General features: G+C 62.7%; 90 protein-coding genes and 1 pseudogene (2 of these 91 running past the window's edge). 55 read left to right on the top strand and 36 right to left on the bottom strand.

All coding sequences use genetic code 11. From position 1 onward, the window contains the following. From BL8807_RS11530 to BL8807_RS11450, 17 genes are all read left to right on the top strand, one after another. Positions 1–181: the final stretch of a LacI family DNA-binding transcriptional regulator gene (locus BL8807_RS11530; RefSeq protein WP_072725534.1), read on the top strand. 824 nt of this gene lie to the left of the window's left edge; the window shows 181 of its 1005 coding nt (coding positions 825–1005); its start codon lies off the left edge, out of view; its stop codon occupies positions 179–181. A 222-nt stretch (positions 182–403) separates the two neighbouring features. Continuing rightward, positions 404–1699 (top strand): ABC transporter substrate-binding protein, encoded by a 1296-nt coding sequence (locus tag BL8807_RS11525; RefSeq protein WP_072725532.1) that lies wholly within the window; start codon positions 404–406, stop codon positions 1697–1699. A 171-nt stretch (positions 1700–1870) separates the two neighbouring features. Continuing rightward, positions 1871–2827 carry a carbohydrate ABC transporter permease gene (locus BL8807_RS11520; RefSeq protein WP_083570198.1) on the top strand — a complete coding sequence of 319 codons (957 nt, stop codon included), beginning with the start codon at positions 1871–1873 and terminating at the stop codon, positions 2825–2827. A 5-nt stretch (positions 2828–2832) separates the two neighbouring features. Then, positions 2833–3747 (top strand): carbohydrate ABC transporter permease, encoded by a 915-nt coding sequence (locus BL8807_RS11515; RefSeq protein ID WP_083570197.1) that lies wholly within the window; start codon positions 2833–2835, stop codon positions 3745–3747. 142 nt (positions 3748–3889) lie between these two features. Next, positions 3890–4600 carry a DUF624 domain-containing protein gene (locus BL8807_RS11510; protein WP_072725528.1) on the top strand — a complete coding sequence of 237 codons (711 nt, stop codon included), beginning with the start codon at positions 3890–3892 and terminating at the stop codon, positions 4598–4600. 106 nt (positions 4601–4706) lie between these two features. Then, positions 4707–6794, top strand: a complete 2088-nt coding sequence (locus BL8807_RS11505; protein WP_072725526.1) for a glycosyl hydrolase 115 family protein — start codon at positions 4707–4709, stop codon at positions 6792–6794. A 58-nt stretch (positions 6795–6852) separates the two neighbouring features. Next, positions 6853–8424, top strand: a complete 1572-nt coding sequence (locus tag BL8807_RS11500; RefSeq protein ID WP_072725524.1) for a glycosyl hydrolase family 28 protein — start codon at positions 6853–6855, stop codon at positions 8422–8424. A gap of 174 nt (positions 8425–8598) precedes the next feature. Continuing rightward, a complete protein-coding gene (locus BL8807_RS11495; protein ID WP_083570194.1) occupies positions 8599–10044 on the top strand; it encodes a tagaturonate reductase in 1446 nt (481 codons plus the stop codon). 199 nt (positions 10045–10243) lie between these two features. Further along, the gene (locus BL8807_RS11490; protein WP_072725522.1) at positions 10244–11245 is read left to right on the top strand and encodes a LacI family DNA-binding transcriptional regulator; all 1002 of its coding nucleotides are present in this window, start codon (positions 10244–10246) and stop codon (positions 11243–11245) included. Between the two features lie 127 nt (positions 11246–11372). Further along, positions 11373–12782: a glucuronate isomerase gene (gene uxaC, locus BL8807_RS11485; protein ID WP_072725520.1), complete on the top strand. Its 1410-nt coding sequence runs from the start codon at positions 11373–11375 to the stop codon at positions 12780–12782. Beyond that, complete coding sequence (locus BL8807_RS11480; protein ID WP_072725517.1) at positions 12773–14356, top strand: glycoside hydrolase family 28 protein; 1584 nt, start codon at positions 12773–12775, stop codon at positions 14354–14356. Before uxaC ends, BL8807_RS11480 begins: the two co-directional genes overlap by 10 nt. Before the next feature lie 109 nt (positions 14357–14465). After that, complete coding sequence (locus BL8807_RS11475) at positions 14466–15479, top strand: LacI family DNA-binding transcriptional regulator (RefSeq protein ID WP_072725514.1); 1014 nt, start codon at positions 14466–14468, stop codon at positions 15477–15479. Position 15480: 1 nt separating this feature from the next. Next, on the top strand, positions 15481–16401 hold the full coding sequence (locus BL8807_RS11470; protein WP_072725512.1) for a substrate-binding domain-containing protein: 921 nt from the start codon (positions 15481–15483) through the stop codon (positions 16399–16401). A gap of 246 nt (positions 16402–16647) precedes the next feature. Next, positions 16648–18255: an MFS transporter gene (locus BL8807_RS11465; protein ID WP_072725509.1), complete on the top strand. Its 1608-nt coding sequence runs from the start codon at positions 16648–16650 to the stop codon at positions 18253–18255. A gap of 57 nt (positions 18256–18312) precedes the next feature. Next, the gene (locus tag BL8807_RS11460; RefSeq protein ID WP_072725507.1) at positions 18313–19458 is read left to right on the top strand and encodes a glycoside hydrolase family 88/105 protein; all 1146 of its coding nucleotides are present in this window, start codon (positions 18313–18315) and stop codon (positions 19456–19458) included. Between the two features lie 101 nt (positions 19459–19559). After that, a complete protein-coding gene (locus tag BL8807_RS11455; RefSeq protein ID WP_264298319.1) occupies positions 19560–20366 on the top strand; it encodes a gluconate 5-dehydrogenase in 807 nt (268 codons plus the stop codon). A 25-nt stretch (positions 20367–20391) separates the two neighbouring features. Continuing rightward, a complete protein-coding gene (locus BL8807_RS11450; protein ID WP_072725505.1) occupies positions 20392–21030 on the top strand; it encodes an RpiB/LacA/LacB family sugar-phosphate isomerase in 639 nt (212 codons plus the stop codon). Positions 21031–21194: 164 nt separating this feature from the next. On the opposite strand, the gene BL8807_RS11445 is transcribed toward BL8807_RS11450, so the two are convergent. Beyond that, positions 21195–22061: a sugar phosphate isomerase/epimerase family protein gene (locus tag BL8807_RS11445; RefSeq protein ID WP_072725503.1), complete on the bottom strand. Its 867-nt coding sequence runs from the start codon at positions 22059–22061 to the stop codon at positions 21195–21197. Positions 22062–22265: 204 nt separating this feature from the next. Here BL8807_RS11445 and BL8807_RS11440 point away from each other — a divergent pair, with 204 nt between their 5' ends. Further along, positions 22266–23903 carry a UxaA family hydrolase gene (locus BL8807_RS11440; RefSeq protein WP_083570193.1) on the top strand — a complete coding sequence of 546 codons (1638 nt, stop codon included), beginning with the start codon at positions 22266–22268 and terminating at the stop codon, positions 23901–23903. Between the two features lie 241 nt (positions 23904–24144). Continuing rightward, positions 24145–24525 (top strand): hypothetical protein, encoded by a 381-nt coding sequence (locus BL8807_RS11435; RefSeq protein ID WP_072725501.1) that lies wholly within the window; start codon positions 24145–24147, stop codon positions 24523–24525. Positions 24526–24591: 66 nt separating this feature from the next. On the opposite strand, the gene BL8807_RS11430 is transcribed toward BL8807_RS11435, so the two are convergent. Next, entirely contained in the window at positions 24592–25158 is a 567-nt protein-coding gene (locus BL8807_RS11430) for a hypothetical protein (protein ID WP_072725499.1), read from the bottom strand. 50 nt (positions 25159–25208) lie between these two features. Here BL8807_RS11430 and BL8807_RS11425 point away from each other — a divergent pair, with 50 nt between their 5' ends. Then, positions 25209–25898, top strand: a complete 690-nt coding sequence (locus BL8807_RS11425) for a lysophospholipid acyltransferase family protein (RefSeq protein WP_072725497.1) — start codon at positions 25209–25211, stop codon at positions 25896–25898. A 102-nt stretch (positions 25899–26000) separates the two neighbouring features. Here BL8807_RS11425 and BL8807_RS11420 read toward each other — a convergent pair whose 3' ends face one another. After that, positions 26001–28196, bottom strand: a complete 2196-nt coding sequence (locus tag BL8807_RS11420) for a Stk1 family PASTA domain-containing Ser/Thr kinase (RefSeq protein WP_072725495.1) — start codon at positions 28194–28196, stop codon at positions 26001–26003. A 134-nt stretch (positions 28197–28330) separates the two neighbouring features. After that, positions 28331–29419 carry a polyprenyl synthetase family protein gene (locus tag BL8807_RS11415; RefSeq protein WP_072725494.1) on the bottom strand — a complete coding sequence of 363 codons (1089 nt, stop codon included), beginning with the start codon at positions 29417–29419 and terminating at the stop codon, positions 28331–28333. Positions 29420–29629: 210 nt separating this feature from the next. Between BL8807_RS11415 and BL8807_RS11410 the strand changes: the two genes are divergently transcribed. The 3 genes from BL8807_RS11410 (at position 29630) to BL8807_RS11400 (ending at position 34425) form a co-directional block, all read left to right on the top strand. Then, positions 29630–30307: a DUF4192 domain-containing protein gene (locus BL8807_RS11410; protein WP_072725492.1), complete on the top strand. Its 678-nt coding sequence runs from the start codon at positions 29630–29632 to the stop codon at positions 30305–30307. 176 nt (positions 30308–30483) lie between these two features. After that, positions 30484–31884, top strand: coding sequence for an RNA polymerase sigma factor (locus BL8807_RS11405; RefSeq protein WP_072725491.1), 1401 nt, complete (start codon positions 30484–30486; stop codon positions 31882–31884). A gap of 261 nt (positions 31885–32145) precedes the next feature. Continuing rightward, entirely contained in the window at positions 32146–34425 is a 2280-nt protein-coding gene (locus BL8807_RS11400) for a DNA gyrase/topoisomerase IV subunit B (RefSeq protein ID WP_072725489.1), read from the top strand. 133 nt (positions 34426–34558) lie between these two features. Here BL8807_RS11400 and BL8807_RS11395 read toward each other — a convergent pair whose 3' ends face one another. Beyond that, positions 34559–35842, bottom strand: coding sequence for a DUF4153 domain-containing protein (locus BL8807_RS11395; protein WP_072725488.1), 1284 nt, complete (start codon positions 35840–35842; stop codon positions 34559–34561). 458 nt (positions 35843–36300) lie between these two features. Between BL8807_RS11395 and BL8807_RS11390 the strand changes: the two genes are divergently transcribed. Then, positions 36301–36879, top strand: coding sequence for a DUF2975 domain-containing protein (locus BL8807_RS11390; RefSeq protein ID WP_083570191.1), 579 nt, complete (start codon positions 36301–36303; stop codon positions 36877–36879). Then, positions 36880–37092, top strand: coding sequence for a helix-turn-helix domain-containing protein (locus BL8807_RS11385; RefSeq protein WP_072725486.1), 213 nt, complete (start codon positions 36880–36882; stop codon positions 37090–37092). 27 nt (positions 37093–37119) lie between these two features. On the opposite strand, the gene BL8807_RS11380 is transcribed toward BL8807_RS11385, so the two are convergent. The 5 genes from BL8807_RS11380 to BL8807_RS11360 all read right to left on the bottom strand — a co-directional run bounded on the left by BL8807_RS11380 (position 37120) and on the right by BL8807_RS11360 (position 44770). Then, a complete protein-coding gene (locus BL8807_RS11380; protein ID WP_072725484.1) occupies positions 37120–38388 on the bottom strand; it encodes an MFS transporter in 1269 nt (422 codons plus the stop codon). Positions 38389–38670: 282 nt separating this feature from the next. After that, positions 38671–41397 (bottom strand): bifunctional acetaldehyde-CoA/alcohol dehydrogenase, encoded by a 2727-nt coding sequence (gene adhE, locus BL8807_RS11375; RefSeq protein ID WP_072725482.1) that lies wholly within the window; start codon positions 41395–41397, stop codon positions 38671–38673. A gap of 41 nt (positions 41398–41438) precedes the next feature. Next, positions 41439–42080 carry a DUF4867 family protein gene (locus BL8807_RS11370; protein WP_072725480.1) on the bottom strand — a complete coding sequence of 214 codons (642 nt, stop codon included), beginning with the start codon at positions 42078–42080 and terminating at the stop codon, positions 41439–41441. Between the two features lie 197 nt (positions 42081–42277). Then, positions 42278–43339, bottom strand: a complete 1062-nt coding sequence (locus tag BL8807_RS11365) for a zinc-dependent alcohol dehydrogenase family protein (RefSeq protein WP_072725478.1) — start codon at positions 43337–43339, stop codon at positions 42278–42280. A 294-nt stretch (positions 43340–43633) separates the two neighbouring features. Further along, positions 43634–44770: an ROK family transcriptional regulator gene (locus tag BL8807_RS11360; RefSeq protein WP_072725477.1), complete on the bottom strand. Its 1137-nt coding sequence runs from the start codon at positions 44768–44770 to the stop codon at positions 43634–43636. Positions 44771–44971: 201 nt separating this feature from the next. Between BL8807_RS11360 and BL8807_RS11355 the strand changes: the two genes are divergently transcribed. The 4 genes and pseudogenes from BL8807_RS11355 to BL8807_RS12225 all read left to right on the top strand — a co-directional run bounded on the left by BL8807_RS11355 (position 44972) and on the right by BL8807_RS12225 (position 52993). Next, positions 44972–45820, top strand: a complete 849-nt coding sequence (locus BL8807_RS11355) for a helix-turn-helix domain-containing protein (protein ID WP_072725475.1) — start codon at positions 44972–44974, stop codon at positions 45818–45820. 143 nt (positions 45821–45963) lie between these two features. After that, the gene (locus BL8807_RS11350) at positions 45964–47151 is read left to right on the top strand and encodes an MFS transporter (protein ID WP_072725474.1); all 1188 of its coding nucleotides are present in this window, start codon (positions 45964–45966) and stop codon (positions 47149–47151) included. A gap of 238 nt (positions 47152–47389) precedes the next feature. Beyond that, positions 47390–49801 (top strand): annotated as a pseudogene (locus BL8807_RS12230) (DEAD/DEAH box helicase); the annotation flags it as partial. Beyond that, positions 49787–52993 carry an Lhr family ATP-dependent helicase gene (locus tag BL8807_RS12225; protein ID WP_083570204.1) on the top strand — a complete coding sequence of 1069 codons (3207 nt, stop codon included), beginning with the start codon at positions 49787–49789 and terminating at the stop codon, positions 52991–52993. The pseudogene BL8807_RS12230 and the gene BL8807_RS12225, both read left to right, overlap by 15 nt. A 24-nt stretch (positions 52994–53017) precedes the next feature. On the opposite strand, the gene BL8807_RS11335 is transcribed toward BL8807_RS12225, so the two are convergent. Then, positions 53018–55741, bottom strand: coding sequence for a DNA gyrase/topoisomerase IV subunit A (locus BL8807_RS11335; RefSeq protein ID WP_072725470.1), 2724 nt, complete (start codon positions 55739–55741; stop codon positions 53018–53020). A 344-nt stretch (positions 55742–56085) separates the two neighbouring features. Here BL8807_RS11335 and BL8807_RS11330 point away from each other — a divergent pair, with 344 nt between their 5' ends. Then, entirely contained in the window at positions 56086–57381 is a 1296-nt protein-coding gene (locus BL8807_RS11330; RefSeq protein ID WP_072725469.1) for an alkaline phosphatase family protein, read from the top strand. Positions 57382–57492: 111 nt separating this feature from the next. Here BL8807_RS11330 and sepH read toward each other — a convergent pair whose 3' ends face one another. Next, the gene (sepH, locus tag BL8807_RS11325; RefSeq protein ID WP_072725467.1) at positions 57493–58575 is read right to left on the bottom strand and encodes a septation protein SepH; all 1083 of its coding nucleotides are present in this window, start codon (positions 58573–58575) and stop codon (positions 57493–57495) included. Between the two features lie 156 nt (positions 58576–58731). Here sepH and BL8807_RS11320 point away from each other — a divergent pair, with 156 nt between their 5' ends. The 4 genes from BL8807_RS11320 to BL8807_RS11305 all read left to right on the top strand — a co-directional run bounded on the left by BL8807_RS11320 (position 58732) and on the right by BL8807_RS11305 (position 64911). Continuing rightward, the gene (locus tag BL8807_RS11320; RefSeq protein ID WP_072725465.1) at positions 58732–59025 is read left to right on the top strand and encodes a DUF4193 domain-containing protein; all 294 of its coding nucleotides are present in this window, start codon (positions 58732–58734) and stop codon (positions 59023–59025) included. Then, the gene (dut, locus tag BL8807_RS11315; protein ID WP_072725463.1) at positions 59025–59504 is read left to right on the top strand and encodes a dUTP diphosphatase; all 480 of its coding nucleotides are present in this window, start codon (positions 59025–59027) and stop codon (positions 59502–59504) included. Before BL8807_RS11320 ends, dut begins: the two co-directional genes overlap by 1 nt. A gap of 74 nt (positions 59505–59578) precedes the next feature. Beyond that, positions 59579–61909, top strand: coding sequence for a RelA/SpoT family protein (locus BL8807_RS11310; RefSeq protein WP_072725462.1), 2331 nt, complete (start codon positions 59579–59581; stop codon positions 61907–61909). A gap of 239 nt (positions 61910–62148) precedes the next feature. Beyond that, positions 62149–64911, top strand: a complete 2763-nt coding sequence (locus tag BL8807_RS11305) for an ABC transporter ATP-binding protein/permease (RefSeq protein ID WP_072725460.1) — start codon at positions 62149–62151, stop codon at positions 64909–64911. A gap of 120 nt (positions 64912–65031) precedes the next feature. Here the strand turns inward: BL8807_RS11305 and BL8807_RS11300 are convergent, their stop codons facing one another. Continuing rightward, positions 65032–65934 carry a LysR family transcriptional regulator gene (locus tag BL8807_RS11300; RefSeq protein ID WP_072725458.1) on the bottom strand — a complete coding sequence of 301 codons (903 nt, stop codon included), beginning with the start codon at positions 65932–65934 and terminating at the stop codon, positions 65032–65034. Positions 65935–66095: 161 nt separating this feature from the next. On the opposite strand from BL8807_RS11300, the gene BL8807_RS11295 reads away from it, so the two are divergent. The 6 genes from BL8807_RS11295 (at position 66096) to BL8807_RS11270 (ending at position 73284) form a co-directional block, all read left to right on the top strand. Further along, positions 66096–67229: a C45 family autoproteolytic acyltransferase/hydrolase gene (locus tag BL8807_RS11295; protein ID WP_072725456.1), complete on the top strand. Its 1134-nt coding sequence runs from the start codon at positions 66096–66098 to the stop codon at positions 67227–67229. 22 nt (positions 67230–67251) lie between these two features. Continuing rightward, a complete protein-coding gene (locus BL8807_RS11290; protein WP_143147980.1) occupies positions 67252–68709 on the top strand; it encodes a phenylacetate--CoA ligase family protein in 1458 nt (485 codons plus the stop codon). A gap of 21 nt (positions 68710–68730) precedes the next feature. Then, positions 68731–69534 carry an ABC transporter ATP-binding protein gene (locus BL8807_RS11285; protein ID WP_072725455.1) on the top strand — a complete coding sequence of 268 codons (804 nt, stop codon included), beginning with the start codon at positions 68731–68733 and terminating at the stop codon, positions 69532–69534. A 5-nt stretch (positions 69535–69539) separates the two neighbouring features. After that, positions 69540–71963 (top strand): FtsX-like permease family protein, encoded by a 2424-nt coding sequence (locus tag BL8807_RS11280; RefSeq protein ID WP_072725610.1) that lies wholly within the window; start codon positions 69540–69542, stop codon positions 71961–71963. Continuing rightward, positions 71956–72615: a LysE family translocator gene (locus BL8807_RS11275; RefSeq protein WP_072725454.1), complete on the top strand. Its 660-nt coding sequence runs from the start codon at positions 71956–71958 to the stop codon at positions 72613–72615. The genes BL8807_RS11280 and BL8807_RS11275 overlap by 8 nt, the downstream gene beginning before the upstream one ends. A 99-nt stretch (positions 72616–72714) precedes the next feature. Next, positions 72715–73284, top strand: coding sequence for a cyclophilin-like fold protein (locus tag BL8807_RS11270; protein ID WP_072725452.1), 570 nt, complete (start codon positions 72715–72717; stop codon positions 73282–73284). A gap of 1 nt (position 73285) precedes the next feature. Here BL8807_RS11270 and BL8807_RS11265 read toward each other — a convergent pair whose 3' ends face one another. Continuing rightward, positions 73286–74674 (bottom strand): ATP-binding protein, encoded by a 1389-nt coding sequence (locus BL8807_RS11265; protein ID WP_072725450.1) that lies wholly within the window; start codon positions 74672–74674, stop codon positions 73286–73288. 9 nt (positions 74675–74683) lie between these two features. Continuing rightward, entirely contained in the window at positions 74684–75415 is a 732-nt protein-coding gene (locus BL8807_RS11260; RefSeq protein WP_072725448.1) for a LytR/AlgR family response regulator transcription factor, read from the bottom strand. A gap of 254 nt (positions 75416–75669) precedes the next feature. On the opposite strand from BL8807_RS11260, the gene BL8807_RS11255 reads away from it, so the two are divergent. The 5 genes from BL8807_RS11255 (at position 75670) to BL8807_RS11235 (ending at position 82450) form a co-directional block, all read left to right on the top strand. Further along, positions 75670–78618 carry a glycoside hydrolase family 3 N-terminal domain-containing protein gene (locus tag BL8807_RS11255; protein WP_072725446.1) on the top strand — a complete coding sequence of 983 codons (2949 nt, stop codon included), beginning with the start codon at positions 75670–75672 and terminating at the stop codon, positions 78616–78618. Between the two features lie 368 nt (positions 78619–78986). Next, on the top strand, positions 78987–80189 hold the full coding sequence (locus tag BL8807_RS11250; protein WP_072725445.1) for an MFS transporter: 1203 nt from the start codon (positions 78987–78989) through the stop codon (positions 80187–80189). Between the two features lie 44 nt (positions 80190–80233). Further along, the gene (locus BL8807_RS11245; RefSeq protein WP_205408857.1) at positions 80234–80851 is read left to right on the top strand and encodes a cyclophilin-like fold protein; all 618 of its coding nucleotides are present in this window, start codon (positions 80234–80236) and stop codon (positions 80849–80851) included. Positions 80852–80912: 61 nt separating this feature from the next. Then, complete coding sequence (locus BL8807_RS11240) at positions 80913–81209, top strand: helix-turn-helix domain-containing protein (protein WP_072725443.1); 297 nt, start codon at positions 80913–80915, stop codon at positions 81207–81209. 5 nt (positions 81210–81214) lie between these two features. Next, positions 81215–82450: a type II toxin-antitoxin system HipA family toxin gene (locus tag BL8807_RS11235; RefSeq protein ID WP_159431891.1), complete on the top strand. Its 1236-nt coding sequence runs from the start codon at positions 81215–81217 to the stop codon at positions 82448–82450. Positions 82451–82480: 30 nt separating this feature from the next. Here the strand turns inward: BL8807_RS11235 and BL8807_RS11230 are convergent, their stop codons facing one another. The 3 genes from BL8807_RS11230 to BL8807_RS11220 all read right to left on the bottom strand — a co-directional run bounded on the left by BL8807_RS11230 (position 82481) and on the right by BL8807_RS11220 (position 85068). Then, the gene (locus BL8807_RS11230; protein WP_083570187.1) at positions 82481–83161 is read right to left on the bottom strand and encodes a DedA family protein; all 681 of its coding nucleotides are present in this window, start codon (positions 83159–83161) and stop codon (positions 82481–82483) included. A 109-nt stretch (positions 83162–83270) separates the two neighbouring features. After that, on the bottom strand, positions 83271–84287 hold the full coding sequence (locus BL8807_RS11225; protein WP_158217107.1) for a sensor histidine kinase: 1017 nt from the start codon (positions 84285–84287) through the stop codon (positions 83271–83273). A gap of 55 nt (positions 84288–84342) precedes the next feature. Then, complete coding sequence (locus BL8807_RS11220; RefSeq protein ID WP_072725436.1) at positions 84343–85068, bottom strand: response regulator transcription factor; 726 nt, start codon at positions 85066–85068, stop codon at positions 84343–84345. A 114-nt stretch (positions 85069–85182) separates the two neighbouring features. On the opposite strand from BL8807_RS11220, the gene BL8807_RS11215 reads away from it, so the two are divergent. After that, entirely contained in the window at positions 85183–86046 is an 864-nt protein-coding gene (locus BL8807_RS11215) for an ABC transporter ATP-binding protein (protein WP_072725434.1), read from the top strand. After that, a complete protein-coding gene (locus tag BL8807_RS11210) occupies positions 86046–86831 on the top strand; it encodes an ABC transporter permease (RefSeq protein ID WP_072725431.1) in 786 nt (261 codons plus the stop codon). The genes BL8807_RS11215 and BL8807_RS11210 overlap by 1 nt, the downstream gene beginning before the upstream one ends. A 22-nt stretch (positions 86832–86853) precedes the next feature. Here the strand turns inward: BL8807_RS11210 and BL8807_RS11205 are convergent, their stop codons facing one another. Beyond that, positions 86854–88605: an oleate hydratase gene (locus BL8807_RS11205; RefSeq protein ID WP_072725429.1), complete on the bottom strand. Its 1752-nt coding sequence runs from the start codon at positions 88603–88605 to the stop codon at positions 86854–86856. A gap of 101 nt (positions 88606–88706) precedes the next feature. Between BL8807_RS11205 and BL8807_RS11200 the strand changes: the two genes are divergently transcribed. After that, positions 88707–89297, top strand: coding sequence for a TetR/AcrR family transcriptional regulator (locus tag BL8807_RS11200; RefSeq protein ID WP_083570185.1), 591 nt, complete (start codon positions 88707–88709; stop codon positions 89295–89297). A 521-nt stretch (positions 89298–89818) separates the two neighbouring features. On the opposite strand, the gene BL8807_RS11195 is transcribed toward BL8807_RS11200, so the two are convergent. Beyond that, entirely contained in the window at positions 89819–90793 is a 975-nt protein-coding gene (locus tag BL8807_RS11195) for an aldo/keto reductase (protein ID WP_072725425.1), read from the bottom strand. Between the two features lie 183 nt (positions 90794–90976). Between BL8807_RS11195 and BL8807_RS11190 the strand changes: the two genes are divergently transcribed. Together BL8807_RS11190 and BL8807_RS11185 are read left to right on the top strand one after the other, a co-directional pair. Further along, on the top strand, positions 90977–91861 hold the full coding sequence (locus tag BL8807_RS11190) for a LysR family transcriptional regulator (protein WP_072725423.1): 885 nt from the start codon (positions 90977–90979) through the stop codon (positions 91859–91861). Between the two features lie 74 nt (positions 91862–91935). After that, positions 91936–92247: an aldo/keto reductase gene (locus tag BL8807_RS11185; RefSeq protein ID WP_158217106.1), complete on the top strand. Its 312-nt coding sequence runs from the start codon at positions 91936–91938 to the stop codon at positions 92245–92247. 80 nt (positions 92248–92327) lie between these two features. Here BL8807_RS11185 and BL8807_RS11180 read toward each other — a convergent pair whose 3' ends face one another. The 4 genes from BL8807_RS11180 to BL8807_RS11165 are packed head-to-tail and all read right to left on the bottom strand — an operon-like array spanning position 92328 to position 98025. Beyond that, positions 92328–93299 (bottom strand): aldo/keto reductase, encoded by a 972-nt coding sequence (locus BL8807_RS11180; protein ID WP_083570184.1) that lies wholly within the window; start codon positions 93297–93299, stop codon positions 92328–92330. Positions 93300–93359: 60 nt separating this feature from the next. Beyond that, positions 93360–96281, bottom strand: a complete 2922-nt coding sequence (locus tag BL8807_RS11175; RefSeq protein ID WP_072725419.1) for a glycoside hydrolase family 3 C-terminal domain-containing protein — start codon at positions 96279–96281, stop codon at positions 93360–93362. A gap of 6 nt (positions 96282–96287) precedes the next feature. Next, on the bottom strand, positions 96288–96926 hold the full coding sequence (locus BL8807_RS11170) for an acyltransferase (protein WP_072725416.1): 639 nt from the start codon (positions 96924–96926) through the stop codon (positions 96288–96290). 1 nt (position 96927) lies between these two features. Beyond that, positions 96928–98025, bottom strand: coding sequence for an NADH:flavin oxidoreductase/NADH oxidase (locus BL8807_RS11165; RefSeq protein ID WP_072725415.1), 1098 nt, complete (start codon positions 98023–98025; stop codon positions 96928–96930). Between the two features lie 187 nt (positions 98026–98212). Between BL8807_RS11165 and BL8807_RS11160 the strand changes: the two genes are divergently transcribed. Then, a complete protein-coding gene (locus BL8807_RS11160; protein WP_072725414.1) occupies positions 98213–99103 on the top strand; it encodes a LysR family transcriptional regulator in 891 nt (296 codons plus the stop codon). On the opposite strand, the gene BL8807_RS11155 is transcribed toward BL8807_RS11160, so the two are convergent. Both BL8807_RS11155 and BL8807_RS11150 read right to left on the bottom strand, forming a co-directional pair. After that, positions 99100–100164: an aldo/keto reductase gene (locus BL8807_RS11155; RefSeq protein WP_205408856.1), complete on the bottom strand. Its 1065-nt coding sequence runs from the start codon at positions 100162–100164 to the stop codon at positions 99100–99102. The two genes, BL8807_RS11160 and BL8807_RS11155, sit on opposite strands and share 4 nt — an antisense overlap. 280 nt (positions 100165–100444) lie before the next feature. Then, positions 100445–101035 (bottom strand): TetR/AcrR family transcriptional regulator, encoded by a 591-nt coding sequence (locus BL8807_RS11150; RefSeq protein ID WP_072725410.1) that lies wholly within the window; start codon positions 101033–101035, stop codon positions 100445–100447. A 189-nt stretch (positions 101036–101224) separates the two neighbouring features. On the opposite strand from BL8807_RS11150, the gene BL8807_RS11145 reads away from it, so the two are divergent. Continuing rightward, a complete protein-coding gene (locus BL8807_RS11145; protein WP_143147979.1) occupies positions 101225–101659 on the top strand; it encodes a nuclear transport factor 2 family protein in 435 nt (144 codons plus the stop codon). Between the two features lie 267 nt (positions 101660–101926). On the opposite strand, the gene BL8807_RS11140 is transcribed toward BL8807_RS11145, so the two are convergent. The 6 genes from BL8807_RS11140 to BL8807_RS12135 form a co-directional block, all read right to left on the bottom strand. After that, positions 101927–103216, bottom strand: coding sequence for a ferric reductase-like transmembrane domain-containing protein (locus tag BL8807_RS11140; RefSeq protein WP_072725408.1), 1290 nt, complete (start codon positions 103214–103216; stop codon positions 101927–101929). Further along, positions 103213–103845, bottom strand: coding sequence for a flavodoxin (locus tag BL8807_RS11135; protein ID WP_072725407.1), 633 nt, complete (start codon positions 103843–103845; stop codon positions 103213–103215). Before BL8807_RS11135 ends, BL8807_RS11140 begins: the two co-directional genes overlap by 4 nt. A gap of 210 nt (positions 103846–104055) precedes the next feature. Then, entirely contained in the window at positions 104056–105099 is a 1044-nt protein-coding gene (locus BL8807_RS11130; protein WP_072725405.1) for a zinc-dependent alcohol dehydrogenase family protein, read from the bottom strand. 99 nt (positions 105100–105198) lie between these two features. Further along, positions 105199–105954 carry an alpha/beta hydrolase family protein gene (locus BL8807_RS11125; protein WP_072725404.1) on the bottom strand — a complete coding sequence of 252 codons (756 nt, stop codon included), beginning with the start codon at positions 105952–105954 and terminating at the stop codon, positions 105199–105201. Between the two features lie 87 nt (positions 105955–106041). Next, on the bottom strand, positions 106042–107466 hold the full coding sequence (locus BL8807_RS11120; protein ID WP_072725402.1) for a carboxylesterase/lipase family protein: 1425 nt from the start codon (positions 107464–107466) through the stop codon (positions 106042–106044). A 42-nt stretch (positions 107467–107508) separates the two neighbouring features. Further along, positions 107509–107637 (bottom strand): hypothetical protein, encoded by a 129-nt coding sequence (locus tag BL8807_RS12135; RefSeq protein ID WP_264298317.1) that lies wholly within the window; start codon positions 107635–107637, stop codon positions 107509–107511. Between the two features lie 278 nt (positions 107638–107915). On the opposite strand from BL8807_RS12135, the gene BL8807_RS11115 reads away from it, so the two are divergent. Further along, positions 107916–110816 (top strand): glycoside hydrolase family 3 N-terminal domain-containing protein, encoded by a 2901-nt coding sequence (locus BL8807_RS11115; RefSeq protein WP_072725400.1) that lies wholly within the window; start codon positions 107916–107918, stop codon positions 110814–110816. Between the two features lie 235 nt (positions 110817–111051). Here the strand turns inward: BL8807_RS11115 and BL8807_RS11110 are convergent, their stop codons facing one another. The 3 genes from BL8807_RS11110 to BL8807_RS11100 all read right to left on the bottom strand — a co-directional run bounded on the left by BL8807_RS11110 (position 111052) and on the right by BL8807_RS11100 (position 113888). Further along, complete coding sequence (locus tag BL8807_RS11110) at positions 111052–111909, bottom strand: LysR family transcriptional regulator (RefSeq protein WP_158217105.1); 858 nt, start codon at positions 111907–111909, stop codon at positions 111052–111054. An 80-nt stretch (positions 111910–111989) separates the two neighbouring features. After that, the gene (locus tag BL8807_RS11105) at positions 111990–113003 is read right to left on the bottom strand and encodes an aldo/keto reductase (protein ID WP_072725396.1); all 1014 of its coding nucleotides are present in this window, start codon (positions 113001–113003) and stop codon (positions 111990–111992) included. Positions 113004–113255: 252 nt separating this feature from the next. Further along, positions 113256–113888, bottom strand: a complete 633-nt coding sequence (locus tag BL8807_RS11100; protein ID WP_072725394.1) for a flavodoxin — start codon at positions 113886–113888, stop codon at positions 113256–113258. Positions 113889–114135: 247 nt separating this feature from the next. On the opposite strand from BL8807_RS11100, the gene BL8807_RS11095 reads away from it, so the two are divergent. Further along, entirely contained in the window at positions 114136–114342 is a 207-nt protein-coding gene (locus BL8807_RS11095) for a DUF6199 family natural product biosynthesis protein (RefSeq protein WP_072725392.1), read from the top strand. Positions 114343–114487: 145 nt separating this feature from the next. Here BL8807_RS11095 and BL8807_RS11090 read toward each other — a convergent pair whose 3' ends face one another. Then, the gene (locus tag BL8807_RS11090; protein WP_226847378.1) at positions 114488–115018 is read right to left on the bottom strand and encodes a MerR family transcriptional regulator; all 531 of its coding nucleotides are present in this window, start codon (positions 115016–115018) and stop codon (positions 114488–114490) included. Positions 115019–115275: 257 nt separating this feature from the next. Here BL8807_RS11090 and BL8807_RS11085 point away from each other — a divergent pair, with 257 nt between their 5' ends. Beyond that, a protein-coding gene (locus tag BL8807_RS11085) for a flavodoxin (protein WP_072725388.1) crosses the window boundary here: on the top strand, positions 115276–115343 show its 5' portion. It continues 415 nt past the right edge of the window; the window shows 68 of its 483 coding nt (coding positions 1–68); it begins with the start codon at positions 115276–115278; its stop codon lies off the right edge, out of view.

Below are 115343 nucleotides of genomic sequence, written 5' to 3'. Positions count from 1 at the left end.
CTCCCGTCCGCAGATGACCACAATCGATGTGCGGCAGGAACGTATGGGTTCCCAGGCCGTGCGGTTGTTGGCGGAGCTGTTGGACGCCGAGCGCGAGGGCGTCGAATTCGAGCCGGTGTCGCATATGATTCCGGAAATTCTGATCACAAGGGATTCCACTGCTGCGGCGCGTATTTCATAAGCAAAAGCACTTAAAAACATTGAAATGCCGGCGTTTGTCGGCATTTTTTATAAAGAAAAATGGAATCGTTTACAGAAAACACGCGGAAGAAAGTGGAATTAAAATGAAAGTGTGTGTATAGTGTTTCATACAACGAACATCACCACGGTGGTGTGTTCGGGAACCGCTCCGACCAACAACCGCACGGAGTGGTTCCACCAGCCAAACAAGAAAGGTCGTTCGATGAAGAACATCAAGAAGATCCTCGCCGGCGCCACCGCCGTGGCAACCCTGATGGCCATGGCCGCCTGCGGGTCCTCCAATGAGTCCGGCGACGCAAGCGACTCGCAGAACCTGACCATCGCCTGGTGGGGCAACCAGGACCGCAACGAAAAGCAGGACGCGATCGACAAGGCGTTCGAGGCCGCGAACGAGGGCGTGAGCATCGACGGCCAGCCCTCCGAATGGAGCGACTACTGGCAGAAGCTGTCGACCTCGGCCGCCGGCGACAGCATGCCCGACGTGATCGCCATGGACTACTCCTACTTCAACGAGTACGTGGAGAACGGCCTGATCATCCCGCTCGACGAATACATCGAGGACGGCACCATCGACACCACCAATATCGATGAATCCATTCTCGCCTCCGGCCAGAAGGACGGCTCCCAGTACCTGATCTCCTCCGGCTCGTCCTCGCCGGCCATGATCTACAACAAGACCCTGCTCGACGAGGCCGGCATCGAAATGCCCGAGGAGATGGACCTCGACGAATTCAAGGCCCTCGCCAAGGAGGTCTACGAGAAGACCGGCGTGAAAACCAACTTCCGCTACTACGAGGCCTCCGAGCTGCTCGAGTACGTGATGCGCGGCGAAGGCAAGACCCTGTTCGAGGACGAGGGTCTGGGCGTGACCGCCGAGGATGTGGAGCCCTACTTCGACGTCTATGAGGAGGGCATCAACGAGGGCTGGCATATCAGCCCCGAGGTGTTCGCCGAGATCACGGCCGGCTCCGTCGACCAGGATCCGGTGGTCTACGGCTCCGATCCGTCCTCCATGTCGTGGGTGTCCTTCAAGTTCACTTCGCAGATGCCCGCCATGCAGGCCCTGACCGATGACGATCTGGCGCTCGCCCCGTGGCCGGCCGCCGACGTGACCGCGGCCAACTACATCAAGCCGGGCCAGTTCTGGGCCATCTCCAAGTCCTGCGAGAACCCGCAGCTCGCCGCCGAGTTCATCAACTACTACACCAACAACGAGGATGCGGTCACGACCATGGGCACCGACCGAGGCCTGCCCGTCTCCTCCGCGATGATGACCGTTCTGGAAGAGCAGCTGAGCGCCGACGAGCAGGAGATCGCGACCTTCCTCAACGATGTGGTGACGCCGAACTCGTCGGCCATCAACCCGCCGTCCCCGGCCGCCGCCTCCACCGTCAACTCCCAGACCCTTCCCGAAATCGAGGAGAACATCCTCTACGGCGCAATCACCGCCAAGGACGCCGCGGCGACCTTCGTGGAAGAGGCCAACGGCGCCTACTAAACCGGCCGACCGCAAGGATCCGACGGTTCGATCATCTTCGATGTGGCCTGCGGCGAACACGGCCTCAGGCCACATCGACCACCAACCATCCAACATATGTAACCGTGGCCAGCATTGGCCATACGGGGGAGAGGCCTCGCTGACCGATCCCAAGCAAGAGAAAGGTTTGCTATGTCTCAGGCATCTGCTGTTCCCGGTCGCCGTTTGGGCGAGGCGGGCGTGCAGTTCAAGAAGCAAGGCAGATTCGCGCGGTTCATGACCTTGGAGAGGACCTCCGGCGTGGTGTGCGCGTTGCCGTTCATCATCGGTTTCCTCGTGTTCCTTCTGGTGCCGATCCTCCTGTCGTTCTACTACACGCTCACCGACTATTCGATCATCGGCGAGGCGAAGTTCATCGGCATACAGAACTACCTCGATATGTTCTCGGACGACAAGTTCTTCAAGTCGTTGGGCGTGACCTTCTTCTACGCGCTGGTCTCCACCCCGCTGCGACTCGTGTTCGCCCTGTTCGTGGCCATGCTGCTTCTGAAGAACTCCAAGGTCTCCGGCTTCTACCGCGCGGCCTACTATCTGCCCTCGATCCTGGGCGGCTCGGTGGCCGTGGCGATCCTGTGGAAGCAGATGTTCGCAGCGGACGGCGTGGTCAACCAGGTGCTCGGCATGTTCGGCCTGGAGACCGACTTCGCGTGGCTGGGCAACGAGTCCACCGCCATCTGGACCCTGATCATCCTGGGCGTATGGCAGTTCGGCTCGTCCATGCTGATCTTCCTGGCCTCCCTCAAGCAGATCCCGACCGAATTGTACGAGGCCGCGAGCGTGGACGGCGCCTCGAAGGCCCGCCAGTTCTGGAAGATCACCCTGCCGCTGCTGACCCCGACCATCTTCTTCAACCTGGTCATGCAGTCGATCAACGGCTTCCTGGCGTTCACCCAGTGCTACATCATCACCCAAGGCAAGCCGCGCAACTCGACCCTGTTCTACATGGTCTACATGTACGACGAGTCCTTCACCCGCCACCACGCCGGCTACGGCGCGGCCCTGGCCTGGGTCATGCTGCTGATCGTGGGCCTGTACACCGGGTTCCTGTTCCTTACCAAGCGTTTCTGGGTCTATGACGAGGAGGCCTGACCGATATGACAACCGCGACCCTCAACCCCACCCCCGCTCATAAGGCCGATGTGCCCGTGCATGCGTCCCGCGAGACCAACTGGCGTCATATCGCCGGCCGCGTGGTCTACCACGTGTTCGTCATGGCGTTCGCCCTGCTGATGATCTACCCGATCATCTGGATGGTGTTCTCCGCGTTCAAGCCCACCGACACGGTGTTCGCCACCGCGGGCCAGCTCATCCCCACCGAATGGACGCTGGACAACTTCGTCAACGGCCTCAAGGGCTTCATGGGCACCGGATTCGTCCGCTTCATGGGCAACTCCCTGCTCATCGCCGTGATCGCCACCGCCGGCACCATCGCCAGCTCCGCCATCACCGCGTACGCGCTGAGCCGGCTGAGGTTCCCCGGACGCAGGATCCTGTTCGTCGCGATGCTCGTCTCCATGATGCTGCCCGCGCAGGTGCTCATGGTCCCGCAGTACATCTGGTACCAGAAGCTCGGCTGGACGGACAGCTACCTGCCGCTGATTGTGCCCTACTGCTTCGCGATCCAGGGATTCTTCATCTACCTGATCATGAACTTCATCGACGGAATCCCGCGCTCGCTCGACGAGGCCGCGAAGATCGACGGATGCTCCTACTACGGCATCTTCTTCCGCGTGATCGTCCCGCTGATCACCCCGGCCGTGGTCACGGGCTGCATCTTCAGCTTCATGTGGCGGTGGGACGACTTCCTCTCGGCCCTGCTGTACGTGAACAAGACCGAATGGTATCCCGTGTCCCTGGCGCTCAAGCTGTTCTCCGACCCGTCCTCGGGCTCGGACTACGGCGCCATGTTCGCCATGGCCTCGATCTCCATCCTGCCGTCCGTGCTGATCTTCCTGTTCTTCCAGAAGCATCTGGTCCAGGGCGTGGCCACCTCCGGCCTCAAGGGCTGACCGGCAGGCATCCCGAGCCTTTTCCGTGGGCGGGTCTCCTCCTTTCCCGCCCACGGAAGACCCCCTCCCCGCATCGTGCGGACCCGGCTTGTCCCGCCCGTCCCTTTCCGTTCGTCTCACTGTTTCAGGCATGGTGATTCCTATGGCATTGAACCTGTATGGTCTGTTCTACGGCGGCTCGTCCCACGAGTCGGACCGCCAGCGCGATCCCAAAGGCGTCGCGCTGCTCCTCTGCGTGGTCAAATGGCACTGGTCCCGGCTGGTCGGCCTCAACCTGCTGTTCCTGCTCACCTGCGTCCCCGTCGTGACGATCCCCTGCGCCATGGCCTCCATGAGCCGCGTGGCGGGACTGCTGGTCCGGCGCAAGGTCTGCTATCCCGTCCACGACTACCTCACGACGTTCCGCACGGAGTGGAAACGCTCCACACTGGCCGGATGGGCCATGCTGCTCGTGCTGGCCGCCGCGCTTCTCGGCGTGTGGTTCTACCCGCGCGTCCACCCCGGCACGCCGGGCATGATGGCGGCCGGCCTACTGCTGGTCGTGGCCGTCCTGGACGCGTGCGCCATGATGTATCTCTTCCCGATGGTCGCCTTCACCGATCTGCCGGTCGGCAAACTCCTGGCCAACAGCGTGCTGCTGCTGTCCGTGCGCCTGCCCCAGAGCCTGCTCGCCCTCGCGGCCACGCTCGCCCTGATAGCGCTCAGCTGGGCGGGGCAGCTCGCCACCGTGTGGGTGATGCCCCTGATCGGGTTCAGCCTGATCGGCCTGATCGGCGTCCACACCGCCTGGCCCGCGCTGCGACGCCACGTCATCGTCGACGACCCCGACCCCGCGGCGGCCAAGACCGCCTGAACAAGACCGTCGTGCCCGGAATCGAAGCCTGAGCGAAACCGGGCACGGCTTTCACCTCCGACTCAGGCACCCGCTTCCACCACCCTTGTGCAAGGAGTGTTCCGACATGAAACTTGACGCCACCACCCTCATCGATGTGAGCGACCGCTCCGACGCGGTGCGCGCCGCCGCCGAGGATCTGCGCCGCGACCTCGCCACAGTGTGTTCGGACGCGTCCGCGACCCGCACGGAGGCCTCCCGCATCGTGTGCGACTGTGATGCCTCGCTTGCCGACGGCATGTTCCGCGTCGCCGCGGGCGCGGCCGAACTGCGCGTCAGCGCCGGCGATGAACTCGGATTCGTCTACGGCCTGTACCATATCAGCCGCGAACTGTTGGGCGTGCCGAATCTGTGGTTCTGGATGGACTGGCGTCCAGGCCGGGTGGGGGCGGTCGAAGTGCAGGACGGCTACGCCTATGCGTCGAAGCCGTTCGCGGTCGCCGAACGAGGATGGTTCGTCAACGACGAAGTGCTACTGATGGGATGGCAACTGGAGAACGATCCCGACCTGCCGTGGCAGATGGTGTTCGAGGCGCTGCTGCGCTGCGGCGGCAATATGGTCATCCCCGGCACCGGCAACAACGCCGCGCATCATGCGTGCGCCGCCGCCAAACGCGGGCTGCGCATCGCCCAACACCATGCGGAGCCGTTGGGGGCGCGGCTGTTCTCCTCCGCCTATCCCGAACTCAACCCCTCATGGGACGAGCATAAGGACCTGTTCATCGGATTGTGGCGCGAATCGATCGAATCACGGCGCGGCCAGCATGTGATCTGGAACGTCGGCTTCCGAGGCCAAGGCGACACCCCGTTCTGGCACAGCGATCCGTCCTACGACACCGACGCCAAACGCGGCGCGCTGATGAGCGAGATCATCGGCATCCAACGACGGATGGTGCTCGAGGCCGACGCCCAGGCGCGCTGCTGCGTGTACCTGTACGGCGAAACCTTGGAGTTGTACCGCAAAGGCGTGCTCGATCTGCCGGACGACGTGATCACCATCTGGTCCGACAACGGCTTCGGACGTATGGTCACCCGCCGTCAGAACAACCACAATCCGCGCATCGACGCGATGCCCGACCCGACCTACCAGGGCGCCCAAGGCATCTACTACCATGCGAGCTTCTACGATCTGCAGGCCGCCAACCACATCACCACATTACCCAACCAACCGGCCCATATCGTGCGCGAACTCGGCACGGTGCTCGCCCGAGGCGGCAGAGATTTCTGGATCGTCAACTCGTCGAACGTCAAGCCACACGCCTACTACCTCGACCTGATCGCCACGCTCTGGCGCGAAGGCGTGCCCGCGCGGGAGACCCCCACCGACACCGATTGCGCGCGGAATACCATCGACCCGGCCTGCCAACGCCTCGTCGACCGCCATATGGAGACGTTCACGACGACGTATTACGGCGCGCGCGACGCCGAGGCGGTGGGACGCGCGTACCGCGAATACTTCGACGCGGCCGTGCCGTTCGGCGCGCGATGGGACGAGCATGCGGCCGAGCAGTACTTCAACCATTGCCCGCGCATGCTGATCACCCAGTTCATGCGCGCACGCGGCGAAACCTGCGAGGATATGCTCTGGGCCACCGGAGACGAGTCTTTCGGCGAACAGATCGAAACCGTCGACCAGATCGCCGTACGCGGCGCCGAACGATACGGCGCGCTCGTCACCCGCAACACCCTGGCGGCGGGCGTCATGGACGAACCGGCGGCAAGATTGTTCGAGGATTCCATCGCCCTGCATGCACGGGTCTACGCGCATTGCTGCAAAGGCGCCCATCTGGTGTGCAAGGCGTTGCGCCGGGGACTGGACGGAGACTGGCAGCACGCGTTCTGGTACGCGGGTCTGGCCCGACGGGAATACCGTAAGGCGCGCCTGGCCATGCTGAGCCGCGAGCACGGCGTATGGCAGGGCTTCTACGCCAACGAATGCCTGACCGACATCGCGCAAAGCGCGTGGGTGATCTCCGGTCTGATGGCGTTCCTGCGCACCATGGGCGACGGCCCCCATTTCTACCAGTGGCAGCGCGACTTCATCTACAGCCGCGAGGAGGCGAAGATCACCACGCTGCTCAATCTGGAGAACCATCTGACCGACGACGAGCTGTTCGAAGCCATGCTGGTCAAATGGGAGGACCGCATCGTCTAGACGGCGGACGGCACGCACGCGATGGACGATGAAGGATGCCAATAAGGAGACGACGACCATGCCCGACGGATTCGACATGTTCGACGCATGCGCCACCGCCACCACGCTGACCCTGTTCTGGGACAAGCCCGAGCGGGCCGACCGTGGCACCGTGTACACGCTGTTCGTCGACGGCGTGCCCGCGGCCCGCGTCGCACGGACCTTCGCCACCATCGAAGGGCTCGCTCCCGATCGCCGTTACCACGTGGAGCTGCGCGCATGCTTTCCCGAAGGGGCGAGCGCGATCCGACTCGCCGGGGGAAGCTTCCGCACGGAGGCCGTCAAACGCGACATCGACGTGTCTCGCCCGCCATACAACGCCGTGGGCGACGGCGTGACGATGAACACGCGGGCCATCCAACAGGCGCTCGACGATTGCGACGCCTCCAGCCGTGTCGTCATACCCGCAGGCGTGTTCCTCACCGGGGCCCTCACCATGCATTCGGAAAGCGAACTGCATGTGAAGGCCGGGGGAACGCTGCAGGGAAGCGTCGACCCAAGCGATTACGAGCCGCGCGTATGGAGCCGCTTCGAAGGCGTGGAGCGCGAATGCTATGCGAGCCTGGTCAATGTCGGCGTGCTTGACCATACGGCCGGATGCACCACCCATGATGTGCGGCTGTCGGGGGAGGGGACGATTCGCGGCGGCGGCGCCCGGCTGATGCGCGCCACCATCGACCGCGAACGCGTGCGTATGGGCGGAGAGCTCGACGACATGGCCGACTACATCGCCGCATGCGAGAACGAGGACACCGTTCCGGCACGCGTCAGGGGTCGTCTGATTTCCATTTGCAACGCCGAGCGCGTCGAGCTTGCCGGACTGGTTTTCGAGGACGGGTCCAGCTGGAACATCCACTGCGTCTATTCGCGTCATATCGTCACCCATGGGGCGACGATCCGCTCGTCCGGCGTGTGGAACGGCGACGGATGGGATCCCGATTCCAGCGAGGACTGCGTGCTGTTCGACACGACGTTCGACACCGGCGACGATATGGTGGCCATCAAATCCGGCAAGAATCCGGAAGGCAACCGCATCAACCGGCCCACGCGCCGCGTGCGGATATTCTCATGCTCCGCCCTCGGTGGCCATGGCATCGCCATAGGTTCGGAGATTTCGGGCGGCGTCGAGGACGTGCGCATCTGGGACGTCGACCTCGCGCGCTCGCGGTACGGCATCCATATCAAGGCCACCGCCAAACGCGGCGGATACGTGCGCGACGTCAGCGTGCGCGACTCGACCGTCGCGGCGGTCACCATCCATTCGGTCTCCTACAACGACGACGGCGAAAGCGGGCCGGGCCAGCCGTATTTCGAGCGTTTCCGGTTCGAACGGCTGCACGCGCTCGGACGCTATTGGGGCGAGACCGCGGACGACGTGTATCCCAGCACGGCCGTGCTGGTCAAAGGATTCGACAAGCCCGGCCATGAGGCCCGCGACATCGTGTTCAAAGACGTGACGTTGGGCGGCGTGGATGGCGGCTGCGGACGCGTCGAACTGTGCGACTGCGCCGGAGTGGTGTTCGACCGCGTCGACGCCGCCGCCAATCCCGTCGCCGACCCCAGCCGTCCGTTCAAGGCCGCCGTGTCTTGACGGACGGCTGAGCTGCGCCGCCGGCCTTTGCAATCCATGGCAACATGTTGACGGGCCCGACTCGTTTCGCCGTAGCCTTGAGGGCATCAATCCCAAGCCGGGAACCCACGTGGGTGTGGCGTATCGGTTTGGGATCCGACCTGATTGGACGCCACAGCGAAACGAGGAACTCATATGGAACCCATCAATGCCGGCATGGCTCTCGAACGCGGACTGACCACGGCGCGGGCGGCGGACCGTCCGATCAGGGTGGTCCAGTTCGGCGAAGGCAATTTCCTGCGTGCGTTCGTGGACTGGATCATCCAGCGGCTGAACGACGAGGGGCTGTTCGACGGCAATGTCGCGATCGTCCAACCGTTGGAGCACGGGCGCGTCAAGGAGCTCGAGGCGCAGGACCGCCTGTACACGGTGATGCTCGAAGGCCTCAAGGACGGCCGGGAGGTCCGCAGCCGCGAGCTGATCGACTCCATCGGCGCCACCGTCGACATGTATGAGGATTGGGAAGGCTATCTCGCCTTGGCGGACAACCCCGACCTGAAAATCGTCGTCTCCAACACCACCGAGGCGGGCATCGCGCTCAGCGACGAGGACGCGCCGGACGCCAAGCCGCCGAAAAGCTATCCGGCCAAACTGGCGCAACTGCTCAAGCGCCGCTACGACCAGGGCCTCGACGGACTGCTGATCATACCCTGCGAGCTGATCGAGGACAACGGCCCGGCTCTGAAGCGCTGCCTGACGGACACCGCCCGCCGCTTCGGCTGGAGCGAGGATTTCGTCGACTGGCTCGAGCGCGAGAACACTTTCGTCTCCACGCTGGTCGACCGCATCGTCCCGGGATATCCGCGCGACAACGCCGAAGCGCTGTGGGAGGAGCTCGGCTACCGCGACGACAACATGGTCAAAGCCGAACCCTTCGCCCTGTGGGTGATCGCCGGCGACGCCGAGGCCCAAGCCACGGTGGAGCGGCTGCTGCCGGCGAAACGGCTCGGCATCGATCTGGTGACCTGCGACCAGGTGCGTCCCTATCGCGAACGCAAGGTGTTCCTGCTCAACGGCCCTCACACCACCATGGCCCAGGTCGCGCGACTGGCGGGCCTTGGCTCCGTGGGCGAGGTCATGGACGACGACGAGCTGCGCTCCTTCATCGAACGCGAGATGCGCGAGGAGATCATCCCCGTGCTGACCCTGCCCGAGGATGAGCTCGAAGGCTTCGCCGACGCCGTGCTCGAACGGTTCCGCAACCCCTTCGTCAAACATTCGCTCGACTCCATCGCCTTGAATTCCGTGGCGAAGTTCACCGCGCGCCTGCTGCCCATCGTGCACCGCAACGTGGAACAGGGTCGTGGCGTGCCCCGTCGCATCGCTCTCGCCCTCGCCGCCCTGATCGCCTCCTACGCGCGGCTGGCCCCGGTCGAGGTCGCCGTCGCCGATGTCGATGACGTCACGACGCGCCTGGCGGGCGTGACCGCCGAAAGGGACTCCGTCGTCCGGGCGCTCGCCGACACGACCCTGTGGGGCGAGGATCTCACCGCCATCGACGGATTGGCGGATCTGGTCGCCGACGACGTCGAGACGATCGCCGCGGGAGGCATCAGAACCCTGGTCGCGCCATTGGCGTGAGCCGACGCGCGGGCCTCAGGCCGCATGGGTGGCCCAAAGCCGCGTATTCGAACAACGTGGAACCCGTTTCGTCATGCGTGTTCCTTCCTTCCCAATGAGGCCGCTACCCGGGTGCCAACGGGTGGCGGCCTCATGGCCTTCTTCCGCTATGATGAATGCTCAGAGGCATACCAAGGCGCGAGCGGAGGGGAGCATACGCATGAGCGAGGGCAAGGTGACGATCCGCGACGTGGCGAGGGAGGCCGGCGTATCCCCATCCACCGTCTCCCGCGCGTTCGCCCGACCCGACCGTGTGAGCGCCGCCACCGCCACCATCATCTTCGACGCGGCCAACCGACTGGGCTACCACAGCGAACCGGTGCAGACCGTGCCGCTGCGCGGCATCCGCGGCGTCATCGCCGTCATCGTGCCCGATATCGCCAACCAATTCCTCTCCGACGTGATCCGTGCCGTGCAGCATGAATGCGACGCGCACGACTACGCGCTGATCGTGGCCGAATCGCGCGAAAGCGCCTCCATGGAACGCACCGCCTTCGACCGCATCGCCCCGCTGGTCGACGGCGCGATCCTCACCTCGTCGCGCATGCCCGACGCGATGATCCGCAAATGCGCGCAGACCCGGCCCATCGTCTCGGCCAACCGCATCGTGCGCGGCGTGGACAGCGTGGTCATCGACATCAACGACGGTGTCGAACAGCTCGCCGACCATATCCAACGCATGGGATTCGACCGCGTCACCTATCTCGACGGGCCAGCCACCTCATGGTCGGTGGGATTCCGCTGGCATACCGTCTCGCAGGCCTGCGCGGCGCGTGGGATCGCCGCGCGCAGACTATGGCCGGGCGCTCCCACGGTGGAGGGCGGCTTCGCCTTCGCTGGAAAATACCTTGACGATCCCACCGGCATGGTCGTGGCGCACAACGATCTGATGGCCGTCGGCTTCATGGCCGCCATGCGGCGACAGGGCAGGCACTGCCCACAGGATTATTCGATCGCGGGATTCGACAACGATCTGATCGGGCAGATCTCGCAGCCGACGTTGACCACGGTCCGCCAGTCGCCCGCCCTGATGGGCACGCGTGCGGCGCGCATCCTCTTCGACCGGCTCAAAGGGGAGCGTCCCGCGCAGGACATCACCACCGTGCCCACCTCGCTGATCATACGCGAGAGCACCCGCCGTCCGGGCGGGGAAGGCGCGTGACGCCGTTCGGTCGGCATCCATGTGGCCGGCGGCGAACCCCGTCCACAACGTTTGGCAACAAACGGGCGTAAGCGGCCGCCGTCTCCTTAAGCTGACGGCACGACGCAACCAGCATGAAGGAGTGCATATGAATTTCCTGGACGACGACTACCTGCTGACCACCGATCTGGCCCAAGAACTGTTCCACGCCCACGCCGCGACCATGCCCGTGGTCGACTACCACTGCCACCTGCATCCCGAGGAGATCGTCGAAGACCCCTGCTTCACGGATATCGTCGCCGCATGGCTCACCGATGGCAACAACTACGGCGACCATTACAAATGGCGTCTGATGCGCGCCAACGGCGTGCCCGAAGCGCTGATCACCGGCGAGGGCGATCCGTGGGAGAAATTCCTCGCCTACGCCACCACGATGGACAAGGCGATCGGCTCCCCGGTGTATCTGTGGACGCATATGGAACTGCGCCGCTACTTCGGCATCGAGGAGACGCTGACCGAAAAAAGCGCCAAAGCCATCTTCGACGAATGCAACGCCAAGCTCGCCACCCCGGAATTCTCCCGCAGGTCCCTGCTGCGCCGCATGAACGTGGACACGGTGTGCACCACCGACGATCCGGTCGACGATCTGCACTACCACGAGGAGTTCGCGTGTGAGGGCGACACCTTCGCCATGCTGCCCGCCATGCGCCCCGACAAGGCCCTCAACCCCGACAAGGAGGGCTTCGTCGAATGGGTGGAGCGACTTGAGGCCGTCAGCGGCACGACCATCTCCTCGTTCGACGACTTCATCGCCGCGATGAGCCGGCGCATCGACTTCTTCCACGAGCACGGGTCGCGTCTGGCCGACCATGCCGCCGACCTGATGACCTACGACGAGGCCACGCCGGCCGAACTTGATGCGATCCTCGCCAAAGCGCGCGCCGGCAGGGAGCTGACCGCGCTCGAGGTGTCGCAGTACCGCACCGCCTTCATGATCCAACTCATGCGTCTGTACTCGGACAAGGGATGGACCATGCAGATCCATCTGCACGCCATGCGCAACATCAACACCCGCGAATTCGGCATCCACGGCGCCGACACCGGATACGACGCGATCAACGACCGTTCCATCGCCGAACCGCTGTATCATCTGCTCGACGCCGCCGCGCGCGGAGGCGACGTGCCGAAGATGCTCATCTACTCGCTGAACCCGAACGACTACATGGCCATCGCCACCGTCATGGGCGCGTTCCAAGGCGATATGAAGCAGCGGCTGTCGCTGGGCAACGCCTGGTGGTTCAACGACACCCGCACCGGCATCCGCCGGCAGCTGGAGGTGCAGGCCGAAACCTCGCTGCTGGGCAACGCGGTGGGCATGACCACCGACTCCCGCTCTTTCCTGAGCTTCCCCCGGCACGAGTTCTTCCGCCGCATCCTGTGCGAGCTGATCGGCGACTGGGCCGCCCGGGGCGAGGTGCCGAACGACGTCGACTACCTCGCGCCGCTGGTCGAGAACGTCTCGTTCAACAACGCCAAGGAGCTGTTCCTATGCGACTGAGCATCGTTTGGAAATGCGCGCGGGCCGCCGTCGTCGAAGCCGATGACGGCGGGGTGTACCGCGCCCGAACCCAGTGGCGCATCATCGTCAACGACCGTTCGTGGGGAACCGCCGATCTGGTCGAAACCTATCTCGACGGCCTTGAGCCGAACACCACGTACCGCGTGCGCTACGAGCGCGACCTCGCCGACGGCACCGTGGAGTCGGCCAACGCCGTGTTCGTCACCGAACCGGAGACCTTCACGTTGGACGTGCGCGATTTCGGCGCGGCCGGCGACGGGGAGCGCGACGACACCATCAGCCTGCAGGCCGCCATCATGGCCTGCCCCCGAGGCGGGCGCGTGCTGGTGCCGGCCGGCGAATACCGGGTGAAGAACCTGTTCCTCACCAGCGGACTGACCCTCGAACTGGCCGAAGGCGCCACCATCGCCGCCCGGCACGACCGAGAGAACCTCGCCTATCTGCCCGGCACCGTGCAGGGCGAACCGGGCGCCGGCTACGCGGGCGGCGACAAACTCCCGTTGGGCCGATGGGAGGGCGAGTCCTTCCCCATGTTCTGCGGCATCCTCACCGGGCTGGGCGTGAACGACGTGACCGTGTACGGCCGCGGCGTCATCGACGGCGGCGCCAACGACGACGAGGACAACTGGTGGTACGAGGCCAAGCGCATGCGCGTCGCCACACGCCCGCGCATGGTGTTCCTCTCCGACTGCGAACGGGTGGATCTGGTCGGCGTCACGGTGCGCAACAGCCCCAGCTGGAACATCCATCCGGTGCTGAGCCGGAACCTGCGCTTCCTGAACCTCACCATCGAAAGCCCCAAGGTCTCGCCCAACACCGATGGGCTGAACCCCGAATCCTGCGACGACGTGCTGATCAAAGGCTGCCATTTCTCCGTGGGCGACGACTGCATCGCCGTCAAATCCGGCAAAATCGCCATGCCGAAGGAACTGCGCCCCGCCTGCCGCAATCTGGTGATCGAACAGTGCCACATGCACGACGGGCACGGCTCCATCGTGCTCGGCTCCGAAGCGGCCGGCGGCATCAAAGGCCTGATCGCCCGCGACTGCCTGTTCGAACGCACCGACCGCGGCCTGCGCATCAAAACGAGGCGCGGGCGCGGGCGCGACAGCGTGTATGAGGCGATCCAATTCGACCATATCGTGATGGACGAGGTGAAGGTGCCCTTCGTCGTCAACTCGTTCTACTACTGCGATCCGGACGGCACCAGCGATTACGTGCAGAACCGCGGGCCCCTGCCCGTCGACGACGGCACGCCGAATGTGGCGTCCCTGTCCTTCCGCAATATCGAGGCCACGAACTGCCATGCCGCGGCGGCCTATATCACCGGCCTGCCGGAAAGCAAGATCGGACGCGTGGCCTTCCACCACGTGCACGTCACCTTCGCGCCCGACGCCCAGCCCTTCCTGCCCGCCATGGCGTGCGGTGTGGAGGAGATGACGCGTCAGGGCATCATCGCCCAGAACGTCTCCTGTCTGGTGCTCGACGACGTGGATATCGAAGGGCAGGAGGGGGACGCGGTGCTGCCGTCGAATATCGACGTCGTCGAATGACGGCGGCGCCCGTTCCCGGCTTCCGCTGGCCGGCGGCGTGTCCTAGACTGGTTGGCGACGCCGGTCGGCGAAGAACGCCCATCATGCGAAGCATTGCGGGAGGCTGCCCATGAAGAAGGTCACAATACGCGACGTCGCCAAAGCGGCCGGAGTGGCGCCCTCGACGGTTTCACGCGCGTTGAGCGCCACCGAGCGGGTGAGTTCGGAGACGACGCGACGCATCTTCGAAATCGCCGAACGTCTCGGATACCAGATGCCCGGCGACGAGACCGCCGCGCCTTCGCCGGCGCTGAGGCGTCTGCTCGGCATCGTCGTGCCCGACCTGACCGATTCGTATTGCGCCGCCGTCACGCACGCCGTGGAGCATGAATGCTTCGGACACGGTTTCTCCTTGGTGGTCGCCGAATCGCGCGGCAGCGTCTCCTGGGAGCGTATGGCGCTCGACGGGGTGCTGAGGAACTGCGATGGCGCGCTGCTGTTCTCGCCGCGGATGCAGAACGCGCAGATACGCGAGTACGCCGACCGGCTGCCGTTGGTGGTGATGGGCAGGCAGGTCAGGGGAGTGGGGTGCGCGGTCGTGGACCTGACGACGGGCATCGGCCAGGCCGCGAGTCTGTTCGCCGTGCGCGGCTACGGGCGCGTCACCTATCTGGCCGGTCCGGGCTTCGCCAAGGACGCGGCCTACCGTCTCAAAGCGTTGGAATCCGCCTGCGACGAGCACGAACTCGCCGTGCGCCATCTGTGGCCCGGCGAGCCCACCTTCGAAGGAGGACGGGCCTTCGTCGGCAAATATCTCGAGGATCCCACCGGCGCGGTGATCGCCTACAACGACGTGATGGCATTGGGCTTCATGGCAGGTATGCGCGAACGGGGACACGAGGCGCCCCGCGACTACGCGATCATCGGATTCAACGACGACGTCTCGGCCCGGGCGGCGACCCCGGCGCTGACCAGCGTGCGCATGCCTGCCGACGCGTTGGGCTCGTCCGCGGCCCGTCTGCTGATGCGCCGGCTTGAGGGGACGGGGGATGACGAATCCCTTCGCGACGCCTATGTGACGGTGCCGTCCTCGCTGGTGCTGCGTGGCAGCGTCGGCACCGCGGACCATAACGAAAGGCAGTGATATGAACGACGCGCAGACGATACGGTCGGTCGTGAGCCCCCTGGGCCAGGAGGAGGGGCTGATCACGCTCGCCATGCCTTCGATCGCGCAGCCGTACCGCGCGCAGCTCGCCTCCACGGTGATCGCCGAGGCGCGCTCCCGCGGGTGGCGGGTGGATATGGTCGTCTACAGGGACGAATGGGGTTTGAGCGCCGAAGAGTATCTCGACACCCGGCACGGGCCGTGCGACGGCCTGCTGCTGTATCTCGTCGGCAGCGACACGTTGAGCGAACAGGCCCTTGGACAACCCTTCCCCGTGGTGTGCATGGGGCCGTGCCGCCAAGCCTATGGGATGGTCGACCTGGTGCTGAGCGACAATATGGCCGACGCGCGCAACGCGACCGAGCTGCTCATCTCCGCCGGCAGCCGCAGACTTGCGCTGTTGGGCGTGCAGGACGACTTCGACGGCGTCGCCGTGGGCGAGGAGCGCGGGGCCACACGCGGATGGGAGCGGGTGCGCGGCGTGCTCGAGGCCTGCGAATCGAACGGCATGTCCCTTGACCCACGGCTGATCGGCGTGACGGGGGATGAATGGACCATCGGCGCCGGCTATGAAACGATGATGCGGCTGGCCGATTCGCACGCGCCGTTCGACGGCGTCGTCGCGTTGAACGACCAATTGGCCATCGGCGCGCTGTTCGCGCTGAAGATGCTGGGGCGCGGCGTTCCCGATGAGGTGCAGGTCATCGGATTCGACAACACCTTCGAAGGCGAACGCATGGTCCCTCCGTTGACCTCCGTGGACTCCAACATCGCGTGGATCTCGTCCTCCGCCGTGGACCTGCTCTCCAGACGCATCCGCGAGCGGACGGCCGGATACGACTTGGAGCCGGTGCGTTTCGAGCGCGAATCGACGATCATGTTGCGCGGCACCACGCGATAACGATTCATTGAGTGCAACAAAAATGCAACAAAGTTGTTGCCATCATTTGCTTCCGTTGTGTGACACGCGGCTGATATGTCCAAAATATCAACGATTACTTTCTTTTGTTCTGTTGCATAAATGTTGCGTATTAATCTGAAATCAATGCAACATACGAAGTTTGTGTGTTGCGCTGAATATCATTCTTATCACGATTGGCGCCGACGGCATCGCAGCCGCGCCAATCAGGCCTCCAAGGAGGGAAGCATGGCTGAACAAGCAGCTCCGCAACAGCGCAAGGTGGGTTTCATCACCCGTCTGGGATACGGGTCCGGCAATCTCGTCGGATCGGGCGCGCTCGCGATCTCGGCCTCATGGCTGACGATCTTCTACACCACCTACTGCGGCCTGAGCATGGCCCAGGCGACGTTCATCTACTCGTTCGCCCTGATCGCCGATGTGGTCATGAACCCCATCGCCGGATTCATCTCCGACTCCTTCAACAACACCAAACTCGGCCGTCGTTTCGGCCGCCGCCGCTTCTTCATCCTCATGGCCGTGCCGGCCCTGGGCATCCTCAACCCGCTGATGTGGATCGTGATCCCCGGAGGATTCTGGTACTACTTCGTGATCTACCTGGTGTACAACCTCATCTACACCACCGTGATGATTCCCTACGACGCGCTGCCCGCCGAGATGACCGGCGACTTCAAGGAACGCACCTATCTGTCCGGCCTGCGCTCCATCTTCGGCAAAGGCGCCAACTTCCTGACCGCGGCGCTGCCCGGCGTGTTCTTCGTGACCTTCGGCGAGAAGAACCCGATGGCGTTCTTCTACATGGGACTGGCATTCGGCGTCATCATGGCCGGCGCCATGCTGTTCGTGTACCTGACCACATGGGAGCGTCCCGTCGACGACACCACCATGGAGAAGGTCGACAACCCGCTCGAGGCCCTGAAGAAGCTGTTCGTCGACATCTTCTCCACCCTGCGCATCCGCACCTTCCGTCACCTGCTGGGCATGTACCTCTTCGGCTTCGGCGCCGAATGGCTGTTCAACTCCACCTTCAGCTACTACGTGGTCTACGTGCTCATGCTCCAGAAGTCCAACGCCTCCTGGTGGCAGTCGCTCAGCCCCATCCTGCAGGTCGTCTCCACGCTCGGCGTCATGTTCCTCATCGCGAAGATCGGCTTCAGGAAGCCCTACATCATCGCCGAATGCGTGATCATCACCTGCGCCATCGCCTACGCGGCCTGCGGCTTCTTCCATCTGGACGCCACATCCGCCGCCGGCATGGTCGCCATCACCTCCATCGTGGTCGTGTTCGGTCTGGGCACCGGCGCCGTCTACTACATCCCATGGCAGACGTACCTGTTCGTGGCCGACGCCGACGAGATCGTCACCGGCCGCCGCCGCGAGGGCACCTTCTCCGCCGCCATGCACCTGTGCGGCAAGCTGATGAACTCCGCCGTCGTCGCCATCCTCGGCACCGCGCTGGCCGCCGCCGGATTCATCGAATCCACCGCCGACAACCAGGTGGCCGCCGCCGACCAGCCGGCCGCCGTGCACACCACCATCCTGCTGGTGCTCGTCATCGGCGTGGGCGGCCTGTCCCTGCTCGGCATGCTCTCCGCCCATCTGATGAAGATGGACAAGAAGAACGACGAGATCGCCATCGCGGAATGCGAGCGCATCAAGAACGGCGGCCGCATGGAGGACGTCGACCCCGAGGTCAAGCGCATCTGCGAGGAACTCACCGGCGTCCAGTACGAGATCTGCTTCGGACACAACACCGTCGGCTACCACACGCCCGAGGAGCTCGCCCGCATCAAGGCCGAACTGCCGACCCGCAAGGCGATGAACTTCGGCAAGTGACATATCGAAGGCCGCCCTCCACACGAGAGGGCGGCCTTTCCCACGACAAGGAGAACCATGGGAAGCTCACGCATCCTCAACACCTACATCCAACAGCTCATCGAGACCTCGACGCCGGAGGCGCCCGCGTGGAACATCGAGAAGATCCGCGCCGGCAAACCGAACACGTGGAACTACATCGACGGCTGCATGATCAAGGCGCTGATCGAACTCAACGAGATCACCGGCAAAGACGCCTACCTCGACTTCGCGGACCGGTTCATCGACTATTTCGTCGACGACGACGGCATGATCGCCAGCTACGATCCGCAGGAATACAACCTCGACAACATCAACGCCGGCAAGACGCTGTACGGGCTGTACAACCTCACCGGCAAAACCAAGTACCGCAAGGCCATGGACGTGATCTACGGCCAGCTCGAAGGCCAGCCGCGCACCAAGGAGGGCAACTTCTGGCACAAGCTCATCTACCCCAACCAGGTGTGGCTGGACGGTCTGTACATGGCCCAACCCTTCTACGTGCAGTACGAGCTGAGCTACCGCGACGGACGCGCCTGCTCCGACTCCTTCCACCAGTTCCAGGTGGTGCACGATCTGATGCGCAACGAGCGCAACGGACTGTACTACCATGCCTACGATTCGTCGCGCAAGGACTTCTGGTGCGATCCGGTCACCGGACTGTCGTCCAACTTCTGGCTGCGCGCCGAAGGATGGTTCGCGATGGCGCTGATCGACACATGGGAGCTGCTTCCGGCCAATATGAGCGCCGAGAAGGACACGATGCGCCGTATGTTCAGCGAGCTGATCGACGCCATGCTGCCCTATCAGGACGAGAAAACCGGCATGTGGCATCAGGTGATCAACCTGGGCCGCATCGCGCCGAACTATCTGGAGACCTCCGGATCGGCCATCTTCGCCAACGCGATCATGAAAGGCGCGCGTCTGGGCGTGCTCGACGAACGCTACTGGGACTACGGATACAAGGCCTACAAGGGCATCTGCGACACCTGCATGAACGAGGAAGGCGGACGCCTCACGCTCGACAACATCTGTCTGGTCGCCGGCCTGGGCAACACCGAACACCGCGAAGGCACCTTCGACTACTACATGAGGGAACCCAAGGTGCGCAACGACGCCAAAGGCGTCGCGCCGCTCGTCCTCGCGTACATCGAGGTGCTGCGGCATGAGCGCGGCAAGCGCTGACGCTGGCAACAGCATGCAACCAATTTGGTCTGAGCGGCTCGTTCGGCTTCAATACAACATCAACGGCCGTCGCGGATGACGGCACAGAAAGGACGGATGACATGACATTCGATATGGGCAGGTTCTCGTTGGAAGGCAAGGTGGCGTTGGTCACCGGCGCCTCCTACGGCATCGGCTTCGCCATCGCCTCGGCCTTCGCCGCGGCGGGCGCGAAGATCGCGTTCAACGACATCAACGAGGAGGCTTTGGAGCGGGGCAAACAGGCCTATGCCGAAGCCGGCATCGACGCCCACGGCTATGTGGCCGACGTCACCGACGAGGAGCAGGTCGCCCGACTCGTCGCCGATATCGAGCGCGATCTGGGCACCGTCGACATTCTGGTCAACAACGCGGGCATCATCAAGCGCGTCCCCATGCTCGACATGCCCGTCGAGGATTGGCGCAAAGTCATCGACGTCGACCTCAACGCCCCCTTCATCGTCTCCAAAGCCGTCATCCCCGGCATGATCGCCAAAGGCCACGGCAAAATCATCAACATCTGCTCCATGATGAGCGAACTCGGCCGCGAAACCGTCTCCGCCTACGCGGCGGCCAAAGGCGGTCTGAAAATGCTCACCCGCAACATCTGCTCCGAATACGGCGAAGCCAACATCCAATGCAACGCCATCGGACCGGGCTATATCGCCACCCCGCAGACCGCGCCTCTGCGCGAGCGCCAGGCCGACGGATCTCGCCACCCCTTCGACCAGTTCATCATCGCCAAGACGCCGGCCGCCCGTTGGGGCACCACCGAGGACCTTCAGGGCCCCGCCGTGTTCCTCGCCTCCGACGCCTCCGACTTCGTCAACGGACACGTGCTGTATGTGGACGGCGGCATTCTGGCCTATATAGGCAAGCAGCCCGCCTGACACGCAAGCGAAAGGAAAACAACCGATGCGTATCGCTTTGATCAATGAGAATTCCCAGGCCGCCAAGAACGGTCTGATTTACGAGGCCCTGAAGAAGGTCGCCGACGAGAAGGGCTTCGAAGTCGACAACTACGGCATGTACGCGGCCGACGACGATGCCCAACTCACCTACGTGCAGAACGGCATCCTCGCCGCGGCCCTGCTCAACACCGGCGCGGCCGACTTCGTGGTCACCGGCTGCGGCACCGGCGAAGGCGCCATGCTCGCCCTCAACTCCTTCCCGGGCGTGATTTGCGGTCACGTCGAGGATCCGCTCGACGCCTACACCTTCGCGCAGATCAACGACGGCAACGCCATGGCCATCCCCTTCGCCCTGAAGAACGGCTGGGGGCAGGAACTCCAACTCAAGTACATCTTCGAACAGATGTGGTTCGAGGCGCCGGGCTCCGGCTATCCCAAGGACCGTGTGGTTCCGGAACAGCGCAACAAGAAGATCCTCGACGGCGTGCGCGAGGCCGCCTTCAAGCCGCTGGTCGACATCTACAAGGCCCTCGACCCCGAACTGGTCAAGGGCGCGTTCGCCGGAGCGCGTTTCAAGGAGCTCTTCTCCGCCCACGCGGCCGACGGCGAGATCAAGGACTACGTGCTGTCGCTGATCGACTAGCCCGGAGAGGATGCGATTCCGCGCGGATTCATACGACGAGGGGTGGCTTATGGAACTTCCATAAGCCACCCCTCGTGGCTGTCGGCCGCTCTATGCTCGGCCCCGTTTCGGTTCGTCTCCGTATAGGCCCCGCGCAATCTCAGCCCGCGGACGGTGCGGGCCGTCTACAGGTCGCCGTATCGGTCCACGGCCCGCGCGATGGCCTCGTCGGTGGTGTGCTCGAGGATGACGGGAATCCACGGGCGGCGGCTGTTGGCGAGACGGACGATGCCCTCGATGTCGAGCTCGCCCGTGCCCGCGTCGCAACGGCGGATATTCGTGCCGCAAACCGTCTCGTCCGAAGGCTCGACGGTGAAATCGGAGATATGCACGGCCATGATGCGCTCGCCGAAACGATCGAAGGCCTCATGCGCGAGCTCCAGCTGCGTCGAACCGTCGATGGTGCGGCCATCGGGCGTGGTGTAGGCGGTCGCGTCGAAGACAACACCCAGCCAAGGCGAATCGACATCGGCCAAAAGACGCTCGGTGGTGGCGACATCGTATATCGGATGGTTCGCGCCCGGCTCGACTGCCACCATCGTGCCGAAACGTTCTCCGGCCGCGACAAGACGGCGGATCGACGCCAAAGCCTCCTGATACATCGATTCGGTGAAATTGGCTTCGGTGAATCCGCCCGGAACGGCGTCGACTGATCCCGTCTCGCTGGCCACCATCGGAGCGCCGAAAAACCTCGCGTTGGCCAGATACGCTTCGAATTTGCGCAGACCGGCCTCGCGTGCGGCCATATCGGGATGCGTCATGTTGATATAGCAGCCCAACACCGCGATATCGACGCCGCGTTCGGCCAGGATCCGCCGAATGCGCATGCCCATTCCCGGATTGATGTCGGCTTCACCGCTGGGCAGATCGGGGAAGGACTTGCCCAACGCCAACTGCGTGACGTGCACGCCGTATCCGGACAATCCTTCGGCCAACCGCTCCGGGGTGTCGCCCCACGTCACATCATGTCCGCGTGCGCCGAGATTGATCATCGAATCCGCCTTTCCTGGGATGTTCGGCCGTACGACGGGCCGATGCGGCCCAGCGTAAAGGATGACGGGCGGGTCCTGCGAATCCGCTGCCAAGGGTTGCCGGCACTCGGGCCATATATCATGGATCCGGCGCACACGCCAGAGCGAACGCAACGATTGGCAACAAAAGCCACGAAACGCGAAGCGCCTTCGTACGTTTAGCGTATGAACGCAAAGCAGCCTGATCACAACATCGCCAACATCCCCGCCGACGACTGCGCCGAACGCGTCGCCTCGACGGGATTCATCCCCACCTGCGCCGACGGCGTCGCCCCGAACCACGACTATGTGGCCGAGATTCCCGAAAACACCGGCTTGGACACGATCTTCCTCGCGCAAGGCGATATGGTCTGCGTCGCCGCCCGCCCCATCAAGGCGGGGGAGACCGTGCAGGTCGAAGGGCACGAGCCGCTGACGGTGCTCGACGATGTGCCCCGCGGACACAAAATCGCGCTGGTCGACGTTCCCGAAGGCGTCAACGTCGTCAAATACGGCTTCGAAATCGGCCGTGCCAAGCAGCCGATCAAACGCGGCGCATGGGTGCACACCCACAACATCGCCACGAATCTCGGCGCGAACCTCGAATACACGTACGAGCCCACCGACGACACCGTCAAACCGGGCCAACCCACCATGACCTTCCGAGGCTACCGCCGCGCCAACGGCAAAGTCGGCATCCGCAACGACCTGTACATCGTGCCCACCGTGGGCTGCATCTCCGGACTGGTCGCCACCATGGCGCGCATGTTCACCTCCCGACACAACGGCAACGGCAACTTCGACTCCGTGGTCGTGGCGCGTCATCCCTACGGCTGCTCGCAGCTCGGCGGCGATCTCGAATGGACGCAGAACACCCTGCGCGGCATCGTCGAGCATCCGAACGCCGGAGGAGTGCTGGTGGTGGGGCTCGGCTGCGAGAACAACCAGATGTCGCTGTTCAAAGCCGGACTCGAAGGCATCGACGAATCCCGCGTCAAAACCATGATCTGCCAGGAGGAGACGGACGAGTTCGACCGCGCGGCCGATCTGCTGGAGGAACTCAACGAGGCGGCGGCCGGCGACCGGCGCGAACCCATCCCGATGAGCGAGCTCAAAGTCGGCGTCGAATGCGGCGGCTCCGACGGCATGAGCGGCATCACCGCCAACCCCATGGTCGGACGTTTCGCCGAATGGCTGGTAAGCCAAGGCGGATCCGTGGTGCTCTCGGAAGTGCCGGAGATGTTCGGCGCGGAAACCGTGCTGATGAGCCAGGCGCGCGACGAAGGCGTGTTCCACGACATCGTGGATCTGATCAACAACTTCAAAGGACATTTCCGCAAATACGGCGAGATCATCTCCGACAACCCCTCGCCGGGCAACAAGGCCGGCGGCATCACCACCCTGGAGGACAAATCCCTGGGCTGCATCCGCAAAGGCGGCCGCTGCGAGGTCGAGGACGTGATCCTCTACGGACACCGCATCAGGCGCAACGGACTGTCGCTCATGCAGACGCCGGGCAACGATATGGTGTCCACCACCGCCAAGGGATCCGCGGGCTGCCATCTCATCCTGTTCACCACCGGCCGCGGCACGCCGTTCGGATGCTTCGTACCGACCATCAAAGTCGCCACCAACACTCCGCTCGCCGAAAAGAAGAAGCGCTGGATCGACTTCAACGCCGGACGCCTGCTGGACGAACCCGCTTCGGTGGTGGATGAGGACTTCCGCAAGCTGGTGCTTGAAGTCGTCGACGGACGACGAACCAACAACGAGAAGAACGCGATGCAGGAGACCGTCATCTTCAAAGACGGCCCCACCGAATAACGATTACAAACGGAGTGTCCTCGCGCTTTCTCTCAGCTCGATGTATTTCGTATACACCTTCGCTTCGAGACGCGTGAGGACACACGCGTTTGCAATCGTTATTGCATAACCCGCCATCCGTACGGGTTATTCGGCGAGCCTCATGGCGTTTGCATGCAATGTGGTCAATGAAATGTGAAGTTTCCAGATGACGAGTACCTTGTCATCTGGAAACTTTTTTGTATCGAAAGGACGCACGGCCATGCCGCTTCCCATTCCGCCGGAGGATTCCGGCTACGACCACGCCCACGCCATCGCGCTGTCCAAGACGGCCGGCGCCACCGACGCCGACATCGCCGAAGCCGAGACCTTCGGCCAGGCTCTCGACAAGCACAACGCGTGGGGACTGCCGTTCAACGGATACTGCAACGCGGCGGGCTACGGCTACGTGTGGGAGCCGACCATGGGCGTGGCGCAGGACGGCTGGGATTCCCATGAGGCATTCCTGAAGTTGAGCCGCGGAGCGCAGACGGCGGTCGTCTACACCAGCCTGGAACGCGGCCACGATATCGACCGTGAATCCGCGCGCCAGTTCTTGAAGCACGAACGCGGCATCATCATCCACGGCAATCAGCCGTACTGATCTGCCAGCCGTCGTATCGCGCGCCGGTTGGCGGATCCTCGGCGACGGCGGACTCCATGCGAACGATCAGACGCGCGCGCCGTCGTCGAAGAAATCCTCTCGGGTTTCGGTATGACCCTTGTGCTGCATGAGCAGACCTCCCGCGCCGAGAATCGCGCACAGGCCGAAGATGGTGCCGAGGACGGCGGCCATCGACGGCACGAACACCGAGAGGATGATCCCCACGATACCGACGACCAGCAGCGCCCAGAACACCAGTTTGGATGTTTTGACCGGGCCGATCTGCGGATTCGGCGGCACGAAGTCGTCGCCGTAGCGGTCCATCACGTCATCGGTGTCCAACCAGCTGGATCCGGTGAAATCACGCGGGCCTTGCTGGCGCACACGTTCGCGCATGGGACGCACGTCGTCGGTGAAGGTGCCGGCATCGAGGTCGTTCACCGACAGCAGCGCCTCCTTCTCCTTGCGTTGGGCGTGCTTCTCGAAGCGTTTCGCCTGCCGGGACGACTCCACATCCTTCAGATCGTCGGCGTGGGCGGCGGCGAACGCCGCCCACTCGTCGTCGAGATTTCCGTCATCCGGCGTGGGGTTTGTACGCTCGTCGTCCGCATTGCTATTGTTGAGGTCAGTCATAGATACCACTCTAATCGGGCATGAGGCCAATCATGCGGAGAGGAAGCCACATGTTGTATTGGTTCTTCGTCAAATCACTGGGATGGCTCGCGCGTCGCCGTCTCGGTCCCACGGTCACCGGTCTGGAGAACATCCCGCGCACCGGTGGGGCGATCATCGCCGCGAACCATCTGGCCGTGATCGACGACGCCCTGCTGCCCATCACCTCGCCGCGCATGATCCATTTCATGGGCAAGGCGGAGTATTTCGAAGGCAAGGGCTTGAAAGGCCGCTTCAAGAAGTGGTGGTTCACCTCCGTGGGCGTGTTCCCCGTGGACCGTTCCGGCGGCAATAAGTCGTTGGGCGCGCTGACCCATGCGCGCGAGATCATCGAGGACGGACACCTGTTCGGCATCCATATCGAAGGAACCCGCAGCCCCGACGGCCGCCTGTACAAAGGGCACACCGGAGCCGCGCGCCTCGCCTTCGAAACCGGCTGCGCGATCGTGCCCACCGCGATCATCGGCTCGCGCGAACTGCAGGAGCCCGGCACGGTGATTCCGAAAAAGGGCAGAACCCAAGTGATCTACGGCAAGCCCATCGACGTGCCGAAAAAGCCCTCCGACGAGATCACCCACGAGGATCTGCGCGCGCTCACCGACCGGGTGACCGCGGAGATCCAGAAAATGAGCGGTCAGGAGTATGTGGACGAGTACGCCCAAACCGTCAAGAAGCGTCTGAAGGAGCAGTCCGCGGCCTGACGGCCCCGCGATGAGAACCCAAAATCAAGGCCTCGTGGAATTTCCGCTGTGACGGCGGATTCCACGAGGCCTTGCCGTATGGTCGGCGGGGACGCCCGGACCTCAGACCACGGTGAGGGTGACGACGGTGGCGTTGCCATCCGTGTCGCGCAGACGCACCTGCTCTCCGGGGGACGGGTTCTGCAGACGCACCGTATGCGTCAGATCGCCCAAGGGTGCGGAGACCTTCACCTGCAGGCCCAACGCCTCCAACGTCTGCGTCGCCTCGGTGGTGCTTTGACCGCGCACGTCGGGGATCGTCACCATCTCGGGGCCCTTGGAGACGACCACGTCGACCGTGTCTCCCCAATGCAGTTGGGTGCCGGCGTCGACGGATGCGGAGATCACATCGCCCGCTTCCACGGTGTCGCTGTACTCCTCGGTGAAGTTGGCGTTCAGCTTCAGATCGCTTAACGCGGTCGTCGCCTCATCCTGGGAACGTCCGAGGATATCCGGCATGCTCACCGGCATCGGACCCTTCGACAGCACGACGGAGACCTCGTCGTTGTGGTTGAGCGTGGTGCCCGGGTCGGGGGAGACGCTTACGGCCGTGCCCTCGGGCAGATTCTCCGAATACACGTCCTGCGACTCGTCATGCGTGATATTGGTGAAACCCGCGGCCTGCAGCGCGTCCAAAGGCGCCTTTCCCGATTCGGAGGTCGGGTCGAGGATATCCTCGGGAATGGTGGCCGTCCGCACGCCTTGGGAGACCGTCACGGTCAGCGTGGCATTGTCGCGTTTGCTCACATGGCTGCCCACATACGCGGTCGAACCGCCCACGGTGGCCGTGATCACCGAACCCTCGGCGATGTCGTCGCTGTAATCCTCGACGGTTTCGTAAGGGATGCCCGCCACTTTCAGCGTGCTTTCGTAATCGCTCCACACGGCGCCCGTCAGCGAGCAATCGGTCGCGTCCTGCTCGCAGGCGACGTCGGTGGGCTGCGGCACCGACCAATAGCTGCCGGGACCGAGGAAATACCACCATGCTCCGCCCGAACCGAGCATCGCGAGCGCCAGAACGACCGCCAAACCGATGATCAGCGGTTTGCGGGAGCGCTTCTTCTTGGGGAGGTCCTCCGTCTCGTCCGAAGAGGTGCCGCCTTCGGTCATGATGGTCTGCGTGAACGCGTCACCCAATCCGCCCAATACCTGGGTCTGCTCGCCGAAGGAGCCGTCGCCCCGCATAAGGGCGGATGCGGCATCGTCCGACTGGACCAGCGGCACGACCCGTGTGGCCGCCGAATCGATGGCGGTGGTCGGCTGCGCGGTCGCGCCGGCCGGGGGAGCGGGCGGCAAGGACGAGCCGGAAACGATTGGAGTGAACGTGGTGTCGTCGGCCTTGTCCGCCGAATCGGGCGAACCATGGTCCGGGGTTTTGCGGTACTGCCAATCCTCGAGGCCCAACGAAGCGGTGAGCGCGCGCAGCTCGTCGGCGGCCTCGACGGCGCTCGCCGGACGCCGGTCGACCTGGCGTGCGGTCAGATGCGCGAGGAACTCGGCCACGGCGGGCGCGATGCCGGGGCAGACGGTGGCGACGGACGGCACATCCTCATGCACGTGCTTGAATACCAGCGTCACGGGATTGTCGGAATGGAACGGTACGTCGCCGCTGAGCATCTCCCATGCCATGATGCCCACCGAATACAGGTCGCCCTGCGGGGTGGCCTGGTTGTTCTCGATCATCTCCGGCGCCAGATACGCGGCCGTGCCCAACAGCATGCCGGTGGATGAGAGCGTGGCCTGCGACGCGGCCTTCGCCAGACCGAAATCGGTGATCTGCACATGGCCGCGGGAATTGAGCAGGATGTTCTCCGGTTTGATGTCGCGGTGCACCACGCCGGCGCGGTGCGCGGAGGCGAGCCCATCCAAGGTCTCGGAGACCACGCGCAAGGTCTCGCGCACCGAGAAGGTTCGCTGCTGGTTCATCTCATGGCGCAGGTTCACGCCATGCACGTATTCCATCACCAGATAGTCCAAGCCGTTGAACTCGCCGGTGTCGTACACCTGCACGATATGCGGATTCGCGATGGCGGCGGCCGACTTGGCCTCGCGCCTGAACCGTTCCACGAACTGGTCGCGGTGTGGTCCCTGCGCGAGCTGGGTATGCATCACCTTGACCGCCACCGTGCGGTCAAGCCGTTCGTCCACCGCCTCGAACACCGTGGCCATGCCGCCTTCGGCGATTTTGCGGACGACGCGATAACGGCCGTCTATCGTCGGCATGGTCCGGCCGTTGGGTTCCTCGAAGGCTTCAGTCATGATGGTGCTCGGTCGATTCCTTGATGTTGTGGTCCGAATTCATGGAATCCGGCGTGTTCCCATGGGAGGGCCGCGATTGCGCGACCCGCCGCGCTTACTTCAGTGTACATGGCGCCGGCGAAGCGCGAAGGCGTTCATCGTAACGATTCTGGGATGAAATCGCGGCATGCGGCGAGCAATCGGGCCGCCGCCTCGTCGCGCAGTCCGAGTCGGTCGATGGCCCGACGCGACTGGTCCCACAACGCGGCGATGCGCTCGCGCGACCTCTTGATCGCACCGGTCTCGTCGAATAGGGCGATGGCTCGGTCCACCTGCGTCCGATCGCGTTGAGGGCAGGTGAATATGGCGAGCAGTTCGTCGCGTCGCGCATCGTCCGCAGCGGCCAGCGCGTCCGCCAGCAGCACCGTGCGCTTGCCCTCGCGGATGTCCCCTCCGACCGGTTTTCCGGTGGTTGCGCTGGAGCCGACGACGTCGAGCAGATCGTCCGCAAGCTGGAAGGCCAGACCCAGCGGCAGTCCGATCGCCATCGCCCGCCCGCGCGCCTGTTCGGCCGGCATGCCGACGGCGAGCATGGCGAAGCGCAATGGCGCGATGGTGGTGTAGCTGGCGGTTTTCCAACGGAACACGTTCAGCGAGGCCTGGGCGAGCTTTTCCGGATCATCCAACGGCGAGGTCTCCACGGCCAGATCCAGCACCTGCCCGATTTCCACCTCGCGATGCATGTCGAGGAAAGCGGCGACCAGATCGTCTCCGGCGGGCAGCCCCCGTACGGCCTGATGCACGATATCCACGCTCGCCGTGGCGAGGATATCGCCCAGCATCAGTCCCAGCCCATTGCCGATGCTGCGGCTGCCCACCGCCCGCTCAAGCGCCCGATGCGCGGACGGCTTGCCGCGGCGCAGATCGGAATCGTCGATGATGTCGTCATGCACCAGCGCTGCGGTCTGAAACACTTCGATGCCGCACGCCAGATCGACCATGGCGTCGCGCAGCCCCGCGTCCCCATCCAACGCGTCGAAGGCGGCGAGCGTCAGCAGGGCGCGCAGGCGTTTGCCGCCCTCGCTGGAGGATACGGCCTGGGCGACCACCTCATCCATCACCCGCGCGCAATCCTCCGCCAACACGTCGTCCTCTCCGCATGGGGATGGGATGCCGGCGCGTTCGCGCACCAGTTCGGCGATGCGGGGCTCGATGCTCATACGGTCCGTTTCGGTAAGGCTCATGACCTCTAACTTATCGACAGGCCATGTCGAATACTGTGGACGCGCGGGGAAGTTATGCACATCGAAGGCGTTTTCACGGGGCTATCCCCACATCACCCGTTCCGGCTTGCGCCGCTTGTGCGCGTTCGCCCATGGTGGAGACATGCGGCGGATCCGGCTGCGACTTGCCGCTATCACACATACCGTTCGCACCACGATGTCAAGGAGGACATGATGAACGCCACAACCACCAGCGCACGGGTGAACGACACTCGTTTCCACGCCCGCATCCGCGAGGACGTCGAACGCCGCGAGGGGCGCCTCGACGAGGATGTGCTTGAGGAGATGACGCGGCTGTTTCGCGCGCAGCGCCGCAGGGACGGCCACCGCAAAGCGACGGTCGCATGGCTGGACAGGCCTTTGGACGACTGGCTCGCCAACCTCGATGACGGCGCGGTCGAATTAAGCGTCGACGATATGGCCGCGATCGCCGTGGGCGCGCACGAGACGCTGTCGATTCGCGACGCGCTGATCCTCTCGATGATCGCCGACGAGGAATCCTGCCCCAAGACGCAGCTTATGGAGTTCGCGTCCCGACCGCAGCTGGCCCGCTCGAAGCGGCGCATGTGTGAACTGCTGTCCGCCGCGTTCGAGGACGAGGGACTCGTTCCCGATATGGAACGCTGCCAGACGGGCGTGATCATGCTGCTCGACATCGCCTGTGCGGTGCCGCCCGAACTCGCCGTGCAGCCGCTGGCGATGGTCGCCTACGCATTGTGGTGGATGGGAGACGAGCACGCCATCCTGTTCGCGACGCACTGTCTGGCCGTCGACGAGGAATGTTCGCTGGCGGCGATCGTCTTCTCCGCGATCAACAGGGGCATCACACCGGCGTGGTGCGCCTGTTGACCGCGGTGCGCGGCCGTCGCCGTCCACGCGACGGGGCTGGGGAGAGGAAAGGAATTGCGCGCGGTGGGAATAATCGTCCTTGCGGGGTGGTTAACTCACATAGTTGACGATTTGCCCTTGCCAGAAGTGCGCCTTTATGGTATGTGCCGATGGCAGGAACACGCAGGAGGAAAGTTTTGGCCACGAAGGAAACGACGGCAACCAAGAACACGGCTGGTATGGATGAGGAGCTGACCTCCGCCGCCAAGAAGCCGGCCGCGCGCAAGACCTCCGCCTCTAAAAAGACCGCCGGAAGCAAGAAGACCACGGCCAAAACCGCCAAGAAGCCCGCGAACAACGACGTCGAAGCGATCGATGAGGCCGATCAGCTCGACGACGTCGACGATCTGGACGCCGATCAGGTGGACGACGTCGATCTGGACGTCGAGGATTTGGACGCCGACGACCTCGATGTCGCCGCCGACGACGACGTCGAAGTGGACGATGATCTGGACGCCGAGGATATCGACGAGGACGTGCCGGACGACGAGGACGAGGCCGAGAAGGCCAAGGTCCCCGAACGTCCGAAGGAGAAGGGCGCGTTCGTGCTGTCCGACGCGGACGACGAGGAGGATGCGCCCGTCCGTGCCGGCAATCCGAAGCGTCGTGTGATCGCCGCGGGCGCCACCGCCGACCCCGTCAAGGACTACCTGAAGCAGATCGGCCGCGTGAGCCTGTTGAACGCCGAACAGGAGGTCGATCTTTCCGAACGCATCGAGGCCGGTCTGTACGCGCAGCATCTGCTCGACACCGAAGGCGACACCATGGATTTCAAGCGCAAGCGCGAACTCAAGTGGGCGGCGTCCGACGGCAAGAAGGCCAAGGACCACCTCTTGGAGGCCAACCTGCGACTCGTGGTGTCACTGGCCAAGCGCTACACCGGTCGCGGCATGCTCTTCCTCGATCTCATCCAGGAAGGCAACCTCGGTCTGATCCGCGCCGTCGAGAAGTTCGACTGGAAGAAGGGCTTCAAGTTCTCCACCTACGCCACCTGGTGGATCCGCCAGGCCATCACCCGCGCCATGGCCGACCAGGCGCGCACCATCCGCGTGCCCGTGCATATGGTCGAAGTGATCAACAAGCTCAGCCGCGTGCAGCGTCAGATGCTGCAGGACCTCGGCCGCGAACCCACGCCCGACGAGCTGGCCCGCGAGCTCGACATGCCCGTCGAGAAGGTGCAGGAGGTGCAGAAGTACGGCCGTGAGCCGATTTCGCTGCACACCCCGCTGGGCGAGGACGGCGATTCCGAATTCGGCGACCTCATCGAGGACACCGACGCCATCGCCCCGTCCGACGCGGTCGCGTTCTCGCTGCTGCAGGAGCAGTTCAAGCAGGTGCTTGAGACCCTGTCTCCCCGCGAGGCCGGCGTGATCAAAATGCGCTACGGCCTTGAGGACGGCCAGCCCAAGACGCTCGACGACATCGGCCGCGTGTACGGCGTGACCCGCGAACGCATCCGCCAGATCGAGTCGAAGACCATGTCCAAGCTGCGCCACCCCTCCCGTTCGCAGACCCTGCGTGACTTCCTTGATCAATGATGAAAGCCGCCGTTTTCCTTCGGAAAACACAAGCGGCTTTCACGCGAGCCGGAAACAAGGAAAGCCCAGTGGGCTTTCCGCCGGCGGAGCCATCCTTATAACCCAACGCAGTACTGCCCCAACGGAGCCATCCATATAACAAACCGGCACCCACGGAAATCACCTCCAACCAAGCGAACCCAGCCCGGCCCACACCACCGGCCGGTTCCACCATGTCAGCAGTCGAGATACCTCGCATCGACCCCCACAAGATAGAGAGTTATGGCAACTGAAGAATACGGCGCCAAAGATCTGTCCGTCCTCGAAGGGCTGGACGCGGTGCGCAAACGCCCCGGCATGTACATCGGCACCACCGACTCGCAGGGTCTTATGCACTGCCTGTGGGAGATCATCGACAATTCCGTGGATGAGGCGCTGGCCGGATTCTGCACCGACATCGTCGTGACCCTGCATACGGACGGTTCTGTGGAGGTGGCCGACAACGGCCGTGGCATCCCGGTCGACAAGGAGCCGAAAACCGGCCTGTCCGGCGTGGAGGTCGTGCTCACCAAACTGCATGCGGGCGCGAAGTTCGGCAATTCGTCGTATAACGCGGTCGGCGGTCTGCATGGCGTCGGCTCGTCGGTGGTCAACGCGTTGAGCTCCCGACTCGAGGTCGAGGTGGACCGCGACGGCAAAACCCACCACATGTCGTTCCACCAGGGGCATCCGGGCGTGTATGAGGACGTCGATCCGGCACATCCCTCGCCCGACTCGCCGTTCAAGCGCACCCGCAAGAACAAGCCCACCGAGCTTGAGGTCATCGGCAAGGTGCCGCCCAAAACCACGGGCACGCGCATCCGCTACTGGTACGACCCGGAGATCTTCAACAAGACGGCTGAATTCTCCTACGAGCAGCTGGTCGACCGCGTGCGCCAGACCAGCTTCCTCGTGCCCGGCCTGAAAATCACCGTCATCGACGAAAACGTCCCCGAGAATTCCTCCGTCATTTCAGATGAGGCCGTCGACACCATTGCGGATGATGCTTCCCCTGTCATTCCGAGCGAAGTCGAGGAATCTCCCTCCCTCATTGACGACGACCCTTCCATCAGCGAAAGCGACGCCTCCGCAACCCCCACCGTCGTCGACGGCGCCTTCGGCAGACAGCCCGCCCATGAGCGCGTCGTGGAATTCCTCCACACCGGCGGCGTGAAGGATTTCGTCGACTTCCTCTCCAAAGGCGAGGCCATCTCCGACATCTGGCGCATCCAAGGCGAAGGCACTTACAAGGAGGAGACGCAGGCCGTGGGTGCGGGCGGCGAACTGCACGCCGAGGAGATCGAACGCACCTGCGGCGTCGACATCGCCCTGCGTTGGGTCAACGGCTACGACACCACGATCATGAGTTTTGTGAACATCGTGGAGACTCCTGGCGGCGGCATGCACGTCGACGGCTTCATGAACGCGATCACCAAGCAGATCCGCAAAACCGTCGAGGACAACGCGCGCAAGCTCAAGGTGAACCTCAAGGACTCCGCCATGAAGGTGGAGCGCGACGACATCCAGGCCGGTCTGGTGGCCGTGGTCACCGTGCGTGTGGCCGAACCGCAGTTCCAAGGCCAGACCAAGGACGTGCTCGGCACCGCTCAGGTCAAGCCGATCGTCACCCGTCTGACCGACAAGCAGTTCGGCGAGATGATCACCGGCTCCAAGCGCGGGTTCAAGGACCAGTCGGGCCGCGTGCTGGAGAAGATCGTCGGCGAGATGCACGCGCGCATCCAGTCGCGCAAGGCCAAGGAGGTCACGCGCCGCAAGAACGCGCTCGAATCCGCGTCCATGCCGGCCAAACTCTCCGACTGCCAGCCGGGCAACGACGATGTGGCCGAACTGTTCATCGTCGAGGGCGATTCCGCGCTCGGCACCGCCAAGGCCGCGCGCAACGCCGGTTTCCAGGCGCTGCTGCCGATCCGGGGCAAGATTCTCAACGTGCAGAAGGCATCGATCACGCAGATGCTCGGCAACAAGGAATGCGCGGCCATCATCCAGGTGGTGGGCGCCGGCTCGGGTCAGAGCTTCGACATCACGCAGTCGCGCTACCACAAGGTCATCATGATGACCGATGCCGACGTGGACGGCGCGCATATCCGCATCCTGCTGCTCACCCTGTTCTACCGCTACATGCGGCCGCTGATCGAGCACGGCTACGTGTACGCCGCCGTGCCGCCGCTGCACCGCATCGCGCTGACCGGCTCGCGCAAGGGCGAATACATCTACACGTATTCCGACGACGAGCTGGCCGTCAAACTGGCGGAACTCGACGCCAAGCATATCGGCTATAACGACGACATCCAGCGCTACAAGGGTCTGGGTGAGATGGACGCCGACCAGTTGGCCGACACCACCATGGATCCGCGCACGCGCATGCTGCGCCGCATCCGCATGGAGGACGCCGCCAACGCCTCGGCCGTCTTCGACCTGCTTATGGGCGATGACGTGCCACCGCGCAAGCAATTCATCGTCGACAATGCCGACGACTTCGACCGTTCCAAAATCGACACCTGACGGTTTTCGGTCATCCTGAGCGTAGGCCGTAGGCCGGAGTCGAAGGATCCCGCAGTCTGTGCGATGGCATGGAGGTTGTGCGATCCTGCGGCTCCGCCATGCTTCGCTTTAGGATGGCGAAGGGGCGCATCGGTCATATCGACGTTGGTGGTGTGAAGTTGATATTCCATGCGGCGATGACGTTGTCCGGATTGGCGAAGCCGATGATCAGCCACCATGCCAGCACCAGCACGAATCCGATGGTGATCAGCGGCAGACGTTCGACGAAGAGACGCACCAGAGCCAACACCAGCATGATGGCCAACACCACGATGAACGTCATCGACAGATACCGCAGCCAGGTCAGACCATAAGCTTGGATATACAAGGCAAGTCGCATGGCTGCGGATACGAGCATCACACCGGTGGCTGCGATAAGACCGATCTGCATGACAAGCAGTGGTATACGTCGTGGCGCGTAAGTCAGAATAAAACCGAATCCGATGAGATTGGCCGAGGCGACGAATATGAGTTGGAAGAATCCCGTGCGCGCATATTCGGCGTAGGTGTAACCATCCGGCAGACCATGCCCCACGAACAGGAACGTGAACTGTATGGCGCAGAACAGCAGATAGAACGCCAGTACGACACCGAGTACGACACCGCTGATCAATGGGTCGAATGGACGGCTGTGACGCGCCTTTTCGAGACTGGGCAACGTGGGTTCATGGTCGCGGGTGTCCACGCTGGCAAGAAGCGAGAACAGGAACGGCGCCGGAACCAGTATCACCATGGCATGCATGGTCAGGTCGCTCAGGTCGATATTCGACACGATATGGCTAAGCACATAGGAGAACACTTCGTCCGCTTCCATCAACAGCGGCACGACCACGATCAGAATGGGCACGCAGGTCAGCAACGCCACTCCGACGCGCCCCCAGAATCGCCGTAGCGACGTTCTGCCGTTTGCGTCTTTCGCGTCGGTGACGAAGGCGGTCGCATCCGAACATGTGCGGGCCAATATCGGCCAATGCGTGAACCATGAGAGCGTCCATCCGCGCAGCCAGTCGACGATGAGTTCCGATGGGCGATGGACGTTGAATTTTCCCGAGGAGAGTTGCAGAAAAACCATCAATGTCGCGGGCAGCATGACCAGGGCGGTTGTGATCGCATATGAGAGATTCGCCAGTGGGATGTGGAATGAGGCGGTTTGTGTGGTGGCTGTCATCAGCCAGATGCTCATGGCGAGGATTGCGGTGCCGGTGATCCACCACAAGGCCGTGCGGCGTGCGCGTGCGGCGAACAACGCCGCGCCTATCAGCGCGATGAGCGCGCACCAGCATCCCCATGACTGAAAAAGAGCGGTTTCGTCGCTGATTGAGCCGCTGACGAACAGCCGATTGAACAGCAGCGGAATGGCAAGAGCCGCCGCCAGCAACGCATAACGTCGTTTGGGTGGTATTGAGCGGGCGGTTTCCTCCCTTGATTTCGCCGCAGCCGTATGAGGTGTCGCGGAAGATGCCTTCGGATGGTCCGCATACGGGGCCGACGCAGTTGGCGGTTGTGGTTGGTTTGCGTCGGATAGCGTCTCGACGGGGTACGGTGCGGCGGTTTGATTCGGTGTGGCGACCTGGCTCGATGGATTGGTTGTGTTGGTTGCGCCGGTTGCGTTGGTCGCGTCGCATGGATGGTTGTCTGACATGCTGTCCCTCCTTCGTTCGGTTGCCGCCATCGTAAGCTATCGAAAAACGATAGATAGCAATCGAATGTCATTTCTTCACGGAAGTTGCATATCGATTTTCGATAGGTTATTATCGAAAATCGGCTATGGTGTCGTGTCGTGCGGCACCGGAACGTCTCTTGGGAATCTCAAAGGCGGCAGGAAAGGAACGCGATATGGAACGGATCCATCGATGGAGCGGAGGCGAGGCATCGGATGGCGCGCGAGATGAGCGGCATCCCGTCGCCATCGCCGTGCTGAAAGGCCTGGTCGTGCTGTTCGAGCTGCTGTGCCTTGCGGCGCAGTGCGTCATCGTGCCGTTGTCCGGCGAGGTGGTTGCCATGTATCCCGAAACCGCGCCGATGCGCTGGCCGTACACGGTGTTGGGAATCCTCGCCGTGGCGTGTTTCGAGATCGCGCTGGTCGGCTTGTGGCGGCTGCTGACGCTGGTGCGTCGGCGTGACGTGTTCTCAGGCAAGGCGATATGGCCCGTCAACCTCATCATTGGATGCGCCGGGGCGGAGGGTGTGCTGGTGTTCGTCGTGCTGCTGCTGTCCACGGTGCTGGAACCGCCATTGATCTGGGATTCGATCCAAAGCGCGTTTGTGCCCGCGGCGGTGGGCATGCCCGCGTTGTCGCTGGCGTTGGTTGTGGCGCTGTTGCTGATCGTCGCCTTCATCATGCTGATGCTGGTCATGCGCTCGCTGCTCGCGCAGGCGATCGCCCAGCGCGACGAGCTCGCGGTGGTGATCTGAATGACGATCCGTGTGAACCTCGACGTGATGCTCGCCAAACGCAAGATGAGCGTGAACGAACTGGCCGAACGCATCGGCATCACGCCGGTGAACGTGTCGGTGCTGAAAAACGGGCGTGCCAAGGCGATCCGCTTCTCCACCCTCGACCAGATCTGCGCGGCCTTGGACTGCCAGCCCGGCGACATCCTCGAATGGGTGGAGGGCGAGGAATAGCCGGGCGGCGGCCCGTGCCATGAAGGCTTAATCCATGATGAGGTGCGTGTGCCCGGCGTCGGGATTGTTGCGGTGGCGCATGTCGTGGATGATGACACCGACGAGAATGCCCGCGAACACGACGCCGTAAATGGGAAAGGGCGCGGTCGGCGCTTCGGAGCCGGTTGCCGCGGCGATAGCGCTCATGGAGATCGGTGCGAGGAACTGGCCGATATTGCAACCGATGAACACCAATGATGTCGCCAGTTGGCGGTGCCGTGGGGCGACGATGCGGTCGAGCGCGTCGAATACGTAGGGGAAGCACCATGTGGTGGGGAATCCGGTGAGCAGCACGCCGGCCATCACCATGGCGAAATTGCCGTCGGATAGGCTGATCAGCATATCGATGAGGATGTAACCGGCCAAGCCGATGTATAGCACGGCCTTGCCGATACGCCGCTTCGCCGCGCCGAACACGCATCCTCCCACAATGCCCAGCACCGGCAGCAGCGACAGCAGGAAGCTGGAGTTGTATCCCTCGCCTTGAATCGCGGTGGCGATGGCGGGAAACCGCACCGAAACGGCGAGGTTGTTGAGCATCTGCATAATGGCGAACAGCACCAACGCCCAAACGAAGGGGTTGAGCCTTTCGGCGCGTTTGTCGGCGACCGCGGAATCGGGCGGAAGGGCGTGCAACGACGCGACCTCTTCGGCCGATTCAATCGTTGATGCCGCCGACAGCGAGACGGCTGCCGCCGGGCGGTCGTCGGGCACGTGGATCCAGAAGAACGCGGCCACGGGAAAGGCGAGGAAGTAGATGGCGAAGGACCAATGCCATCCGAAATTGAGCAGCACGCCGGCCAGGAACGTCAGCGCCATCTGTCCCACGTTCTCCGCCGAGCTGCGCAGTCCCAGCATCGTCGACTTGGTCGCGCCGTCGTACAGTTCGTTGATGAGGCCGACGGCCAGCGCGTTGAACATGCCGAGACCCGCGCCCAAGGCGAGACGGGAGGCGAACACCACCGGGTAGTCGTCGGTGAACATCGGTACGACGCCGGCCGCGCCGACGATCAGCAGTCCGATGAACACCGTGCGTTTCATACCGATGCGCCCGGCCAACCATGTGGCGATGACGATGAAGATCGCCACGGCGAAATTCGGCAGCGTGGAGAGCATCTCGTTCTGCGAGGCCGTGACGCCCAGACTGGCCTGCATGAAGGGCAGCGCGCCGTTGATGGCGGGGGAACCGAGCAACAGCATGGAGATGGAGAGGACCGCCGCCTTCGTCGCGACGGAATTGGGGTTGCGATTCGTCATTGAATCGGCCTTTCTGAATTGGTGGGAGAGAGAGGATGCCGCCGTCATGCCGAGCAGAGGCGTAAGCATCTCAGTTGTTGGGATCCTTCGACTCCGGCCTGACGGCCTTCGCTCAGGATGACGTTGATAATGGCCGTTCGTCATGCTGAGCGAAGTGCAACGGAGGCGCAAGCATCTCAGCGGTCTGAGAGATTCTTGCGCCTCGGCTGCGCCTTCGCTCAGCATGACGAAGAGAAGAAATCGTTCCCGCTCAGGATGATGATGTGCGCGGGAGCGGATTCGTCAGCGCTCGGACGCCTCTTCGGTGGCCTCCACGCCCTCGCGTTCGACGCGGATCGCATGACCCTCGGCCTGGGAGACGCCATAGTAGGCGGCCACGGCGATGTCCTTCATATCCTCGATTTGCGGGATGCGCGGGTTCGCCGGAGTGCACTGGTCCTCGTAGGCGCGCATGCCGGCCTGGTCGAGCACGCTCCAGAACAGATCCTCGTCCACGCCGCAATCCTTAAAACTCTTGTTCATGCCGAGCTTGTTGTCGCGGTAGTCCTCAAGCGCCGAGGCGAGGCTTTCCACGCCCTGTTCCGCAGTGGCTGCCTTCAGACCGAGGTTTCTGGCGATGTCCTGATAGCGTTCGGCGGCCACGTACTTGCCGTACTTCGGCCAGCTGGTCGGCTCTTTGGGAATCTGCCCGTTGTAGCGCACCACATACGGCAGCAGGATCGAATTCGTGCGGCCGTGGGCGATGTGCAGCAGCGCGCCCAGCGTGTGCGCCATACCGTGGCACATGCCCAGCATCGCGGAACCGAAGGCCATGCCGGCCATGGTGGCGGCGTTGTGCATCTTCTCCTGCGCACGGGTTTTCTGCGCGCCCGGCTCGGCGTTCACCGACACATGCAGATTGTCCCAGATGAGCTTTGAGGCGTGCAGGGCCAGTCCGTCGGTGAAGTCGTTCGCGTACACGGAGACGTACGCCTCGATCGAATGGGTCAGGGCGTCGAATCCGGAATCGGAGGCGAGACGGCGCGGCTGGGTGCGGGCCAGCACCGGATCGACGATGGCGACCGACGGGGTCAGCGCATAGTCCGCAATCGGATATTTGTAGCCGGTCTTATGGTCGGTGATCACGGCGAACGGGGTCACTTCGGAGCCGGTGCCCGACGAGGTCGGCACGCAGATCAGACGGGCTTTGGCACCGAGCGCGGGCAGCTTGAACGCGCGCTTGCGGATGTCGAAATACTTCTCCCGGATGTCGGAGAACTCGATCTCCGGGTGCTCGTAGAGCAGCCACATGATCTTCGAGGCGTCCATCGGCGAGCCGCCGCCGATGGCGATGATTGTATCGGGCTGGAATTCGTCGCGCATCATGGCGGCGCCGCGTTGCACGGTCTCCACGCTCGGTTCCGGCTCCACATAGTCGATGATGCGGTATTCGACATGGTTGGCGCGCAGCCGCAGCTGCTCGATGGCCTTGTCGACGATGCCGAGCTGCTCCATGACTTTGTCACATACGATCACCACACGGTTCACGCCCGGGGTGTCGCGCAGATACTTGATGGCGTTCGGTTCGAAGTAGGTCTTCGGCGGGATTTTGAACCACTGCATGTTGTTGTTCCTCCGGGTGATGCGCTTGACGTTGATGAGATTCACGGCCTGCACGTTGCCGGACACGCTGTTGCCGCCGTAGGAGCCGCAGCCCAAGGTGAGCGACGGGGCGATGGAGTTGTAGATGTCTCCGATGCCGCCCAGGGAGCTCGGCTGGTTCCAGATGATGCGGCAGGCGTGCATGCGGGTGCCGTACTCGCGCACCAGATCCTCGTCGTCGGTGTGGATGGCGGCGGTGTGGCCGGCACCGTGCACAAGCATCCGCTCGCACATCTCAAATGCTTGTTCTTTGGTGTCGGCTTTAAGGAACGCCTGAATGGGGGAGAGCTTCTCCATGGTCAGCGGCTCCAACTCGCCGACCTCCTTGCATTCGGCGGCCAGAATCGTGGCGTCATCGGGAATCTCGAAGCCGGCCTGGCGGGCGATCCACTGCGGGGATTTGCCGGGAACGATGGCGTTGAGTTTGGTCTTCTGATCGGGACTTTCGTAAGCGGCCACACCGAAGACGAACCTTTCGAGCTTGGCCTTCTCATCCGCGTTCACGAAGTAGGCCTTGCGTCGCTTGAGCTCCTTGACCAGCGGCGCGTAGACGTCCTTATGCGCGATGACCGCCTGTTCGGTGGCGCAGATCATGCCATAGTCGAAATGCTTGGAGAGCACCAGATCGTTGGCCGTACGTACGATGTCGGCGTCCGGCGCGATATAGGCCGGGGCGTTGCCGGCGCCCACGCCGAGGGCGGGCTTGCCGGAGGAGTACGCGGCCTTGACCATGCCCGGGCCGCCGGTGGCCAGAATGGTCGCCACACCCGGGTGCTTCATCAGCGCGCCGGTCGCCTCGATGGAGGGATGCTCGATCCACTGGATGCAGTCGGCCGGAGCGCCGGCCTCGACCGCCGCGTCGCGCACGATGCGGGCCGCCTCCGCCGAGGAACGCTGCGCGCCGGGGTGGAAGCCGAACACGATCGGACAGCGGGTCTTCAAGGCGATCAGCGACTTGAAGATCGCGGTGGAGGTCGGGTTGGTGACCGGGGTCACGCCCGCGACCACGCCCACGGGCTCGGCGATCTCGACGATGCCGTCCACGTCGTCGTCGTTGATGACGCCGACGGTGCGCTGCTTGGCGAGATGGTTGGTCACATGCTCGCAGGCGAACAGGTTCTTGGTGGCCTTGTCTTCCACAAGACCACGGCCGGTCTCCTCGACGGCCATCTTCGCCAGCACAAGATGCTTGTTCAGCGCGGCTACGGAGGCCTTGGCCACGATATGGTCGACCTGCTTCTGGTCGAGCTGTTCAAAGGCTTTGAGCGCGGTCTGCGCCTTGGCGACGAGGACGTTGACCTCGTCTTCGGCGGAAGGGTTGGAGGTCGCGGCCTGGGCGGGCGCGGCGCCTGACGGGCGTGCGGTCATGGGTGGTTTTCCTTTCAGACTTGTTGATGCGGTGCCGAAAATCAGTCGAGGTCGGTGAGGATGTCGAGGTTCTTGCCGGTCAGGCCGACGAACGCGCCGTCGTTGGCCGCCTCGGGGGAATCCGGGTGGGCGAGCAGCCACTTGTTGCGGGCGAACAGGGTCTCGTCCTCATTGTTGTTCTCGCGGATACGCGGGCGGTCGGTGTTGGTTCCTTTGACCAGCACGATCGCCGTGTGGAAGGTGCCGTCGGCGCGGGCCGGCGCGTAATGCATGGTCGTCTCGTAGTAGAGCACGGCCTCGCCCTTCTTGACGAGGAAGGCCTCGACGTCGTCGGTGTCGAGCGTGTTGTCCTCGGTCACCTGCTCTTTTTTGGCGAGCATGAGGATGATGTCGTCGGCGGCCACCAGCGCTTCGATGCCGCGGTGGCGTTCCAGGCAGTTGAGGGTGGTGTTGGTGCCGTTGCAATAGCCGGCTTGGATCTCCAATCCGCCGAACAGGCGGTCGCGCAGGTCGTAGAACACGGGCAGGGATTCGAGTTCGGGCACGCTGGGCACGTAGACGACGCCGTCCTCAGGAGCGTCGGTGCCTTCCAATACGCGGATCATCTGCTCGAAGTCGTAGCCTGACGGCAGGGGCATGCCGTAGGGGATGAATGCGTCGTCATGGATGGAATGCAGAATCATGGAAACCTCGTTGTTCGGATGGTGGGGTGGGCGTTTCGGCCCAAGGCATGGAAAAGGCGATGGAACGGCGTTGGCGACCGTCCCATCGCCCGGGGTTGTTCGCTCAAGGAAAGTGTGGTGGGGCTCCCGCCCGACTTATGCGGGAAACCAAGGAGAGTCGGGCGGAAGCGGTGATGGTCTCAAAGGGTGGGCGCGGCTTACTTGAGTTCCTCGTCGAAGCAGACAGCGACCTTGCCGCACTCGCCGGAGGCCATGAGCTCGTAAGCCTTGTCGGCCTCCTGGATGGGGAAGCGGTGGGTGACGAGGTCCTCGGGGTGGATGCCCCAGGCGACGAGGTTCTCGACCAGGGTCTCCATGCGGGCGAGGCTGGTGACCCAGGAGCCGTAGATGGTCTTCTGGCCGTGCAGCATGTCCGGGCTCGGCGTGAGATTCACGGTGCCGCCTTCGCCGACGAAGGCGATCTTGCCCCAGGCGCGGGTGGCGCGCACCGCGTTGGCGCGGGCCGGGGCTGCGCCGGAGGTGTCGATGGCGCGTTCGACGCCCTGTCCGCCGGTCAGATCGAGCACCTCCTGCACATTGTTCTCGCCGGGCTCGAGCACCACGTCGGCCAGGCCGAGCTTCTTGGCCAGTTCGATGCGGTAGGGATTGGATTCCACTCCGATGAGCTTCTTGGCGCCGAGGGCCTTGCACAGCATCAGCGTGGCCAGTCCGACCGGGCCGAGGCCGGTGACGAGCACCGCGTCGTTGCCGGAGACGCCGATCTTCTCGATGCCCTCGTAGGCGGTGCCGAAGCCGCAGGCCACCTGCGCGCCGTCGGTGTAGGTCAGCGAGTCGGGCAGGGCGATGAGGTCGCTTTCGTCGGCGACGACATACTCCTCCATGCCGCCGTCGCGCTGCCATCCGTAGGCCGCGCGCTCGGGGGAGGAGCAGGAGATCTGGTAGCCCATGCGGCAGTCATGGCAGAAGCCGCAGCCGTGGATGTGGTAGACGATGGTGCGGTCGCCGGGCTTGAAGTGGGTGGCGCCGGGACCGACCTCGACGACCTGGCCGCACGGCTCGTGGCCGGCGACGACGCCCTGATATCCTTCCGGGCCCTTGCCGGTATGCTCGCGGTAGATGGCGCGGATATCGGAACCGCAGATGGTGGAGGCCTTCATCTTGAGCAGCACCTGGCCATAGCCTGGCGTGGGGATCGGGATCTCCTTGAGCTCCACCGTGCTGTTTCCGGGCAGATATCCGCCGAGCATCGTTCCTTGCATCGTAACTCCTTTGTTGGTGATGAGTTTCACTGCCGTAGGACTTTTATTAAGTACCTAACGTAAGTTCAGTGTAAAACCAAATGGAAACGAATGTCTATGGAACTAACCCGTGGTTTATGAGCGATTATCCGCGGTATGTGACAATCTTGAATGAACCGACGGATGCAAGTGCCGTTCGTCGGAGCGGGCCGCCGCGAACAAAGCCGAAAAGCGGAAGGCGGCCGTTCCGTGTGTGGAAACGGCCGCCTCCCGCCACGCCGGCGATGGCTGAACGTGAATCGCGCAAGCCCCGTCCTATCGCAGGCCGGTGATCTCCTCGACGAACCGACGGATGTAATGCAGCGCCGCGCCGAGCGCGCTGCGGTCGTCGTCGCTGGCCCGCACGGTGATGCGCACGTCGTCGTCCCCGAACGGGCTCAACGTCAACGCGCGCTGGCGCAGATCCTCCACGTCCGATGCTGTGAAACGGCCTGCGATGTCGCCGCCGATGATTACGTCGTAATCCAGCAGGGTGCGCATATTGCGTATGGTCTGGGCCACGTCGTCGAGATAGCGGTCGAAGGCTTTGACGTGGGCGCGCTCGCCGTCGCGCACGGCCGCGAAGAACTCGTCTACCGTCTCGTCGTATCCTCCGGTCAGCCCGCGGGTGGAGCAGTAGGCGTCCACGCATCCCTTCTGCCCGCAGTAGCAGCGTTCGCCGTTGGGCACCAAGGTCATGTGTTCGCAGTTTCCGTTGCGTAGCCGGTTGCCCAGATCGACCCGGCCCGATGCGATGATGGCGCTTCCGACGTGTTCGTTCAGGAACAGGCACAGCGTGTCGTCCATGTCGGGGGCGAGCCAGATCTCGGCGGCCGCCGCGGCGGCGGCGTCGTGGATGAGGTGGCAGGGGTAGGGCAGCACGCTGGCGAAGCGGTCCGCGGTCATGCCGGTGTTGCCGAGGATGCCTCCGAAGGTGACCTGCTCGCCGTCGGGGGAGACCCGTCCCTGAACGGCGAACGAGACGCCGAGCACGGCGTCCCGCGTCAGGCCCAGCGCGTCGATGAATTCGGTGATGGCCGCCGCCGCCCGTCGGTAGTACGTGTCGTCGTCATGGTAATCCAGCGGGGCGCGCGTGCTCATGATGCGTGTGCCGAACAGGTCGAAGGCCGCGATGGTCAGGTCCGCGCTTTGCACGGAAACGCCGATCGCTGCGCGCGCGTCGGCGCAGAATTCATAGGTGCGCGCGCGTCGGCCTCCGGTGGATTCGAAATAGCCGTTGCGTGTGACGAGTCCCTCGCGTTCCAAGTCGTTGAGGTTCTGCGTGATGGTGGGCAGGCTGATGGGCAGCGCGTCGGCGATGTCCTGCCGGGAGCCCTGCCGGTGCTTGTATAGATAGTCGAGGATGAGCGCCCGCCGTTGCGCGCTGGCTTGGGTGGTCGTCGGATGGTCCACTGTCGTTCCTTTCGTGGTGCCATGGCGGTGTGGGGCCCGTTCCGTGGTTTGTGCGCGGTGTGCCGCGTCCCGTGCTGTTTTGGGTTGGTGTGCCTGTGTTCCATGATACACTTACGTCAAGAACTTATGTAAAGTCTTTAATGTAAGTGGGCCGTGTTTATAGAATCAAGTGCCGATTCGCGCCTGTCGAAAGGGGGATTGGTGGAACGTTCGGCGTTCAACCTGATGCGTCCCTCGCGTCACGCGTCTGGTCTGCGGTTCGCCTGTTGCGGCATTGCGCAGGAGGCTCCGGATCTGCGGTTTCCCGGAGTCGCCGGCTCGCGATGTTCGGTGGTGGTCGTTGTGGAGGGCAGGCTCGAACTATTCTGCGGGGGAGTGCGCTACCGGTTGGGGGTTGGGGACGGTTTCGTCATCCGCCCGGATGCCGCCGTGGTGTGCCGTCCGTATGGCGACGGTGATTCACGGTGCCTGCTGTGGGGGTTCGACGGCGATGCGGAGTATTACCTGTCCGCCCTTGGTCTGGGGAGCGGACATGACGTGTTCCATGTGCGGGATTGCCGCCCATTGCTCGATCTGACGGATAAAGGTCTGCGGCATGTCGGCGGCGGGGTGGTGGATGAGCTGAGGCTGCATGCGCTGGCGCATGAGTTCGTGGTCGCGCTGTCCGGCGAACTGGAGGTGAACGACGCCCTCGCCAGGCGTGAGGTGGCGGCGTCGAGGTCTGAGGCGGTGGATCTGGCCATGCGGTATATCGCGGCGAACTACGCCGGACGGTGTTCCGTGGCGGAAGTGGCCGCGTATTGCGGCGTGGACCGCAGCCATCTGTCGCGGGAATTTCGTCATGAGGTGGGGATGACGGTGAAGGAGTGCGTCGACCGTTTGAGGATCGCCAAGGCCTGCGATCTGCTGGCCTTCACGGCGATGAGCGTGTCCGCCGTGTCTCGCGCGTGCGGATACGGCAGCGCCGATGCGTTCGAAGCCCGGTTCAAATCCGCGTGGGGCATGACTCCGGGATCGTTCAGACGTAAGGCGGATGACCGTTTTACGTAAGGTCACGATACGTTTCGGCGGAGGAGAGGGCAGGGATCCGTCGTTGCGAATTTGCGCTCGCCTTGCATGTCGCTTTGGAAAACATGTTTGAATGACATCGTTATCATCCATTGGTGCGATACGTGCAGAAGCGAGGGCGAGTCGTGGTCAACCTGTTGTTGGCGGTAATCTACGTGGCGTTCATCAGTCTGGGGCTGCCGGACTCCTTGCTGGGGGCGGCCTGGCCCACCATGCGTCAGGATCTCGGCGTGCCCGTCTCATGGCAGGGCGGCATCTCGATGATCATCTCCGCCGGCACCATCCTCTCCGCGTTGATGAGCGACCGCATGACGCTCAGATTCGGCGCGGGCAAGGTCACCGCCGTATCGGTGGGCATGACCGCGGCCGCGCTGTTCGGCTTCTCCGTCGCTCCGAACTATTGGGTGCTGCTGCTCATCGCCATCCCGTACGGCCTTGGCGCCGGCGGCGTCGACGCGGCGTTGAACAACTACGTCGCCATCCACTACAGCAGCCGACATATGAGCTGGCTGCACTGCATGTGGGGGCTCGGTGCCTCGATCGGCCCGTACTTCATGAGCTTCGCGCTGCTCAACGGCCAAGGTTGGCCGTGGGGGTACCGTTACATCTCCATCCTGCAGGTGGTGCTCACCGCGATTCTGGTGTTCAGCCTGCCGTTGTGGAAAACGCGTGACGCGGGAGCCGCCGCTGATGAGAACGATGCCAAGGGGTCGTCGGAATCCGCCTCGACGAAGCCTTTGGGGCTCGGGGAGGTGCTCGCCATCCGCGGTGCCAAAGAGATCATGATCATGTTCTTCTGCTACTGCGCGGTCGAGACCACTGCCGGACTGTGGGCCAGCAGTTATATGGTGATGCATGTCGGCATCGACAAGACCACGGCCGCCAGCTGGGCCAGTCTGTTCTATGTCGGCATCACCGTGGGGCGTGCGCTGAGCGGTTTCATGACCATGCGGTTCTCCGATCCGGCGATGATCCGTATCGGCCAGGCCACGGTGGCTCTCGGCATCGTGCTGATGGTGTTGCCCCTGCCCAACCATATCGGTGTGATCGCAGGCTTGGTGACGGTCGGTCTCGGCTGCGCTCCGATCTACCCGTGCGTCATCCACTCCACGCCCGCGTATTTCGGTGAGGACAAATCGCAGGCCATCGTCGGCGTGCAGATGGCCAGCGCCTATGTCGGTTCGCTCGCCGCTCCGCCGCTGTTCGGTCTGATCGCGCAGTATGTGTCGATCTCGCTGTATCCGCTGTATATGTTTGTGATTCTTGTGTTGATGGTCGTGATGCACGAACGCCTGCGCAAGCTGCGCGGCTAGCTTCGCGCCTGTGCGCGCCGCTCGGCGGAGATGGCGCGCGGGCCGCGGGTGCGGCTGATGCCTCCGACCTCGGATGCGAGGTTCGTCGATGGGCGATGGTGTGGGTCGCGGGTGCGGATTGAATCGTCGGCGTCGGGCCGGGTTGCCGTTTTTGTGCCGTCGGGCCTGATGGGTGGACCGTTCGAAGGCGACGCGCAGACGCTAGCCAAGATGACGGGCACGCTCTACAATCGAACATATGTACGATTGCATGGATGCGTTCGCCGAGCCCACCCGGGCATGGTTCGTCCATGCGTTCGGCGAGCCCACCGAGGCGCAGCGGCGGGCATGGCCGGTCATCCGCTCGGGTGCCAATGTGTTGGTCATCGCGCCCACCGGATCGGGCAAAACTCTGGCCGCCTTCCTCTCCGCCATCGACAGGCTGATTGCAGGGCCGGCACATGCGGACGATGCCATCGACGCCGGGGCCGACGATCCGAATGACGGGTCGCGGACGAAACCGACGAATCGGTCGTCGACCACGATGTCGCGGCGGAGCCATCGGGAACCGCGCCGCGGTGTGCGGGTGCTGTACGTGTCCCCGTTGAAGGCGTTGGCTGTGGACGTGGCGAAGAACCTCGAACGGCCGTTGTCGGGCATCGTCGAGACCGCCGGGGCAATGGGATTGTCGGCTCCATCCGTCACCGTCGCCACACGCAGCGGCGACACCACGCCGGCCGAACGACGCCGCATCGCCTCGCATCCGCCGGACATCCTCGTCACCACGCCCGAATCGCTGTATCTCATACTCACGTCAAAGGCGCGTGACGTGCTGGCGACGGTCGACACGGTGATCGTGGACGAGGTGCACGCCGTGGCGGGCACCAAGCGCGGCGCGCATCTGGCGCTCAGTCTCGAACGTTTGGACGAGCTGGTGAACCAGTCTCAACGCGGTTGCGGCGCGGAATCCGGTCAAAGCGATCGCGCTGATGAAACGGAGCCGCAGAGGATTCGGCGCGTGCAGCGCATCGGCCTGTCCGCCACAGTGAAACCGCCCGAGGAGGTGGCGCGGTTTCTTGCGGGATCGCAGCCGGTGGAGATAGTCGACTCCGGTTGCGCGCCTGATATGGATTTGAGAATCGTCGAGCCCCTTGCCGATATGCGCGACCTGCAATCGGCGAATGTGAAGCATCGCGCCGGCGGCGTCGACGCGCAGCGTCGACATGAACCCGAGATTTCCGGGGTCACGCCGGCTATGCGTCGGCTGGCGGAACGACAAGGCCATGCTTCGCGCAAAGGATTGTCCAAAGCGGACGGCGATGGCATCGGCTATCAGGCCATCGTCGGAGCGGCGGGCGACGGCATGGGCGGCATGGGGTCGCCCGCGGACGGCCAGGCCGGCTCGATATGGCCCGTTGTCGAACGCAGCGTGCTCGAGGAGATCCTCGCACACAAAACCACACTGGTGTTCGTCAACTCGCGCGGCCTCGCCGAAAAACTCACCACCCGCCTCAACGACCTCTACGTGGACACCATCGCCCCGTCTCGTTATTCCGACAAAGATGGCGTTTCCTCTCGTCATTCCGAGCGGAGCGCAGCGCAGTCGAGGAATCCCGACACCGGCTCGCCGGAAGGCCGCTCGTCGTTTGCGCAACACTATGATGCCGTGGTCGGCGGCACCACACAGCTGGTCCATTCCCACGAGGCAGTCGACGTGATCGCCATGGCGCACCATGGGTCCGTGTCCAAGGACCGTCGCAAACGCATCGAGGACGATCTCAAAAACGGTCGTCTGCGCTGCGTGGTGGCGACCAGCAGTCTGGAACTCGGCATCGACATGGGCTCGGTCGATCTGGTCATCCAGATCGCGCCGCCGTTAAGCGTCTCCAGCGGACTGCAACGCGTCGGCCGCGCCGACCATCGCGTGGGCGGCGTCTCGCACGCCCTGTTCTACCCGTTGACCCGCGAACAGATCATCGGCTCGGCCGCCAGCATCGAAGCCATGCGGGCCGGAGATATCGAACCGACCCACGTGCCCCGCAACCCGCTCGACATCCTCGCCCAGCACACGGTGGCCACCGCGTCGATGGACGACCTCGACGCCGACCATTGGTTCGAGATCGTCCGGCGTGCCGCACCCTTCGCCGATCTCGAACGCGGCGTCTTCGACTCGGTGATGGGCATGATGACCGGCGCCTACAACAGCGAGGATTTCTCCGCGTTCCGTCCGCCGCTGATGTTCAACGAGGATTCCGGCTTGATTTCCGCCCGCCCCGGAGCCCAGCGGCTGGCCGTCACCTCGGGCGGCACGATTCCCGACCGTGGACTGTATACCGTGGTGCTGCCCGAAGCCGACGCGGGCAAAGGGCCGCGCCGCGTGGGCGAACTTGATGAGGAGATGGTCTACGAATCGCGCGTCGGCGATGTGATCACGTTGGGCACCTCCACATGGCAGATTCAGGAGATCACCCGCGATCGCGTGACGGTGTTGCCCGCGCCCGGACGCACCGCGAGACTGCCGTTCTGGCATGGCGACGGCAACGGGCGCGACGCGGCCTTCGGACGAACCAAAGGCCGATTCCTTCGCGAAACCAGCGCCGCCCTCATCCTTGGGTCTCCAGACCGCGACCCAGCTTCTTCCCGTCCTCCTGAGGAGATGCTTCGACTCCGCTGCACTCCGCTCAGCATGACGAATAAACATCATCAACGTCCTTCCGAACAGAGCACAGCTTCTTCTTGTCATCCTGAACAGAGCACAACCTCTTCCTGTCATCCTGAGCGAAGCGCAGCGGAGTCGAAGGATCTCTCCCCGCGATTCTCCGAATCCACCGAACAACGCCTTATCGCCGACGGCCTCGACCGCAACTCCATCGACAATCTTGCCGCGCTGCTCGCCGAACAGCGAGCCTGTACCGGCGTGGTGCCCAACGACCGGCATCTCGTCATCGAACGCTGCCCAAGCGAGGAAGGCGGCTGGCAGGTCATCCTCCATTCGCCGTACGGGCGGCGCGTCCACGAGCCTTGGGCCATGGCCGTAAGCCACCGCATCAAACAGCGCTACGGATTCGACGGCCAGACCTATGCCGCGGATGACGGCATCATTCTCCGATTGCCGGATGGCGTGGCGGTCGGCGAATCCCTGTCTTACGGTGAGACGTCTGCGGACACCGCAGCCGCCGACGTCTCTTATGCCGGCCAAGACCGGCCGTTATCCGATGGCTTGTCATCCTCATGGCTGCACGACCTGTTCCTGTTCGACGCGGACGAACTGACGCGCGATGTGGAGACGCAGGTTGGGGAATCGGTGCTGTTCGCCGCGCGGTTCCGCGAATGCGCGGCGCGTTCGCTGTTCCTGCCGCGCACCGATCCAGGCAAACGCGTGCCGCTGTGGCAGCAGCGTCTGTGTGCCGCGCAGCTGCTCAATGCCGCGCGCACCCGACGCAACTTCCCATTGCTGCTGGAAACCGCGCGCGAATGTCTGCAGGACGTCTACGATATGGCCGCCCTACGCGAGCTCATGACCGGACTCAACGCCGGAACCATCGCGCTGGGGGAGGCGGAGACGCAGCGTCCCTCGCCGTTCGCGGAGAACCTGCTGTTCGGCTACGTCGGCCAAGTGATGTACCAGTATGACGTGCCGCAGGCCGAACGCAGCGCGCAGTTGCTGTCGATCGACCCCGAAGTGCTGGAACGTTTGCTGGGAAGCGCCGATATGACCAGCGTGCTCGACGGGCAGGTCATCACGCAAGTCGAAGCGGAACTCGCCTCACGCACGTTCTGGAACGACCTTGAACCCTCCGACGTGGCCGGCCGCATCGCACGCTTCGCCAAAACCCATGGGCCCTTCACCGCCGATCAGGTGATGCGCGAGCTGGATTTGGACGCCTCGACCGTCGTCCGCACGCTCGACGAGCTCACCATGCGCGGCGAACTGCTGCACGGCCGCTTCACGGCCCAATCCATGCCAGGAGAGTCGGGGAAGACTCACGCGGACGCCGGGGGAACAGGTGCCGATTGGCGTGGCGGTGGCGGTCTGTGTGTGGCGTCCGGGAGGGCCCACGCGGATGCCGGGGGAACGGGCGGCTTGGTGGAAACGAAGACCTCGCAATCACACGCCACGGAACCATATGCCAAGGATTCGCATGTCTCGGCATCACATGCAGCGGATTCGCAACCCGACCAATGGCTGCACAAGGAGGTGTTCCGTCGCATCCGTTCGCGCTCGCTCAAAAAGGCGCGCGAATCCGTCAAACCAGTGGACGTCTCGACCTTCCAAACCTTCCTGCTTGACCGGCAGGGCGTCGGTCCGGTCGGAGGCGAACGGTACGAGGGCATTGACGGATTGATGCGCGTTATCGAACAGTTGGAAGGCGTGGCGCTGCCGGCGTCCGTATGGGAACGCAGCGTGTTCCCGGCCCGCGTGCGCGATTATAGGCCCGCGCTGCTCGACGAGCTCATCACTTCCGGCGATGTGGTCTGGATCGGATCCCAATCCGGTGTCAAGCCCAAGGAACGAGCCAAAGAACCCGGGTTGGTGTCGTTCCATCCTGCGGATTCGCCATTGCCGGAACGGTTCGGTCACCGCGACAGACGCGCCGCCGCCGGCGTGGGGACTCTGCCCGACGCGATCGAAGACGTGCTGTCGTCGTCGGGCGCGTATCGCGCCGAGCAGCTGGCGGACCTGTCGCGCAAGCGTTGGGAGGAGATATCTCCCGAAGTGGATTCCGACACCGGTGAGCTCGTCGGCAAGGCATGGTCGGACAGTCAATTCGAAGAGGCGCTCTGGTCGCTGGTCTGGCAAGGAAGGGTGACTAACAGCTCATTCGCGCCGGTGCGGGCGTTGGATGCCGGCACACGAGCGGCACGAGCCCCTTCAAGGGCCTCCCGCAGACATACTCGTATGACGCCGGCCGTTCCTCTCAATATGACGGGCCTATGGATGGCCGTGGACGGCGCTGATGGTTCCGAGGTGGATGATCGGTCGGATGGGGCGGTGATCCGTGCCACCGGCATGTCGCCTGAGGCGGTGCGGAGCTTCGCCGCAAGTGGGAATCCCGGTGCCGATGGTCTCAATGCCAGTGAGACTGGGCCGTCGACGGGTAGCTCCGATAGGAGACGGCCCTCATCACGACCTGAACAGGTGGCGATCGCGCGTGTCGAGGCCCTGCTGGACCGCTACGGGGTGGTCGCTCAGCCGCTTGTGGACAAGGAGAACCTGCCGGGAGGCTTCTCCGCGCTCTACCCGGTGCTGAGGCGTATGGAGGAGCACAGCACGCTGGTGCGCGGCATGTTCGTCAAAGGGTTCGGCGCGGCCCAATTCGCCTCCAAAGAGGTGGTCGACGTGCTGCGCCAATCGACGGAAGGCCATGTCGAATCGGCAGTGGCGTTGAGTGTGCTCGATCCCGCGAATCTCGCCGGATCTGCGGTGGCCTGGCCTGACGTGCCCGCGGGCGCGACCAAACCGATCCGTCGCGCCGGCGGCGTGGTCGTCATCGCAGCTGGTCGACCGGTCGCCTATGCCGCGGTCAAATCCAAACACCTCACCATATTCGGAGAATCGACCGGGCAGGGCGGTGAGGGCGGCGAGAACCTTGAGAACCGCGAAAAGCATGAGGACGGCGAGACTGTCGAGAACCGTGAAAACCGCGAACACGGCGAGAATGTCGAAAACCGCGAACACGACAATCTTCTGCGGCGTGCCTTAAGCGAACTCACGTACGCCTTGCGGCGCGACAGTCCCATCGGCAGCATCACGTTCTCCGATGCGAACGGCGAATCGTTCGCCGGAGGCAACCCTTATACGCGGATGCTCCGACTGGTGGGGTTCACGCTCACGCCGCAAGGCATGAAGCTGTATCGCTGATGCGATACGGCGTGAGCGGCCGCGTCAGCCGATGAAGGCGATGGGGGTGGCGAGGTCGGTTCCCGAACCGTCGCGGCGCATATCCGGCTTGGGCAGTTCGACGGGGGAGTTGCCCTCGCTCGACGCATGCAGCGGGTAGGCGCCCACCCATGCGAGGATCAGCGTGTTCTGCCCCTTCAGAAAGCGTTGCGAACGCACGCCGCCGGTGCCACGGCCCTTGGTCGGGTACATCTCCAACGGCGTGACCTTCGCGGCGCCGTTCTCGGTGCCGGGCAAAGCCTCGGAATCGCCGGCCACGGTCAGCACCACCGCGCCGGACGCTGAGGACAGGCCGTTCTCACCCTCCTCGTACACCCAGGCGATCTTGCCCGCGGGCACCACGTTGAACGCGGCCACCTGCTCGCCCTCGGCCAGACGGATGCCGGCCATGCCGCCGGCCGTGCGGCCTTGCGGACGCACATTGCTTGCCTCGAAGGTCAGCAGCGAGGAGTCCGTGGCGATGAACACCAGACGGTCCTCATCCTCGGCGGGGGCGGCGAACAGCGCCACATCGCCATCCTTCAGATCGATGATCGGCCACGAATCCATCGTGGTGGGCGACTCGCGGTTCCACCGCTTGACCACGCCGCCCCGCGTGCCGATCGCCAGCGGCGGCAACGCGGCCGGCTCGCCGGAAGCGGTTTCGGAGGTTTCGGCGCCTTCACTCTCATCGGAGGCGGATTTCGCCGGCTCCATCGCGATGGCGGTGATCACCTTCTCGCCCGGTACCGGATCGGTGCTTTCGGTCATGCCGATGAGCTCGTCCGCCTTCACGCCGCCGGTCAACGCCAACGTGGCCGACGCGGGCAACGCTGGCAGGTCGGCCACATGGGCCAGTACCAGACGTCCCGCTGAGGTCACCAGACCGTAGGAGGCGCGGGTTGAGGTCGGGAAGATGGAGACGATCTGGTCGTCGGCCACACGCTTGTCGGAGGCGGAACGCGTTTCGAACACGTCCATCGCGCTGGGCGTGGTGCGCGCGATCAGACCGGAGGCGCTCATCATCACCACGCACGGCTCGTCCTCGATCTTCAACGCGCCCGCGAGCAGCGCGTCCTCGCCGCTCTTCTTCGCGGCCTGCGCGGCGGCCTCCACATCGGCGGCCGCAGACGACACGGTCCGCGCCGAACGCACGGCCTCCATCGCGGATGCGGACACGCTGGAATCGCCTTCGACGGCCACGGGGGTCAGGGCGCCGTCCTCGCCCGCGTCCAGCAGCACCGTGCGGCGCGGCGAACCGTATTTGGCGGCCGCCTCGTCCATCTCACGCACCACCACGGCGTCCAGCTCCGCCTCGGAGGAGAGGATGCGGTCGAGCTCCTCGATGCGACGCTTCAACTCGTCACGCTCGGCCTCGAGCTCGATGCGGCTCATACGGGTCAGACGGCGCAGACGCAGGTCGAGAATGTACTGGGCCTGGATCTCGTCGAGGTCGAACACGGCCATCAGTCGTGTTTTGGCGGCGTCCGCGTCGTCGGAGGAGCGGATCACCTGGATGACCTCGTCGATGTCCACCATGGCGAGCAGCAGGCCGTCGACCAAGTGCAGGCGTTCCAACGCCTTCCTGCGGCGGTATTCGCTGCGCCTGCGGATCACCACGCGACGGTGGTCGATCCACACCTGCAGCATCTCCTTCAGCCCCATGGTGTGCGGGCGGCCCTCGACCAGCGCCACATTGTTGATGGCGAAGTTGTCCTGCAGCGGCGTGTGCTTGAACAGCTGCACCAGCACCGCGTGCGGGTCGAAGCCGGTTTTGATTTCGATGACGATGCGCGTGCCGTTATGGCGGTCCGTCAAGTCGATCGCGCCGGAGATGCCCTCCAGTTTGCGGTTCTTCACACCGTCGGAGATGCGTTCCAGAACCTTCTCCGGCCCCACCATATAGGGCAGTTCGGTCACGACGATCGCCTTCTTGCGGGCGGTCACGTTCTCGACATGCGTGGCGGCGCGCGTAGTCAGCGTGCCACGGCCCGTCGCATACGCCTCGCGGATGCCGTCACGGCCGATGATGATGCCGCCGCCCGGCCAATCCGGCCCAGGCACGCGCCGCATCAGCTCCTCCAAAGAGGCGTCGGGATTCGCCATCAGATGCTTCGCTGCCGACACCACCTCGCCGAGATTATGCGTGGCGAGATTCGTGGCCATGCCCACCGCGATGCCCGAACCGCCGTTGACCAGCAGATTCGGAATCGCCGCCGGCAGCACGGTCGGCTCCTTGAGCTTGTTGTCGTAGTTCGGTGTGAAATCGACGGTGTCCTCGTCGATATCGGCGTTCATGCCCAACGCGGCCGGTCCCAGTCGCGCCTCGGTGTAGCGGGAGGCCGCGGGGCCGTCGTCGAGCGAGCCGAAATTGCCGTGGCCGTCGACCAGCGGCAGACGCATGGCGAAGGGCTGCGCCAGACGCACCATGGCCTCGTAGATCGCGGAATCGCCGTGTGGATGGAGCTTACCCATCACCTCGCCGACCACACGGGCGGACTTCATGTACGGACGGTCCGGAGTGAGGTTCATCTGGCCCATCTGGTAGACGATGCGTCGCTGCACCGGCTTCATGCCGTCGCGGGCGTCGGGCAGGGCACGCGCGTAGATCACCGAATACGCGTATTCGAGGAATGATTTGCTCATCTCCTCGTTCAACGGCGTTTCGACGATATGCTCCTTGACCGTACGCGGGTCATAGGCCGGCTGGGCCGGTTTGCGTGATGCCATATGCGCTCCCTCAGTTCGAACAACCGCCCCATAATACCGTCAACATGCCCCAAAGCCGCGAATCGGCGACAACGGGGGTGTCCGAAACACCCCGCGTAAAGACCGATGTCGAGTCTGGTGCGTCCGATGGGTGGGAATGTGCGCGACTCCAAGTCTAGGACCCGCGCAAATGGCGCAATGGTCGACGGCGAGACCATCCACTATGCTTCGCAGCGCCAGGATCCGTGCAAACGGCGCAATGGCGCGGCGGCCGGTTCGAAGTGCACGCAGCCGCGCGCATCGAACCCGGCGATCGCCCGTAACGGTTCCCTCGGAGGGAGGTCGTTGTGCTTGAATGTGGGATTATGAGCGTCGAAGTGCCGGAAATGGAAGAACTATTGCGTTTGGTGCCCACCGCGCAATATGGGGATGCGTCGCCGGGCGATTCGCATGAGAATTCCCATGGCGGTCACCATAGCGAGTCGTCGCATGCGCCGCGAGGTGCGTCCCAAGGGGAGTTCCGCGGCGGCGCGCTGCACCTGTCGTCGCTGCTGCCCGCCGTGTCCTCCGCCATCGGACACCCGATCGCCACCGCTGTGCACTCAGATCCGCGCCATTTGCAGGCCGCGCTGGGCCTGCCCGACGTGAAATCCGCCATCGTCGTGCTGGTGGACGGACTGGGCTACTGGAACATCGCCATGAGACTGGGCCACGCGCCCACATTGCGTTCGCTGATGAACGACGCCGCCAACCAGCGTCCCATCTCCACATGCGCGCCCAGCACCACGGTCGCCGCGATGGCCACCTTCGGCACCGGCACCTGCCCCGGACTGACCGGCATGACCGGCTACACGCAGAAGAACCCCCTCACCGGCCAGCTCAGCCAGCTCATCCAATTCAAAGAGGCGTTGGAACCCGCCGACCTGCAGCGCCAACCCACCGTATTCGAACGGCTGCGTGAACGCGGCGTGCGCGTCACCAGCTCGGGCCTGCCCAAATTCGCCAACTCACCGCTCACCCAGGCCGCGCTGCGCGGCTCCGACTACATCGGCAGCGTGACGCCGCGCGACCGCGTGCTCGCCGCCTGCAAGTCCGCCTCGGCCCCCGGCCTGAGCTACCTGTACATCCGCGACGCCGACAAGGTCGGACACAACTACGGCTGGAACTCCGACCAGTGGATCGCCGCCTTCGAACGCATCGACGCGCAACTGGGGCTGCTGCGGCGCAGCGCGCCCGCAGGCACGCTGATCCTGATCACCGCCGACCACGGCATGGTCGGCGCCGACCCCGCCGAACGCATCGACATAGCCGAAGAGCCGCGTCTGTCCCAAGGCGTGGAACTCGTCGGGGGAGAGCCCCGTTCGGTGATGCTGTACGCGGATCGGAACACCTCCGCCGACGAATTGGCCGCGCGATGGACGGAATTCCTCGGCGACAGGGCTCTGGTGCGCACCAAAACGCAGGCTATCGAACAGGGGGTGTTCGGAGCTGTGGACGCGCGCGTGCTGCCGATGATCGGCGACGTGCTCGTGCAGGCCACGGGCGCGGTCACCATCGTCGATTCGCGCTCGCAGGCGGAGAAGGCCACGCGACTGCCCAGCGTTCACGGCTCGCAGACGCGTTTGGAGATGGACATCCCCTGTCTGGTCGACGTGGTGTGAGCGGGCTCTTTTCTCGTTTACGCGGATGGAATCGATCCGGCCCTTGGAATCGCTCGACCCGCGGGCACCTTCGCTTTACGCCGGCGGAAGGATGACCATAGCCGGTCCGACTTAGTCGCCGAACAGGATCTCGTCCCAGCTGGGCACGGCGGAACGCCCGGACTTGCGTTTGGCGGCTTTGCCGGCGGCGGAGGTCTGTTCCTGCGTTTCGGAAGCGGGAGTGGTCGATGGCGCGTCGGAGGCGTCCGCGGCGTCGGGATTCTCCGTTGCGGCGGACGAGGGGGATATGCGTGCGGACCCGCGCGCGTCGTCTTCGTCGGAGATCTCCGCCAAAGTCTGCATGATATCCGGCTGAGACAGACCTCCCGGATACTGTTGGGGCTGTTCGTTCGTCTCCGTTCCGTCCGTCGGATTCGGCATGGCCGCAGCCAGATGGAGCTCGATATTCGATGGGGCCGGCCGCCGTGTTTCGGGTCGGGCCGCAGGCAGCGTCGGTTCGGGCGTGTTCCATGCGGAGACGGCCCGTTCGATGCGCGCCGAACGTACGGAGTTGCCCGGCAGCGCCGGGGCGCGCGTGTCGGACGAGACGTCGGCGGAGGCGTTCGAATTCTGCTCGCCCAGCAGTTTTCGCGCCGTGTTGTTCAGGCTGACGACGGAATTGTCGTGCATATCCCACGTCCACTCGGCTTTCGCGGTGCGCCCGGCGGTGGAGAACTGCGCGATGATGTGCCAAGGTTCGAGACCTCGGCGGGTGGCCTTCCACGCCACCGATTCCATGCCGATGTTCACCGAGGCCAGCGTGCGCTCCACCAATTCGGAAAGGGTGCGCACCTTGCTTTCCTTGGGAGCGGGAACGCTGAGGAACTGTTCGATGGCGTACTGTTTTTCGGTTTCCACGGCCGCGGAGAAACGACGGACCAACGCCGCGCTCAGCTCATAGCGTTCGGCCACGCGCGTCGGATCGGCGCCCGCGCGGATCAGCGACTGGATCTGCGAGATGGGCAGCGCGGTCTGCTGCCGGGGCATCCGTTGGCTCTGCCGATGCTCGCTGGCGAGCTGTTTGGCCTCGAGAATGGCGCGTTCCAGGGCATCGTCCACTGTGACGGCGAACAGTCGTCCGCCGGAGGAGAACACGAGCTCGCCCGTTTCTCCAACGTGATCGAAGCGGGCTTCTTCAAGCCGATCCTGGGGCATATGCGCACCACTTTCCGTGCTATGGAGACATTACTTCTTCAAGTATGCCCCACGTGTCGAACTTTACGAGTATTTCAAATCGTGTATCCTATGGGCGAGTAAAGGCGTGTTTTGTTTCGGCGCTCAGCCGCGTCGGAACCGATGAAAGGAACCATAATGGCACAGGATTATGATTCTCCCCGCAACAAGGACGAGGATGAGGAGTCGCTGCAGGCTTTGGGCAAAAGCGCCCAGAGCACGTCGAGCGACATCGACGACGACGAGAACGCCCTCGCCGAGGATTACGAGCTGCCGGGCGCGGACCTGAGCAACGAGGATTCCTCGGTGACCGTGATTCCGATGCAGGGCGACGAGTTCATCTGCTCGCAGTGCTTCCTGGTCAAGCATCGCAGCCAGTTGGCGACCATGGACGCCGACGGTCAGCCGGTGTGCGAGGAGTGCGCCGCCTGATGACCTTCGATGTGGCCTACAACGAGCCGGAAAACACCGAGGTCCTCGTCAAATCGCTTGATCCGGAACATCCCGCGCGGTTGCGTTACGCCCACGCGGGCGATGCCGGCGCCGACCTCATCACCACGGTCCGGGTCGAACTCAAGCCCTTCGAGCGCGCGCTGGTGCCCACCGGCGTGGCGATCGCCCTGCCCGCGGGCTATGTGGCGCTCGTCCATCCGCGCAGCGGTCTGGCCGTCAAGCAGGGCGTGACCGTGCTCAACGCGCCCGGCACCGTGGACGCGGGCTACCGGGGGGAGATCAAGGTGCCGCTGATCAATCTCGACCCCGAGCGCACCGCGGTGTTCCAGCCCGGAGACCGCATCGCGCAGCTGGTGATCCAGCGCTATGTCGAGGCCCGGTTCGTCGAGGCTCAGACGCTGCCCGGATCGGACCGCGCCGAACGCGGCTTCGGCTCGACGGGCGTGGCGGCGGGCTGACATCGCGCGGCGGCGTGGTACGGGACGCGAATGCGCGTACTATGGTTTCAAAACATACGAGGGAGGTGACTGGTATGGCCGAGGAGAACGGAGAGCAGTATGCCGCCCGCATGTTGGGTTGCGAGATCAGCGCCGATCCGCTCAACCCGCTGGAACCGATTCTGAAGGTATGCCAGGCGCACCATCCCGATGAGGACATGTCGGTGCTCGAACGCGCGTACCGACGCGCTGTCGTCCAGCATTCACTCCAACGCCGCAAATCCGGCGAACCGTACATCATCCATCCGTTGGCCGTCTCGCAAATCCTCGCGGACCTGGGCATGGGGCCGATCGTCGTGGCGGCGGGCCTGCTGCATGACACGGTTGAGGACACCGACTACACGTTGGAGGAATGCCGCGCCGAATTCGGCGACACCATCACCGGCCTGGTCGACGGCGTCACCAAGCTGAGCAAGATGGAGTACGGCGATTCCGCCCAGGCGGAGACCATCCGCAAAATGGTGGTGGCGATGAGCCGCGACGTGCGCGTGCTCGTCGTCAAACTCGCCGACCGTGTGCACAACGCGCGCACCTGGCGTTATGTGAAAACCTCCAGCGCGCAGAAGAAGGCGCGTGAAACGCTCGACGTGTACGCGCCGTTGGCCAACAGGCTCGGCATGAACGCCATCAAAACCGAGCTGGAGGAGCTGAGCTTCAAAGTCCTCTACCCGAAGATCTACAACGAGATCGTGGTGCTGGTGGCGCGTCGCGCCGGCCAGCGGGACGTGTATCTCAAGCAGATCCTGGCCGAGATCAACGAGGATCTCGACGAGCAGCATATCAGCGGATACGTGACCGGACGTCCGAAGGACTATTTCTCGATCTATCAGAAGATGATCGTGCGCGGCCACGATTTCTCGAACATCTACGATCTGGTCGGCGTGCGCATCATTGTCGACACGATCCAGGACTGCTATGCGGCGCTGGGCGCCGTGCACGCGCGGTGGAATCCGGTTCCGGGCCGGTTCAAGGACTACATCGCCATGCCCAAGCTCAACATGTACCAGTCGCTGCACACGACGGTGGTGGGCCCGGGCGGCAAACCGGTCGAAATCCAGATCCGCACATGGGATATGCATCGCCGTGCGGAGTTCGGCATCGCCGCGCATTGGAAGTACAAGGCGAACGGCCAGGCGGGCCGTGCGCTCAGCTCGCCGGACAAGGCCGACCGCCAGCGTGAGAACGTCGAAACGCAGGAGCTGAGCGAGGCCGACAACCTCAAATGGATCCAGCAGCTTGCCGATTGGACGTCGGAGACCCCGGACTCCAACGAGTTCCTCGGCTCGCTGAAGGAGGATCTCGGCGCGGCCGAAGTCTACGTGTTCACACCGAAGGGCAAGATCGTCTCCCTGCCGGCCGACGCCACTCCGGTCGACTTCGCCTACTCCGTGCACACGGAGGTCGGCCATCGCACCATGGGCGCCCGCGTCAACGGCCGTCTGGTGCCGCTCGACACCAAGCTGGAGAACGGCGACACCGTCGAGGTACTCACCTCCAAATCCGATGCGGCGGGCCCCTCGCGCGACTGGCTGAGCTTCGTGAAAAGCCCGAAGGCCCGCAACAAGATCCGCCAATGGTTCAGCAAGGAACGCCGATCCGAGGCGATCGAGGAGGGGCGCGACGATCTGGTGCGCGCCATGCGCAAACGCAACCTGCCGATCAACACGCTGCTGACCACCGAAGCGCTGGTCGGCATCGCCGACGATCTCAATTTCGCCAACGCCGACGCGGTGTTCGCCGCCATCGGCGAGGGACAGATCTCCACGCAGAACGTGATCTCCCATCTGGTCAAGGACGCGGGCGCCGACGAGGTGAACGAGGAGGTGGAGCAGGAGGCCCTGCCATTGAAGCCGGTGGAGCGCCGGTCCACCACCAGTTCCACGGGCGTGTCCGTCAAAGGCGTGGGCGATGTGTGGGTCAAACTCGCGCGCTGCTGCATGCCGGTTCCGGGCGACCGGATCATCGGCTTCATCACCCGCAACCAGGGCGTGTCCGTGCATCGCGCCGACTGCCAGAACATGATCGATCTGCGGGAACGCCAGCCGGAACGCGTGATCGAAGTGGAATGGACCAGCACCAAGGGCGTGTTCATGGTCAAAATCCAGATCGAGGCTTTGGACCGCCGCAATCTGTTGAGCGACGTGACCCGCGTGTTGGCCGACCACGGCGTGAACATCATTTCGGGCTCGATCTCCACGGGGTCGGACCGCGTGGCCATCAGCCAGTTCAGTTTCGAAATGGCCGATCCCCAGCATCTGAACACCCTGCTGGCCGCGGTGCGCAGGATCGAAGGCGTGTTCGACGTGTACCGCATCACCGGCGCCAAGGACTCCGCCGAGCCCCGACTGCGTAAAATGCAGGGTTGACATCGCACGGACGGCTTGCCTGAGACGCGCCGTGCGACCCTATAATGCGGCCAAAAGAAACATTCGAGGCGTCGTTTCGTTGAAATCCCGCCGAACTTGCGTTGTGCGGACATGTGCGTGTCTGTAAGGAAAAGTCGCACGGATGGACGGCCCGAATGTCTTTGTGCGAACTTCGCCTCCGGCGAAGAGCGAGCGTGGTCCCATTTGGTATCCTCTCCCATAGGCCCAAGGAGGAATTCGTGCTGCAGATCAAGTCCATTTCCAAACAATACCGTGTCGGCGATTTCACGCAGAAAGCCTTGGACGGCGTCAGCCTGAACCTGCGCGACAACGAGTTCGTGGCCATCCTCGGACCCTCCGGCTCCGGCAAGACCACGCTGCTCAACATCATCGGCGGCCTCGACCGCTACGATGACGGCGACCTCGTGATCAACGGCATCTCCACCAAGCAGTACAAGGACCGCGACTGGGACTCCTACCGCAACCACACGATCGGCTTCGTGTTCCAAAGCTACAACCTCATCCCGCACCAGACCATCCTGTCGAATGTGGAGCTCGCGCTGACCATCTCCGGCGTCTCGAAGTCGGAACGCCGCCAACGCGCCCGCCACGCGCTCAAGCAGGTCGGCCTCGGCGATCACATCAACAAGAAGCCCAACCAGCTTTCCGGCGGGCAGATGCAGCGCGTGGCCATCGCCCGCGCCCTGGTCAACGACCCGGACATCGTGCTGGCCGACGAGCCGACCGGCGCGCTCGACTCGGACACCTCCGTGCAGATCATGAACCTGCTCAAAGAGGTGGCCAAGGACCGTCTCGTCGTCATGGTCACGCACAATCCCGAACTCGCGCAGCAGTACGCCACGCGCATCGTGGAACTGCGCGACGGGTCGATCCGCAGCGACTCCGACCCGTTCGAGGTGACGGACCAGCAGTCGGGCGAGCCGGTGCACCGCACCATGGGCAAGGCCGCGATGGGCTTCACTACGGCCCTGTCGCTGAGTCTGAACAATCTCGGCACCAAGAAGGCGCGCACCTTCCTCACCTCCTTCGCCGGATCCATCGGCATCATCGGCATCGCGCTCATCATGTCCGTCTCGAACGGCGTGAACACCTACATCGACGACATCCAACGCGAAACGATGACCTCGTACCCCATCACCATCGAGGAACAGTCCATCGACCTAAGCAGTCTGATGAACCAAAGCGCCACGGCGGGCGGCGGCGAGGAAGGAACCGACCACGCCGACGACGGCATCTATCCGGACGATTCCAGCATCCAGCGGGCCTCCACGCTCACCACCTCCATCAGCGAGAACAATCTGACCGCGTTCAAGGAATACCTCGACGATCCCGACAGCGAAATCCACCAATACGTGGGTAACAACGGCATCCAATACTCGTATGACGTGAAATTCTCCGCCTACACGCACGATCCCGACGGCACTTTGGTGAACGCGGACGGCGTGACCGTGGGGGAGAGCGCCTCAAGCGAATCGATGGCCGCGCAGATGGCCACCAGCAACCCCTACTCGTCGTCGACGAGCTCCATGTCGATGCTCACCGGACAGACGGATGAGAACGCCTCTCCCAGCTCGTTCAGCGAGATCATGCCCGGCGCGGACGAGGAGACTCTGATCAGCCAGGTCGTCACCGACAACTACGAGGTGGTCGACGGCGCATGGCCCACGGCCGCGGACGAGGTGGTGCTTGTGCTCGACGAGCGCAACGAGATTCCGCTGACCACCCTCTACGAGCTCGGTCTGCTGCCGGCCAGCGACTATCAGACGATGATGGACCAGCTCAACGCGGACGAGGAGGTCGACACCACCACCGACAAGCTCGACTATTCGACCGCCCTCGACCAGACGATCACGCTGATTCCCGCATGCGACCAGTATGTCAAGGACGATTCCGGCCACTGGCGCTACATCGGCGACGACGCGGACGAGATCACGCAGCTTGTCGATTCCGGCACCGGCACATCGCTGAGGATCGTCGGCGTGGTCAAGCCCGTCGAGGACGCGCAGACCACGCTGCTCAGCCCCGGCATCGGCTACACGCGGGCGCTGACCGACGATCTCATCGACCATACCGACGCCAGCGCCATCGTCACCGAACAGCAGGCCGACCCCGACCACAGCGTGCTCAACGGATTGGAGTTCTCTCCGGCCGACGACGCCGCCAAAGCCCAGGACGCGCGCACCTACGTGGCTTCGCTGGATGTGAGCGACAGGGCGAGCATGGCCCGCAGCATCATGGGCTCGTCCATGGACTCCGCGCAGTTGGCCGCGATGAGCGAACAGCAGATCGCCGACAGCTTCGACCAATATCTGGAAACCGCCGGCGACGACGTGCTTGTGGCGATCTACGACCGTTACATCTCCACCGGCACCTACGACGACAACCTCGCCGCGTTCGGCGTGGTCAGCCGCGACGCTCCCAGCGCCATCAACATCTACACCGATAGCTTCGAGGCCAAGGACGGCATTTCGCAGTCCATCGAAAACTACAACGCCTCGGCCGACGAGAACGACAAGATCACCTACACCGATTACGTGGGACTGCTGATGAGCTCGGTGACCACCATCGTCAACGTCATCTCCTACGTGCTCATCGCGTTCGTGTCGGTGTCGCTGGTCGTCTCGTCGATCATGATCGGCATCATCACCTACATCTCCGTGCTGGAACGCACCAAGGAGATCGGCATCCTGCGCGCCATGGGCGCCTCGAAGCACAACGTCTCGCAGGTGTTCAACGCGGAGACGGGCATCATCGGCCTATGCTCCGGCCTGCTCGGCGTGGGGTTGACCGTGCTGCTGAATTTCCCCATCAACTCGATTCTGCACTACTTCATGGAGACGGATGAGGTGAACGCCGCGCTCAGTCCGGTCGCCGGCGTGGTGCTGGTGGTGTTGAGCGTGGTGCTCACCCTGATCGGCGGCATCATCCCCTCGCGCAAGGCCGCCAAGCAGGATCCCGCCACCGCGTTGCGTACGGAGTAGACGGTTCCGCATGGAGTGATGCCCTGTTGATATGAGGATATGAATCACGCCCTGTCCGATCGGAGAACCGCTCCCGGGCAGGGCGTCGTTGTATGTTCGGACGGGTGTCGCCTGCGCGTTCTATAAGCTGAAGGTACCGCCCATCGTCGCCAGTTTGGTGCGCAACGTGTCGAGGAACACTACGGCCGGACGGGAAAGAGGGCGCGAGCTCTTCCAGATCAGCGCGTGCCTCACGCTGAGTCGGGGCGTCAACGGGCGGAAGCATAGATTACTGTCCGCGGAGGTGTCGACGATCCTGTCGAAACACAACGCATTGCCGAATCCTTCGCTGACCATCATCGCGGCGTTATACAGCAGATTGTAGGTGCCGACGATGTTGAGCCGTTCCGCGTCGACTCCACGCCATCCGGACAGTTCATTGGATACCTTCGGCTGGGATGAGATGAACACGGGCAGTCTGTCGAGGTCGGACGAAGTGATCGCTTCATGTGATGCCAGCGGATGGTCCTTGCGCATCAGCAATCCCCAGATGTCGGTGGCGGGAATCTCCACGTAATCGTATTTCGACGTGTCCGCGGGCATCGAGACGATGGCGAAATCCAGAAGCCCGTTGTCGAGCTGTTCGGACACCGACACCGCGTTGCCGCTGAACAGGTTGCATCGGATGCGCGGATACTGCTCGCGCAGATCGTTGGCGACCTGCCCAAGTATGCGCATGGCATGGGTTTCGCCGGCACCGATGTAGATGTCGCCGGCAATCTGGTCCGACATGGTGGAGATCTCCGCACTGGTGCGGTTCGTCAGCTCGATGATCTCCTGCGCGCGATCGCGCAGCAGCTCGCCCTCCGGAGTGAGGGTGATCGTGCGGCTGCCGCGGATGAACAGTTGTTTGCCGAGCTCATCCTCCAACTCCTTGAGCTGGCGGGAAAGCGTGGGCTGGGAGATCATCAGGATATCGGCGGCACCGGTGATGCTCTCCTCTTCGACGACGGCGAGGAAATACCGCAGAACTCGCAGGTTCATAACGATTCCTTGGGGTTGCGCAGCACCAGATGACAACATATCCGGCACATGCTTGGTGGGCATGACTTGTTATCGATTATAGACATTTGTTATGGGTTTGTTGCGCGCTTACTCTGTGGAGTCATCGCCTCATATCATTCTGTCGCGAAGGAAAGCGCCCTATGACACGATATCGCAGCCCGTTCATCCGCTCCGTGATCGCCGGTGCGTCCATCATCTCGCTGATGGCGTCCGCCGGTTGTTCGTCCATTGGCGTTGGCGGAGGGAACGCCACGTCCGTGGAAGGGGAATCCACAACCCTGACCGGCGGTCTGCATGACGAGACGAGCGTGGTCGTGACGCCCGTCGACGACGTCGTGGCGAATCTGGAAGACGGATTGGACGCGGCCAGCTTCTCCGGGAATGACGGATTCTCCCGATTCCTCGCACGAGGCGGTGCATCATCCGACACGGGTGTGGTGGAATATCTGGCAGGCGACATGCTCGACGGCGAGGTCGTCGGCTCTTTGTTGGGCAGCCTGTTCGGATGCAGTACCATCGCCGCCCCAAGCACGGACGGCGACCGGCTGTTCGGCCGCAACTTCGACTGGGAGAACGTGCGGGCCATGATCGTCGAATCCCATCCCGATGATGCCTACGCCTCCATCTCCACCGTGAACATGGATTTCCTTGACCAAAGCTCGGACGGCATGCTCTCCCAGATGTCCGACGGAACGCGCATCATCGCCGCGCTGTACGCGCCATTGGACGGCGTGAACGAACAGGGACTCGCCGTCTCGGTGAACATGATCCAGGATTCCGCCATCATCGACCAGAACACCGACAAACCCGACCTGACCACCACCACGGCGATCCGGTTGCTGCTCAACCAAGCCGCCGACGTGGACGAGGCCCTGGCGCTGCTGCGCGACCATGACATGCACTCGTCCATGGGCATGATGGTGCATTTTTCCATCGCCGACGCCGACGGCAACAGCGTCGCCGTCGAATACGTGGACGACGAGATGGTGGTGGTCGACACCCCCGTTCTGACGAACTTCTATCTCGCCGACGGCGACAGACAGGGCATCGGCACCGAGGAATCCCACCAACGCTACGATCTGCTGACCTCCACGCTGGAGAACACCCCGCGGATGGGCGTCGCCGACATGCGCGACGCGCTCGACAGCGTAAGCAAAGACGATTTCGGCGGATTCTCATCCACCGAATGGAGCGTCGTCTACAACCTGACCGAACGCACCGCCCGCTACTACCATCGCGAGGACTACACGCACAGCTTCACCGTCGCCCTATGACAGGCGGTATGGAAAGGACCCCATGATTCCCGATCTCTCACTGGTCGGCGGATTCGTCGCCGCCCATGTCCGCGCTTCATTCCCGCGTCGGCGCATCAGCCTGCTGCAGAACCGCATGCTGCGGCGCTTGCTTCACCACGCCTGGGACCACTCGCCCTTCTATCGCAGCCGCTTCGTCGCCGCCGGAATCAGCCGCGATGACCTGAACACCATCGCTCTGAACCGACTGCCCACCACCGACAAACGCGAGGTGATGGAGCATTTCGACACGCTGGTCACCAATCCCGTGCTCAGATTGGACGATCTGCGTGAGTTCGACGCCGACAACACCGACCGCTCCGCCACCTATCTGGGGCGTTATCATGTGGTGCATTCCTCGGGCAGCACCGGCAAACCTGGATACTTCGTCTACGACGATGCCGCGTGGAAGCGCATGCTGGCGGCCATCACCCGCGGCGCTTTGTGGGATCGGAGCCTGCCGTGGGTGGTTCGCTTTCTGCTCAAGCGCCCGCGGGTCGCCTTCATCGCCGCCACCGACGGCCGATACGGCGGCGTGCTGGCCGTGGGCGACGGCATCGACGATCTGGGTCTCGCCCAGCTGCAGCTCGACATCAATATGCCGCTGAGCCAATGGATAACGAACATCAACGAGTTCAAACCCACCGTGATCATCGGATACCCCTCCGCCATCAAAATCCTGCTTCGGCTGGCCGGAGAAGGGCATATCCTCATCCATCCCGAGCGGATCGTCTCCTGCGGCGAGCCGTTGGACCCCGGCCTGCGCGCGCAGATCGTCGACGCGTTCGGCTGCTCGGTGGTCAACTTCTACGGAGCCAGCGAATCCCTGGCATTGGGTGTTGAGGGAGACCCGGAGGACGGCATGCTGCTGTTCGACGATATGAATCTGATCGAAGTGGACGACGGACAGATGTATCTCACCTCGCTCACCAACCTCACCCAGCCGCTGATCCGCTACCGCATCTCCGATAGGCTCCGACTGATCGATGAGGGCGAGAGCGGGGACGGGGATGGGGTGAGTCGGACTGCCGGTTCCTCCGGTTCCGTAGATTCCGCCGCTTCCGTCCGCACGCGCCGCCGGTTCCCCTTCACTCGCGCACGCGTGCTGCTCAGCCGCAACGAGGACATGCTGTGGTTCAACGATGGGCGCGGAGGCAAGGAATTCCTGCATCCGCTGGCCATCGAGGGCTTCTGTGTGGACGGTCTGCTGGACTACCAGTTTGCGAAAACCGGCGACGAATCCTTTGCCATGTGCGCCGAACGCCACCCCGACTCCGACGAGAACGTCATCCGCACGCAGGTCACCGAGCAGATGCGGCGGATCCTGCATGCCAAACATCTCGACCACATCGCCTTCGACGTCGAATTCGTGGACCGCATCGAACCGGACCCACGCACCGGCAAGAAACGCTTGGTCGTCACCTGCCGATGCGAAGCCGAAGCCGTTGAGAAAGCCGTCTGACCACACGAGGAGCATCCACACATGACCACCACACCAGTTCCGCCGCAAGTTCCATCGCATGAGAATCCCGCCGCACTGCTGCAGGGCCGTGCGCTCGGCAAACAATACCATCGCGGCGAATCGGCCAACACGGTGTTGCGCGGCGTCGACATCGACATCCACGCCGGCGACTTCACCGTGATCATGGGCGCGTCCGGAGCGGGCAAATCCACCCTCCTGTACGTGCTCAGCGGCATGGATCGGCCCACGGGCGGCGAAGTACGCTACCGCGGGGCGCGTGTGGACGATTTGGGGGAACGCGCGATGGCCCGCCTGCGCGCCGAGGAATTCGGATTCGTCTTCCAACAGCCGAACCTCGTCGGCAACCTCACCCTGCTGGAGAACGTGACGTTGGCCGGATACGTCGGCGGCGGACGCGACGCGGGTGTCGTGCGTCAGGAGAGCGAACGGCTGCTGGACCGCATGCATATCGCCCACGCCGCGCACCGCCTACCCTCGCAGGTCTCCGGCGGCGAGGCGCAACGCGCGGCCATCGCACGGGCCGTCATCAACCATCCCGGCATACTGTTCGCGGACGAACCGACCGGCGCGCTCAACCGACGCAACAGCGACGACGTGCTCGATCTGCTCAGCGAACTGAACCAGGGCGGGCAAAGCGTACTGATGGTCACCCATGACGTGCGCGCCGCCGTCCGCGCCAACCGCGTGCTCTACCTGCGCGACGGCGAACTGCTCGGCGAGGCACTACTCGGCACCTACCGGCCCGACGAATCCAAAGGCCGTGAGACCTCACTGGCCGCATGGCTTGCGGAAATGGGATGGTGACGGCCATGACACCATACGCACCGCGCGCGTTGGCCATAACGCTCAAATCCACGATCCTGCGGCATAAGGGCTCGCTGGCGGGAGTGCTGGCGTTGATGATCGTCGCATCCGCCGCGCTCGCCACCATCCTGGCCCTGCAAGCCAACGCCAACACCTACGAACGTGAGGAATTGCAGCGGCTCGGATATGGCGACATCACCGTATGGGCATCGAATCTGCCCGGCGGAAGCGCCGAACCGATGGCGGACGCGTTGGAGGCACTCGACGAGGTGGACCATGTGGGCACGCAGACGTTGGTATACGCCGATTACGAGGTCAACGGCGAGCATTCCGACAGCGAGGGCCAACTGATCGTCTACGACCGCGAACACTACGACTACCGGCTTCTGAACGATCAGGCCGATGGATATGCGGACGCTCCCGCGAGCCTGAACGCGGGGGAGACGATGGTCTCGCCCGCCATGCGTTCGATGTTCGACGTGCAGGTCGGCGACACCATCGCCTTCCAAGTGGTGCGCGGCGGCGATCCGGAGGAATTCACCGTGGCCGGATATGTCGAGGATCCGTTCATGGGATCCTCGATGATCGGCATGAAAGGTTTCCTCATCACCGCCGACGACGCGCAGCGGATCGCCGAACGCATCGAGAACGCCGGCATCGACGCGCTGGGCCGCCTCGGCGCGATGCTCCACATCAGCGCCAATCCCGAAAGCGGAGTGGACGCCACGGAACTGAACACCCGCATCAACGAAGTGGAAGGTCTGCGGCAGGTCGTCGAATCCGCGCATACCGTGGACGCGATCGCCGGCTTCACTCTCACCGCGCTCAACGCCTATATCGGCATGCTGCTCGCCTTCGTCGTAGTGCTGGTCGCGGTCGCCGGCGTGGTGCTCGGCGCCTCCATCAACGCCGACATCGAACAGGACACCCATGTGCTCGGCGTCTACAAGGCGCTGGGCTGCACCACCGGCATGCTACGCGTTATGCTGCTTGTCCAGCACCTGCTCGGCGTCGTGTTGGGATTGGCCATCGGCGCGGGAGCGTCGCTATGGACCATTCGCCTCGCGGCACGTTCGACGGCCGACTCCACCGGTCTGCTGGTGCCGGCCGACTTCCCGACGCTGCGGTATCTGGGTTGCGCCGTGGCGATCGTCGCGGTTTTCACCGTGTTCATCCTCGTCAAAATCAGACGGTTGGCGTGCGTCACGCCTTTGCACGCCATCCAAGGCGCGACGATGCTGGATATGGGTCGCGGCGACGCTACGGATGGTCCGGCTTCTGGCCGCGGCGAATCGGTTCGGCGACGTCCGCCGTTGCGGGCGCGCTCGCTTGGCTGGTCCATGGCCGTGAGACAACTGCATGACGGCCGTCGCTGGTATGCGGGCGCCTGTCTGGTGGTGGCACTGATCGTGCTGCTCTCGTCGATGGTGGTGCGTGTGGACGCATGGCTGGGCACGGACGGCCGCGGCCTGATGGACGCGTTCAATCCGGCCGACATGCATATCGGCGTGCAATGCATCGGCGACTGCACCGTGGGCCAAGCGCGCGACATCATCGAAGCGCATACGGACGTGGTCGACGAATACGCGCTCGCCATGCCCGGCGTGGCGCTGAACGGCACCGACATGACCGCCAATGTGATCACCGAGCCGGAACGCTTCCACATCCTTCAAGGCGTGACCAGCCAGACCGCCGACCAAGTGGTGGTCACCGAATTCGTCAGCCGTGACCTCGGCGTGGGGCTCGGCGACGTCGTGACCCTCAGTTCGGATCAGGGCAGCGCGCGATACACAGTCGTCGGCATCTACCAATGCGCCAACGATATGGGATTGAACGTGGGATTAAACGCCGAAGGCTACGCGCGCATCGGCCGCGACAATCCGCAGATGTGGTGCCATCATTTCTTCCTCGCGAGCGAAAGCGCCAAACAGGAGGCGCTGCTCGCCTTGGAGGACGACTTCGGCGGCAACGCCTACATCCACGAGAACGCATGGCCGGGCCTGTACGGCATTGTCGCGGCGATGCGCATGTTGGTTACCGCGATGGTGGCGGTCACCGCTCTGGTGGTGTTCGTCGCCGTTGCCCTGTCCGGAGCGAAGATTCTGGCACGCGAACGTCACGACCTCGTCGTCTGCCGACTGATCGGCCTCACCTCGCGGTACTTACGCGTCTCGTTCGCCATCCGTTTCGCCGTGGTGGCGGCCGTCGGAGCGGTGGTCGGCACCGTGGCGGCGGCCTTCGCCACCGATCCGCTGGTCGGCATGCTGCTGCTCCTCTACGGAGTGAGCGACTTCGCCTCGCATCCGGCATGGTGGCGTGTGCCGTTGCCGGGACTGCTGGCCGTCGTATTGGCCGTCGCGTTCGCTTATCTGGTTTCCGGATCGATACGGCACGTCAGTTTGCAGCGGGAGTTGGTCGGCGATGCGTGAGTTCTGCGACATGCTGCCGACCGGGCTGATGATCGGCCTGCTGTTCGGTGTGCCGGTCGGTGCGGTGGGAGCGCTGGTGGTGCAACGCACGCTCAGCCGGGGCTTCCTCGCCGGACTGCTGACGGGAAGCGGCTCGTCCGTGGCCGACTGTCTGTATGCGGGCGTGGGCGCGTTTGGACTGACGTTCGTCTCTGATTGTCTGCTGCGTTGGCGCACACCCATCAGCGTGGTCGGCGGATTGCTGATGGCGGCGATGGGCGTCGCTTCGCTGATGAGGCGACGCGAGGGCGAGGCAGGCTCGTCCGCCGGGCGAATGCGGGGCGATTCGACGCGAACGCGCGATATGGGCATGTTCGCCTCGGCGCTGGCCGTGGGCGTCACGAATCCCGCCGCCATCCTCGGATTCCTGTTCGCGTTCTCCTGCTTCGGCATCGCGGGGCCGCTCGACCTGGCGCAAGGCGTCTCGTTGGTGGCGGGCATCCTCGCCGGCACGATGCTCTGGTGGCTGGCCTTGGCGGGACTGGCCGCCGTATTACGCGAACGATGCACGCCGGCCACGGTGGCGCGGATGGAGCGATGTTTCGCCGTCCTGGTGGCGCTGATCGGCATCGGCATCGTCATCGCCGCCTGCATCGGACTGTTCGACCCCTGACCGGAAGCTCGCAAACCCAACTCAACCACCACCCATCATCCACTCATCATCCACCCATCATTGTGCAACCCACCCACCATTGTCGAAAGGAACATCATCATGAAGAACACGTTGCGTATGTGGATCGCGGCGGGCAGCGCGCTCGCCATGTCCCTCACCCTGGCGGGCTGCGCCGGTGGTGATGCGTCGTCGGACGGTACCGCGACGGGAGGCTCTTCGTCCGGCGCTGGATCGACGGGCTCATCATTCTCGGGCGAGATCCCCACCGTACTGCAGGTGCGCTTCGGCGACGAAGGCGAACCCTTTGCCATGAATTTGGAATCCAACGCCACCGCCTCCGCCATCGCCGGATATGTGGCCGACTCCGACTGGCGTCTGCCGATCTACCATTACGACGATTTCGAGGATTCCGACGTGATGCAGTACTACGACATCCCCAGCCGCTACGAGATCCCCTCCGATCCGCAGACCGTGACCGAGCAGCATGCCGGCGAGGTCTACTATTCCGACCCGAACCGCATCATCCTGTTCTATCGCGACGCGCAAATCAGCGGCGAATACACGAAGGTCGGCGAATTCGAGCCGACCGACGACTTCGTCAACGCCGTCATCGACAATCCCGTGCTCGAAGGCTGGGGCAACAAAATCGTCCAAATCGGCGTGGAATAAGCTATGCCGGAATGGGGATGACGATGTTGAGGGAGAAAACGTGGTCGGCGGCGGCGATGTCGAGTTGGCCTTGGTATTTCGCCACCTGCCGGGCGATGGAGCGCATGCCGAAGCCGTGGAAGCGTTTGTCGCCCTTGGAGGTTTGCGGCAGGCCGTCCGCCATACGCACCTCGCCGGTGTAGTAGTTCTCTTCGCTTATGCGCAGCATGCGGCCGTTGGCTCGCAGGTCGAAGGTGATCTGCCGGTCGGTGGCGTCCGGCAGCAGCGTCACCGCCTCGATCGCGTTGTCGAGGATGTTGCCGAACAGCGCGTACACGTCGGAGCGGTCCATGAAGCCGAGCTGTTTGCCATCCGCCATGGCGGTCAGAGTGATGCCATGCCGCGCGCAATATAGGCTTTTCTCCGTCAGCAGCGTATCCAACGCGTCGTTGCCGGTATGGAAAATCGAATCGTACACGCGGATCGAACGCTCCATCCGCTCCAACGCCTCGGTGGGAATGTTCGGCACGGGGGAGTCGCCGGGCTGCGACTCCTGCGCGCGCTGCAGTTCCTGCGCCGTTTTGCGCAGCGATGCGAGATCCTTGCGCACATCATGGAATTTGGTGTTCACCAATTCGATGTTCTCGCGGCTCATCTCATACTGCTGTTCCTTGAGCCGGTTGATTTGTTGAATCACCGCCAGATCATTGGCCAGCCGGTCGTTGTTCGATAAGGCGAGCAGCAGCGCGAACGCGAGTACACTGCACACCAGGTCGTACAGGTAGCATACGATCTGGCCTCCGAACCCCAGCCAACCGCCGTCAACCAGTTCCTCCACGGCCAGATTGAACACGATCACCACCGCCAGCACGCCAAGACTCATCAGCACGCGAGCCTTCGTGTCGCGGATCTTCTCCCCATCCACGGTGAAATCACGGGCCGCCAGCAGCCAAATCAGCCAGTAGACGAACGTGAACACCACCAGATGCAGTGGAACCAGCCGCACATCGTAGATATACAAGCGCAAGCCCAAAAGGGAACGTAAAGCCGCCACGCATGCGAACGCGATATGCTGGGCGCAATAGCCCACGGCGACGATGACCAACGACTCCATCCACGAAATGGAGCAGATCCAACGCAGCAACATCACGAGCAACGCCGCATAACAGGCGAACAATACGGTACTCGCCACAAGGCGCATGGCGGAAGTGGATGTCCCATCAGTCGACGGTGCTGTCCATAGGAATGGCCATATCATACGGATTGCGGCCGTTGCCACGCCGGCGGCCAGCGTGATGATGACGCCAATCGCGACGCGATCGGCGCGGTGCCGGTCGAGCCGCCGCGTGAACAGCAGCACTCCGGCGACGAACTCCAACAGAAAGGGCAGAAAATACGTCAGTTGCAGCATGATGGCCGCCTATGCCCGACTATAGTAGGCGTTCAACGCCTGCATCAGCGCTTTCTTGCGGGAACGGGAGACGGGGACGCGCTCGCCGTCCACCACCACGGTATCGCCCTCGAAGGCATCCACCCATGCGAGATTGACCAGACAGTACCGGCTTGACACCACGAAATCGTGCTCGCCCAACTGTTCGGCCGTGGCTTTGAGCGAACCCCAATCCCGCCATATGCCTTTGTCGGTGTGGTAAAACACGTTGTGCCCCGTCACCTCCACATAGCGGATGTCGTGCGAATCGAGGAAATGCATGTGGTCATCGGATTTGATGGCGATGGTGGTGCCCTTGCGCGAGCCGATGATGCTCAACGCCTTGCGCATTTTCAGCGCGAAGCCCGGATATTCCAACGGTTTGACGAGATAGCCGACGGCGTCCACATCGTAGCCGACCGTGGCGTATTGGGCCATTTTGGTGGTGAACACGATCACCGTGCGCGTGTCCCTTTCGCGCAGCAGACGCGCGGTCTCCAAACCGTCGATGCCGGGCATCTCCACATCGAGGAAAATCAGGTCGAAGGGCTTGCGGTCCGCGTCGTCGTAGGAGCGCAGCAAAGCCGCGCCATCCTCGAAACGGGTGAGCGTGAGCCGGATGTCTTCGGCGGGATGCTCGTCGCAATAGCGTCGCACCATCGACTCGGTGACGGCGGCATCCTCGTCGACGTCATCGGTGATCGCAATCGAAATCAAAGCCATAGTAGGCATTTTAACCGTTGCGCGAAGTTTGCTGCGACGATGCGGAACGGCTCATGCGACTACGATGACGGCTCGTGAAAAACCTGCGATGCGCGATTCGCGCCGTTTTATGGTGAACATCAACACCGCACACAAGACCCAACATTCGGCCCCATGACAAGGAAAGCCATGGCAAGCCGACGTGGTTCGGACTTGTGCCCGGGCACGGCAGCCCGGTGGTGGCCAACCATACAACCCCATAGAAGGAGAAGAGCATGTTAGGCATCAATATCGCCGACGTGATCAATGTGATCGCATCGTTGCGCATGCAGCTCATCGCGATCGGCGTGACGTTGGCGATCGCGCTGCTGGTCACGTTCATCGTCAACAAGCGCACAGTGAAGGAACAGAGCGTGCGCAAGCTTGTGCACGGCGAGACCTGGATCGCCGCTGCCGTGGCCATGATTGTGGCTGTGAGCATGATGCTGTTCGGACCGTTGAGCACTACGCTGTCGCTGCTTTCCGGCGGTGGACAGCTGTCCGAGGAGACGATGGCCCGCGCCAACGAGATGGCCGTCGACATTCAGCGTGAAGGCATTGTGATGCTGCAGAACGACGACGACCTGCTGCCGCTCGGGGCCGGCCAAGTGAACGTGTTCGGATGGGCCTCCACCAATCCTATCTACGGCGGCTCCGGTTCCGGATCGCTGAACGACCAGTACGACACCACCTCCATCCTCGAAGGGCTGAACGAGGCCGGCGTCGAAACGAACACCGAACTGTCGCAGTTCTACACCGACTATCGTTCCGATCGTCCGGCTATGAGCGTGTTCAGCCAGGACTGGACCCTGCCGGAGCCGCCCGCCTCCACCTACTCCGATGATCTGCTCTCCAACGCTCGTGATTTCTCCGACACGGCGGTCGTCGTGCTCGCCCGTCCGGGCGGCGAAGGCGCCGATCTGCCACACCGTATGGGAGACATCGCCCAGACCGGCCCCGGCGAGGAGACCGACAGTGGCGAGGGCGATGCGAACGCCGTCGCCGGACAGATGGGTGGTGATGTGGTCTACCACAACAACTCCGACGATTATCAGGACTTCGCCGACGACCAAGGCTATCTGACTCTTTCGCAGAGCGAGGCCGATATGATCGACCTCGTCACTGAGAATTTCGACAATGTGGTGCTTGTCTACAACGGCGCCAACGACTTCGAACTCGACTTCGTGAACGACTATCCGCAGATCAAGTCCGTGCTGTGGTGCCCGTCCGCCGGCCAGACCGGTTTCGCCGCCCTCGGCGAAGTACTCTCCGGGGCCACGAACCCCTCCGGACATTCCACTGATACCTTCGTGCGCGACTTCTCGCTCACCCCGTGGTACAACAACATCGGCAACTTCACCTACGACAATATGGACGAGTTCAACGCCACCTCGTTCACCGGCACCAGCACGCCTAGCTTCGTGAACTACGTCGAGGGCATCTACGTCGGTTACCGTTACTATGAGACGGCCGCCGAAGAAGGTGCGATCGACTATGACGCGGTGGTGCAGTATCCCTTCGGCTACGGTCTGTCGTACACCACCTTCGAGCAGGAGATGGGAGAGGTGAACTACGCCTCCGACGGCACGATCAGCTTCGACGTGACCGTGACGAACACGGGTGATGTGGCCGGCAAGGACGCGGTCGAGGTGTTCTACAATCCGCCGTACACCAACGGCGGTATCGAGAAGGCCAGCGCGAACCTCATCGATTTCGCCAAGACGGACGAGCTCGAGCCAGGAGAATCGCAGACCATCTCGGTCGAATTCAACGACGAGGATATGGCGTCCTATGATTACCAGAACGCCCGCGCCTACGTGCTTGAATCCGGAGACTACGGCATTTCGATCCGCTCCGACTCCCACACCATCATCGAAGAGCAGACCGTGACCGTGCCGGAAACCATCGTCTACTCCGGCGAGGGCCACCGCTCCAGCGACCAGACCGAAGTCACCAATGTGTTCGACGACGCCGCCGGCGACGTGACATACCTGTCACGCGCCGACCACTTCGCCAACTACGATGAGGCCACAGCCGCGCCGAGCACCTACTCCATGCCTGAGGAGTATAAGGCCACGTTCATCAACGCGTCGAACTACGAGAACGAGAACGACGATTCGGATGAGATGCCGACCACCGGTGCCGACAACGGCATCGATCTGTACGAGCTGTACGGCAAGGACTACGACGACCCCATGTGGGACGACCTGCTCGACCAGCTCACCTTCGACGACATGGACACGCTGATCGCGACCACCGGCTACAACAACGCCGCCATCTCCAAGATCAACAAGCCCCAGCAGTCCGATGTGGACGGCCCCGCCGCGCTGAACAACAACTTCACCGGCGTCGGCTCCATCGGTCTGCCCGCCAGCGTCGTCGTGGCCAACACCTTCAATCCGGAACTGGCCACCGAATACGGTGAGATCATCGGCGATATGGCGCATGAGATCAACGTGACCGGCTGGTACGCCCCCGCCATGAACATCCACCGCTCCGCCTATGCGGGCCGCAACTTCGAGTACTTCTCCGAAGATCCGCTGCTCTCCGGCGTGATGGCCGCGAACGAGAACGCCGGTGCCGCCAGCAAGGGCGTGTACGGCTTCATCAAGCACTTCGCGCTCAACGACCAAGAGACCAACCGCAACTCCATGATCTGCACTTGGGCCGACGAGCAGACGATCCGCGAGATCTACCTGAAGCCCTTCGAAATGGCGGTCAAGGACGGCGAAGCCACCGCGGTGATGAGCTCCTACAACTATATCGGCACCCGTTACGCCGGTGCCCATCCGGGCCTGCTCAACACGGTGCTGCGTGACGAATGGGGCTTCCGCGGATTCGTGGAGACCGACTACTTCGGTGGCCTCGGCTATCAGGTTGCGGACCAGATCATCCGCAACGGCGGCGACGCGATGCTCGCGACCACGGACACCACCAACCACATCACCGACCATAGCGCCACCTCGCTGATCGCCATGCGCGCCGCGACCCACAACATCCTCTACACCGCGGTGAACAGCTGGATCTACGAGGATGGGCAGCCCGAGGTCACCACTCCGACCTGGCAGTACATCTACTACGCCGCCGTCGGCGTGCTGGGCGTGCTGCTGGTCGCCGCCGAGGTCGTGGCCATCCGCCGCTTCCTCAAGCGTCGTCAGGCGACCGTGACGGTATCCGTCGAATAGGCGAGGCACCCTCTCCGTCATCCTGAGCGGAGCGCAGCGAAGTCGAAGGATCTCTTACCTAACAACGGTGGAGATCCTTCGACTTCGTTCGTTTCACTCACTTCGCTCAGGATGACGCCAAGAGAGGGGCTCGCTTCGTTTAGGATGACGCCAAGAGGGAAGTCTTTTTGTTCGGGATGCCGTCACAAGAGGCTTGCCTCGCTTAGGGTGACGCAGAAAAAGAGGGTTTCTCTCCGCTCAGAATCTTCGCTCAACTCATGCCTTGCGAATATGGATCAGTATCGTTCATAGGTATTTGATATGGCTGCCGTGCGATGCCTAAGGTGAATGCAATCCAACAATCCCGCATCTCAACCGAGGTGACAACCATGTCTTCATCATCGCAATCCCGCGCGGCGAACCTGCGCATCTTCCTACTTGCGGTCGGCGCGTTCGGACTCATCAACACCGAAATGGGCATCGCCGGCATCCTGCCCGCGGTGGCGAGCGAATACGGCGTCACCGTGGCGACGGCAGGCCTGCTGGTGAGCCTGTTCGCTCTGGCCGTTGCGTTCTCCGGCCCGGTGACGCCGCTATTGTGCTCCCGTTTTCGCCGCAAAACGGTGATGCTGACATCGCTCGCCGTATTCACCGCATGCAGTCTCGCCTCCGCGTTCGTCTCCAGCTTTCCGCTGATGCTGGCGTTGCGTGTGATTCCCGCGATCATGCAACCTGTGTACACCTCGTTCGCCTTCTCCGAAGCGGCCGCCGCTGTTCCGGCGAAGGACGCGCCCAAAGCCACGGCGAAAGTGATGATGGGTGTCTCCGCCGGCATGGTGCTGGGCGTGCCGTGCGTGAACTGGATCGTCTCGGTGAGCTCCGTGCGTGTGGGCATGTTGTTCTTCGCGGCCGTCAACGGATTCGCGCTGCTGGCCTTGCTGTTCGGTCTGCCCAACGGCGAGCGTCCGCAGGCGATGTCGTACGGCAGTCAGCTGCGGCATCTTCTGGAAAAGGAGACCTGGCTCGCCATCCTTGGCGTGGTGGCGCTCAACGGCGCGGTGTTCGGCGTATTCAGTTACCTGTCTGAGTATCTCGGCACGGTCACCGGACTATCGGCCTCCGCGATCAGCCTGATGCTGCTGGCGTACGGTCTGATGAACATCGTGGGCAATATGATCGCGGGGAACGCGCTGACCCGCTCTCCGCGACGTTTCGCCTGCATGCTGCCGATGCCCATTGCCGTGATGTTCGCGCTGTTCTTCGCATTCGGCGATTTGACGGCACCGGTGGCTGTGATTCTGATTGTGCTGGGTGTGCTGGCCGGATGCGTCGGCAACGTCAACCAGTATTGGATCTCCAGCGCCATGCCCGACTCGCCTGAATTCGCCAACGGCCTGTTCCTCGCCGCCACCAATCTGGGCACGATGATCGGTACGCAACTGGTTGGCCTACTGATCGATTCGGTCGGCTCCCGCGTGATTCCCGTCGGCGGAATCGCCATGCTGGCGGTCGCCCTGCCGCTGCTGCTTGCACGCGTCGCTCCGCGGGCGTGCGGCATATTGCGTGCCCGTCGCCAGCGGGCGAACGCCTGAACCATCCGCCGCATACCGGCCAACTTTTCGTAAGGAGCTTTGCGATGAATAGGTCGAACATCCTTCACGGCGCTATCGGCGGCGCACTGCGCGCGCTAACGGCCATGCTGGCGTGCACGGCGCTGCTTCTGGCCGCCGGATGCGCCGCGCGGAACGAATCGGCGGGGGAGGGCGGTTCCGGAACAGACTCGTCGCAATCGCATGCGACGCAAAGCGAATCCGGCGATGTCGGAACCCAATCCGAATCCAATACCAACGCTCCAACCACGAACGGCGATACCGGAAACGACGACACTTCGGAAAGCGAGCAGACAATGAACGCCATCACCATCACCATCAACGGACATTCCTTCTCCGCGACCTTGGCCGATACCCAAGCCGCCCGCGACTTCGCCGAATGGCTCCCGCTCACCGTGAACATGGACGATCTGCACGGCAACGAGAAATACCATTACCTCGACGAGAGGCTGCCCACGAACGCCTCGAATCCCGGAACCATCCACGCCGGCGATCTGATGCTCTTCGGCTCCGACTGCCTCGTGCTGTTCTACGAGACCTTCCAAACCTCCTACTCATACACCCGCATCGCCTCCGTCGACGATACCGCCGACCTTCCCGAAGCCATGGGCGGCGGCAGCGTGACCGTGAGCTTCGCTAACTGAAACAATCTTTTCTGTTAACGGGGATAAATGATATATTTGTTTCTGTTAGAAAGGATGTGTTATGGCTTCTCGCACACCTATTCCGGTGGCTCGCGCCATGCGCAACATTGCGCAGCACATGGACCTCTCTCGCAGACAGCAGAGAATCACACTTGAATTGCTGGCAGAAAGGGCCGACCTGTCGGTGCCGACGGTGCGTAAACTGCTGGTCCAGGGAAAAGGAAGTCTGGAGACTTTTCTGCGCGTGGCGAGGGTTCTGGGAACGCTGGACTCCGTGGTTTCCGCGACGGATCCGCTGAATACCCCTATCGGTCGTCTTCGCGCCGATGACGATGCCCCGAAACGTGTGAGGAGTTGATTACGGTGGAATGCCAAGTCACAATACAGATAGGCGGTCGGGATGTTCTCGTCGGCAGGCTGTTCACAACCGTGCGCAGGGGAGTTGAGCGCGCGAGTTTCCTTTATGACGAGTCGTATTTGAAAGAGCCCCAAGCGTTTCCTTTGGCTCCGGATATGCCTCTTACGTCCGGAACGATATATGCGTCCGACGCGCCGATGTTCCGAATATTCCAGGATTGCATGCCGGACCGTTGGGGGCGCAATCTCATGAAGCGCGCGGAACGTAACGCCGCCAAAGAGGAATCTCGTACCGCACGGACGCTGTTCGAGGGGGATATGCTGGTCGGCGTCAACGATACGACACGTCAGGGCGCGCTGCGTATCTGGCAGGATGGCGTCGCGCTCGCCGATCCGCGAGAAGGTGTGCCCCGTGAGGTCAGCATTCCGGATTTGCTGTCGTCGGCGGATCGTGCGGCCAAAGACATGAACGCCGACGTTCGTGATTTGCTTGCCGCCGGGTCAAGCCTTGGAGGCGCGCGTCCGAAGGCTTCCGTGCAAGATGAACAGGGAAGGCTGAACATCGCCAAATTTCCGCGTGCGGATGAAAACATCTCCGATGATGTCGGCGCATGGGAGAAAACCGTGTTGCAACTCGCCTCGGAAGTGGGGATTCGAGTGCCGGGCACCCGTCTGTTACGGGTTCGTGGACGCTCGGTGCTGTTGCTGAAGAGATTCGACAGAACCGACGACGGCGGGCGAATCCCCTATATGAGTGGTATGACCGCGGTCCAGGGAGTGGACGGCGGACATTATTCGTTTTTGGAGCTTGTGGAGTTCTTGGAGGAGTGGGGATCCAATCCGAATCGCGACATTCGAGAGTTGTGGAAACGAGCGCTGTTCGATACTGCGGTGGGCAATACGGATAACCATATGCGCAATCAAGGATTTCTCAAAGAGGAGCGCGGATGGACGTTGTCACCGGCGTTTGATGTGAATCCAACGATCGGCGACAATCCTAAAATATTGAACACAGCCATCGATTACGACAGCAGAGAAGCCGATCCCGAAGTGGCGTTATCGGTGTGCGAATACTATCGAACCAGTTTAAGCCAGGCAAAACAGATCGCGCGGGAGACGGCGGATCGTATGTCGGATTGGCGTAGGGCGGCCGTATCCAACGGCATCTCCGCGTCATCGATAGAGGCGATGTCCAGCTGTTTCGAATCAGGCATTGAACGTTTGCGGAAAATCGCTGGATGACGCGGGGATGACGAAACTGCCCCAAAAGAACTAGCGGGCGTGCTTGAGCTTGACGGCCGCATACCAGACGACCAACGCCACGAGCAGAACGGCGACGACGATCTGGAATCGGTCGAGCAGGGCGAGGATGGTGTTCCAACGCGAACCGAGCAGATAGCCGGCCATCACCAACATGGTGTTCCACACCGCGGAGCCGAGCGTGGTGAGCGCGACGAACCGTGCGAGCCCCATCGAAGCGATGCCTGCGGGAATGGAGATGAGACTGCGGACGATGGGAATCACACGCCCCACCAGCACCGACGGCGAACCATACCGTTCGAACCAATCGTTCGCCTTGTCGATATCGCTGGCCTCGGTGAGCGGCAGCCAATCGAACAGGCGGCGCATGCGTTCGGCGCCGATGGCGTAGGCGATGGCATACAGCGCCAACGCGCCCGCCACCGAGCCGATGGTCGCGCCGATGATTGCCTCGGGCAACGACATATGGCCTTGCGCCGCGGTGAACCCGGCCAGAGGAAGGATGACCTCGCTGGGGATGGGCGGGAACAGGTTTTCCAGAAACACGGCCACGCCGGTGCCGAAGCCGCCCATGGCGGCCATCAGATCGACCAGCCAGGTGGTGATCGAGTCGATGACACCACCAGTGCCGGCGGTGTATTGCAGAGTATCGATGGATGATGCCGACGCTTGAATCAATGCTGTTGCTGTCATGCGACATAGCCTATGAGACCGCCACTCAGATACCACTCAGATTTTGGGATGGCTGGATGCCGCCCGCCGCGGCCACGGGTCTTTGTCTCTCGGTGGCTTTATGCGCTTATTACTGTTCGGCGAGCGGGAAGCGCACCAGCATGGTGGTGCCGTTCGGTGAGGACTCCTCGACGATGATTGATCCGTGATAGCGGTTGGCGACGTCCCGGGCGAGCGCGAGGCCGAGACCATATCCTTGATGCGTGGTGCCGTCGTCGCTGCGTGCGAACCTTTGGAACAGCCGCTCAGGATCCTCCCCGATGCCGGGGCCGTGGTCGATGATGCGGATCGCGACATCGTCATGGTGCCCGAATCCGATCCGGACCGAAACCTGCTGACCGCGCGGCGAATGGGTGATGGCGTTGTCCAAAACGGCGACCAGACAGCGCGATATGCCGGTGAGATTGCCGTCCACGACAAGTCGGGAATCCGAAGCGTCGTCATGCCGCACAATGGTCACCCCCTGACGTTCGGCCAGCGGGGCGACGGCGTCTACCGACCGGGCCACCGCGTCCGCGATACGCACCGGTTCGGTATGCGTCGCCCCGCGCGCGGCGGTCAGCAGATCGGTGACGATGGCGTTCATCCGGTCCACATCGTCGCGCAGATCGCGCAGCGGCTCGTCGATGTTCTGGCCGTGGGCGAGCCGGAAGTCGATGAGGTCGATGCGGGTGGAGATCACGGCCAGCGGCGTTTTGAGCTCATGGCTGGCATCGGCCACGAAATTGCGTTGCAGCCGCAACGCGCGTTCCAACGGAGCCACCTCCTTGCGCGAGTAATACCAACCGGCCGCGGCGACCGCGACGATCACGCCAAGCACGAACAGTACGGTGAAGGCGATCGCCTTTTCGGTGTCGATCACCATCATGCCGTCGCCGAACTGCGTATCGACGGCCATGCGGTCGGGGTCGATGCCTCGTTCCGAGAACTCGTGCCGCGAACCCAACAGCACGCCGGCGGCGAACAGCAGACCACCGACGATGGTGATCGCACCCACCGTCACCGTCATCCGCAGACTGATGGAATCCGCGATGGTGCGGCGCTCCCCGGCCCGCGTCGACGATGGCCGGACCATGGACGATGCCATATCCGCCGCTTTCCTGAACCATGGTGCGAAACCGCGCATGGGACCTCCCTTGATGTCAATCGGCTTCGGGCGAGCCGATACGGTAGCCGCGCCCGCGCACGGTTTCGATGATCGAACGCGTGGTTTTGCCGCGAATGTAGGAGACGTACACATCCACGGTGTTCGGCTCGCTGGCGTCGTCGAACACCTCGCGCAACAGTTCCTCGCGGGAGAACACGTGGGCGGGCGAGGCGGCGAGTGTGGCGAGCAGCGCGGCCTGCGCCCGCGTCAGCGTAAGCCCATGCCCATCGGGATCCTCGATGCGCGACGAAACGGTGTCGAGCATCCAATCGCCGATGGCGATGGTGGCGGTCCGCGCCGCGAACCCACGCAGCATCGCATGCAGGCGCGCCTGAAGCTCGGCGAAATGGAACGGTTTGGTCAGATAATCGTTGGCACCGCCATCAAGCCCGGCGACGATGTCATCGACTTCGGCGAGCGCGGTGAGCATCAGCGCCGGCGTCGTCATGCCCGCCGCACGCAGATCGCGGACGATCCTCAAACCGTCCACGTCGGGCAGTCTGCGGTCGACGACCAGTGCATCATAATGCGCGCCGGACAGGAGCGCCCGCGCCTCGGCGCCGGTTCGGGCCCATGACACCTGAAAATCCTCCGAGAGCATCTCCTGGGTCATGGCGCCGAGACGTTCGTCGTCTTCGACGAGCAGCACCGCGGGCAGCAGCAGCCGCGATGGGTCGCTGAGCGCCAAGGCGCTTGTCGGGATTTCGGTTTCGTTCGTCATGCCTCTCCTGTCATCATGGTGCGTTTGGCACCATCCAAAGGAATTGTCGCTAAGAATACGCTAAGAAACGCGGGGGAGACGCCGTGCCATGCCGTGCGGCGGTATGGTGTGCCTATGCAAGAGGTGCAAGAGGCGCAAGAGGTGCTGCGCGCGCGGAATATGTCATGCGCGATGCCAGGCGAGCATGGCGTGACGGCCGTGTTCCAGGGACTTTCGATATCGCTTGGCCGGGGTGAGATCGTCGATCTGGTCGGTCCGTCCGGCTCCGGCAAAAGCAGTCTGCTGACCGCTCTGGCCCGATTGAATCCGCATGCGGCCGGAGAGCTGACGTTTGAGGGTCGGCCGGCGGCGGAGTTCGCGCCGCAGCAGTGGCGTCGCCGTGTGGCCTATCTGCCGCAGAAGCCGACGCTGATCGGTGACAGCGTGGGCGAGGCGATCCGTCTGCCATGGACGTTGGCGGTGCGTAAGGAAGCGGAATCTTCCGTGAAAGCCCGGTTCGGGAAGCGGGGTTCGCATGCGGGTCCGGATGCGGGCGCGCTTCTGCCGGACGGGCGGATTCGCGGGCTGTTGGATGCCGTCGGATGCTCGGATGTCGACCTTTCCCGGCCCGTGCATGATCTGTCCGGCGGACAGGCGGCCCGCGTCAGTCTGGCGCGCACATTGCTCACCCGTCCGACGGTGCTGCTCGCCGACGAGGTCGACGCTGGGTTGGACGACGACAACGCGCGGTTGGTGGCCGATGTGTTGGCCGAAGCGGCCGGACACGGCATGACGGTGGTGCGCATCCGCCACCGTCCGCCGGATGGGCGCGCGTCGCGCATCCTCAGACTGGCGGATGGCGTGTTGTCCGATGTGACCGGCTTGGCCGGTGCCTCCGATATGGGCGGTGGCGTCGCCGATGGTGTTGCCGATGGTGTGACTGGCGGTGCGGTCGGTGCGGGCGTCGCACGCGATGCGATGACGGGGGAGGTGCTCTGATGGGAAGCGCGACCTATTCCATCGATATCTGGGGTCTGCTGGTGGCGATGCTTATGGTGGTCGCCGCCGCGGCCGTGTCGGGCATCATGCGCATGGGCGTGGGGCGCACGCTGCTGTGGTCGGCCTGCAGGGCTCTACTGCAGCTGTGCGCGATGGGTTTCGTCATGGGCTTCGTGATCAGGGCGAACAATCCGTGGCTGGTGTTCGCCCTGATCGCCGTGATGCTGGTCGCCGGCGTGCAGATCACGCTTTCGCGCGCCAAAGGCGTGCCGAAGGGACTCGCGGGTCCGGTGCTGCTCAGCCTGGTGGTCACGATGACGATGATGATCGCCTTGGTGGCGGAACTTATCGTCCGTCCGCAACCGTGGTACGCGCCGCAATTGGTGGTGCCGCTCACCGGCATGCTGTTGGGCAATACGGTGAGCGCTCTGGCGGTGGGATTGAGCCGGTTCTACGAAAGCATGGGGGAACGGCGCGACGAAATCGACACGCTGCTGGCGCTCGGGGCGAGCAAGTGGGAGGCGGCGCAGCCGTCGGTGGTCTCATCGATTCGGCTCGGCCTGCTGCCGACCACCGCATCGCTGGCATCCAGCGGCATCGTGACGATTCCCGGCATGATGGCCGGTCAGGTCATCGCCGGCGGCGACCCGCTCGACGCCGCGAAATACCAGTTCGTGATCCTCGCCGCCATCGCCGCGCTGACCCTGCTCGCCGACAGCCTCATCATGCTGATGGTCTACAAAACCTGCTTCACCGCCGACGACCAATACCGGCCGATATCATGATGCCGCGCGCATGCGGCCGATATCAGTAGGTGTGCGCCATGACGTCGAGTTCGGGGATCGCGTTGAACGCGTCGACGAGCTTGCGGCTCTCCTCGCGCATCCTGAGCGGATTGATCTTCGGCAGATCCTCCGTATCGATGGCGTCTTTGCCGAGCATTTTCCTCAAGCACATCGACAGCACGCGAATATCGTATTGCGCCTCGTAGAGCGGCACCACCGGTTTGTCGAGATCCAGCAACCCATAGGCCGCCATCATCGCGGTGCGGATCGAGGTCTCCACGGTGAACACCACATCGCCGGGCAATTCGCAGAACTGGCCGATGAAGGCGTAGTTGGCGGATCCCTCGGGAATGACGCGCGGACGGTCGTTGATGGTGCGCGGCATGAACTGGGAGGTGATGTACGGCATCATGCAGGTCGAGATATAGGTGTGGGCGAGCAGTTCGTCCTTCATGTCAAGCATGCCGAGATGATAGAGCAGCTCGGTCAGCAGCTCCTCGCCGGTGCATTGGTCGGCCGGTTTCCTGATGTAGTCGCCTTCGTTCTCGCCGTATAGCGCGTCGAACCAGAACACCTGCTCGTCATCGGCCTGCTGCGGGAAATACTTGGGATAGAACACCATGGAGATGTCCCAACTGGAATCCTTGACGGTGATGGCGCCGGTGGTGGTGTTCGGAGCGTAGCCGTAACGCTCGTACACTCGCCTGAAGAATTCCGGATAGCCTGTGACGGTGGGGAAGACGCTGACCCACTTCGTTTTGTCGATGTCGGAGCAGAACTTCTCGGGATGTCCGAAACGGTTGGCATCCTTCGCGGCGAGACGCTTCCACAACGTGAACGCGCCCATATCCTCGGTGCCGCGGTTCGTTTCGGTGGCATGCGTGTTGTCGCCGAACGCGCTGTTGGTGGTCATCGAACCGTTCGTGATGATCACCAGCCCGTCGTCGTCGATGGAGACGGTATCTTCGCCACGCTCGTCCCGCACGCGCAATGCGATGATGCGTGAATGGTCGGCGTTGAGATCCGCATCCGTCACCGTGCATCCGGTGCGGAACGTCACGCCGCGTTCGCGCAGCCAGGCATGCAGCGGTTTGATCATCGAATCGTACTCGTTGTATTTGGTGTGGGTGATGCCCACCAGCCGATCCGCGCCCGGCTGGTACATCATGAAGCGCACCACATAGCGTTTGAATTCGATCATGCTGTGGTAGTGCTTGAACGCGAGCATGGAATGGAAGCAGATCCACATGCTCGACTGGTACAGCTCGTCCGCCGTGTCGCCGAAGAACTCGTCGATGGTCATATCCTCGAAACGTTCCTCCGGCGTGGTGGCCATCTCGATCATCTTGTCCGTGAGCCTTTTGGACATGGTGAAATCGTGGATGCCCTCGTACACTTCGCCTTGCCTGTGCAGCACGCGGGAGTGCGCGTAGATCTGGTCGTCGCGTTGCGCGGCCACGGTTTCGTCGAGCACCGTCATGCCGGGGGAGTCTATGGAGGGGATTTTGGAGAACAGATACCACAGGCATTCCATATGGGGTTCCAGCTCGCGTTCGCCGCGGCACAGATAGCCATGCTCGTTGCGGGCGCCGTCCATCGATCCGCCCACGGTGGGCAGATTCTCGTAGATGGTGATGTTGCGTCCGTCCATATATCCGTCGTCGATGAGGAACGCGGCCGCGGCCATGCCGGCGATGCCTCCGCCGACGATATGCGCGTGCTTGCGTTCGATGCCTTGGGGTCGGGTGGCGTGGTGGGTGTCGAACCATTTCATGATGGGCTCCTTTGATTGTCGGGGAACTGGTGCTTCCCGTTCTACGCAAGGGCGAATCCCATCGCCATATGCATTATTGAGCGTCGTGTAAGATTTTGTGCATGTGTAAGGAATCTGTCAGGAATGTCAAACGGCAATACCGTAATGCGGAGCGGTCTCGACGTATGATCCGCCGGGCGTACGTCGAACTGTTGGAGACGCGTGATCGGGCGTCGGTCACGGTTGTGGACATCGCCGAACGGGCCGATTTGAGCCGGAACACGTTCTACGCGCACTACCACGACATCGACGAGCTCACGGAGGAGATACAGGACGATTTTCTGCTTCGCCTGCGGGCGTACCTGGATGAGGCGATGGAGGAGGAGCAGTTCGACGATCCCTTGCCATTGCTGAACAGAATCGGCGAATTCATCGAAACGAACCGTGCCGTCAACACCGTGTTGATCGCGCAATCGGACTCCTCGGCGTTTCTGGACAAGTTGAAGAACGAATTCGTGGCCCGCACGATGGTCAACGTCGATGAGACGCTGGTGGCGGATATCGAAGGGACGCGGCGCTTCCTCTGTTTCCTCGCGGAAGGCGCGGTCGGCATGTACCGCAGGTATCTGATGGGGGAGTTGGACGTCGACATGTCGGAGCTGTCCCGGCAGCTGCGCGATATCTACATGGCCGGAATCAAGCTCTACCAATAGCCGATGGCGGTGTCTCCGGCATATAGTCCCAAGATATTGATTCTTGTACTTAAAAACATATGCTGATGGTCTACAAGACCTGCTTCGACGTCGACGCCCGATACCGGGTGCCGACATGATGGACACGCGGTTGGCCGTTACCAATAGCGTCAAGATGCTGGAATTGTCCCGACGGTTGTGCGATATCTGTGCGACCGGAATCAATCTACGTTACGGGTAGTGGGTTCGGGCCTTTACAGACATCGTTCTGCGTTAGCGGTAGTGTCCTCAATCCTATAGGCCAAGTATGTTCGTTGGAATGCTGCGGATCATATACGGTCTATGCGTCTACGGGCACTACCGCTAACGCAGAACGATGTCCGCAGGGCCTCGAATCCACTACCGCTAACGCAGATAGCCGAAGACGTGGCTGTGTGCGATGAATTGTCGACCGCGTTCCGGCTGACTCATCTGATGTCGCATATCTTTCCTGTGATCGCGGCGGCTCGTTCCGGTTTTATTCCTCGCTGTCTTTAGAAAGACTATTCGATCTCCACGCAGCCGCGGTAGCCGTGTATGGCGCAGGAATCGAGGGCCCGCTCCAGCGAGGCGAATTCGTCGGCCGTCAGTTCGACGTTCGCGGCATCGAGGTTCTCGAGGATCCGCGACTGGTTCTTCGAGCCGGGAATGGGAACGACGTTCGGATATTTGTGCAGCATCCACGCCAGGGAGATCTGCGCGGGCGTCGCGTGCTTGCGTGCCGCGTAATCGCGCAGAATCTCGACCAGAGGCTGGTTCGCCGCGATGTTCTCCCGCGACAATTGCGGCACGACGTTGCGCACGTCGTCCACCTGTTCGAACCGCGTCCGCGGCGTGATCTTGCCGGACAGGAATCCGCTGGCGATCGGCGAGAACGGCACGACCCCGATCCCATGCTCCATGCAGTAAGGGATGACGCTCTCCTCGCAATCTCGCTCCATCATCGAATAGATGTTCTGCACTGCGGAGACCGGCGTCGCCGCATGGGCTTTCGCGATGGCCCGCACGCCGACATTGGACAGGCCCCAAGCGCGGATCAGACCTTCCTCGATGAGCCGCCCCATGCCTTCGGCCACCTGCTCGACCGGAACGTCGGGATTGAGGTGATGCAGATAGTACAGGTCGATGTAGTCCGTGCATAGCCGTCGCATGGATCCCTCAAGATGATGCCGCAGCGTGGCGTACACGCCGTCGCGTCGCGCCTCGTCGGTCGGCAGGAACAGTTTCGTCGCGAGCGTGACGTCACGCCGCATCGGTTGCAGCGCCTTGCCGACGATGCGTTCGTTATGCCCGATGCCTTCCAGATTGGGGCTGTACACCTCCGCGGTGTCGTAGAAGGTGCACCCATGCTCGTAGGCGGCGCGGATCGCTTGGATGCTGTATTCCTCGTCGGGGATGCGGCCGTAGCCGTGGGAGAATCCCATGCATCCCATGCCGATTTCGGATACGGTCAGACCCCTGAGTTTGCGTGTGCGCATTATTCGCTCCTTTCGTCGGCTGCGATGATGGCCGCCTGTTTTGTGAGACATGCGAGACTGGTCAAGTCGTGTCACGGTCGCGGCCCTTATGCTCGTCATCGTAGGCGCGGATGGGTTGATGGGGAATTACCAAAATACGTATAGTGTGTTTAAGGAAACTCAATACTTGAGGGGAGGTGCGGCATGCATGATCCGTTGCTGGACACTTTTGTGGTCGTGGCCGACTGCGGCAGCTTCAACAAGGCGTCCGAACGGTTGTACGTCACTCCGGCCTCCGTGATGCACCATATCAACGCGTTGGAGAAGCGGCTTGGATTGCGCCTGTTCGAACGCACCAGCCGAGGATTGTCCCTGACCGCCGCGGGGGAGTCGATACTGAAGGACGCCAAGCGCATGGTCCGCGAGTCGGCGCGAGCCATCGAACGGGCGAAGGCGGCGCAGAATCTCGCCGACCACACGATCCGCATCGGATCATCGTTCCTGAACCCATGCCGGGCGTTCCTCGACTTGTGGAACGAACGGGCCGAAGAACCGGCCGCCTACAACTTCGCCATCGTGCCCTACTCGGACGATCGCGAGCGAATCCTGTCCGTCGTGGAACGACTTGGCGAGGACATCGACGTGCTCGTGGGCGCCTTCAACTCCGCGCGCATGCATGAGATGGCCGACTATCTGCCGCTGGGCGCGTACGACCTATGCGTCGCCATGTCGCCGAACGATTCGTTGGCTGGGAAAGAGCGCTTGGAAGTCGACGATTTGCGCGGGCGTCGTCTGATGGTTCCCGAACAGGAGTCGCCGGGCGAGTTCCAGTCGTTCCTCGACGCCCATCCCGAACTGGATGTGGAGTGCACGCATCGCTTCTACGACATGGACACCTTCAACCGATGCGAGCAAAGCGGCGACTTGCTGCTCACCTTGGACGCCTGGTCGGGCGTGCACCCCTCGCTGGTCACCGTTCCCGTACACTGGAACCTGCGCGTTCCCTACGGACTGCTATATGCCAAACGTCCGGATGATCGCGTGAAGGGATTCGTCGCCGTCGTAGGCCGCATACTGCGTGCGATGTGAGCGTGTGGGGCTGCGGTGCGACGATGGGACTGTGGCTGTATGTGCTAATTCAGTGAGAGGTGCTTATGTGTCTGATGCATAAGCTGTGGCGTGTCATGCATTACGACGCCGCCATGATGGGCGAACCCGTGTTCGCCGAATTGGGTGAGCGGTACGGTAAGACTCCGACGCAGATCATTCTGCGTTGGCATCTGCGGGAAGGAAACGTCGTTCTGCCGAAGACGCTGAATCCTCGACATATGGCTGAGAACATCGACATCTTCGACTTCGAGCTCAACGGTGACGACATGGCCCGCATCGGACAATTGGCGAAACCCATCCCGCAGCGGCCAGAGGATGCGCCCGACTTCGTGCTCAAGCACTACGACTGGGAAGAGCAGATCTGAGCGTCTCGTATGAGACGTTGCCATCAGACGACGAGGGGAGCGGCGATATCGTCGCTCCCCTCGAGATGGCGTAGTATGCGTTACGAATTGCGGCTGGAGGTCTCCATATCCTGCTCCCATTCGCGCAGCGTGTTGACACCGGTCTCATCGCCGAGCCGTTCCAGCAGCGAGACCTCGTCGTCGGCCAGATGCAGCTGCGCGGCTGCGGCGGCCTCCTCCACCTGGCGAACCTTGGTGACGCCGATGATGGGCAGCGTGCCTTTGGCGATGGCCCATGCGATCGCCACTTGCGCCGGACTCGCATCGTACCTGTCGCCGATGGAGCGTAGGGCGTCGGTCAGCCGTTCGATTTCGGCCAGATGCGGATTGTAGGAGTCGCCGCGCCCGGACCCTTGCGGGAAGGGATGAGCCGAATCGTATTTGCCGGTCAGCGCGCCCTGTTCCAACACCATGTAGGCATAGAACGTGATGCCGTGCTCCTTGCAGTAGTCGAGGATGCCCGCGCGTTCCGACGAGCGGTGCAGCAGGCTGTAATGGTTCTGCACCGCCGAGACGTGCAGTCCCGCCTCACCGAGGATCTCGTTCGCTCGGATGATCTGGTCCAGATTATGGTTCGAGACGCCGATGGATCGAATCTGCCCGCTTTTCGCCAGCGCGATTAGATCCGGCGTCCACCGCTCCACTTCCATGGGATTGTGTATCCAATACACGTCGATGACATCCGTGTGCAGCCGTTCCTTGCTGCCGTCCAGCATCTCCTGCATGGCATCGGGGGAGTCGGATGCGATCTGCGGGGTGAACTTCGTCGACAGCAGCACGTTGTCGCGGTCCGTATCTTTGACGAAATCGCCGAGGATACGTTCCGAACTGCCTTCGCCGTACACGGCGGCGGTGTCCCACAGATTCAGGCCAAGGCCCATCGCCGTGTCGAAAACCGGCTTCAACTCACTTTCGGACAGGTGGTTGCCGAACACCTGGTCGCCGCCCGCTACGCCGGAACCCCAGGACCAGGCGCCCAATGCGATTTTCGGCATGGTGGTGTTTGCATTCATGGTTTTTCTCCTTGTTGCTGATGATGGTATTGGTGATGGTCGGCGCGATTGGAATCGAGGCTACCGTTCTCCGGCGCGGCGCTTCATGAAGCGGCGGATGGAGATCGCCACAAGTCCCGCGAGCAGCACGCCGAGCGCGATGTCCACGCCGATCAGAGCGACCTGCCAGATTGGCGTCGACTGTTCCGGCTCGCCGTTCTCATACCGCCAGCTGTTCACCGTGGTGTACAGAATGTTGTGGGTGGCGCGTCGCATGGCATTGAGCGATGTCGCCGACCGGCTGTCGATATGGTTGGTCGTCTCGGTGGAGGCAAGCATCGCGTCGGTGCCGTTACGGATAAGCTGGTCGGCATCCTGATAGCCGTACAGCGCGCCGGAGAAGTAATCCGTTTCGAGGAATCCCTTGAAACCCCATTCGTCGCGCAGTACCGTCTCGTTCAGACCCTCATGGGCGCTCGAATAGACGTTGCCGATGTAGTTGAACGAGCCCATCAACGCCTGCGCGTCGCCGGATGCCTTGACGATCGTCTCGAACGGTTTGAGATAGATCTCGCGGATCGACTGTTCGTTCGCCCAAGTGCACAGCTGGCCGTTGCGTCGCGTCTCCTGCTCGTTGAGCGCGAAATGCTTGGTGAACGAGTAGACGCTGCGGCTCTTCGCGCCGATGACCTGTTCGGCGGCGAGCTCGCCCGTCAGGGTGGGATCCTCCGAGAAGTATTCGAAGTTGCGCCCTCCGAACGCCGAACGGTGGATGTTCACCGATGGCGCATACCAGCCGGACACGTTGATTTCATGCGCCATGTCGCCGATGGTCTCGCCGTAGGCGCGGGCGAGGTCCTTGTTCCAGGTGCATGCCACCACGATGTTCGCGGGCAGGCCGATGGAGCTGACGCCGGTGAAGTTGTCCTTCAGGGCTGCTGGGCCGTCCACGTCGGACAGTCGGATCTTGCCGATCGATTCGATCGCCGCGTTCTGGTAGCCGGCGTTGGCGATCAGGCTATCCATCTCGTCGAAGGTCAGCTGGTCGAGCAGCAGATCCCACTGCTCGTCGTCGTAGTCGACTCCACGCAGGTCGGCCAGCCGCAGTCCGTTGTTGGCTCCGGTTGTCGGCATCTGCTCGTCGGCGTCATCGGAATCAGAAGGATCGTAGTTGCTGAGATTGGTGAACGTGGCCTTATCCTCGTCGCTCATCGAGAAGTCAGTCGGTGCCGCGGTCGCCTCGACGTAGTTGACGAAACGTCCCGACCGGCTCAGATACGTCACGTCGCCGGCCGCGTCATCGAACACGTTGGTGGCCACCGTGACGTCCCCGTTGTGCGTGTTGTCCTCGGAATCGTAGACGACGGTCCGTGGTACGGAGATTACGCTCTCTTCGATGACGGAGTGGGAGTCGGAACGAATCGAGATGCCGTAGTCTCCCGCCTCCAGCACGTATGCCTTCGCATCGCGATAGTCGTAGGAGGCCATGTCGTCATCGTCGAATTCGATGCGCATGGTCTGCGATGCGCCCGGTTCGAGCTCATCGGTCTTCTCGAACGCGACCAAGTTCGCGCTGGCCTTTTCAATACCGCCGTCAGTGTAAGGAGGATTGACGTACGTCTCCACAACATCCTTGCCTGGGGCCGTGCCGGTATTGGTCACCGTCACGTCGAAACTGATCGTGCCGGTCGCCTCGTCGTATGACACGGCTCCTATGCTCTGCTCGAAAGTGGTGTAGCTCAATCCATAGCCGAACGGATACTGCACCGTCTCTTCATAGTTGATCAATCCCTCATCCGCTGCCGTCTCATAGAAACGGTAACCCACGTAGATGCCTTCGGAATAGTTCACGAAAGCGGGGGTGCGGATGCCTCGGGTGGATTCGACGCCGAACTCGTCGACGTTGTCGTAGGGAAAATCGCCGAAATTCTCGTAGGTCGGAGTCTGGGTCAGATCCCGCACGAAGGTGTCGGCGGTTTTCCCTGACGGATTGGTCGTGCCGCGCAGCACTTCGCCGAGCGCCGCGAATCCCGCCTGTCCCGGATGGGGCGCCCACAACACGGACCGGATTTGCGGATAGTCCTCCACGAAGCCCAGTTCGAATGTGTTCGCACCGTTGTAGACCAACACCACATCATCGAAATTATCGGTGACCAGATCGATCATGTCGCGTTCAGACTGGCTGAGCTCAAGATAATGGGTACCTTCGGGGAAATCCTGATATTCGCTGGAATTGTCGGTATAGTTCGCGGCCTTCGGCTTGTTCGATTCGTCATCATAGGTGTGGTCGGTCGCGTTCATGTCGTCGGGGAGGTCCGAGCCTTCGCCGCCCACGCGGCCAATCACGATCATCGCGGTGCTGGAGAACTCCTTTGCGTTGGACAGCAGGCCGTCGTCGTATGTTTCAACCGGGGGCTCGGGCAGCGTCCAATCGGTGTTGGTGATCGATACGTCTCCTCTGGTCGTCGCATAGTCGGTATAGAACCCGGTCAGCTCGTCGTTGGTGTCGAAGCCGCTCATATGGAGGCCGTCCAGCAGCGAGGTGGTGTCATAGGCGTCGGACAGCGCGCCCGATCCGGTGCCGCCGTACACGGGATTCGTCGAAGCCCAGCCGAACACATTGAGCGAGTCCGTGTCCGTCAATGGCAGCATCCCATCATTGTTCTGCAGCAGAGTGATGCCTTCGCGTTCGATGTCGACCGCGAGATCGTTGGTCGTGTCGATGGTCTGCTGCGACAGTTCATAACGGGTGCCCGTCGCCATCGTGATCATGGAATTCAGTGGACCTGTGAGCATCAGGTTGATCGCGACGGCCACCGTGGCGACCGCCGCCACCCACACGCTTGCATGGGTGAGTTTGCGGGTCCCTTGGTTGGCGACGGTTCTGCGATTAACCGCCACGGTCGCCACAAGCGCCACAATCAGCGCGATGGCGATGGCGGTCAGCTGCGGCTGCACGGATTGGATTGTCGCGATGACGTCATCCATATTGATTTCCAGCATGATGTCTCACTTCCTTGTATCGGAATTGTCGTGGTCTGATGGTGTGGATGCCGTCGTGGGCCGTTGCCGTTGCGAAGGGTCGATGACGCGCAGCGTCTTCGCGGGCACTCCTCCCACGATGGTGTATGGAGGAACGTCGTGGGTGACCACGGCACCGGCGGCAACCACCGACCATGCGCCGATGGTGACGCCCGGCAGCACGGTCGAGTTCGAGCCGATCCACGCATGGTCGCCGATGGTGATCGGCGCGTAATGATTGCAGCGATCGTTCGCCGGGCACAGATCGTGGTTGATCGTCGCGAGAACGACGTTGTGTCCGATCAGGGCACCGTCGCCGATGGTGATGCCACCCTGGTCCTGGAATCGGCAGCCCGAGTTGATGAACACGTCCTTGCCGATGGTGATGTTCTTACCGAAGTCCGCTTGGAATGGCGGGAACATGCGGAATGACGGGTCAATTGGCTTGCCTATGATTCGTTGCATGATGTCACGAATCTCATCGGGGGAGTGATACGCCATGTTGAGCTGTGCCGACAAGCGCATGCTTTCCTGACAGACCTCCATGATGACGGCCTCCCGTTGCGGAGTGGGTGTCGCGTTCTCGCGCAGGTCCTGCAGAATCTCATCCAAAGTCGCGTCGGCCATCTCAGCGGAACGCCCCCGCCGCGTACTGCGGCTGATATGGCGCCTGGTCGGCGGAAAGTCCAAGCTCATGCGCGGCGCGCAGCGGCCAATACGGGTCGCGCAGTGACAGGCGGCCCACCTCGATGGCATCGGCTTCGCCGTGCTCAAGAATCGTCTCGGCCTGCTTCGCGTCGAGGATGAGTCCCACGGCCGTCGTCGGGATGTCAGCGCGCTCGCGGACCGCTGCGGCGAACGACACCTGATAGCCCGGCTTCGCCGGAATGGTGACGTCAGGCACGATACCTCCGGATGAGACGTCCATCAAATCGACGCCGTGCACCTTCAGCACGCGAGCCGTGTTGATGGTTTGGTCGAGATCCCAGCCGTTCTCGGCCCAATCCGTGGCGGAGATGCGCACGATCAGTGGCATGGTGTCCGGAATCGAAGCGCGCACCGCGTCGACGAGCTCGACGAGGAAGCGTTGACGGTTCCTGAGACTGCCGCCGTATTCGTCGGTGCGACGGTTGGTCAACGGGTCGAGGAACTGCGAGATGAGATAGCCGTGAGCACCATGCAGCTGAATCGCGTCGAATCCCGCCTTGACAGCCAACGCGGCCGACTTGCCGAAGTCCTGCACGATGGTGTGGATTTCGTCGACGGTCAGTTCGCGAGGCTGCGCGTAATGTCCGAAGGCGATGGGACTGGGGGCCGTCGTCTGCCATCCGCCGTCCGCGGCCGGTACGCTTTGGTCGATGTAGCCGTCGCGGAATGAGCCGGTGGAACCCTTGCGGCCGGAGTGGTCGAGCTGCACCGCGATCGCGCCGCCGGCCTGGTGCACGCCGTCCGTTACCATCTTCCAAGACTGCGCTTGTTCGTCGTTCCATAATCCGACGTCATGCGGGGAGATCAGCCCTTCCTTCGAAACGGCGGTCGCCTCGGTGACGATCATTCCGAACCCGCCATAAGCGCGGGAGACGTAATGCTGGTGGTGAAACAGGTTGGGCATGCCGGTGAGTTTGTCGGCGGAGTAGGTGTCCATGGCCGGCATCCAGATGCGGTTGCGTATGGTCAGGCCTCGCAAAATCATCGGCTCGAACAGTTTCGCGGTGGTGGTGCCCATGGTGTGGGTGTCCTTCCTTGTCTGATTGGGCGTATTGCCCTGTGTTGTGCGCTTGTCGGCTTCCTCGTGCGAGGAGATGTCTGCTATTGTTGAGCACAAAGAATCCATAATCCAATGTTTTTGAATTGTGGTGTCCATAACCTTTACTTATGGATTGTGGGTGGGTGGATGACTAAGGAGGAATGCCATGGATTTGCGGCAGATGCGCTATTTTCTTGCTGTGGCCGAGGAGCGGAACATCACTGCGGCCGCGGAGTATCTTGCCATATCGCAGCCCGCGCTGTCTCGGCAGATGCATGAGCTTGAGGACAAACTCGGGGTGCAACTGTTTGAACGTGGCAGCAGGAACGTCACGCTGACTCCGGCCGGGGAGTTCGTGCGTGAGCGGGCCGAGGAGATCATCGCATTGGCGGAACGCACCGAACTGGAAGTCACGTCATGGGACCAGCCGGTGGCCGGCCCAGTATATATCGGCGCCGCGGAAACCGATTCGATGCGCGTCATCTTGCATGCGGCGCGCAACCTGCAGCGGATGTGTCCCCAGACGAAATTCCATATCTACAGCGGCGACGCGGAGGATCTGATTCCACGGCTCGACTCTGGCCTGCTGGATTTCGCACTGCTGTTCGAGCCGTATGACATGTCGAAATACGCCACCTGCCGGCTGCCGGTCGAGGACCGTTGGGGTGTGCTCATGCCGCGCGACTGCGAATTGGCGCGCAAGGACGCCGTCGTCGCCGACGACGTCAAGCCTCTGCCGTTGATCATCTCCAGACAGACTCGGTTCGACGATTGTCTGATGCGGTGGATAGGCGTGGATGAGCGTGAACTGCATGTGGCCGGCACCTACAACCTCGTCAACAACGCGGCGCTGATGGTCTCCGAAGGGCTTGGCTACGCGTTGTGTCTGGATGGCATCGTGGGCCTGCCGGAGGATTCCGATATCGTATTTCGGCCGCTGAGTCCGAACCTGCCGGCGAAGATGGTGCTGGCGTGGAAGCCGGGGCGTCAGTTCACCAAAACCGCCGACCATTTCCTTGCCGCCGTCAAAGACTATGTGTCCAGCAAAGCCGTTTAATACCAGTCGTGCTTCTCGTTGCGGTCGAGCGCGTTGATGCGGGCCATCTCATCGTCGGAGAGCTCGAAATCGTAGATCTCGGTGTTCTCGAGGATGTGATCGGGATTGCTGGAGCCGGGAATAACCACCACGCCTTTCTGCAGATTCCAACGCAGGATGATTTGTGCCGGCGATTTGCCATGCGTTTGGGCGATCTCTTGAAGCGTCTCATCGGCGAACATCTCGCCGGTATGGCCGCGGCCACCGAATGGATACCAACCCTGCACTACGATGCCGAGTTTCTGGATATATGGGATGACGTCGTTCTCCTGATAGTACGGGTGGATCTCGTTCTGCACCAACGCCGGTGTGACGTCGACTTGCGGCAGAAACTCTTCAAGCTCGTCCACATACCAGTTCGACAACCCCGCTGCACGTACCTTGCCTTCGTCGATCGCGTCTTCGATCGCACGATACGCGGCGACGTCGTTCGTTCCCGGATGGTGCAGCAGCATCATGTCGATATAGCCGATATCGAGCGCTTCCAACGCTTGGTCGATAGCTATTGCGGCACCATCGAACTGGTCTGGATAGAGTTTGGTGATCACGAACACCTCTTCACGAGGTACGCCGGATTCGCTGATCGCCTGTCCCACCTCCTGTTCGTTGCCATAGATATGGGCGGTGTCGATAAGCCGTACACCCGCATTCAATGCTGCGGTGACGGCTTTGGTGCATTCCTCGCCATGCAAGCTATATGTGCCGAGCCCGTTAAGAGGCATCGTGATGCCATTGTTGAGTTCGACGGTGCGTGTGCTGAAATTGAATTGACGAACGATGTCGGTCATGTTGTCCTCGCTGTTCCGTTCGTGTGATTCCTGTGATTCGTCGCCCCGCATGACGGAGACGTTCCCGGATGCGCATCCCGACAACGCTCCAAGCCCACACAGAGTTAGACAGACGATGGACAGTAGGAGTGCGATGGTGCGGCGAAAGCGGTGGAAAAAGTCGGTCATAACTCGAATCCTTCCGAAGTCTGTCGGTGCAATGCCGGTGCGGCTGTTCGTCAGGCGCTTGGGCACCGCCGTTTGATGTCAGTATGGGCTTTGCGGAATCGATAATCCAATGCCATGTGTATGTGCTTGCCATAACGGCAGGGTATGGCAAGCCCGAATGATGATGGATTGTATAACAGATGAATGAAAACCAATCAGCATAAAATACTCATATATGAGTAAATATAGGCTAAATCATTAAATACTGCTCATATATGAGTATGTTCAGATTCATATGATTGATGTGCGCGGCCCATACGACCTGACGGACCTTGACGATGTCGATGCTGGGAATGTCCGAGCTCCATTATGTCTGCGTCAGTGAGAATCCTCGGAAGATGTAGTTCATCTGGAAGACGATGAAACGTTCGAGGGACACGCCGCCCGGGTCGGCGAGCCATGCGGCGATGGTGGAGGTCAGCGCGGAGGCGTAGAACTCGCATACCAGATCGCGTTCGCGCCCGTATCTGGGAGCCTGAGGAGGCAGATTGGCCTCGATCAGCGGCTTGAGCATGTCCTTGAACCGACGCGAGAACGAGGGATCGCCCCGGTCGGAGAGCAGCACGGCGACATACTCCTGATACTCCTCGGCGAACGACAGGATGTCGCTCATGTGCGCGGTCAGCTGCTCATACGACGGCGCCTCGTTCGGCGACTGGTCCATCGCGTTGATGCGGTCGAAGAACTCGTCCTCGATGTGCGTGAGCACGTCGCGCACGCCACTGAAATACTCGTAGAACGTGGCGCGGCTGTATCCCGCCAGCGCGGTGATCTCGCGCACGGTGATCTTGTCGATCGGGCCGGTGCAATACAGTCGCCAAAACGCGCGGATGAGTTTCTCCCGCGCCTGGGATGGACGTCTTTCACGCGCGGAGACTGCGGTATGTTCGCCTTGCATTGTGATGCGCTCGCTTTTCTGCGGAAAATCGCGGGTTTTCGTCCAGCATACCTTACACATTGTCAGAGTGTGTCTGAACGTTGGTATTTCAGTGAAAACTACACTGAATATCGTCCGGTTCCCAACACAATGCAAGGTGAAGGCGGCCGGCTTTACGCAATCAATATGGAATATGAACCCCAAGGAAGGATGGCATGCACAATGGCCGACTACGCTGAGACGAGCGCGATGGAGGAAGCGATCAAGGACCGTCTGGAGACGGGATTCCGCAACTGGAACGGCGGCTACGACGGTTGGCTGGAATGGTGCAACACCCTCTACGAGCCGGATGCCTACTACAACATCCCCTTCAACGGATCCCAGCGCCGCTGCACGCTCGAGGAATACAAGGGCATGATGGGGCAGCTGTTCGAGCACTTCACCATGGAGCTAGGCGCTTTCGACAACATGATTATCAAGGGCGACTGGGCCGCGATCAGGTATACGGTGAAGGTCAAGAATCTGGACACCGGGGCGGAGATTCTCCAGCACACCATGGAATTCGTCAAGTTCAAAGACAACAAGGACGAGCGCGGCGTGCGCGTCGTGGAAGGCTGGGCCCTGTCCGATTCCGCGCTGTGCTGAATCGTTGTTCGCGCCTCCGCCATTCAGCGCGAATCATCACGTCATCCTGAGCGGAGGCCGCTAGGTCGGAGTCGAAGGATCTCATAACGGCCACCCCCATCCATGAGATCCTTCGACTCCGCTGCGCTCCGCTCAGGATGACAGAAGAGAATGGGCGTGCCCGCTCAGGATGGTGAAAAGGGCACTCAGGATAACGAGAGCGAGCTTAAAGGCAGGGCGGGGCGAGACTTCGCTGAGAGGTCTGAGATGGCGGACGAAGGAGCTCTCTTACCAGGTGAACGGTTCGGTGAAGATATCCGATCTGCGCACGCCGTTGCGGCGCAGCATCGTTGTGATCGCGCGCAGCATGGGGGAGGGGCCTCCGATCAGATACAGGGCGTCGGGCCTGGTCGCGTCGGCGAGCTCCTGTTCGCTGAACTGGCCGACCAGCAGACGCAGCGTGCTTGCCGATTCCGCCGCCCATGCGGTCAGCTCGTCCTGTCCGATGAGATCGTCGGGCGTGCGTGCGGAATACAGCATGGTCACCTTGCGGCCATGTTCGGTGCAGTACTGGGCCACCGGTATCAGCGGCGTCACGCCGATGCCTCCGGCGTAGATGACCACAGGTCGTCCGCTCCCACGTTCCTCCAAGAACCGGCGGTAGCGTCCGAACGGACGCAGCATGGCGACCCGCATCCCTTTGCTTATGGAAGTGCCGAGCAGCTTAGTGAAATCACCGTCGGCACGGATGGCGAACGTCATCAGGCCGACCGTATTCGGCCGGTTCATGATGGAGAACGGATGGTATTCGCCCATGCCTTTGACCCCGGGGAAGCGTAGGAATACGAAATCGCCCTCCTCCCACGAGTCGGCCAATGCGGAAACACGCACCTCGAGACTCCACACATCGCCGGAAAGCCTGCGAATGTCGACGACCCTGCCTTGCGGTGCCAGAACACGGTCGCGGAATTTCACCCACACATACACGGCCGCCACAACGGCGGCATAGGCGTTCGCCGTGGCGACGAACGCCGGCATCATCGTGAAATACCAGACGAGATTGAAATGCACGACCACGATGGCGGTCGCCACGATCAGCAGGCGGTGCAGCCACACGTTGACCTCATGCCGGCCCACGCGTTCGATCGCCCGCCGCAGCGCCTTGGCCGGAGCGAAACGCTCCGAAATCCAACCCGCCATCGTGACCAACGCGACCACCACCAGCGCCAACAGCATATAGAACGCGACCTGACCGGTCAGCTGGGTCAGTCCGGCGGACGGCAAATCAAGCTGGTGAAGGAACGCGAACACCAAAGCCAGCACGCCCAGCACGCCATGCATCATATACATCTTCGGCAGTCCGATCAGACGGTCCAGCCAATGCGGGCGCGTGGCGAGCACGATGGCCTCCAGCATCCACACGTAGGCGACGAGCCCTGCGGCGATGCGCGGAATCAGCGCGGCGATCATCGCCGGCGCGCAGACGACGAACACCGCCACCAGCGTCGCCGGAATCACAACCAGCAGTGCGATCCAGACAAGAGGCACAATCAGACTTAGGCGATGGGATGCGCTCATAGGCCAAGGCCTTCAACCCACGAGCGAACGTCGTCATCCGAGGTCGAGGAGCCGAAACGCTGCCCCTCCAGCCAGTCTCCGGTACCGGCGAGCTCGGCCAGTTGACTGCCGCTCGAACCGAGTCCCGAGCTGGCCGAAGTGCAGAACGGCACCACCGTCTTGCCGGTGAAGTCGTTCGCCGCGACGAAGCTGCTGGTGGGCCATGCGGCGATGCCCCACCAGATTGGGTAGCCGATGAACACGACGTCATAGGAATCCCAACCGTCGACGGCAGCGGAGACGAGCTCCACGTCCCTGCTGCCGGGGTCGTCGTGCTCGCGCGAAACGCGGCTGTCGCTGTCGGTCCAATCCAAATCGTCATCGGAATACGGATCCGCCGCCTCGATCTCGAACAGGTCGCCTCCGGTCGCCGCGGCGATCTGCTCAGCCACGGCCGCGGTGGTGCCGGTGGCCGAATAGTAGGCCACCAGAACGGTGGCATCGGTGACGGGTTCGGACGTGTCCGTGGACGAACCTGAGTCGTTCTGCGCGGAATCCGTCGATGATTGCACGGAATCCGTTGAAGAGCCGCAGCCGGCGAGGCTTGCGACGAGTGCCAGACTGAGCGCCACGGTGGTGAACTTCTTCATGATGGATCCTTAATCTACGGGGTTTGGGTGTCTCATCCGTGAAGGATGTGCCGTCAGCATACGGTGAACGGCGATGGCTCATCAAATGTGCGGACAATATGGAACCGCATGCCTTTTGCGCATAATGCGCGTGGGACTCGGCCATCAATCGTCGTGCGTTGGCGAATGACGGCCAACGGCCCACGCGTGGGGCCGGCGGGCTCAGGCGTCTCAGCCGACATGGATCAGGGATTTGATGGCGCGGCGCTCGTCCATCGCCTGGTAGGCGTCCTGCACATGGTCGAGGTCGAAGGAGACGGTGAACACCTTGCCCGGCTCGATGCGGCCGTCGAGCACGGCGTCCAGCAGCACGTTCCTGTCGTAGGTGATCACCGAGGCGGGGCCGCCCTTAAGGCCAACGTTGCGCCAGAACAGTGCGTTGACGTCCAATTTCGCGGCATCGATATGCGGCACGCCCACGCGTCCGATCGTGGCACCCGCGCGGGCGACGGCCAGAGCGGTCAGCGTGGACTGCTCCGAGCCGACGCATTCGAGCACGGCGTCGGCGCCGTCGCCGCCGGTGAGTTCCATCACACGCTCCACCGCCTCGTCGCCGCGTTCCGGCACGACGTCGGTGGCGCCGAACTCGCACGCTACGGCCTGACGGTCGGTATGGCGGCTCATGGCGATGATGCGTTCCGCGCCGAGCATTCTCGCGCCCAGCACACCGCACAGTCCCACCGCGCCGTCGCCGAACACCACGGCGGTGTCGCCGGGCTTGACCTCGGCGCTCACGGCGGCGTGATAACCGGTGGCCATCACGTCGGACAGGGCGAGCAGCGAGGCGCGCATATCAGCGGAATAGTCATCCGGCGTTCCGGGAATCCTGATCAACGCGCCGTCCGCGTTGATCGCGCGCATGACCTCGGCCTGATAGCCGGCGTTGCCGCCCGGCTCCACATTGGGGCAGTCGGCGTCGAACCCGGCCTTGCATGCGGCGCAGCGGCCGCAGCCGTGGGTGAAGGGCACGATGACGAAATCGCCCGGCTTGATTTCGCGCACGTCGGTACCAACCTTCTCGACGATGCCGATGGCCTCATGTCCGGCGAGCGAGCCGTGCTGGCGCTGGGAGATGCCTCGGAACCACCACAGATCCGACCCGCACACGCATGCGTCGAGCACGCGCACGATGGCGTCGGTCGGCTTCTCGATCGCAGGCTCCGGCACGTCGTGGACCTCCATGACGCCAGGTTCCACAAATACGGCTGCTTTCATAGTCATAGTCCGCACTCCTTCTATCGTTCGCGCTCCACTGGCGGAGCGTCGTTGGGATACGGGACCGACGATATTCTCCGGTAGCCGTTACCGGTCAAATCAAGACACGCGGCGCGCGAGAAAATCGCAAATAAGCTCGGTGGCGTGATTCGCGGCATCGGGGGAGTAGGCATGTCCGGCACCCCTCAGCGTCTCTAGAGTGGCGTGAGGCAACGCTTCGGCCGCTTTTCGGGATGCGGATATCGGCACCAGTGTGTCGCCGTCGCCATGGATGATCAGCACGTCTCCCTCGTAGCCGGAAATGGCGTTGAACACGTCAAACCCGTTCACACTGGCGAAATAGTCGTGCCCCACATCCATCAGCATATGGAAGTAGGACTCTGGAATATCGTTCTTGTCGGGGAAGAGGCGATTCGCGTCATCCACCAGAGAGAAGGCCGGCGACGACAACACCATCGCCGCGACGGCGTCCGGTCTTGCGGCGGCCGTGAGGGCCGACACCACACCGCCTTGGCTGTATCCGAAAAGAAACAGGTTGTTACGATCCACGTCGTCGCGTCGAAGCATGGCGTCGATCACCGCGTTCAGGTCGTCCCGCTCGGTGAAGACGGTCATGTCGAGAGTGGATCCGTCGCTTCGGCTGGATGGGCTGCCTCCTCGAAAATCAAGGCACGCGACCAGGAACCCTCGTTCGGTCAGCGCCTGCGCGTACCGCAGTCCACCTTGATGGGAGCCGCCGAAACCGTGCGAGTAGATCACCGTCGGCAATTCGCCGTCGGCATGTTCCGGATGATGCAGTTCGACGAAGACGCGTCCGTTTCCTCCGTCCACCCATGTCTCTTCGGTCCGCATCATGATGACTGCCTCCTCGCTGATAATCGTGTTACCGCTGAGTATAAGAGACGGTAGCGGCTGCCGGTCAAGTCGGTGACGCGCCACACTTCAGTACTGGTAATCCGGCGCGAGCAGGGACATCAGCGCCTGGTCGTGGTGGTGGACCAGCTCGCTGTCGTCGTCGAGCAGCATGGTCGTGCCGGACTCGCGGGTATAGGGCTCCCATTCGGGCAATCCGTCCGCGGCGGGCACGCCGGTGCGCGCGAAACTCACCCATGCCTGGCTGATGTGGTCGGCCAAGGCATCGCCGCTGACGTTGTCGAAGACGTAGGGGATCTCCGCGCCGTGATACGACCCCATCACGCCGTTGGAGTGGGTGAACACGTAGGCGTACACGTCCGCCCCTCCCTGATCGGCCTTATGCGACATGATCTTGAGCATCGGCAGACGGATCAGCGTATCCACCCGGCTGGCTTCGAGCCCGCCAACGTTGGGATACGCTTCTTCGACGGCCGCCGCGATGGCGTCGGCGTTGTCTTGCGGTACGTCGGTCGGGGCGCTCATACCAGTCCATTCGTTGAGATTGCTGCCGATCAGCAACGTCACATCCTCGCCCGCGGCCGCGAAGGAATCGTCGGTGACGGGGTTCGTGGGCAGGAAGTCGCCGTCCACCACCGGCCCCCACTCCATCTGATAGCCATCGCCCAAAGGAGCGGGAATCCGGTATTCGTCCGCGGTGGTCTGCAGCGCGGCGGTCGCGGCATCCTGAAGGTCGGACACCGAAACGGTTTGCAGGTCGTCGATGTTCTCGGCGGTGATGTTCAGATTGTCGAGCAGGTGCTCGGTCAACGATTGGCTCTGCTCCTTGGTGGCGAAGGTGACGCCCATCGTCTCGGTGGCGCCGCTTTGCACGATGGCTTTGCCGAACAGTCCCTTGGCGCTCGGCGCGCTCATCAAGGCGAGCTGTTTGGCGCCGCCGCCGGATTGCCCGAACAGGGTCACGTTGCTTGGGTCGCCGCCGAAGTAATCGATGTTCTCCTGGATCCATTCGAGGGCGGCGATGATGTCGGTGAGTCCCACGTTGCCGGAATCCGCGTATTTCTCGCCGTACGCGGACAGGTCGAGATGGCCGAACACGTTGAGACGGTGGTTGACGCCCACCACGACCACGTCGCCGCTGGCGCTGAGGTTCGCGCCGTCATAGTTGCGCTCGTTGGCCGATCCGGTGGAGAACCCGCCGCCGTGCAGCCACACCATCACCGGGCGGCGCTCGCCGTCGTTGATGCCGGGCGTCCAGATGTTCAGATTCTGGCGGTTGTTGTCGGCCGTATCGTCGTCTTCGGACGCGGACATGCCAAGCATGGATCCCTGCGGTGAGGTCGCCCCATAGGAATTGGTGGTGAGCACGCCATCCCATGGCTCCACCTCCTCGGCGGGAACGAAGCGTTCGGTCGCCCGCGCGTAAGGCACGCCGAGATATCGGTACACGTCGCCTTGCATGGCGCCCTGCACGTCGCCCGCTTCGGTGCGCACGACGGTGCTGGACGAGGCTGGCAGATCCTGATAGGCCGGCGGCTATGGGAAGTTCCGACGAATGACGGCGACGATGACAAGGGCGACGACAACGAGCACCGCCACGATGGATGTGACGATGATCGCTATTTTCTTCTTACGACTCATCGGCTGGCGTGTGGATGCGTTCATGATGGCAAGACCTCGTTCCTGATTCGCTTTCTCGACGAATATGTCGTGAGAATATGCGTCAAGCGTATGGATTGATGCTGCTGCCCCGTAAGCTCGCTACCCGTTCCGCCTATAAGAAACCTGCATCAGGCTATTCATTATTTGCATAGCCCAATGCAAGGGTTCGCGAGACGACAGCCGGGCGTCCGCCTTAGCATGGCAGCATCTCCCCACCGCCCGCCGTCCATCGGCATGCCGGTGGGCCGGTCAATCCCAACGCAACTCAAAGGAGAGAGCAGATGCTCAGTATCAATTGGAGCGATGTGATCAACGTGCTCGCATCCGTGGCTCCGCATCTCATCGCGATCGGCATCGCGCTGATCGTCGGCATCGTCGTGACGGTCGCCGTCAACACGCGCACTGTGCGGGCCACGTCCGTGCGCAAACTGGTTCATGGCGAGACCTGGCTCGCAGTGCTGGTCGCCGCCGTGGTCGCCGTGACGCTGATGCTGTACGGACCGTTGTTCAGCCTGCTGAACAACGCCACCGCCGAGCGCCATACGCTGCAGGAGAGCACGGTCGCCGCGGCCAACGACCTCGGTCCGCGCATCCAAGACGAGGCCATCACCATGCTGAAGAACGATGACGGAGCCCTGCCGCTGTCCGCCGGCAACATCAACGTGTTCGGCTGGGCCTCCACCAATCCCGTGTACGGCGGCACCGGATCCGGCGCGCTGTCGGACACCTATCCCACCGTCTCGCTGATCGACGGACTCGAGCAGGCGGGATTCACCGTCAACCAGGATCTCACCGACCTGTACGCCTCCTACCGTGCCGATCGTCCTGAAGTCAGCCTGTTCGCCCAGGATTGGACGCTGCCCGAGGTGCCAACCGCGCAGTACGGCGACGATCTCATCGCCGACGCCGTCGACTTCTCCGACACCGCCGTCATCGTGCTCGCCCGCGTGGGCGGCGAGGGCGCCGACCTGCCAACCGACATGAAGGCCGAAGGAGTCACCTACACCAACAACTCCGAGGATTACGAGGATTATCAGGCCGGCGAGCACTTCCTGCAGCTCAGCCAGACCGAACGCGACATGATCGATCTGGTCACCTCGAACTTCGAGAACGTCACGCTGGTCTACAACGGCGCGAACACCTTCCAGCTCGACTTCCTCGACGACTATCCGCAGATCACCTCCGTGCTATGGTGTCCGCCCGCCGGACAGGCCGGATTCACCTCGCTCGGCGCGGTGCTCGCCGGTGACGTGAACCCCTCCGGTAAAACCTCCGACACCTTCGTGCGCGACCTGACCGCCACCCCCAGCTTCAACAACTTCGGAGACTTCGAATTCGACAATATGGACGAGTTCCAGATCCCCGAGGACGACCCGTTCGCGGCCAACGCTGTGCCCACCTTCGTCAACTATGTGGAGGGCATCTACATCGGCTACAAGTTCTACGAGACCGCCGCCGACGAAGGCCTCATCGACTACGACGAAGCCGTGCTCTATCCGTTCGGTTACGGCCTGAGCTACACCACCTTCAGCCAAGAGATGGGCGACGTGACCTATGACTCCGACGGCACGATCAGCTTCGACGTGACCGTGACCAACACGGGCGACGTGGCCGGCAAGGATGTGGTCGAGGTCTACTACAACCCGCCCTACACCAACGGCGGCATCGAAAAGGCCTCCGCGAATCTGGTGGCCTTCGACAAAACCGACGAGCTCGCCCCGGGCGAATCGCAGACGCTGACCGTCGAGTTCGCCGACGAGGACATGGCCTCCTACGACGAGAACGACGCCGAAGCGTACGTGCTCGAACAGGGCGACTACGTGGTGTCCATCAACACCGATTCGCATACCGTGATCGACGAGCGGACCGTGACCGTGGACGAGACCATCGTCTACGACGAGTCCAACCCGCGCTCCGACGACCAGGTCGCCGCCACCAACCAGTTCGACGACGCGGCCGGCGACGTGACCTATCTGAGCCGCGCCGACGGATTCGCGAACTACGCCGAGGCCACCGCCGCGCCGAGCACCTACTCGCTGGCGGACGAATACAAAGCCAACTTCGAGAACAACGGCTCCTACGACCCAGCCGACCACAACAACGCGGACGACGTGATGCCGACCACCGGCGCCGACAACGGCATACGCCTGGCCGACCTGTACGGCGCCGACTACGACGACGAGCGTTGGGACGACCTGCTCGACCAGCTCACCTTCGACGAGATGGACACGCTGATCGCGCTCGGCGGCTACGGTACCCAGGCCATCGACTCCATCGGCAAGATCGCGCTCACCGACCTCGACGGCCCGGCCTCGCTGAACAACAACTTCACCGGAGTCGGCTCCGTGGGCTTCCCCTCATCCACCTCGTTCGCCTGCACCTGGAACCAGGATCTGGCCCGCGAGTTCGGCGAGATCATCGGCGACATGGCCCACGACATGGATGCCTCCGGCTGGTACGCGCCGAGCATGAATCTGCATCGCTCCGCGTTCGGCGGCCGCAACTTCGAATACTATTCGGAGGATCCGCTGCTCACCGGCACGATGGCGGCCACCGAAGTGGCAGGTGCCCGCTCGCGCGGCGTGTACTCCTTCATGAAGCATTTCGCACTCAACGACCAGGAAACCAACCGTTGGTCGATGCTCACCACATGGTCGAACGAGCAGGCCATCCGCGAAGCCTATCTCAAGCCCTTCGAGATGTCCGTCAAGGACGGCGGCGCGCAGGCCGTGATGAGCGCCTACAACTACATCGGCGTGACCTACGCCGCCGCCTACGCTCCGTTGCAGCAGACCGTGCTGCGCGACGAATGGGGCTTCAACGGCATGGTGCTCTCCGACTACTTCGCGGGCTTCGGCTTCCAGAACGCTGACCAGATGATCCGCAACGGCAACGACATCATGCTCTCCACCACGGACGTGACCAACCACGTGACCGACCGTTCCGCCACTTCGATGATCGCCATGCGCAACGCGGCGCACAACATCCTGTACACCGCGGTCAACAGCTACCACTACGAGAACGGAGAGCCCGAACGGACGATTCCGATCTGGCAGACCATCACCTGGGTCGCGGTGGGGGCACTCGCGCTGCTGACCGTCGGACTTGAGGTCGTGTCCATCCGGCGCTTCATCCGCCGTCGTCGCGAAGAAGGCGCGATCCCTGTCCCCTCCGACGAGTGAGATCCGATCGGCCGACCGGCCGTTGCTAGATCCGCTCTATTGCCTGACGTGGCGTCCGGGTTCCTCCATTCCCGGACGCCACGTCTTGTTATAGGCGATATGGTCGTGCCTCATGATGAAGGTGCGGCCCCGAACGAAGACGCGGCGAGAGGGATGTCTCCAGGCATGCGGAAAGCGGCGCTCGCCACGTTATCTCAGGGAGGATTGGGTTTATTCGTAGGCCTCTGAAGGGTTCCTACGGACGAGCCGCCACAGCCGTGACGAACGCGTTGAGGAACCCGGCGTCGTCGGCACGGCACACGCAGTGGAATTCCGCCGTGGCGTCGGCGTCGGTGATTCTGACGAGTTTGCGGTCGCGGACGGGTCGCTCGTAGATGCGCATGGACGCCTTGGTGACGAAATACAGCAGATCGGTGGTTTGCGCGATGGCGACGAACGATTCGGAATCGGATTGGCGCAGCAGACGCGAGGCAGGCAGATGCTCACGGCACACATCCTCCCAAAAGCCGATGCCGTTGAGCAGCAGGATGTTGTAGCCGTTGAAGTCTTTGAACCGCATCTCGTCGAACCGCGCCAGAGGATGGGTTTGCGGAACGGCCAGATACAACGTCTCCGTCATCAAAGGAGCGCCGATCAGACTCAGTTCCTCCAAAGTCCCCTTGGCCGGATTGTTGAGGATGACCATGCGGTAGGTGCCGTCCGACACTCCTTCGAGCATGTCGTCGTCTGATTTCATCTCGCTGGACACCGTCATATCGGGCTGCATCTGCGAAAGGATCCGCGACGCCTCCCACAGCGGGGCCGGCGCGCAGGAGGCTACGGCGATGGTATGGCGGCTGCGGTCGTATTCACGCACATGACGCATCATCTCATCATGCATGGCAAGCAGACGGCTCGCGTATTCGACCGCCATCTCGCCGTTCTCGTTCAACGCGATGGTATTGCGGTCGCGATCGAACAGCGGCACTTTGAATTCGCTTTCCAGCCGGCGCATCGTGCGGCTGAGCGACGGCTGCGACATGTGCAGGCTGCGGGCGGCGCCGGACAGTGTTCCCTTCTTCGCGAACGCGACCAGCTGTTCGAGATCCTCCATATCCGACATATCCCATGACTGTACACCATGTGGACATGCCGGGCGACGCCGCCCGCCCATAACCGCCGGCCGAATCCCGGTCAGGAGTTTTCGCGGATGCGGCTGCCGCCGAATACGTCCAAATCCATATGGTCGAGTGTTTCGTCGATGGTATAGATCTCGTCGGCGGTGAGCGTCACCTGCGAGGCGGCGAAGTTCTCCCGCAGGCGCGCGGGTTTCCTCGATCCGGGGATGGGGATGATCCACGGCTTCTTGCACAGCATCCACGCCAGCGAGATCTGCGCGGCGGTTGCCTGTTTATCGTGGGCCAGCCGTGCGACCAGTTCGGTGAGTCCCTGCGCTTTGCGTCGGCCCTCCTTGCCGAACTGCGGCATGGCGGCGCGATAGTCCGCCGCGTCCGAGAACGTGGTCGAAGCGTCGTAGCCGTTGGTGAGGAATCCGTTGGCCATGGGGGAGAACGCCACCAACGCGACGTTCAACTCCTCCAAAGTCTCGAACAGCGACTCATGCCAGCGGGCCATCATCGAATACCTGTTCTGCACGGCGGCCACGGGGCAGACCGCATGGGCGCGGCGTAGATACTCCTCGTCGGCCTCGGAGATGCCCCATGCTCGGATCTTGCCTTCACGGATGAGCTCGCCCATGATGTCCGCCACCGTTTCCGGTGAGGTTTTGGGGTCGATGCGGTGCTGATAGTAGAGGTCGATGGTGTCGACGCCCAAACGTTTCAGACTGCCTTCGACTGAACGGCGGATGGTATCCGGCGAACTGTCGGTCGTGAGCGTGCGGTCCGACGCGATTGTGATGCCGAATTTCGTGGCGACCACGACGTCATCGCCCATGTCGCGAATCGCCTCGCCCACCAGTTCCTCGTTGTATGCCGTGCGCCCGTCGGCGTCGATGCCCGTGTAGCTTTCCGCGGTGTCGAAGAACGTATAGCCCATCTCGTAGGCCTCATGCAGCACATGGACCGCTTGGTCTTGATCCATAGGAGCGCCGTAGCCGTGGGTGAATCCCATGCAGCCCAGTCCCAGCGGAGATACTTCGATTGCGGATCCGCCAAGTACCCTGTGTTGTGTGTTCCCTTCGCCCATATCCACCATCCTTTCCGTTGTGTTTTCGCCGCGTTTCCACTGTTCCGTCGGTGATGTGTGGCGCAAGCGCGCTACGGCTTGCTATGAGTTCATGCTATGCGCCCGTCTGCGGGTGGCATGTAAGGCTTCGACAAACACCCATGCGCAATGCGCATAGCTTCATACGTCGGCGGCATAGGCCGTGAGCTGATGTCCGCCGCCATCCTTTCGGCACATACTGATGGCCCATCCACGCTGGATGGGCCATCTCTGTTACAGATTCAGGCTGGCGACCCAGTCTTGAACATCCGATTCGGATGCGTTGGATGAGAAGCGCTGGCCTTCCTGCCAGTCGCCGGTGCCGGCGAGTTCGGCCAGCTGGGTGGCGCTCGATCCGAGTCCTGAGCTGGTGGAGGTGCAGAACGGAATCACCGTCTTGCCGGTGAAATCGTTCGCCTCGACGAATCCGTTGACCGGCCATGCGGCGACGGCCCACCAGATCGGATAGCCGATGAACACGGTGTCGTAGGAATCCCAATCGGGCACTTCGGTGGTCGTCAATTCCACGTCGCGCTGGTCGGGGTTGTCGTGTTCGACGGAGACTCGGCTGTCGTCGTTCGTCCAGTTGAGATCGTCGTCCGTGTACGGCTCGGACGGTTCGATGACGAAGATGTCGGCGTCGGCGGCGTTCGCGATGGCGTTTGCCACCTCTTCCGTATGACCTTGGGCCGAGTAATAGACCACGAGCGTCGATCCGTCACCGCTGGTGGTGGGGGTGTCGGTGCTCGTCGACGAATCGGACTGGGAAGTATCGGAATCCTGCGCGTCGGACTGCGAGGTTCCTCCGCAGGCGGCGAGGCTGGCGGCAAGTACGATGCTCATGGCCGCGGCTGCGATTTTCTTCATGGGAATCATCCTCCTAGGGTCGGTTGCGGTGGATGATTCGACCCTAAAATCCGGTAACCGCTACCGGTCAAATTCGCGACATGCTCTGAGCGAAAGATCCTTCGACTCTGGGCTTCGCCCTCCGCTCGGGATGACGCAGCTCATGGCTAAGTGGACGTAATCAGGAAAAGAGCTGAAAAGATCGCAGATATACTTATGATTGCCGTAAGGGCAGGCAAATCAAAAATCGGAAGTTCAAGGTGGGATAATGTACATTGTTTTAGGCCTTGTGCTGATTGCCATCGGACTTCTTATGGTCATTGAACCGAAATCCTTCTATGAAATCACCCAGGGTTGGAAAAATGACGGTTATGCTGAGCCCTCCCAGCTATTTATTATCTCGACAAGATTTGGTGGAGCCATGTTTATTTTGGTGGGTTTGGCTGGCGATATCATCTTGTTGTTCTTTTCTTGAATATGATTTGGGACAGATAACAGCCGCCACTGGAATCCGCCCTCAAGCGCGGTATCCTTCGTCGCACTGAGGAGCGTAGCATCCTTCGTCAGCCTGAGCGGAGCGTAGCGAGGCGCAAGGATCTCACTGCCCCATATGAAACGCATCACCGCAAGGCCCCGACGAGGTGCCGTTCGGCGGGGAACTCCGGCTCGTTGAACGCGGCGAGCTCATCGGGCATCGTGGCATCCGGGTCGTCGACCTCGATGAGGTTGCTGTAGTACTTGGTGCGTCCTTCGAGCACGCCGTCGTAGAACTCCTGTTTGGCGTCGATGTAGTCGATGCTGCGCTGGATCTCGGCCATGCGTTGTTCGAGAATCTGCCGCTTTGCCTCCAGAATCTGCTTGCGTTCGGGAATCGAGGACTCACCTTGCAGGCACAGGTCGAGGTATTCCTTCATCTCCGCGGTTCCCATGCCGCAGGCGCGCAGGCAGTTGAGGGCGCCGATCCACGCGATGTTCTTGTCGTCGAACACGCGGCGGTTGTTCTCATCCCGGCGGACGTTGGGCACCAGCCCCGCCTTGCAGTAGAACTTCAGCGTCTCGTAGCTCATGTTGACGAGTTTGCAGGCCTCTTTCATCGAATACATCGTCGCATCCTTCCGCAATGGCGTGTCGCCGATTTGACCGGTAGTCACTACCGGCTCCTATGGTCAACGATAACACGACAACAACAATCGACCTAGGAGTTCATATGAACAACATCACCTTGGGCAACGGCGTGGAGATCCCCGGATGGGATTCGGCGTCTTCCAGATTCCGCCACCCGTCATCCTGAGCGGAGCGCAACGAGGCGCAAGGATCTCTTCCCCAGGCACGTCCCGATTTGACCGGTAGCAGCTACCGGAGAGTAATGTCGGTGCCAACCCGTCCATCCATCCAAAGAAGGAGCATCATGACAACACTTGTGGCCTACTATTCCGCCGAAGGATACACCAAGCGCGTCGCCGAGACCATCGCCGA

This window comes from Bifidobacterium lemurum (assembly GCF_014898175.1).
Taxonomy (GTDB): domain Bacteria; phylum Actinomycetota; class Actinomycetes; order Actinomycetales; family Bifidobacteriaceae; genus Bifidobacterium; species Bifidobacterium lemurum.
This window is presented reverse-complemented; position numbering and strand designations above follow the sequence as displayed.

Bases quoted from the DNA above. Each gene is read 5' to 3' on its own strand.
- BL8807_RS11205 (WP_072725429.1), bottom strand. From the start codon at position 88,605: ATGAAATGGTTCGACACCCACCACGCCACCCGACCCCAAGGCATCGAA.
- dut (WP_072725463.1), top strand. From the start codon at position 59,025: ATGACCTTCGATGTGGCCTACAACGAGCCGGAAAACACCGAGGTCCTC.
- BL8807_RS12225 (WP_083570204.1), top strand. From the start codon at position 49,787: ATGCTTCGACTCCGCTGCACTCCGCTCAGCATGACGAATAAACATCAT.
- BL8807_RS11390 (WP_083570191.1), top strand. From the start codon at position 36,301: ATGGAACGGATCCATCGATGGAGCGGAGGCGAGGCATCGGATGGCGCG.
- BL8807_RS11520 (WP_083570198.1), top strand. From the start codon at position 1,871: ATGTCTCAGGCATCTGCTGTTCCCGGTCGCCGTTTGGGCGAGGCGGGC.
- BL8807_RS11135 (WP_072725407.1), bottom strand. From the start codon at position 103,845: ATGAAGAAGTTCACCACCGTGGCGCTCAGTCTGGCACTCGTCGCAAGC.
- BL8807_RS11470 (WP_072725512.1), top strand. From the start codon at position 15,481: ATGAACGACGCGCAGACGATACGGTCGGTCGTGAGCCCCCTGGGCCAG.
- BL8807_RS11125 (WP_072725404.1), bottom strand. From the start codon at position 105,954: ATGATGCGGACCGAAGAGACATGGGTGGACGGAGGAAACGGACGCGTC.
- BL8807_RS11175 (WP_072725419.1), bottom strand. From the start codon at position 96,281: ATGCTGGAAATCAATATGGATGACGTCATCGCGACAATCCAATCCGTG.
- BL8807_RS11410 (WP_072725492.1), top strand. From the start codon at position 29,630: ATGATGAACGCCACAACCACCAGCGCACGGGTGAACGACACTCGTTTC.
- BL8807_RS11435 (WP_072725501.1), top strand. From the start codon at position 24,145: ATGCCGCTTCCCATTCCGCCGGAGGATTCCGGCTACGACCACGCCCAC.
- BL8807_RS11310 (WP_072725462.1), top strand. From the start codon at position 59,579: ATGGCCGAGGAGAACGGAGAGCAGTATGCCGCCCGCATGTTGGGTTGC.
- BL8807_RS11095 (WP_072725392.1), top strand. From the start codon at position 114,136: ATGTACATTGTTTTAGGCCTTGTGCTGATTGCCATCGGACTTCTTATG.
- BL8807_RS11220 (WP_072725436.1), bottom strand. From the start codon at position 85,068: ATGACGAACGAAACCGAAATCCCGACAAGCGCCTTGGCGCTCAGCGAC.
- BL8807_RS11280 (WP_072725610.1), top strand. From the start codon at position 69,540: ATGACACCATACGCACCGCGCGCGTTGGCCATAACGCTCAAATCCACG.
- BL8807_RS11335 (WP_072725470.1), bottom strand. From the start codon at position 55,741: ATGGCATCACGCAAACCGGCCCAGCCGGCCTATGACCCGCGTACGGTC.
- BL8807_RS11450 (WP_072725505.1), top strand. From the start codon at position 20,392: ATGCGTATCGCTTTGATCAATGAGAATTCCCAGGCCGCCAAGAACGGT.
- BL8807_RS11110 (WP_158217105.1), bottom strand. From the start codon at position 111,909: ATGGAGGATCTCGAACAGCTGGTCGCGTTCGCGAAGAAGGGAACACTG.
- BL8807_RS11245 (WP_205408857.1), top strand. From the start codon at position 80,234: ATGAATAGGTCGAACATCCTTCACGGCGCTATCGGCGGCGCACTGCGC.
- BL8807_RS11100 (WP_072725394.1), bottom strand. From the start codon at position 113,888: ATGAAGAAAATCGCAGCCGCGGCCATGAGCATCGTACTTGCCGCCAGC.
- BL8807_RS11180 (WP_083570184.1), bottom strand. From the start codon at position 93,299: ATGAATGCAAACACCACCATGCCGAAAATCGCATTGGGCGCCTGGTCC.
- BL8807_RS11460 (WP_072725507.1), top strand. From the start codon at position 18,313: ATGGGAAGCTCACGCATCCTCAACACCTACATCCAACAGCTCATCGAG.
- BL8807_RS11170 (WP_072725416.1), bottom strand. From the start codon at position 96,926: ATGGCCGACGCGACTTTGGATGAGATTCTGCAGGACCTGCGCGAGAAC.
- BL8807_RS11160 (WP_072725414.1), top strand. From the start codon at position 98,213: ATGGATTTGCGGCAGATGCGCTATTTTCTTGCTGTGGCCGAGGAGCGG.
- BL8807_RS11400 (WP_072725489.1), top strand. From the start codon at position 32,146: ATGGCAACTGAAGAATACGGCGCCAAAGATCTGTCCGTCCTCGAAGGG.
- BL8807_RS11190 (WP_072725423.1), top strand. From the start codon at position 90,977: ATGCATGATCCGTTGCTGGACACTTTTGTGGTCGTGGCCGACTGCGGC.
- BL8807_RS11130 (WP_072725405.1), bottom strand. From the start codon at position 105,099: ATGAAAGCAGCCGTATTTGTGGAACCTGGCGTCATGGAGGTCCACGAC.
- BL8807_RS11370 (WP_072725480.1), bottom strand. From the start codon at position 42,080: ATGATTCTGCATTCCATCCATGACGACGCATTCATCCCCTACGGCATG.
- BL8807_RS11255 (WP_072725446.1), top strand. From the start codon at position 75,670: ATGTTAGGCATCAATATCGCCGACGTGATCAATGTGATCGCATCGTTG.
- BL8807_RS11230 (WP_083570187.1), bottom strand. From the start codon at position 83,161: ATGACAGCAACAGCATTGATTCAAGCGTCGGCATCATCCATCGATACT.
- sepH (WP_072725467.1), bottom strand. From the start codon at position 58,575: ATGCCCCAGGATCGGCTTGAAGAAGCCCGCTTCGATCACGTTGGAGAA.
- BL8807_RS11150 (WP_072725410.1), bottom strand. From the start codon at position 101,035: ATGCAAGGCGAACATACCGCAGTCTCCGCGCGTGAAAGACGTCCATCC.
- BL8807_RS11480 (WP_072725517.1), top strand. From the start codon at position 12,773: ATGCGACTGAGCATCGTTTGGAAATGCGCGCGGGCCGCCGTCGTCGAA.
- BL8807_RS11210 (WP_072725431.1), top strand. From the start codon at position 86,046: ATGGGAAGCGCGACCTATTCCATCGATATCTGGGGTCTGCTGGTGGCG.
- BL8807_RS11420 (WP_072725495.1), bottom strand. From the start codon at position 28,196: ATGACTGAAGCCTTCGAGGAACCCAACGGCCGGACCATGCCGACGATA.
- uxaC (WP_072725520.1), top strand. From the start codon at position 11,373: ATGAATTTCCTGGACGACGACTACCTGCTGACCACCGATCTGGCCCAA.
- BL8807_RS11165 (WP_072725415.1), bottom strand. From the start codon at position 98,025: ATGGGCACCACCACCGCGAAACTGTTCGAGCCGATGATTTTGCGAGGC.
- BL8807_RS11445 (WP_072725503.1), bottom strand. From the start codon at position 22,061: ATGATCAATCTCGGCGCACGCGGACATGATGTGACGTGGGGCGACACC.
- BL8807_RS11145 (WP_143147979.1), top strand. From the start codon at position 101,225: ATGGCATGCACAATGGCCGACTACGCTGAGACGAGCGCGATGGAGGAA.
- BL8807_RS11365 (WP_072725478.1), bottom strand. From the start codon at position 43,339: ATGCAAGGAACGATGCTCGGCGGATATCTGCCCGGAAACAGCACGGTG.
- BL8807_RS11475 (WP_072725514.1), top strand. From the start codon at position 14,466: ATGAAGAAGGTCACAATACGCGACGTCGCCAAAGCGGCCGGAGTGGCG.
- BL8807_RS11270 (WP_072725452.1), top strand. From the start codon at position 72,715: ATGAAGAACACGTTGCGTATGTGGATCGCGGCGGGCAGCGCGCTCGCC.
- BL8807_RS11300 (WP_072725458.1), bottom strand. From the start codon at position 65,934: ATGAACCTGCGAGTTCTGCGGTATTTCCTCGCCGTCGTCGAAGAGGAG.
- BL8807_RS11320 (WP_072725465.1), top strand. From the start codon at position 58,732: ATGGCACAGGATTATGATTCTCCCCGCAACAAGGACGAGGATGAGGAG.
- BL8807_RS11240 (WP_072725443.1), top strand. From the start codon at position 80,913: ATGGCTTCTCGCACACCTATTCCGGTGGCTCGCGCCATGCGCAACATT.
- BL8807_RS11465 (WP_072725509.1), top strand. From the start codon at position 16,648: ATGGCTGAACAAGCAGCTCCGCAACAGCGCAAGGTGGGTTTCATCACC.
- BL8807_RS11115 (WP_072725400.1), top strand. From the start codon at position 107,916: ATGCTCAGTATCAATTGGAGCGATGTGATCAACGTGCTCGCATCCGTG.
- BL8807_RS11265 (WP_072725450.1), bottom strand. From the start codon at position 74,674: ATGCTGCAACTGACGTATTTTCTGCCCTTTCTGTTGGAGTTCGTCGCC.
- BL8807_RS11215 (WP_072725434.1), top strand. From the start codon at position 85,183: ATGCAAGAGGTGCAAGAGGCGCAAGAGGTGCTGCGCGCGCGGAATATG.
- BL8807_RS11200 (WP_083570185.1), top strand. From the start codon at position 88,707: ATGTGTAAGGAATCTGTCAGGAATGTCAAACGGCAATACCGTAATGCG.
- BL8807_RS11380 (WP_072725484.1), bottom strand. From the start codon at position 38,388: ATGACGAATCGCAACCCCAATTCCGTCGCGACGAAGGCGGCGGTCCTC.
- BL8807_RS11285 (WP_072725455.1), top strand. From the start codon at position 68,731: ATGACCACCACACCAGTTCCGCCGCAAGTTCCATCGCATGAGAATCCC.
- BL8807_RS11495 (WP_083570194.1), top strand. From the start codon at position 8,599: ATGGAACCCATCAATGCCGGCATGGCTCTCGAACGCGGACTGACCACG.
- BL8807_RS11510 (WP_072725528.1), top strand. From the start codon at position 3,890: ATGGCATTGAACCTGTATGGTCTGTTCTACGGCGGCTCGTCCCACGAG.
- BL8807_RS12135 (WP_264298317.1), bottom strand. From the start codon at position 107,637: ATGAACGCATCCACACGCCAGCCGATGAGTCGTAAGAAGAAAATAGCG.
- BL8807_RS11440 (WP_083570193.1), top strand. From the start codon at position 22,266: ATGAACGCAAAGCAGCCTGATCACAACATCGCCAACATCCCCGCCGAC.
- BL8807_RS11295 (WP_072725456.1), top strand. From the start codon at position 66,096: ATGACACGATATCGCAGCCCGTTCATCCGCTCCGTGATCGCCGGTGCG.
- BL8807_RS11515 (WP_083570197.1), top strand. From the start codon at position 2,833: ATGACAACCGCGACCCTCAACCCCACCCCCGCTCATAAGGCCGATGTG.
- BL8807_RS11385 (WP_072725486.1), top strand. From the start codon at position 36,880: ATGACGATCCGTGTGAACCTCGACGTGATGCTCGCCAAACGCAAGATG.
- BL8807_RS11500 (WP_072725524.1), top strand. From the start codon at position 6,853: ATGCCCGACGGATTCGACATGTTCGACGCATGCGCCACCGCCACCACG.
- BL8807_RS11330 (WP_072725469.1), top strand. From the start codon at position 56,086: ATGAGCGTCGAAGTGCCGGAAATGGAAGAACTATTGCGTTTGGTGCCC.
- BL8807_RS11290 (WP_143147980.1), top strand. From the start codon at position 67,252: ATGATTCCCGATCTCTCACTGGTCGGCGGATTCGTCGCCGCCCATGTC.
- BL8807_RS11490 (WP_072725522.1), top strand. From the start codon at position 10,244: ATGAGCGAGGGCAAGGTGACGATCCGCGACGTGGCGAGGGAGGCCGGC.
- BL8807_RS11505 (WP_072725526.1), top strand. From the start codon at position 4,707: ATGAAACTTGACGCCACCACCCTCATCGATGTGAGCGACCGCTCCGAC.
- BL8807_RS11425 (WP_072725497.1), top strand. From the start codon at position 25,209: ATGTTGTATTGGTTCTTCGTCAAATCACTGGGATGGCTCGCGCGTCGC.
- BL8807_RS11140 (WP_072725408.1), bottom strand. From the start codon at position 103,216: ATGAGCGCATCCCATCGCCTAAGTCTGATTGTGCCTCTTGTCTGGATC.
- BL8807_RS11430 (WP_072725499.1), bottom strand. From the start codon at position 25,158: ATGACTGACCTCAACAATAGCAATGCGGACGACGAGCGTACAAACCCC.
- BL8807_RS11275 (WP_072725454.1), top strand. From the start codon at position 71,956: ATGCGTGAGTTCTGCGACATGCTGCCGACCGGGCTGATGATCGGCCTG.
- BL8807_RS11195 (WP_072725425.1), bottom strand. From the start codon at position 90,793: ATGCGCACACGCAAACTCAGGGGTCTGACCGTATCCGAAATCGGCATG.
- adhE (WP_072725482.1), bottom strand. From the start codon at position 41,397: ATGACCGCACGCCCGTCAGGCGCCGCGCCCGCCCAGGCCGCGACCTCC.
- BL8807_RS11455 (WP_264298319.1), top strand. From the start codon at position 19,560: ATGACATTCGATATGGGCAGGTTCTCGTTGGAAGGCAAGGTGGCGTTG.
- BL8807_RS11525 (WP_072725532.1), top strand. From the start codon at position 404: ATGAAGAACATCAAGAAGATCCTCGCCGGCGCCACCGCCGTGGCAACC.
- BL8807_RS11250 (WP_072725445.1), top strand. From the start codon at position 78,987: ATGTCTTCATCATCGCAATCCCGCGCGGCGAACCTGCGCATCTTCCTA.
- BL8807_RS11260 (WP_072725448.1), bottom strand. From the start codon at position 75,415: ATGGCTTTGATTTCGATTGCGATCACCGATGACGTCGACGAGGATGCC.
- BL8807_RS11105 (WP_072725396.1), bottom strand. From the start codon at position 113,003: ATGGGCGAAGGGAACACACAACACAGGGTACTTGGCGGATCCGCAATC.
- BL8807_RS11415 (WP_072725494.1), bottom strand. From the start codon at position 29,419: ATGAGCCTTACCGAAACGGACCGTATGAGCATCGAGCCCCGCATCGCC.
- BL8807_RS11185 (WP_158217106.1), top strand. From the start codon at position 91,936: ATGCATAAGCTGTGGCGTGTCATGCATTACGACGCCGCCATGATGGGC.
- BL8807_RS11225 (WP_158217107.1), bottom strand. From the start codon at position 84,287: ATGGCATCGTCCATGGTCCGGCCATCGTCGACGCGGGCCGGGGAGCGC.